The sequence below is a fragment of the Microbacterium arabinogalactanolyticum genome (assembly GCF_030268005.1).
Taxonomy (GTDB): Bacteria; Actinomycetota; Actinomycetes; order Actinomycetales; family Microbacteriaceae; genus Microbacterium; species Microbacterium arabinogalactanolyticum.
Genome location: NZ_BRZC01000001.1, coordinates 1 through 115,343 on the forward strand (window position 1 = coordinate 1; position 115,343 = coordinate 115,343).

At 69.9% G+C, this 115,343-nt stretch carries 97 protein-coding genes and 1 rRNA gene (1 of these 98 running past the window's edge); 60 read left to right on the forward strand and 38 right to left on the reverse strand.

The window, feature by feature from the left end; genetic code table 11:
• Positions 1-80, forward strand: a 5S ribosomal RNA gene (gene rrf / locus MIAR_RS00005); the annotation flags it as partial.
• A gap of 112 nt (positions 81-192) precedes the next feature.
• Here rrf and MIAR_RS00010 read toward each other — a convergent pair.
• Positions 193-1,128, reverse strand: coding sequence for a 2-hydroxyacid dehydrogenase (locus MIAR_RS00010; RefSeq protein ID WP_285629712.1), 936 nt, complete (start codon positions 1,126-1,128; stop codon positions 193-195).
• Between the two features lie 139 nt (positions 1,129-1,267).
• Here MIAR_RS00010 and MIAR_RS00015 point away from each other — a divergent pair, with 139 nt between their 5' ends.
• The 7 genes from MIAR_RS00015 (at position 1,268) to MIAR_RS00045 (ending at position 9,576) form a co-directional block, all read left to right on the forward strand.
• Positions 1,268-2,584 (forward strand): ABC transporter substrate-binding protein, encoded by a 1,317-nt coding sequence (locus MIAR_RS00015; protein ID WP_285629714.1) that lies wholly within the window; start codon positions 1,268-1,270, stop codon positions 2,582-2,584.
• A 1-nt stretch (position 2,585) separates the two neighbouring features.
• Entirely contained in the window at positions 2,586-3,551 is a 966-nt protein-coding gene (locus tag MIAR_RS00020) for a carbohydrate ABC transporter permease (RefSeq protein WP_285629717.1), read from the forward strand.
• Complete coding sequence (locus tag MIAR_RS00025; RefSeq protein WP_285629719.1) at positions 3,548-4,489, forward strand: carbohydrate ABC transporter permease; 942 nt, start codon at positions 3,548-3,550, stop codon at positions 4,487-4,489. Before MIAR_RS00020 ends, MIAR_RS00025 begins: the two co-directional genes overlap by 4 nt.
• A complete protein-coding gene (locus tag MIAR_RS00030; protein WP_285629722.1) occupies positions 4,489-6,159 on the forward strand; it encodes an amylo-alpha-1,6-glucosidase in 1,671 nt (556 codons plus the stop codon). Before MIAR_RS00025 ends, MIAR_RS00030 begins: the two co-directional genes overlap by 1 nt.
• Before the next feature lie 189 nt (positions 6,160-6,348).
• Positions 6,349-7,668: an ABC transporter substrate-binding protein gene (locus MIAR_RS00035; RefSeq protein WP_285629724.1), complete on the forward strand. Its 1,320-nt coding sequence runs from the start codon at positions 6,349-6,351 to the stop codon at positions 7,666-7,668.
• A 1-nt stretch (position 7,669) separates the two neighbouring features.
• A complete protein-coding gene (locus MIAR_RS00040; protein ID WP_285629726.1) occupies positions 7,670-8,686 on the forward strand; it encodes a carbohydrate ABC transporter permease in 1,017 nt (338 codons plus the stop codon).
• Entirely contained in the window at positions 8,683-9,576 is an 894-nt protein-coding gene (locus MIAR_RS00045; RefSeq protein ID WP_285629728.1) for a carbohydrate ABC transporter permease, read from the forward strand. Before MIAR_RS00040 ends, MIAR_RS00045 begins: the two co-directional genes overlap by 4 nt.
• A 53-nt stretch (positions 9,577-9,629) precedes the next feature.
• Here MIAR_RS00045 and MIAR_RS00050 read toward each other — a convergent pair whose 3' ends face one another.
• The gene (locus MIAR_RS00050; protein ID WP_285629730.1) at positions 9,630-10,286 is read right to left on the reverse strand and encodes a GntR family transcriptional regulator; all 657 of its coding nucleotides are present in this window, start codon (positions 10,284-10,286) and stop codon (positions 9,630-9,632) included.
• A gap of 122 nt (positions 10,287-10,408) precedes the next feature.
• Between MIAR_RS00050 and MIAR_RS00055 the strand changes: the two genes are divergently transcribed.
• Genes MIAR_RS00055 through MIAR_RS00075 form a run of 5 tightly spaced genes read left to right on the forward strand, consistent with a single transcriptional unit; the run spans position 10,409 to position 17,624 of the window.
• Positions 10,409-12,511, forward strand: coding sequence for a beta-galactosidase (locus MIAR_RS00055; protein ID WP_285629732.1), 2,103 nt, complete (start codon positions 10,409-10,411; stop codon positions 12,509-12,511).
• Between the two features lie 8 nt (positions 12,512-12,519).
• Positions 12,520-13,911 (forward strand): aminomethyl-transferring glycine dehydrogenase subunit GcvPA, encoded by a 1,392-nt coding sequence (gene gcvPA, locus MIAR_RS00060; RefSeq protein ID WP_285629734.1) that lies wholly within the window; start codon positions 12,520-12,522, stop codon positions 13,909-13,911.
• Entirely contained in the window at positions 13,908-15,518 is a 1,611-nt protein-coding gene (gcvPB, locus tag MIAR_RS00065) for an aminomethyl-transferring glycine dehydrogenase subunit GcvPB (protein WP_285629736.1), read from the forward strand. Before gcvPA ends, gcvPB begins: the two co-directional genes overlap by 4 nt.
• A gap of 5 nt (positions 15,519-15,523) precedes the next feature.
• Positions 15,524-16,834: an ATP-NAD kinase family protein gene (locus MIAR_RS00070; protein WP_285629738.1), complete on the forward strand. Its 1,311-nt coding sequence runs from the start codon at positions 15,524-15,526 to the stop codon at positions 16,832-16,834.
• A 31-nt stretch (positions 16,835-16,865) separates the two neighbouring features.
• The gene (locus tag MIAR_RS00075; protein WP_285629739.1) at positions 16,866-17,624 is read left to right on the forward strand and encodes an SDR family NAD(P)-dependent oxidoreductase; all 759 of its coding nucleotides are present in this window, start codon (positions 16,866-16,868) and stop codon (positions 17,622-17,624) included.
• A 41-nt stretch (positions 17,625-17,665) separates the two neighbouring features.
• Here the strand turns inward: MIAR_RS00075 and MIAR_RS00080 are convergent, their stop codons facing one another.
• On the reverse strand, positions 17,666-18,163 hold the full coding sequence (locus MIAR_RS00080) for a hypothetical protein (RefSeq protein WP_285629741.1): 498 nt from the start codon (positions 18,161-18,163) through the stop codon (positions 17,666-17,668).
• Positions 18,164-18,181: 18 nt separating this feature from the next.
• On the opposite strand from MIAR_RS00080, the gene MIAR_RS00085 reads away from it, so the two are divergent.
• Positions 18,182-18,613 (forward strand): DUF1761 domain-containing protein, encoded by a 432-nt coding sequence (locus tag MIAR_RS00085; protein WP_285629743.1) that lies wholly within the window; start codon positions 18,182-18,184, stop codon positions 18,611-18,613.
• 243 nt (positions 18,614-18,856) lie between these two features.
• Here MIAR_RS00085 and purQ read toward each other — a convergent pair whose 3' ends face one another.
• Positions 18,857-19,564, reverse strand: coding sequence for a phosphoribosylformylglycinamidine synthase subunit PurQ (gene purQ, locus MIAR_RS00090; RefSeq protein WP_285629745.1), 708 nt, complete (start codon positions 19,562-19,564; stop codon positions 18,857-18,859).
• On the reverse strand, positions 19,561-19,809 hold the full coding sequence (gene purS, locus MIAR_RS00095; RefSeq protein ID WP_285629749.1) for a phosphoribosylformylglycinamidine synthase subunit PurS: 249 nt from the start codon (positions 19,807-19,809) through the stop codon (positions 19,561-19,563). The genes purQ and purS overlap by 4 nt, the downstream gene beginning before the upstream one ends.
• Positions 19,810-20,118: 309 nt before the next feature.
• Here purS and MIAR_RS00100 point away from each other — a divergent pair, with 309 nt between their 5' ends.
• Complete coding sequence (locus MIAR_RS00100) at positions 20,119-20,793, forward strand: MerR family transcriptional regulator (protein ID WP_285629751.1); 675 nt, start codon at positions 20,119-20,121, stop codon at positions 20,791-20,793.
• 8 nt (positions 20,794-20,801) lie between these two features.
• Here the strand turns inward: MIAR_RS00100 and MIAR_RS00105 are convergent, their stop codons facing one another.
• Positions 20,802-21,320, reverse strand: coding sequence for an adenine phosphoribosyltransferase (locus MIAR_RS00105; protein ID WP_285629753.1), 519 nt, complete (start codon positions 21,318-21,320; stop codon positions 20,802-20,804).
• Between the two features lie 75 nt (positions 21,321-21,395).
• Here MIAR_RS00105 and MIAR_RS00110 point away from each other — a divergent pair, with 75 nt between their 5' ends.
• Complete coding sequence (locus MIAR_RS00110; RefSeq protein ID WP_285629755.1) at positions 21,396-22,817, forward strand: GH1 family beta-glucosidase; 1,422 nt, start codon at positions 21,396-21,398, stop codon at positions 22,815-22,817.
• A 69-nt stretch (positions 22,818-22,886) separates the two neighbouring features.
• Positions 22,887-23,888: a LacI family DNA-binding transcriptional regulator gene (locus MIAR_RS00115; protein ID WP_285629760.1), complete on the forward strand. Its 1,002-nt coding sequence runs from the start codon at positions 22,887-22,889 to the stop codon at positions 23,886-23,888.
• Between the two features lie 76 nt (positions 23,889-23,964).
• Here MIAR_RS00115 and MIAR_RS00120 read toward each other — a convergent pair whose 3' ends face one another.
• The 3 genes from MIAR_RS00120 to MIAR_RS00130 form a co-directional block, all read right to left on the reverse strand.
• Positions 23,965-24,780 carry a zinc metalloprotease gene (locus MIAR_RS00120; RefSeq protein WP_285629762.1) on the reverse strand — a complete coding sequence of 272 codons (816 nt, stop codon included), beginning with the start codon at positions 24,778-24,780 and terminating at the stop codon, positions 23,965-23,967.
• Positions 24,781-25,129: 349 nt separating this feature from the next.
• Entirely contained in the window at positions 25,130-26,749 is a 1,620-nt protein-coding gene (locus MIAR_RS00125) for a hypothetical protein (RefSeq protein WP_285629765.1), read from the reverse strand.
• 97 nt (positions 26,750-26,846) lie between these two features.
• On the reverse strand, positions 26,847-27,485 hold the full coding sequence (locus MIAR_RS00130; protein ID WP_285629766.1) for a GntR family transcriptional regulator: 639 nt from the start codon (positions 27,483-27,485) through the stop codon (positions 26,847-26,849).
• 114 nt (positions 27,486-27,599) lie between these two features.
• On the opposite strand from MIAR_RS00130, the gene MIAR_RS00135 reads away from it, so the two are divergent.
• The 5 genes from MIAR_RS00135 to MIAR_RS00155 are packed head-to-tail and all read left to right on the forward strand — an operon-like array spanning position 27,600 to position 33,893.
• A complete protein-coding gene (locus MIAR_RS00135; protein ID WP_285629768.1) occupies positions 27,600-28,877 on the forward strand; it encodes an NRAMP family divalent metal transporter in 1,278 nt (425 codons plus the stop codon).
• A gap of 34 nt (positions 28,878-28,911) precedes the next feature.
• Positions 28,912-29,682 (forward strand): LamB/YcsF family protein, encoded by a 771-nt coding sequence (locus MIAR_RS00140; RefSeq protein WP_285629770.1) that lies wholly within the window; start codon positions 28,912-28,914, stop codon positions 29,680-29,682.
• A gap of 1 nt (position 29,683) precedes the next feature.
• Entirely contained in the window at positions 29,684-30,484 is an 801-nt protein-coding gene (locus MIAR_RS00145; RefSeq protein ID WP_285629772.1) for a putative hydro-lyase, read from the forward strand.
• Positions 30,484-32,181 (forward strand): 5-oxoprolinase subunit B/C family protein, encoded by a 1,698-nt coding sequence (locus MIAR_RS00150; RefSeq protein ID WP_285629774.1) that lies wholly within the window; start codon positions 30,484-30,486, stop codon positions 32,179-32,181. Before MIAR_RS00145 ends, MIAR_RS00150 begins: the two co-directional genes overlap by 1 nt.
• Positions 32,178-33,893 carry an acetyl/propionyl/methylcrotonyl-CoA carboxylase subunit alpha gene (locus MIAR_RS00155; protein WP_285629775.1) on the forward strand — a complete coding sequence of 572 codons (1,716 nt, stop codon included), beginning with the start codon at positions 32,178-32,180 and terminating at the stop codon, positions 33,891-33,893. The genes MIAR_RS00150 and MIAR_RS00155 overlap by 4 nt, the downstream gene beginning before the upstream one ends.
• 343 nt (positions 33,894-34,236) lie before the next feature.
• Here the strand turns inward: MIAR_RS00155 and MIAR_RS00160 are convergent, their stop codons facing one another.
• Positions 34,237-34,695 carry a CinA family protein gene (locus MIAR_RS00160; RefSeq protein ID WP_285629776.1) on the reverse strand — a complete coding sequence of 153 codons (459 nt, stop codon included), beginning with the start codon at positions 34,693-34,695 and terminating at the stop codon, positions 34,237-34,239.
• A 128-nt stretch (positions 34,696-34,823) separates the two neighbouring features.
• Between MIAR_RS00160 and MIAR_RS00165 the strand changes: the two genes are divergently transcribed.
• Positions 34,824-36,071: a sensor histidine kinase gene (locus tag MIAR_RS00165; RefSeq protein ID WP_285629778.1), complete on the forward strand. Its 1,248-nt coding sequence runs from the start codon at positions 34,824-34,826 to the stop codon at positions 36,069-36,071.
• Positions 36,068-36,694 (forward strand): response regulator, encoded by a 627-nt coding sequence (locus MIAR_RS00170; RefSeq protein ID WP_285629780.1) that lies wholly within the window; start codon positions 36,068-36,070, stop codon positions 36,692-36,694. The genes MIAR_RS00165 and MIAR_RS00170 overlap by 4 nt, the downstream gene beginning before the upstream one ends.
• Positions 36,695-36,866: 172 nt before the next feature.
• Here the strand turns inward: MIAR_RS00170 and MIAR_RS00175 are convergent, their stop codons facing one another.
• Both MIAR_RS00175 and MIAR_RS00180 read right to left on the reverse strand, forming a co-directional pair.
• On the reverse strand, positions 36,867-37,928 hold the full coding sequence (locus MIAR_RS00175) for a hypothetical protein (RefSeq protein WP_285629782.1): 1,062 nt from the start codon (positions 37,926-37,928) through the stop codon (positions 36,867-36,869).
• The gene (locus MIAR_RS00180; RefSeq protein ID WP_285629784.1) at positions 37,916-38,788 is read right to left on the reverse strand and encodes a DUF1266 domain-containing protein; all 873 of its coding nucleotides are present in this window, start codon (positions 38,786-38,788) and stop codon (positions 37,916-37,918) included. Before MIAR_RS00180 ends, MIAR_RS00175 begins: the two co-directional genes overlap by 13 nt.
• Before the next feature lie 121 nt (positions 38,789-38,909).
• Between MIAR_RS00180 and MIAR_RS00185 the strand changes: the two genes are divergently transcribed.
• Positions 38,910-39,527: a TetR/AcrR family transcriptional regulator gene (locus MIAR_RS00185; protein ID WP_285629786.1), complete on the forward strand. Its 618-nt coding sequence runs from the start codon at positions 38,910-38,912 to the stop codon at positions 39,525-39,527.
• Between the two features lie 329 nt (positions 39,528-39,856).
• Here the strand turns inward: MIAR_RS00185 and MIAR_RS00190 are convergent, their stop codons facing one another.
• Positions 39,857-41,203 (reverse strand): uracil-xanthine permease family protein, encoded by a 1,347-nt coding sequence (locus MIAR_RS00190; protein WP_285629789.1) that lies wholly within the window; start codon positions 41,201-41,203, stop codon positions 39,857-39,859.
• Positions 41,204-41,511: 308 nt separating this feature from the next.
• Complete coding sequence (locus MIAR_RS00195) at positions 41,512-42,375, reverse strand: phosphoribosylaminoimidazolesuccinocarboxamide synthase (RefSeq protein ID WP_285629791.1); 864 nt, start codon at positions 42,373-42,375, stop codon at positions 41,512-41,514.
• A gap of 51 nt (positions 42,376-42,426) precedes the next feature.
• On the opposite strand from MIAR_RS00195, the gene MIAR_RS00200 reads away from it, so the two are divergent.
• The 3 genes from MIAR_RS00200 to MIAR_RS00210 all read left to right on the forward strand — a co-directional run bounded on the left by MIAR_RS00200 (position 42,427) and on the right by MIAR_RS00210 (position 45,281).
• Positions 42,427-42,993 carry a GNAT family N-acetyltransferase gene (locus MIAR_RS00200; RefSeq protein ID WP_285629793.1) on the forward strand — a complete coding sequence of 189 codons (567 nt, stop codon included), beginning with the start codon at positions 42,427-42,429 and terminating at the stop codon, positions 42,991-42,993.
• 64 nt (positions 42,994-43,057) lie between these two features.
• Entirely contained in the window at positions 43,058-43,675 is a 618-nt protein-coding gene (locus MIAR_RS00205) for a PadR family transcriptional regulator (RefSeq protein WP_285629795.1), read from the forward strand.
• Between the two features lie 67 nt (positions 43,676-43,742).
• A complete protein-coding gene (locus MIAR_RS00210) occupies positions 43,743-45,281 on the forward strand; it encodes a DHA2 family efflux MFS transporter permease subunit (protein ID WP_285629797.1) in 1,539 nt (512 codons plus the stop codon).
• 78 nt (positions 45,282-45,359) lie between these two features.
• On the opposite strand, the gene MIAR_RS00215 is transcribed toward MIAR_RS00210, so the two are convergent.
• Positions 45,360-45,884, reverse strand: coding sequence for a hypothetical protein (locus MIAR_RS00215; RefSeq protein WP_285629799.1), 525 nt, complete (start codon positions 45,882-45,884; stop codon positions 45,360-45,362).
• A 75-nt stretch (positions 45,885-45,959) separates the two neighbouring features.
• Between MIAR_RS00215 and MIAR_RS00220 the strand changes: the two genes are divergently transcribed.
• From MIAR_RS00220 to MIAR_RS00230, 3 genes are read left to right on the forward strand one after another with little or no spacing between them, the layout of a single operon-like run.
• A complete protein-coding gene (locus MIAR_RS00220; RefSeq protein WP_285629801.1) occupies positions 45,960-46,154 on the forward strand; it encodes a helix-turn-helix transcriptional regulator in 195 nt (64 codons plus the stop codon).
• The gene (locus tag MIAR_RS00225; RefSeq protein WP_285629802.1) at positions 46,141-46,581 is read left to right on the forward strand and encodes a hypothetical protein; all 441 of its coding nucleotides are present in this window, start codon (positions 46,141-46,143) and stop codon (positions 46,579-46,581) included. Before MIAR_RS00220 ends, MIAR_RS00225 begins: the two co-directional genes overlap by 14 nt.
• Before the next feature lie 42 nt (positions 46,582-46,623).
• On the forward strand, positions 46,624-47,166 hold the full coding sequence (locus MIAR_RS00230; RefSeq protein WP_285629803.1) for a GNAT family N-acetyltransferase: 543 nt from the start codon (positions 46,624-46,626) through the stop codon (positions 47,164-47,166).
• A gap of 13 nt (positions 47,167-47,179) precedes the next feature.
• Here the strand turns inward: MIAR_RS00230 and purD are convergent, their stop codons facing one another.
• Positions 47,180-48,457: a phosphoribosylamine--glycine ligase gene (purD, locus tag MIAR_RS00235; RefSeq protein ID WP_285629804.1), complete on the reverse strand. Its 1,278-nt coding sequence runs from the start codon at positions 48,455-48,457 to the stop codon at positions 47,180-47,182.
• Between the two features lie 77 nt (positions 48,458-48,534).
• A complete protein-coding gene (locus MIAR_RS00240) occupies positions 48,535-49,224 on the reverse strand; it encodes an NUDIX hydrolase (protein ID WP_285629806.1) in 690 nt (229 codons plus the stop codon).
• 244 nt (positions 49,225-49,468) lie between these two features.
• Here MIAR_RS00240 and MIAR_RS00245 point away from each other — a divergent pair, with 244 nt between their 5' ends.
• Both MIAR_RS00245 and MIAR_RS00250 read left to right on the forward strand, forming a co-directional pair.
• A complete protein-coding gene (locus tag MIAR_RS00245) occupies positions 49,469-49,825 on the forward strand; it encodes a sterol carrier family protein (RefSeq protein ID WP_285629808.1) in 357 nt (118 codons plus the stop codon).
• A gap of 86 nt (positions 49,826-49,911) precedes the next feature.
• Complete coding sequence (locus MIAR_RS00250; protein ID WP_285629810.1) at positions 49,912-50,229, forward strand: potassium transporter Trk; 318 nt, start codon at positions 49,912-49,914, stop codon at positions 50,227-50,229.
• A gap of 18 nt (positions 50,230-50,247) precedes the next feature.
• Here MIAR_RS00250 and MIAR_RS00255 read toward each other — a convergent pair whose 3' ends face one another.
• From MIAR_RS00255 to MIAR_RS00265, 3 genes are all read right to left on the reverse strand, one after another.
• On the reverse strand, positions 50,248-50,946 hold the full coding sequence (locus MIAR_RS00255; RefSeq protein WP_285629812.1) for a YceI family protein: 699 nt from the start codon (positions 50,944-50,946) through the stop codon (positions 50,248-50,250).
• A 113-nt stretch (positions 50,947-51,059) separates the two neighbouring features.
• A complete protein-coding gene (locus MIAR_RS00260) occupies positions 51,060-51,659 on the reverse strand; it encodes a zinc-binding alcohol dehydrogenase (protein WP_285629814.1) in 600 nt (199 codons plus the stop codon).
• A gap of 129 nt (positions 51,660-51,788) precedes the next feature.
• Positions 51,789-52,112, reverse strand: coding sequence for a hypothetical protein (locus MIAR_RS00265; protein ID WP_285629816.1), 324 nt, complete (start codon positions 52,110-52,112; stop codon positions 51,789-51,791).
• Between the two features lie 243 nt (positions 52,113-52,355).
• Here MIAR_RS00265 and purM point away from each other — a divergent pair, with 243 nt between their 5' ends.
• The 3 genes from purM to MIAR_RS00280 are packed head-to-tail and all read left to right on the forward strand — an operon-like array spanning position 52,356 to position 56,245.
• Positions 52,356-53,474, forward strand: a complete 1,119-nt coding sequence (gene purM, locus MIAR_RS00270; RefSeq protein ID WP_285629818.1) for a phosphoribosylformylglycinamidine cyclo-ligase — start codon at positions 52,356-52,358, stop codon at positions 53,472-53,474.
• 6 nt (positions 53,475-53,480) lie between these two features.
• Complete coding sequence (gene purF, locus MIAR_RS00275) at positions 53,481-54,947, forward strand: amidophosphoribosyltransferase (protein ID WP_285629820.1); 1,467 nt, start codon at positions 53,481-53,483, stop codon at positions 54,945-54,947.
• Complete coding sequence (locus tag MIAR_RS00280; RefSeq protein ID WP_285629822.1) at positions 54,944-56,245, forward strand: MFS transporter; 1,302 nt, start codon at positions 54,944-54,946, stop codon at positions 56,243-56,245. Before purF ends, MIAR_RS00280 begins: the two co-directional genes overlap by 4 nt.
• 44 nt (positions 56,246-56,289) lie before the next feature.
• Here the strand turns inward: MIAR_RS00280 and MIAR_RS00285 are convergent, their stop codons facing one another.
• Entirely contained in the window at positions 56,290-57,114 is an 825-nt protein-coding gene (locus MIAR_RS00285; protein WP_285629824.1) for an MOSC domain-containing protein, read from the reverse strand.
• 95 nt (positions 57,115-57,209) lie between these two features.
• Entirely contained in the window at positions 57,210-57,398 is a 189-nt protein-coding gene (locus tag MIAR_RS00290; protein WP_285629825.1) for a DUF3073 domain-containing protein, read from the reverse strand.
• A gap of 152 nt (positions 57,399-57,550) precedes the next feature.
• Here MIAR_RS00290 and MIAR_RS00295 point away from each other — a divergent pair, with 152 nt between their 5' ends.
• The gene (locus MIAR_RS00295) at positions 57,551-58,093 is read left to right on the forward strand and encodes a universal stress protein (protein ID WP_285629827.1); all 543 of its coding nucleotides are present in this window, start codon (positions 57,551-57,553) and stop codon (positions 58,091-58,093) included.
• A 143-nt stretch (positions 58,094-58,236) separates the two neighbouring features.
• On the opposite strand, the gene MIAR_RS00300 is transcribed toward MIAR_RS00295, so the two are convergent.
• Together MIAR_RS00300 and MIAR_RS00305 are read right to left on the reverse strand one after the other, a co-directional pair.
• A complete protein-coding gene (locus tag MIAR_RS00300) occupies positions 58,237-58,866 on the reverse strand; it encodes a PadR family transcriptional regulator (protein WP_285629829.1) in 630 nt (209 codons plus the stop codon).
• Entirely contained in the window at positions 58,866-59,705 is an 840-nt protein-coding gene (locus tag MIAR_RS00305; protein WP_285629831.1) for a DUF4097 family beta strand repeat-containing protein, read from the reverse strand. Before MIAR_RS00305 ends, MIAR_RS00300 begins: the two co-directional genes overlap by 1 nt.
• A gap of 174 nt (positions 59,706-59,879) precedes the next feature.
• Between MIAR_RS00305 and MIAR_RS00310 the strand changes: the two genes are divergently transcribed.
• On the forward strand, positions 59,880-60,668 hold the full coding sequence (locus tag MIAR_RS00310) for a MerR family transcriptional regulator (protein WP_285629833.1): 789 nt from the start codon (positions 59,880-59,882) through the stop codon (positions 60,666-60,668).
• Between the two features lie 127 nt (positions 60,669-60,795).
• Here MIAR_RS00310 and MIAR_RS00315 read toward each other — a convergent pair whose 3' ends face one another.
• Both MIAR_RS00315 and MIAR_RS00320 read right to left on the reverse strand, forming a co-directional pair.
• The gene (locus MIAR_RS00315; protein WP_285629835.1) at positions 60,796-61,878 is read right to left on the reverse strand and encodes a LacI family DNA-binding transcriptional regulator; all 1,083 of its coding nucleotides are present in this window, start codon (positions 61,876-61,878) and stop codon (positions 60,796-60,798) included.
• Between the two features lie 21 nt (positions 61,879-61,899).
• Positions 61,900-62,907 (reverse strand): hydroxyacid dehydrogenase, encoded by a 1,008-nt coding sequence (locus tag MIAR_RS00320; RefSeq protein ID WP_285629837.1) that lies wholly within the window; start codon positions 62,905-62,907, stop codon positions 61,900-61,902.
• 205 nt (positions 62,908-63,112) lie between these two features.
• On the opposite strand from MIAR_RS00320, the gene MIAR_RS00325 reads away from it, so the two are divergent.
• Genes MIAR_RS00325 through MIAR_RS00340 form a run of 4 tightly spaced genes read left to right on the forward strand, consistent with a single transcriptional unit; the run spans position 63,113 to position 68,692 of the window.
• Positions 63,113-64,129 (forward strand): ABC transporter permease, encoded by a 1,017-nt coding sequence (locus MIAR_RS00325; protein WP_285629839.1) that lies wholly within the window; start codon positions 63,113-63,115, stop codon positions 64,127-64,129.
• On the forward strand, positions 64,119-65,054 hold the full coding sequence (locus MIAR_RS00330; protein ID WP_285629842.1) for a carbohydrate ABC transporter permease: 936 nt from the start codon (positions 64,119-64,121) through the stop codon (positions 65,052-65,054). Before MIAR_RS00325 ends, MIAR_RS00330 begins: the two co-directional genes overlap by 11 nt.
• Positions 65,055-65,111: 57 nt before the next feature.
• Positions 65,112-66,743 carry an extracellular solute-binding protein gene (locus MIAR_RS00335; protein ID WP_285629844.1) on the forward strand — a complete coding sequence of 544 codons (1,632 nt, stop codon included), beginning with the start codon at positions 65,112-65,114 and terminating at the stop codon, positions 66,741-66,743.
• Positions 66,740-68,692 (forward strand): DUF2264 domain-containing protein, encoded by a 1,953-nt coding sequence (locus tag MIAR_RS00340; protein WP_285629846.1) that lies wholly within the window; start codon positions 66,740-66,742, stop codon positions 68,690-68,692. The genes MIAR_RS00335 and MIAR_RS00340 overlap by 4 nt, the downstream gene beginning before the upstream one ends.
• Positions 68,693-68,854: 162 nt before the next feature.
• Here MIAR_RS00340 and MIAR_RS00345 read toward each other — a convergent pair whose 3' ends face one another.
• A complete protein-coding gene (locus tag MIAR_RS00345) occupies positions 68,855-70,300 on the reverse strand; it encodes an alpha-L-fucosidase (protein ID WP_285629848.1) in 1,446 nt (481 codons plus the stop codon).
• A gap of 37 nt (positions 70,301-70,337) precedes the next feature.
• On the reverse strand, positions 70,338-71,207 hold the full coding sequence (locus tag MIAR_RS00350) for an alkaline phosphatase family protein (RefSeq protein ID WP_285629850.1): 870 nt from the start codon (positions 71,205-71,207) through the stop codon (positions 70,338-70,340).
• A 75-nt stretch (positions 71,208-71,282) separates the two neighbouring features.
• On the opposite strand from MIAR_RS00350, the gene MIAR_RS00355 reads away from it, so the two are divergent.
• A complete protein-coding gene (locus MIAR_RS00355; protein ID WP_285629852.1) occupies positions 71,283-72,665 on the forward strand; it encodes a flavin monoamine oxidase family protein in 1,383 nt (460 codons plus the stop codon).
• Here the strand turns inward: MIAR_RS00355 and MIAR_RS00360 are convergent.
• Both MIAR_RS00360 and MIAR_RS00365 read right to left on the reverse strand, forming a co-directional pair.
• On the reverse strand, positions 72,589-73,305 hold the full coding sequence (locus MIAR_RS00360) for a Pr6Pr family membrane protein (protein WP_285629854.1): 717 nt from the start codon (positions 73,303-73,305) through the stop codon (positions 72,589-72,591). The genes MIAR_RS00355 and MIAR_RS00360 overlap by 77 nt on opposite strands.
• A gap of 144 nt (positions 73,306-73,449) precedes the next feature.
• A complete protein-coding gene (locus tag MIAR_RS00365) occupies positions 73,450-75,618 on the reverse strand; it encodes a hypothetical protein (RefSeq protein WP_285629855.1) in 2,169 nt (722 codons plus the stop codon).
• Between the two features lie 224 nt (positions 75,619-75,842).
• Between MIAR_RS00365 and MIAR_RS00370 the strand changes: the two genes are divergently transcribed.
• The 4 genes from MIAR_RS00370 to MIAR_RS00385 all read left to right on the forward strand — a co-directional run bounded on the left by MIAR_RS00370 (position 75,843) and on the right by MIAR_RS00385 (position 80,849).
• The gene (locus tag MIAR_RS00370) at positions 75,843-76,223 is read left to right on the forward strand and encodes a fluoride efflux transporter FluC (RefSeq protein ID WP_285629858.1); all 381 of its coding nucleotides are present in this window, start codon (positions 75,843-75,845) and stop codon (positions 76,221-76,223) included.
• Positions 76,220-76,579, forward strand: coding sequence for a fluoride efflux transporter FluC (locus tag MIAR_RS00375; protein WP_285629860.1), 360 nt, complete (start codon positions 76,220-76,222; stop codon positions 76,577-76,579). The genes MIAR_RS00370 and MIAR_RS00375 overlap by 4 nt, the downstream gene beginning before the upstream one ends.
• A gap of 69 nt (positions 76,580-76,648) precedes the next feature.
• Positions 76,649-77,230 (forward strand): TetR/AcrR family transcriptional regulator, encoded by a 582-nt coding sequence (locus MIAR_RS00380; protein WP_285629862.1) that lies wholly within the window; start codon positions 76,649-76,651, stop codon positions 77,228-77,230.
• Positions 77,231-77,240: 10 nt separating this feature from the next.
• Positions 77,241-80,849 carry an efflux RND transporter permease subunit gene (locus MIAR_RS00385; protein WP_285629864.1) on the forward strand — a complete coding sequence of 1,203 codons (3,609 nt, stop codon included), beginning with the start codon at positions 77,241-77,243 and terminating at the stop codon, positions 80,847-80,849.
• Positions 80,850-80,958: 109 nt separating this feature from the next.
• On the opposite strand, the gene MIAR_RS00390 is transcribed toward MIAR_RS00385, so the two are convergent.
• Complete coding sequence (locus tag MIAR_RS00390) at positions 80,959-81,861, reverse strand: aldose 1-epimerase family protein (RefSeq protein WP_285629866.1); 903 nt, start codon at positions 81,859-81,861, stop codon at positions 80,959-80,961.
• Positions 81,862-82,116: 255 nt separating this feature from the next.
• On the opposite strand from MIAR_RS00390, the gene MIAR_RS00395 reads away from it, so the two are divergent.
• From MIAR_RS00395 to MIAR_RS00405, 3 genes are all read left to right on the forward strand, one after another.
• Positions 82,117-84,387, forward strand: a complete 2,271-nt coding sequence (locus MIAR_RS00395) for a DEAD/DEAH box helicase (RefSeq protein WP_285629868.1) — start codon at positions 82,117-82,119, stop codon at positions 84,385-84,387.
• A 119-nt stretch (positions 84,388-84,506) separates the two neighbouring features.
• Entirely contained in the window at positions 84,507-85,169 is a 663-nt protein-coding gene (locus tag MIAR_RS00400; protein ID WP_285629870.1) for a hypothetical protein, read from the forward strand.
• Between the two features lie 23 nt (positions 85,170-85,192).
• Positions 85,193-85,378 (forward strand): hypothetical protein, encoded by a 186-nt coding sequence (locus MIAR_RS00405; RefSeq protein ID WP_285629872.1) that lies wholly within the window; start codon positions 85,193-85,195, stop codon positions 85,376-85,378.
• A gap of 6 nt (positions 85,379-85,384) precedes the next feature.
• Here the strand turns inward: MIAR_RS00405 and MIAR_RS00410 are convergent, their stop codons facing one another.
• The gene (locus MIAR_RS00410) at positions 85,385-87,475 is read right to left on the reverse strand and encodes an intein-containing Rv2578c family radical SAM protein (protein ID WP_285629874.1); all 2,091 of its coding nucleotides are present in this window, start codon (positions 87,473-87,475) and stop codon (positions 85,385-85,387) included.
• 52 nt (positions 87,476-87,527) lie between these two features.
• Complete coding sequence (locus tag MIAR_RS00415) at positions 87,528-87,824, reverse strand: hypothetical protein (protein ID WP_285629876.1); 297 nt, start codon at positions 87,822-87,824, stop codon at positions 87,528-87,530.
• A gap of 91 nt (positions 87,825-87,915) precedes the next feature.
• Between MIAR_RS00415 and MIAR_RS00420 the strand changes: the two genes are divergently transcribed.
• Together MIAR_RS00420 and MIAR_RS00425 are read left to right on the forward strand one after the other, a co-directional pair.
• A complete protein-coding gene (locus tag MIAR_RS00420) occupies positions 87,916-88,845 on the forward strand; it encodes a M15 family metallopeptidase (protein WP_285629878.1) in 930 nt (309 codons plus the stop codon).
• Between the two features lie 152 nt (positions 88,846-88,997).
• Positions 88,998-90,161, forward strand: coding sequence for an acyl-CoA dehydrogenase family protein (locus tag MIAR_RS00425; protein ID WP_285629880.1), 1,164 nt, complete (start codon positions 88,998-89,000; stop codon positions 90,159-90,161).
• A gap of 46 nt (positions 90,162-90,207) precedes the next feature.
• Here the strand turns inward: MIAR_RS00425 and MIAR_RS00430 are convergent, their stop codons facing one another.
• The 3 genes from MIAR_RS00430 to MIAR_RS00445 form a co-directional block, all read right to left on the reverse strand.
• Positions 90,208-91,083 (reverse strand): siderophore-interacting protein, encoded by an 876-nt coding sequence (locus tag MIAR_RS00430; protein ID WP_285629882.1) that lies wholly within the window; start codon positions 91,081-91,083, stop codon positions 90,208-90,210.
• Positions 91,084-91,092: 9 nt separating this feature from the next.
• Positions 91,093-93,567: an ATP-binding cassette domain-containing protein gene (locus tag MIAR_RS17495; RefSeq protein WP_344289051.1), complete on the reverse strand. Its 2,475-nt coding sequence runs from the start codon at positions 93,565-93,567 to the stop codon at positions 91,093-91,095.
• 80 nt (positions 93,568-93,647) lie between these two features.
• Complete coding sequence (locus MIAR_RS00445; protein WP_285629884.1) at positions 93,648-94,193, reverse strand: ECF transporter S component; 546 nt, start codon at positions 94,191-94,193, stop codon at positions 93,648-93,650.
• A gap of 147 nt (positions 94,194-94,340) precedes the next feature.
• Here MIAR_RS00445 and MIAR_RS00450 point away from each other — a divergent pair, with 147 nt between their 5' ends.
• Positions 94,341-97,373 (forward strand): S8 family serine peptidase, encoded by a 3,033-nt coding sequence (locus tag MIAR_RS00450; RefSeq protein ID WP_285629886.1) that lies wholly within the window; start codon positions 94,341-94,343, stop codon positions 97,371-97,373.
• Between the two features lie 63 nt (positions 97,374-97,436).
• On the opposite strand, the gene MIAR_RS00455 is transcribed toward MIAR_RS00450, so the two are convergent.
• The gene (locus MIAR_RS00455; RefSeq protein WP_285629888.1) at positions 97,437-97,733 is read right to left on the reverse strand and encodes a GNAT family N-acetyltransferase; all 297 of its coding nucleotides are present in this window, start codon (positions 97,731-97,733) and stop codon (positions 97,437-97,439) included.
• 103 nt (positions 97,734-97,836) lie between these two features.
• Here MIAR_RS00455 and recQ point away from each other — a divergent pair, with 103 nt between their 5' ends.
• A complete protein-coding gene (gene recQ / locus MIAR_RS00460) occupies positions 97,837-99,846 on the forward strand; it encodes a DNA helicase RecQ (protein WP_285629890.1) in 2,010 nt (669 codons plus the stop codon).
• Positions 99,847-99,963: 117 nt separating this feature from the next.
• Here recQ and MIAR_RS00465 read toward each other — a convergent pair whose 3' ends face one another.
• Positions 99,964-100,374 carry an OsmC family protein gene (locus MIAR_RS00465; RefSeq protein WP_285629893.1) on the reverse strand — a complete coding sequence of 137 codons (411 nt, stop codon included), beginning with the start codon at positions 100,372-100,374 and terminating at the stop codon, positions 99,964-99,966.
• 104 nt (positions 100,375-100,478) lie between these two features.
• On the opposite strand from MIAR_RS00465, the gene MIAR_RS00470 reads away from it, so the two are divergent.
• From MIAR_RS00470 to MIAR_RS00495, 6 genes are all read left to right on the forward strand, one after another.
• Positions 100,479-101,909 carry an MFS transporter gene (locus tag MIAR_RS00470; RefSeq protein ID WP_285629894.1) on the forward strand — a complete coding sequence of 477 codons (1,431 nt, stop codon included), beginning with the start codon at positions 100,479-100,481 and terminating at the stop codon, positions 101,907-101,909.
• Between the two features lie 155 nt (positions 101,910-102,064).
• Entirely contained in the window at positions 102,065-104,125 is a 2,061-nt protein-coding gene (locus MIAR_RS00475; protein WP_285629895.1) for an acyl-CoA dehydrogenase family protein, read from the forward strand.
• A gap of 155 nt (positions 104,126-104,280) precedes the next feature.
• On the forward strand, positions 104,281-104,679 hold the full coding sequence (locus MIAR_RS00480) for a cupin domain-containing protein (protein WP_285629896.1): 399 nt from the start codon (positions 104,281-104,283) through the stop codon (positions 104,677-104,679).
• Between the two features lie 3 nt (positions 104,680-104,682).
• Positions 104,683-105,258, forward strand: coding sequence for a DNA-3-methyladenine glycosylase I (locus tag MIAR_RS00485; RefSeq protein WP_285629899.1), 576 nt, complete (start codon positions 104,683-104,685; stop codon positions 105,256-105,258).
• Between the two features lie 79 nt (positions 105,259-105,337).
• Entirely contained in the window at positions 105,338-111,454 is a 6,117-nt protein-coding gene (locus tag MIAR_RS00490; protein ID WP_285629901.1) for an Ig-like domain-containing protein, read from the forward strand.
• Positions 111,455-111,584: 130 nt separating this feature from the next.
• Positions 111,585-115,343: the 5' portion of an Ig-like domain-containing protein gene (locus MIAR_RS00495; RefSeq protein ID WP_285629903.1), read on the forward strand. Its footprint extends 2,307 nt past the window's final position; 3,759 of the gene's 6,066 nt are visible here — the first part of the coding sequence; its start codon is at positions 111,585-111,587; its stop codon lies beyond the right edge, outside the window.

Here is a 115,343-nt window from a genome sequence, read left to right on the forward strand (position 1 = left end):
TTCCGAACCCGGAAGCTAAGCCTCACAGCGCCGATGGTACTGCAGGGGGGACCCTGTGGGAGAGTAGGACACCGCCGGACTTCTTCTGTGAAAGAGCCACCCATTGCTGGGTGGCTCTTTTGCGTTAACGCGTCCCGTCGGCGTCGAGCCGCCGGGGAGAGGGACTGCTTCGCAGCCCCACTCCCCGCCGTCTCAACGCGCCGGGATGACGACGTTGAGCGGCTCTTCGCCCGCCAGCATCCGCTCGATCTGGGCGCGCACGAGTCGCGCCATCCGCGGGTTCATCGCGGTGGCCGCACCTCCGTTGTGCGGCGAGATGATCAGGTTCGGCGCCTTCCAGAGCGGATGCCCCTCAGGGAGCGGTTCCTGCTCGAAGACGTCCGACGCCGCACGGATCCTGCCCTCCTGCAGGGCGGGAAGCAGGGCATCCGTGTCGACCAGCGGGCCGCGCCCGACGTTCACCAGCAGGGCGCCGGGCGCCATCCGTGCGATCATGGCTTCGTCGAACAGGTGGTGCGTCTCCGCATTCCCCGGCAGGCTCAGAACGACGATCTCGGCATCCGGTAGCAGCGCAGGCAGCTCATCGATGCCGTGCACGGCGACATCGCCGAGACCCTCGACCTGCTCCCTGCGGGCGCTGCGCGCCAGGGCTGTGATGCTCACCTCGAAGGGCGCCAGGCGCTGGGCGATGGCCTTTCCGACCCCGCCGATGCCGACCAGCAGCACACGTCGGTCGGCCAGGCTGTCGGCGAAGACCGGTGCCCACTCCCCGCGCTGCTGCGCGGCCGCGAAGCGCGGGAACTGGCGCTGGGCGGCGATCATCAGCCCCACGGCGAGCTCGGCGGTCGCCGTCTCATGCACGCTCGCCGCATTCGCGAACGGGATGCCTGCGGGTAGGATCTCGTCGACCCCGTCGTAGCCGATCGACTGGCTCTGCACGAGCCCCACGCTGAGGCCCTCGAGCGCTTCCAGCGAGCCGGTCGAGCCCATGTACGGTGGGACGACGATGTCGAGATGGTCCGCCGGGGCCGGAGACCGCATGTCCCAGACCCGAAGGTCGACGTCGGCCGGCACCTCCCCGATGTTCGTGGCAAGACGTTCGTTGGGCACGGTGACGAGAAGCGGCATGGTTCGACGATAGACCCGGCGCCGCAGGACGATCTCGTTATGGTCACGCCCCTTGACTTTTCTGTGTTCTGTATACAGAATACTAAGCGATCGAATCTGCCGGAATCCCGGCTCTTCCAAGGATGAAAGAGGTGGCGGCATGGCCCGCTCGACGAAACGGAAGTACCTCGCCGGCATTGCGGTTGCCGCGCTGACTCTGGGCCTCGCCGCGTGCAGCGGTGGCGGAGGCGGAGGCGGCGGCGTCGACTCCGCGGGCAACTCCACGGTCGTCTGGTCGACCTGGGGCAGCGCCGACGAGCTCACCCGCTACAAGGAGTTCAACGCGGACTTCATGAAGCGGCACCCCGACATCAAGGTCAAGTTCCAGCCCGTCGCCGGCTACGGCGACTACCACTCCAAGCTGCTCGCGCAGCTGACCAGCAACACGGCCCCCGACGTCTTCTACGTCGGCGACGACATGATCGGCCAGTTCGTGGCATCCAAGCGCCTGATGCCGCTGAAGTCGCTGATGGAGTCCAAGGACAGCAAGACCAAGGTCGACGACTTCTTCCCGGGCCTGTTCGGCGCCGCCGAGAACGACGGCGAGATCTACGCCGCCCCCAACGACTCCAACCCCGACGTGCTCTGGTACGACAAGGAGGCGCTGAAGACCGCCGGGATCACCGAGGACCCGGCCACGCTCGCGGAGAACGGCGAGTGGACCACCGACAAGTACCTCGAGATGAACGCGAAGCTGCACGACAAGAAGCTGACCGGCTCGATGTTCTGGAACTACTGGGCCACGCACTGGAGCTGGCTCTCGTCGCAGGGCGTCGCCTCGCCGTACAGCGACAGCGGTGAGTTCGTCGGCAACAAGGACGCCGGCACCGTCGCCGCCATGAAGCAGCTGGGCGGCCTGTTCCAGGACGGCACCTTCGTGGTCGCCGACACCCTGCCCGACGGCGCGGGCGCCGACAGCGTCTTCGTCACGCACAAGGCGGGCTTCTTCGTGCAGGGGCGCTACACGATCGGCACCGTGAAGTCCGCCGGCGTGCAGGACTCCTACGACATCGTCCGCTGGCCCACGCCCGACGGCAAGGCCGCGCCCACCGGTGTCGCCACCAGCTTCCTCGCCATCAACGGCAAGACCAAGGTCAAGGATGCGGCCTTCACCTTCTGGACGGAGTTCCTCTCGGCCGAGGGCCAGATCTTCCGCCTGAAGGGCGGCGGAAACGCCGTGCCGTCGATCAAGGGCGCCGACGAGGTCGTGCTCGAGGACGACTATCCCGCACACGCGCAGACCTTCCTCGACATGCGCGACATCGGCTTCGAGGACTACCCCGCCGAGGCGCAGATCCCGGGCCTGCCCGTCGCGATCAGCGAGGAGTTCCAGAAGCTCTACGAGGGCAAGACCGACGCGCAGCAGAGCCTCGACGCCGTCGCGAAGCTGGTCGAGGATCGGTCGGCGAAGAAGTAGCATGACTCAGCTCACTGAGGCGGAGCGGATGCCGCAGGCCACCCCTGCGGCATCCGCCCTTCCGCCATTGCGCAAGGAGGCGGCCTGGCGCCGCCGCGACCGGATGTGGGGCTACGTCTTCGTCGGGCCGCAGCTCATCGGCATGGGACTGTTCGTCGTGCTGCCGTTCGCCGCGAGCCTCGTGCTGGCGTTCGCGAGCTGGGACGGCCTCGGCGAGCTGAGCTGGGTCGGCTTCGACAACTTCGTCGACCAGCTGCAGGACCCGCTGCTGGGGCGCTCGATCCTGAACACCCTGCTGATCGCCCTGATCACCGTGCCGATCGGCCTCGGCCTGGCGGTGGTCGTCGCCGTCGCCCTGGAGCGTCTGAAGACCCGTGCCCTCTACCTGGTGCTGTTCTTCTCGCCGGTGGTGACCGCCACGGTCGCCATCGCGATGATCTGGCAGCAGATGTTCCGCGTGGACGGGGTGCTCTCCACCACCATCGCGAAGATCTTCCACATCGATCCGCCGAACTGGCTGCAGGACCCGCGGCTCGCGCTGCTGGCCGTCTGCATCGTGACCATCTGGTCGTCGCTCGGCCTGAACGTCGTGATCTTCCTGGCCGGCCTGCAGAACATCTCGCCCTCGGTGATCGAGGCCGCGCGCATCGACGGCGCCGGCGCAGTGCGCCTGCTGGTCAGCATCCGCCTCCCCCTGCTCTCCCCGATCGTGTTCTTCTCGTCGGTGATCGCGTTCATCTCGTCGCTGCAGACGTTCGACATCGTCTACGTGCTGGTCTCCGGCGGCGGACCCGACAACGCCACCCGCACGATCGTCTATCACATCTACGACCTCGGCTTCGGGCGCTTCGAGTTCGGCCCGTCGAGCGCGGCGAGCATCATCCTGCTGGTCCTGACGCTCATCATCACGGCGATCCAGTTCGCCGCCCAGAAGAAGTTCGTGCACTACGAGGACGATCCCGCATGAGCGCCACCGCCACTCCCCGCCTGACCGACGGAGGCCGCGCACCCGCGACCGACTCGACGATCGCCATCGTCGCGCCCGGATCGAAGCCGCGTCGCCCCGGCGGCGCCGGCCGCCGCCGCGCCGGGGCGGTTGTGCTGCACGTGCTGCTGATCCTCGCGGGCATCTCCATGGTGTTCCCGTTCATCTGGATGCTGCTGACCTCGCTGAAGACGCTGCCGCAGCTGCTGCAGAATCCGCTCGAGTTCCTGCCCAACCCCTGGACGGTCAAGAACTACACGGATGCCTGGGAGGCCGTGCCCTTCGGGCAGGCGTATCTGAACAGTGCGTACATCACGCTGCTCGTCGTGGTCGGCACGCTCATCACGGCGTCGATGGCAGGCTACGCGTTCGCGCGCATCAAGTTCAGGGGCAGCAGGGTGCTGTTCATCGTGTTCCTCGCGACGCAGATGATCCCCGCCCAGGTGACGCTGATCCCGTTCTACCTGCTCATGTCGAACCTGGGCTGGGTCGACTCGCACCTGGCGCTGATCGTGCCCGGGATGATCGCGAACCCGTTCGCGGTGTTCCTCATGCGCCAGTTCGTGCTGTCGCTGCCGAAGGAGCTCGAGGAGGCCGCGCTCGTGGACGGCGCCGGTCGTCTGCGCATCTTCTTCAGCGTGGTGCTGCCGAACCTGCGCCCCGGCCTGGCGGCACTGGCGATCATCACCTCGCTGGGTGTCTGGAACGCCTTCCTGTTCCCGCTCGTGCTGCTGAACTCGCCCGACCTGTTCACGGTCCCGCTGCTGCTCACCTCGTTCGAGAGCCAGCATGGGTCGATCAACTACGGCATGGTGATGGCGGCATCCGCGATCGCGACGGTACCGATGCTGATCGTGTTCGTGATCGGGCAGCGCAAGATCCTCAACAGCATGGCGGCGTCGGGGCTGGGAGGTCGGTGATGGCGGATGCTGTGACGGATGCCGCTGAGCTCGCCGCCCTCGCCGGGCGCCACCTCGACCTGGTGACCGCGCCGTTCACCCTGCCGCGCTCCCGCGTGCTGGTGTTCCGGGCAGAGGACGGCGAGGGCGTGCGCGTGCACACCTCCGAGTACGAGAAGCGGCTCAGCGCCTGCCGGGTGCTGGATGCGGTCGTCGTGACGGATGCCGCCGGGCAGGCGCTCCCGGTGACCGACGTGCTTCCGCACCGCATCGCCTTCGGACGGATCCCCGGCGATGCGTCGGCCACGCTGACCTTCGACGGCTCCGGTGCGCTGAGCATCGCCGGCGTCGAAGGCGTGCGCGTCACGCTGAATCATCCGGATGGCCGGGAGGAGCAGCATCCGCTCTCCGGAACGGGGATCCGCATCCGCGTGGCCCCCGACCGCTCCGTCACCGTCGAAGCCGGCGATCACCCGGCCGCGCTCGCCGCCTGCGAGCGGGAGTGGCTGGACTGGTTCGCGAACTGCCCGCGGGTGCGTGACGACCTGCAGCAGATGGCGGCCTTCTGCTGGTGGGTGCTCGGCGCGAACATCGTCGAACTCCCCTCGCTGGGCGATGCCCGTGCGGTGGTGCCGTCGAAGATCGGCTACGTGGGTCTGTGGCAGTGGGACGCCTACTTCATCGCCGTCGGCCTCCGGCACGGCGACCCGGAGCTCGCTCGCGAGCAGCTCGAGATCGCGTTCCGCTTCCCGAGCTCCGACGGCCAGCTGCCCGACGTGGTGCACGAGCAGGGGATCCTGGCCACCAGCGACGATCTGCCCGAGAGCGACCGGGCCAACCTGCGGCGGGCGGGCTCGCAGATCGCCGATCCCTCCAAGCCGGTCCCGCTGACCAAGCCGCCGCTGGCGGCCTGGGCGCTGCGCAAGGTGCTCGAGGCCGAGGACTCCCCGGAGTGGGCCCGCGAGCAGCTGCAGCGCGTGATCCGCTCCCAGGACTGGTGGTTCGCCGGCTCCGATCTGGACGGCGACGGGATGCCGGAGTACGGGCATCCGTACTCCTCCGGTCTGGACGACAGTCCGATCTTCGACGGCCCGATCCCCACGGCCGCCCCCGATCTCGGCGCGTACCTCGTGTGCCAGGACCGCGAGATCGCAGGCCTGCTGGGACGGTACGAGCCCGATGCGGAGACGACGCGCTTCCTCGAGCGCGCCGAGCGCACGCAGGGACTGCTGGACGAGATGTGGGATGCCGCGACCGGACGCTTCCTCGCTCGGGGCGCAGGGGAGCAGATCCGCTCCGACACGGTCGTCGGCCTGATGCCGCTGCGCACCGGGACGCTGCAGCCGGGTATCCGCGACGCGCTCCGCGCCGCCGTCGATGATCCTGCGCGCTACGCACTGGAGTGGGGACTGCCGACGGTCGCAGCATCCGATCCCGACTTCTCGCCGGAGCGCATGTGGCGCGGTCCGATCTGGATCAACACCAGCGCTCTCGTCGCTGAGGGCCTCGAGGCGTCCGGGTATCCGGAACGGGCGCGCGAGCTGCGCGAGCAGACCGTGCGCCTCGTCGTGCACGGCGGCGGACCGCACGAGTACTACAACCCGCACACCGGCATGAAGGCCGAGCGCGCGACCACCGCCTTCGGCTGGTCGGCGGCGCTGTTCATCGACCTCGCCGTCGCGCTCAGCTGACCCGGCCCGCGGTCCGGCTCCACTCCGGGGGCCGACACGCCAGATCACGGACGTTTCCCGCGAAACCGTCCGACATCTGGCGCGTCGGCCCCCTTTCCGTGCGCGCCCGGCTCGGGCGTCCATCCTGGTGTTATCGTCACCATCCGTGTACTGTATTCAATATCCAATTTGGTGTGTGACGAGGAGGTCATGATGAAGCGACGCGGTATGTGGGCTGCCGCCGTCACGGCGACGGCAGCGCTGGCCCTGTCTGGCTGCGCTTTCGGCGGTGGTGCGCCGGCCGGCGCGGGCGGCGATCTGAAGAAGGACGGGGCCGCCACCGGCGAGATCACCATCTGGTCGTGGGATGTCGCGGCCACCGCGCTCAAGCGGCTCGGGGCGGACTACGAGAAGGCCCACAAGGGCACCAAGATCACCGTCGTCGACATCGGCTACGACAACGCGTACGACAAGATCTCCGTCGGACTGCAGGCCGGCACGGGCCTGCCTGACGTCATCACGCTCGAGACCGACAAGAACCAGAGCTACATCACGCAGTTCCCGAAGGGCTTCACCGACCTCACGCCGGTGCTCGGCGACGAGAAGGCGGACTTCGACCCGTTCAAGTGGGACACCGGCACCGACAAGGACGGCGCGCTGCGCATGGCGCCGTGGGACTCCGGCACGGTCGGCCTGTTCTACCGCACCGACTACTTCGAGGCCGCGGGCATCGACCCGGCATCCGTGAAGACCTGGGACGATCTCGTCGCCGCAGGCGAGACCATCAAGGCGAAGACCGGCCACACGCTGCTCACCGCCGATCTGTCCTCGGGCGGACCGTTCTCGATGATGCTGCAGCAGCAGGGTCAGGGGCTGTTCGACGAGAACGGCGACATCGCCGTCAGCAGCCCCGCGGCCGTGCAGACCCTCGCGCTTCTGCAGACCATGCAGCAGAAGGGCCTGATCAAGAACGCCAAGGGCTGGGATGCCAGTGTCACCAGCGCCAAGGACGGCGACTCCGCCGTCACGCCCGAGGCGGTCTGGTGGATCGGCACCCTCGAGGGCGAGGCGCCCGAGCTGTCCGGGAAGTACGCCGTGCGCGACCTGCCGGTCTTCGCCGACGGCGGTGCCCCCACGTCCAACAACGGCGGATCCGGCATGGCGATCCCCGCGCAGGCGAAGAACCCGCAGCTCGCGGCCGACTTCATGGCGTTCGTGCTCGCGAACACCGACAACCAGGCGAGCATGATGAAGGACGAGGGCCTGTTCCCAGCGTACCTGCCGGCGCTGAAGTCCGACTACTTCCAGCAGTCCAGCGACTACTTCAGCGGCCAGAAGGTGTTCCAGACGTTCGCCGAACTGACGCCGAAGATCCCCTCGATCACGTTCACATCCGACCAGTCGGTCGCCGCCGATGCGGTGTCCAACGCGGTCGCGGCAGCCGTGCTGAACGGCGAGGACCCCAAGAAGGCGCTCGACGACGCGGCGAAGCAGATCGCGAACTCGACCGGTCGGAAGATCGCCGGCTGACATGTCCCTCGACAGCACCACCCGGGGTCGCGGCGCACGCCGTCGCGGCCCCGGCGCCGGGCCGGATGCCGGTGCCATGGATGCCGCGGCATCCGCCGCCGCGGCATCCGCGCCCGCAGCATCCGGAGTCCCGACCGCTTCACGATCCGGGCGGCGCTTCGCCAACCGGATGCAGCGCCCCGGCATGTGGTTCGCGCTGCCGGCGGCGGCGCTGCTGCTGATCTTCTTCGCGTATCCGCTCGCCGTCTCGCTGCTGCAGAGCTTCTTCAAGACCTCCGGCGGCGTCTCGACATTCGTCGGCTTCGACCAGTACGCGCGGATGCTGCGCGACCCGCTCATCCTGAAGAGCCTGGGCAACGCCCTGCTGATCCTGGTGGTGCAGGTCCCGATCATGATCGCGCTCGCGGTGGGGCTGGCGTATCTGCTCAACCGGGCCTGGCTGCGCTTCCGCTCCGGCTTCCGCCTGATCACCTTCCTGCCGGCGATCACCACACTCGTGGCGTACTCGGTGGTGTTCCGCGTGATCATGACCACCGACGGCGGTCTGCTCAACCAGGCGCTCGCCGTGTTCGGGGTGGCGCCCATCGACTGGCTCAACAACGAGCTATGGGCGCGTGTGGCCGTGATCGCCTCGATCACCTGGCGCTGGACGGGCTACAACATGGTCATCATCCTGGCGGGCCTGCAGGCCATCCCGCAGGAGCTGTACGAGGCCGCCCGGATCGACGGCGCAGGCCGATGGCAGACCTTCTGGCACGTGGTCGTCCCGCAGCTGCGGCCGGTGCTGATCTTCACGAGCGTGACGTCCACCATCGGGGCGCTGCAGCTGTTCGACGAGAACTTCATCCTGACCGGTGGCGGTCCCAACAACGCCACGCTCACCCCCGTGCTGTACCTGTACAAGATCGGGTTCCAGCAGTTCGACTTCGGCTACGCCAGCGCGATCGCCTGGATGCTCGTCATCCTCACCGCGATCATCGCCGCCGTGCAGTTCCGCATCATGAGGGAGAAGCCGTGAGCACGCAGCTGATCACCACCGGCCGGGCTCCGCGCACCGGCGCACCCGCGCGCAGCGGCGAGCCGCTCGCGAGGAAGATGATCCTGCGCGGACCCGTGTACCTGCTCCTGGCCGGAGCGGGCATCCTCGCCCTGGTGCCGTTCCTGTGGATGGTCATCGCCTCCACGCACAAGACCTCCGACCTGTTCGTCACGCCGCTCCCGCTGCTGCCCGGCGGCGAGTTCTGGCAGAACCTGGGCCGTCTGCAGGAGAGCGTCGGCTTCGGCCAGGTGATGCTCAACAGCGTGCTGGTCGCCGTCATCTACACGCTGTTCAGCACGATCGTCAGCGTGATGTGCGGCTACGGCCTCGCCACGTACCGGTTCCGCGGTCGCGGGGTGCTGCTCGGCGTGATCCTCGTCACGATGATGATCCCGATGCAGGTGCTGCTGGTGCCGCTGTTCCAGATGATGGCGAGCGTCGGCTGGATCGACTCCTACCAGGCGCTGATCGTGCCGTTCCTGGCGAACGCCTTCGGCATCTTCCTGATGCGCCAGGGATTCCTCGACTTCCCGACCACCCTCATCGAGGCGGCCCGGATCGACGGGGCATCCGAGCTGCGCACCTTCTACCGGATCGTGCTGCCGGTCGCGCGGCCGCAGATCGCGGCGCTGATCATCTACACGTTCATCAGCCAGTGGAACTCCTTCATCTGGCCGCTGCTCATGCTGAACACCGAGGACAAGTACACGATCCCGGTGGCTCTGAACACCATGATCGGCCTGAGCCGGGTCGACTACTCGGGTCTGATGCTGGGCTCTCTGCTGGCCACACTGCCGCTGCTCGTGCTGTTCCTGGTGTTCCAGAAGCAGTTCGTCGCGGGTCTGCTGGGCGGCGCGGTCAAGGGCTGAGAACTGCGCAGGGGGCGGATTCCGTTCGGCATCCGCCCCCTGCGTCGTCCGCGTCAGGCGGAGAAGTAGGCGCTGGAGGAGTTCTCCAGGATGCGGCGCATGCCGTGCATCCAGTTGGCCTTGAGTGCCTCGACGGCTGCCGGCACGTCGCCGGCGGCGAGGGCGTGCGCGATCGCGGCGTGCTCGGCGGCCACGCGGTCGACCTTGACGTCATCGGCGACCAGCAGCGCCTCGTAGCGGTGGAACGAACCGCGCACGCTCTCGATCACGTCGATCAGCCGCTTGTTGGGGCACACCGACAGCATCAGCGCGTGCCACTCGTCGTCCTTGGTCATCACGAGCGCGTGCTCGACGTGCTCGTCGGTGAACGCCTCGGCCATCTCGACCAGCTGCGCGCCGACGCGGCGCAGGTCCTCGACGGGGGAGAGCTCGAGCGCGAGACTCTCGAGGGTCGCCATGACGGGGGCGAGGTCCTCGAACTCGCCGGCGCTGAGCGGCACGAAGCGGAAGCCCTTGCCGTTCTCGCTGGTGATCTGTCCTTCGGACTCGAGGGCGATCAGCGCTTCGCGCAGGGGGGTGCGACTGACTCCGAGCTCCCCGGCCAGCTGCACCTCGTTGATGCTCTCGCCCGGGCTGACCAGGCCGGTGCGCATTCGCGCGAGGAGCTCCTCGCGTACCTGTGAGCGGAGATTCTTGCGCTCGATCGCCATGTTGTGGCCCCTTCCCCTGCGTCAGCTTAGAGCTTGACCCGATCCATCGTTCGGCATACGCTTGCTGTATACAGAATACATTGAACAGTGATTCTGGCGAAGCATCTCAGAGAGGAGTCCTCGTGACCCAGCACCGCGACGACGAGCGCATCCGGGAGGTTCGGATCGATGCTCTCGCCTATGGCGGCGACTACAACCCCGACCAGTGGTCGGAGGAGACGTGGCACGAGGACATCCGCCTCATGAAGGAGGCCGGGGTCACCATGGTGAGCCTGCCGATCTTCAGCTGGCCTCAGCTCGAGCCCGAGCCCGGCGTGTACGACTGGGGCTGGCTCGACCGCATCATCGACCTGCTGCACGAGGCCGGCATCCGCATCGACCTCGCGACCGCGACCGCGACCCCGCCGTCGTGGCTGCTGCGCGCCCATCCTGAGATGGGCCCCTCCGACTCCGAGGGGCATCGGCTCGAGTTCGGCTCGCGCCAGACCTACTGCCCGTCCTCGCCGATCTGGCGTGAGAACGTCGCGCGCATGACCCGCGCCATGGCCGAGCGCTACGGCGAGCATCCGGGTCTTGCCATGTGGCACATCTCCAACGAGTACGGCGACCACGTCTCCCGCTGCTGGTGCCCCGAGTCGGCCCGCCACTTCCGCCGCTGGCTGCGGGACCGCTACGGCGACCTCGACGGCCTCAACGAGGCCTGGGGCGTGAACGTCTGGGGTCAGCGCTACACGTCGTGGGAGCACATCGAGACGCCGAAGAAGGCACCCGGCCCGATCACCCCGACCCAGCTGCTGGACTTCGAGAGGTTCTCGTCGGACGCCATGCTCGAGCTCTTCCAGGTCGAGATCGACGTGCTCCGCGAGGTCACCCCGGGCATCGCCGTGACGACCAACTTCATGAGCATGTTCCGCGACCTGGACTACTGGGACTTCGCCGAGCGCGAGGACATCGTCACCGACGACGCCTACCCGGAGCCCGCCGACCCGACCTCGCACGTGGGCGCCGCCCTCAACTACGGGCTGATGCGCTCGCTCAAGGGCGGCCGCCCCTGGCTGCTGCTGGAGTCGTCGGCGAGCGCCACCAGCTGGCGTGACGTCAACGTGCCGAAGGCCCCGGGGAAGATCCGCGTGGAGAGCCTGCAGACCGTCGCGCACGGCTCGGACGGCGTGATGTTCTTCCAGTGGCGCCAGGCCAAGTACGGCCAGGAGAAGTTCCACTCCTCGATGCTCGGCCACCGCGGCGAGCGGTCGCGCAGCTACCAGGAGACCAAGGCGCTCGGCAACGAGCTGCGCCTGCTGGAGCCCGTGCGCGGCACCCGCGTGCGCTCGCGCGTCGCGCTGGTCGTGGACTGGGACTCCTGGTGGGGATCGAGCGCGATCGAGTCGCTGCCGTCCCAGCGCCTGCAGTGGGCCCAGCAGGCCCGCGCCTGGCATCGTGCGCTCCATACGCTCGGGCATCCGGTCGACGCGGTGCGCGCCACCGGCCCGTTCGACCGCTACGACGTGGTCGTCGTCCCCAACCTCTACATCGCCGACGAGGCCCAGGCGCTGGCGCTGTGCGCCTTCGTCGAGAACGGCGGCCACCTGGTGGTCGGCCCGTTCTCGGGTGTGGTGGACGCCACCGAGAAGGTGCACGACGGCGGCGCCCCCGGCCCGCTGCGCGATCTGCTCGGCATCGAGGTCGACGAGCAGTGGCCGATCGCGGACGGACTTCTCGAGCGCATCGCCTACGGCGAGGACCTGCTCGACGTGCCCAGCTGGGCGGAGTGGATCGACGCGGACGCCGACGTCGAGGTGCGCGGATGCTACGCCTCGGGCGTGCTCTCCGGTCGCGCCGCCGTCACCCGGCGCGCCGTCGGCGCAGGCTCGGCCTGGTACGTCAGCGCGATGCTCACGCACGAGGGGATGCTGCCGGTCTTCCGCGACATCCTGCGCAGTTCGGGCCTGCCCGCACGGGACGTCGTGAACGTCGACGCCGAGGCGGTCACCCGCACGGACGGCCGCACCGACTACACGTTCCTGCTCAACCACGGCTCATCGCCCCTCGCGTTCGAGCTGCCGGCATCCGGAACCGATCTGCTCACCGGCACCGATCTGCTCAGCGGGGCGGATGCCTCGGGCACCGTCGAGCTCGGCGCCTACGGCGCCGCGGTGATCGCGTCCCCGCACGCGGAGGCGATCCCGTTCCTCTCCCTGACCGACCCCACCGACCCCACCGAATGAAGGATGTCGTGACCGAAGCATTCGTCCACCCGTACATTCCCAACACGGCGCCGGCCGTGAAGCAGGCCATGCTCGACGCCGTCGGCGCGGAATCCGTCGAGGACTTCTACGCCGACGTCCCCGAGGACCTGCGCCTGCGCCGGCTGCTCGACGTGCCGGCGCCGCTGCCGGCCGAGCAGGACCTCGCGCGCCATGTGAAGGGCATCCTCGCTGCGAACCGCAGCACCGAGGAGCGGCTCAGCTTCCTCGGGGCGGGCACCTACAACCACTACGTGCCCGCCGTCGTCGACGAGGTCATCCGCCGCAGTGAGTTCCTCACCGCCTACGCGGGCGAGCCCTACGAGGACCACGGCCGGTTCCAGGCTCTGTTCGAGTACCAGTCGCTCATGGCCGAGCTGCTGGCGATGGACGTCGTGAACGTCCCCACCTACGACGGCTATCAGGCCACGGCGACGGGGCTCGCCATGGCCGGCCGCATGACCGGCCGCCGCCGCGTGCTCGCGCTCAGCGACGTGCTGCCGGAGAAGCTGTCCAAGGTCGTCGACTACGTCCGTGCGAACCTCGAGGTCGAGACGGTCGCCACGGCCGGCGGCGTCGCCGACCTCGACGCGCTCGCCGCCGCGCTGGGCGACGACGTCGCCGCGGTGTGGATCGAGACGCCGAGCTTCACCGGCGCGGTCGAGACGCGACTGCGCGAGATCTCCGAAGCCGCCCACGCGGCCGGGGCGGTCGTCGTGGTCGGCACCGACCCCGTCGGCTACGGCGTGCTCACCCCGCCAGCGATGCACGGCGCGGACATCGTCACCGGCGACATCCAGTCGTTGGGTCTGCACCAGTGGTTCGGCGGCGCACACGCCGGGTTCATCGCGGTGCACGACGACCCGCGGTTCGTTATGGAGATGCCGTCCCGGCTGTTCGGGCTGGAGTCCACCGACGTCCCCGGCGAGTACGGCTTCGGCGATGTCGCCTACGACCGCACGTCGTTCGCGCATCGCGAGGACGGCAAGGAGTGGGTCGGCACCGCGGCAGCGCTGTGGGGGATCGCCGCGGGCGTGTACCTGTCCCTGATGGGCCCCGAGGGCATGCGCGAGCACGGTGAGCTGCTGCTCGCCCGCACCCGGTACGCCCAGCAGCGCCTGGCGTCGATCCCCGGCATCCGCCTGGGCGATGACGCCCTGCACCTGCGGGAGTTCACCATCCACCTCGACGGCATCCCGGCGCGCGACGCCGTCGCCGCGCTGCGGCGCGAGGGCATCGAGCCCGGCGTCGTCGTCGACGAGCGCACCCTGCTCGTCTGCGTCACCGACGTCACCTCCGCATCCGACATCGACCGGCTCGCCGACGCACTCGCCGCCGTCGTCTCCCCGGCATCCGACATCACGAAGGAGCAGGTCGCATGAGCCTCCCCATCGCCCCCAAGACCAGCCCGCGCCGCTTCCAGCAGGCCAGCTGGGACGAGCCGATCGTCTTCGAGCTGTCCACCCCGGGTGAGCGCGGCATCGCGATCACCCCGGTGGAGCCCGCCGTCCGAGAGGCCGTGGGCGATGTGGTCGCCGACCTCCCCGAGGGCATGCGTCGTCCGCAGCCGCCGGCACTGCCCGAGATCGCGCAGATGCGCGTGCTGAAGCACTACCTGCGCCTCTCCCAGGAGAACCTCGGCTCCGACCTGAACGTCGACATCGGGCAGGGCACCTGCACGATCAAGTACTCCCCGAAGATCAACGACCAGCTCATCGAGGTGCCGCAGCTGCGCGCGATCCACCCCGCGCAGGACCCTGCTGACACGCAGGGCGCACTGGAGATGATCTGGCGGCTCGAGAAGCTGATGGCCGAGATCTCCGGTATGGACGCCGTCTCGCTGGCCTCGCCGGGCGGCTCCGCCGGCATCTGGACGAACATCGCCATGATCCGCGCGTACCACGAGTCCCGCGGCGAGGGCGAGCAGCGCGACGAAGTCATCACCACGATCTTCAGCCACCCCTCCAACGCGGCGGCGGCGAAGGTCGCCGGGTACAAGGTCGTCACGGTGTATCCGGATGCCGACGGCTACCCCGACCTGGGAGCGCTGAAGGCGGCGCTGTCCGAGCGCACCGCGGCCATCATGGTCACCAACCCCGAGGACACCGGCATCTACAACCCCGCCATCAAGGAGTGGGTCGACGCCGCGCACGAGGTCGGTGCGCTGGCCTCCTACGACCAGGCCAACGCCGCAGGCATCCTGGGCATCACGCGCGCCCGCGACGCCGGATTCGACGTGTGCCAGTTCAACCTGCACAAGACCTTCTCGGCCCCGCACGGCTGCGGCGGACCCGGCGCGGCCGCCAACGCGGTCAGCGAGGCGCTCGCCCCGTTCCTGCCCGGCCCGCGCGTCGAGCAGGTCGAAGGCCGGTTCGTGGTCCGCGAGCCTGGCGAGCTGTCGATCGGGCACGTGGCCCCCGCACACGGCGTGATCCTGCACGTGGTGCGCGCCTACGCCTGGATCATGTCGCTGGGCGCGGAGGGCATGCTGTCGGCCTCGCAGATCGCGGTGCTGAACAACAACTACCTGCTGAAGCGAGTGCTCGAGATCCGCGGGGCATCCGCTCCGTACGCCGTCGGACGCCGCCGCATCGAGCAGGTGCGCTACTCGTGGCAGGAGCTCTTCGAGGAGACCGGCATCACGTCCGAGGAGATCGGCGTCCGCATGGCGGACTACGGCTTCCACTACTGGACCAGCCACCACCCGTACATCGTGCCGCAGCCGTTCACGCTGGAGCCGACGGAGTGCTACTCCAAGGCCGAGCTCGACGAGTACGTCGCCGCGCTCGCCCAGGTCGCGCAGGAGGCGCGCGAGAACCCCGAGCTCGTGCGCACCGCGCCGCACAACCAGACCGTGCACCACACCCACCACGACGATCTCGACGATCCGGAGCGCTGGGCCATCACCTGGCGCGCATACCAGCGCAAGTACTTCGGCGTGGTGCGTGCGGATGCCGTGCACGAGCCCGCGATGTCGACGGTGGCCTGAACGTCGTGATCGGACTGGTCGTCAACCCTGTCGCCGGAGTCGGCGGGCCCGCGGGCCTGGCCGGCTCCGACGGCGCGGACGTGCAGCGCCTCGCGGCTTCGCGCGGCGCGCACTCGCGTGCACAGGAGCGGGCGACCATCGCACTGCGGGTGCTGGCATCCCGGCATCCGTCGCTGGTCGTCGGGACCGCGGCCGGGGCGATGGGGGCGGATGCCGTGCGCGCCGCCGGGCTGGAGCCCTGGGTCGTGTACGCGGCATCCGAGGCCTCCTGTCCGTCTCCGGAAACAGGAGGATCGTCGGAAGCAGGAGACTCCAGCGTGGATCGTCCTGTTCTCGACGATCCTCCTGTTCTCGGGCGAGGTCTGACGCAGGCATCCGACACCTCCGCGGCCGTCGCCGCGCTCGCCGCAGCCGGCGTGACCCTGATCCTGGTGGCGGGAGGCGACGGCACCCTCCGCGATGCCGTGGCGGGGCTGGCTGACCTGGCCGCCACAACTCCGGAGAAGCATCCGGATTCCGGCTCCCAGAGGCGCTCGGCCGTCGATTCCGGCACGCATCTCCGGAGTTCTGTCCCCCCGCCGGCCGTGCTCGGCATCCCCTCCGGCGTGAAGATGTACTCCCCGGTGTTCGCGGTCAGTCCGCGTGCGGCCGGCGCGCTCGCCGCCGAGTGGATCGACGGCGCGCTGCCGACCGCCGAGCGGGAGGTGCTCGACGTCGACGAGCAGGCCATGCGGCATGCCCGCGTGGAGCCCGTGCTGTACGGCATGCTGCGCGTGCCCTTCCGCGTCGGACGCACCCAGTCGCGCAAGGCCGCGACCCCCGCATCCGAGGCGGACGCCGTCGTCGCCGCCGCACGCGGCGTCGTGAAGCGGATGCTGCCCGGCACCCGCTACCTGCTGGGCCCGGGCAGCACGACGGCCGAGGTCGCCCGGCAGCTCGGCATCCGCAAATCCCCGCTGGGCGTGGACGTGGTGCTCGACGGACAGCGGGTGCTCACCTCCGCGAGCGAGGAGCAGCTGCTCGCCGAGGTCGCGCTGGGGCCCGCACAGGCCGTGGTCACCGTGATCGGCGGACAGGGGTTCCTGCTCGGGCGCGGCAACCAGCAGCTCTCGGCATCCGTCATCCGCGCCCTCGGCGACGACCCGCTGCTCGTCGTCGCCCCCGAGCAGAAGCTCATCGACCTGCACGGCCGGCCGCTGATCGTCGAGACCGGCGACGCCGAGCTCGACGCCCGCCTGGCCGGGCACATCCGCATCGTCACCGGGCCCGGCACGAGCAGCCTGTACGCTGTCGCCGCGCCCGACCTCGCCCTCTGAGCCACAACCCGACTCCCTGGAAGGATCCATCATGCGTCTCGAGAACAAGAAGGCCATCGTCACCGGCGGTGCGGGCGGCATCGGCCGCGCCACCTCCCTCGCCTTCGCGGCGGAGGGCGCCTCGGTCGCCGTCGTCGACCTGAACGCCGAGGCCGCCGAGGCCGTGGCCGAGGAGATCCGTGCCGCGGGCGGCAACGCCATCGCGATCGGCGCCGACGTCTCCAGCGAGGACGACATCATCCGCGTGGTCGCCACCGCGAACGAGGCGTTCGACGGCATCGACGTGGTCTTCAACAATGCGGGCATCATCCGCCGCACCACCGCCGTGGAGACCACGGTCGAGGAGTGGGACCGGGTGTTCGGCGTGAACGTGCGCGCCATCTTCCTGATGTGCAAGCACGTCGTGCCGGTGATGAAGGCGAACGGCGGCGGCTCCATCGTGAACACCGGTTCCGGGTGGGGACTCAAAGGCGGCGGTCAGGCGATCTCGTACTGCGCCTCCAAGGGCGCGGTCGTGAACATGACCCGCGCGCTGGCGATCGACCACGGCCCCGACGGCATCCGCGTCAACTCGGTCAACCCCGGGGACGTCGACACCGGGATGCTGCGCGACGAGGCCAAGCAGCTCGGCCAGGATCAGGCGGGCTTCCTCGCCGAGGCCGCCGAGCGCCCGCTGAACCGGATGGGCCAGCCGAGCGAGATCGCCGCCGCCGTGGTGTGGCTCGCGAGCGACGATGCGTCGTACGTGACAGGCTCCGCGCTCGTCGTGGACGGCGGCGGCATCGCCTGACGCGCGCCCGGCTCAGCATCCGGCTTCCGGGCGTGCCCCGTTCAGGAGGGGCGGATGCTGAGCACTGTCGTGCGCTGTCCGCCGATCTCGTACCGCACCGGCATGCCCGGATGGGCGAGGGCGAACCAGAAGGTTGCGCCCGGTTCGCCCGCGGACGGCTGCGTGTCATAGCGCAGGCACTCCAGGCTTCCCAGCGGTAGGGCAATGACCTCAGACGAGACCTGCGTGCTGTCGGCGGGGAAGGCCGCATGCTCCTGCAGCTCCCGCCAGGTGACGCGCCGAGCCGTCATCTCATCGGGGGCGTCCGCCCGCCACTGTTCGAGGGTCGCGCCGTCATCGTCACCGTCACGGAAGCGATTCAGGCGTTCATGGCTCCCGCCGTCTGCGGACTCCACGAGCAGCCGGATCACCTTACCGCCACGACTGGAGGCACGGATCTCGGCCGCGGTGAACGGCGTCGGCAGCAGGCCGGGGCCGAGCAGATGATCGTCCGTTTCGGTCATGTCGGTATTCTGCCGTGCGCGGTAGCCTGAGCGCATCGGAGCGAGGAGGCTGCCATGACGGTTCCCGAGATCAACTACTGGGCTGTGCTGATCGCCACGGTGTCGAGCATGATCGTGGGCGCGATCTGGTACGCGCGAGGCGTGATGGGCACGCGCTGGGCGGCGCTCGCGCACGTCGACCTGGACAGGCCGTCGCGCGGACCGCTGTGGCCGATGATCACGACGGTGATCGTGAGCTTCATCACCGCGTGGGTGCTGGCCGGCGCCGCCACCATCGCCCAGAACTTCTACACCGGCTCGTACTTCTGGGCCTCGCTCGTCACGGCGGTCACGCTGTGGGCCGGATTCACGGCGGCGCGCTTCATCACGCACGACGCCTTCGAGGGCCGCTCGACGAAGCTGACCACGCTGAACATCGCGCATGAGCTCGTCACGGTCGTCGTGATGGCGATCATCATCGGCGTCTGGCCGCCCGCCGGCATCTGACCCGGTCACTGCTTCTGGGACGGGTCGGCGCTCGTGTCCCAACAGGTGCGGGCGCGGATGCCCGGGACTGGCAGGTTCTGGGACCGGCCGCGTGTCGTGTTCCAGAAATGACGGGTGCGGATGCCGGGGAGCCGCGCTTTCTGAGACAAGCTGCGACCGGCGTCTCAGAACGGACGGTGCGCGAAATGCAGAAGGCGGATGCCGGGCACGGGCCCGGCATCCGCCTGAGAGTGTCTGCGAGCGTTACGCCGCAACGGCCGCCACGGCGGCGATCGCGCTGGTGAAGAAGCCCAGTCCGTCGACGCCGGAGCGCATGGCATCCGCGGTGTCGGGACCGAAGCCGGGCTCGGTGGCGTGCTCGGGGTGCGGCATGAGGCCGACCACGTTGCCGCGCTCGTTCGTGAGGCCGGCGATGTCGCGCAGCGACCCGTTCGGGTTCACGCCCGCGTAGCGGAACGCCACCAGGCCCTCGCCCTCGAGGTGGTCGAGCGTGTCATCCGCCGCGATGTAGCCGCCCTCGCCGTTCTTCAGCGGGATGACGATCTCCTGGCCCTGCGTGAACTCGCTGGTCCAGGCGGTGGTGGCGTTCTCGACCGTGAGCTTCTGGTCGCGGCGCACGAAGTGCTGGTGGTCGTTGCGGATCAGGCCGCCGGGCAGCAGGTGCGCCTCGACGAGCATCTGGAAGCCGTTGCAGATGCCGAGGATCGGCATGCCCTTCGCGGCGGCGTCCTTGACCTCGGCCATGATCGGCGAGAGCGCGGCGATCGCGCCGGAGCGCAGGTAGTCGCCGTAGCTGAAGCCACCGGGCAGGACGAGCGCGTCCACGCCCTCGAGGTCGTGCGAGCCGTGCCAGAGGGCGACGGGCTCGGCGCCGGCGATGCGCACCGCGCGCTGCGCGTCCCGATCGTCGAGCGAACCGGGGAAGGTGATGACCCCGATGCGTGCGGTCACTGCGCGACCTCGACGCCCACGACGTCCTCGATCACGGAGTTGGAGAGCACATCCTCGGCCACGCGGCGGGCCTCGGCGAGCAGCTCGTCGGTGACCTCACCGTCGACGGTGAGCTCGAAGCGCTTGCCGATGCGGACCTGGCTGAAGCCCTCGACGCCCAGCCGGGCGAAGGCGCCGGAGACGGCCTTCCCCTGCGGGTCGAGCAGTTCGGCCTTGGGCATGACGTCGACGACGATGGTGGGCACGGCTGGCCTCCAGGAACGCGCGGGCGGGAACAGGAAAGAGTCTACCGCCCGCCGACCGGGCTCCCGCCCCGGGGGAGACGGATGCCGAGTGCGGCGGGCGGTAGGAGGGCCCGGGCGGTTTCGCACCCCTCAGTGTTTCCGCCCGGGCCGCAGTCGAGGTTTCCCCAGTCCTCACTCAGCTCACGAGTGACCCCCCAATCGAGAGCAGTCCCTTCCCCAGCAGGCTAGAGTCTTCGCACGGCCTGCGCATCGTGGAGAGCGCATCTGCACCCCACTCTCCAAGGTGCGGGCGCGGGGGAGGGGATGGATGTGAAGCTCAGCAGGCTCGCGGCGACCAGCGGCGTCAGCACCACCACGATCAAGCACTGGATCCGGGTGGGGATCATGCCCGCCGGTCGTCTCAAGAACGCGACCACGGCGGTGTACGAGCAGCGTCATGTCGATCGGGCCCGCCTCATCCTCGTGATGCGCGATGTCTACGGTGCGTCGATCGCGTCGATCCGCTCGCTGACCGAGCTGATCGACACCCCGGGCGTCCTGACGCTGGACGTGATGAACGCCTGTCAGGCGTTCGCGCTCGGCGTCCCGGAGGGCATCGCCGACGACCCCGCGTACGCGGAATTCCGGGAGCGCACCTACGAGCTGATGCGCCGCCGCGACTGGCGCGGCTATCCCGGGGCGGCCGAGCGCGGGCTCACCTTCGCACTCGCCCAGGCATCCGAGGTCGGTCTCGACTACGACGTCGAGGAGCTGATGGAGTACGCCGACGCGCTGGAACCGCTGGCCGGCCGCAATGTCGCGGCGCTCGGTCCCGAGGGCTCGGCCGACGAGGTGGCCAGGCGGATGCTGCTCGCCGTCAACGCCCGCGCACGGCAGCTGGTCGCGGTGAGCAGTCTGGCGCACGCCGCGGCATCCGTCCGCTCGGCGATCGAGGCGGGCAGGGCGCCCGCCGACATCGCGCGGCCGCCCGCGGCGCGCGGCTGACGCATCCGTCAGGAGGAGCGGAAGACCGTGTGCAGGTCGCCGATCACGTCGCGCCCGCCGAGTCCTTCGATCTCGAACAGCACGCTGATCCCGGCAACCGTGTAGCCGAGGCTCTCGATCACGGTGCGGCCGGCGGCGAGCGTGCCGCCGGTGGCCAGCACGTCGTCGATCAGCAGGATCCGGGTGCCGGCCGGGAGGTCGTCGTGCATCTCGATCGTGGCGGTGCCGTACTCGAGGGCGTAGTCGACGGCCGCCGCGGGCTGCGGAAGCTTGCCTGCCTTGCGGATCGGCACGAAGCCGACGCCTGCGGTGATCGCGGCAGCGCCGGCGAGGATGAACCCGCGCGCCTCGACGCCGGCGACCACGTCGAAGGAGCCGGCGAACGGCTCGACGAGCGCCTCGGTCGTGGCGTGCAGCGCCCGCGCATCGGCCAGCAGCGGGGTGATGTCGCGGAACAGGATTCCGGGCTGCGGGTAGTCCGGGATCGAACGGATCAGGGACTCGGCGCGCGCCAGTTCGGGATTCACCCGCCAAGGGTACCGGACCGACCTCGGAGCGACATGCATGGGAGCGCTCCCAGCCAGTCGTGGCATCATAAGAGGATGACCCGATCCTTCCCCGACGACTTCCTGTTCGGCGCCGCGACGGCCGCCTATCAGATCGAGGGCGCGGCCTTCGAGGACGGACGCACCGCGTCCATCTGGGACGCGTTCGCGCGCGTGCCCGGCGCGGTCGTGAACGCCGACAACGGCGACATCGCCTGCGGCCATTACCACCGCTACCGCGGCGATGTGGCGCTCATGAAGGAGCTCGGCCTGCAGACCTACCGGTTCTCCACGTCGTGGTCGCGCGTGCGGCCGGACGGTGGCGCGGTCAACGCGAAGGGCCTCGACTTCTACAGCCGGCTCGTCGACGAGCTGCTCGGCGCCGGCATCGTGCCGTGGCTGACCCTGCACCACTGGGACATGCCGCAGGCGCTCGAGGAGCAGGGCGGCTGGACCGTCCGCGACATCGCGGATCGCTTCACCGAGTACGCGCTCAGCGTGCACGACGCCCTGGGCGACCGCGTGCAGCACTGGACCACCATGAACGAGCCGTGGTGCTCGTCGTTCCTCTCGTACACCGCCGGCGTGCACGCGCCCGGTCGCACCAGCATCCGCGACGGTCTGCTCGCGTCCCACCATCTGCTGCTCGCACACGGCCAGGCTGTGCAGGCGCTGCGCGCGCGCGACGCGGACCTCGACCTCGGGATCACGCTCAACCTCACCGTCGCCGACCCGGCCGATGCCGACGATCCGCTCGACATCGCCGCCGCGCGCCGCATCGACGGACAGTTCAACCGCTGGTTCCTCGATCCGCTCTTCCTCGGGGAGTATCCGAGCGACATCGTCCGCGACATCCGCGCGGTCGACCCCGCCGCGGTCTCCGACTGGCAGGATGCGGTGCATGACGGCGACCTCGCCGTGATCTCCACCCCGCTGGACGCACTGGGCATCAACTACTACCACGGCGAGCTGCTGTCCGGGCATCCGCAGCCGGGCGGCGAGGGCGACCCGCACGAGACGCCGGGCCAGCAGCGGGAGACCGCCTCGCCGTTCCCCTCGCACGAGGACATCCACTGGGTCGAGCGCGGTCTGCCGCGCACCGACATGGGCTGGGAGGTGCAGCCCGACGGCCTCACCCGGCTGCTCCGCCGCGTCGCCGACGAGTACTCCGGCGCCGTTCCGCTGTACGTCACCGAGAACGGCGTCGCATACGACGACGTGGTCGGGAGCGACGGGGAGGTGGCGGATGCCGGCCGTGTCGCGTTCCTGCGCGATCACGTCGCGGCGACGCTGGACGCCATCGAGCAGGGCGTCGACGTGCGCGGCTACTTCTACTGGTCGCTGATGGACAACTACGAGTGGGCCTGGGGCTACGCCAAGCGCTTCGGCATCGTGCGCGTCGACTACGAGACCCAGCGGCGCACCGTCAAGGAGAGCGGACGGGAGTACGCTCGCATCATCGCCGCCCGGGCGATCTGACCCTCAACGGGTCTTCGAAACACCTGGGTCGCTGAGCCTGTCGAAGCGTCGCCCACCCGAAACGAGACGATGATGCCCCGCTCCACGATCGAAGAGGTCGCCGCGCTCGCCGGCGTCTCGCGCTCGACCGTGTCCCGAGTCGTGAACGGCTCCACGGCGGTCAGCCCCGAGGCGCTCGCCGCCGTGCAGACCGCCATCGCCCAGCTGAACTACGCGCCCAACCGTGCCGCCCGCTCCCTCGCCAGCCGGCAGACGTACGCGATCGGGCTGGTGGTCCCCGAGGACACCACGCGCTTCTTCGGCGACCCGTTCCTGGCATCCGTCGTCGCCGGGATCAGCGCGCGCCTGGCGGACTCGGACTACATCCTCAACCTGCTCATCGCCAGCGATGACCCGGGCGGCAAGATGGTGCGCTTCGTGCGCAACGGCGGGGTGGATGCCGCGATCATCGTGTCGCATCACACCAGCGACTCGTTCGTCGGGAGCATCGCCGACGCCGTGCCGGTGGTGTTCGGCGGTCGCCGGTCGAACGCGCAGGACAGCGACATCATCATCGACGTCGACAACGTGGCCGCTGCCCGTGATGCTGTCGCCCATCTGATCGCGCTCGGACGCCGTCGCATCGCGACGATCACGGGCACCATGACCATGTCGGTCAGCATCGACCGGCGAGACGGCTTCCTGGCCGCGCTGGCGGATGCCGGACTCGAGCCCGCAGGCGAGGTCGACGGCGACTTCAGCGAGCAGGGCGGGGCGGATGCCGCCGCGCGTCTTCTCGAGCAGCCCGAGCGTCCGGATGCGATCTTCATCGCCAGCGATCTGATGGCCCGCGGTGCGATCGGCGTGCTGCGCTCGGCCGGGCTGCGCGTCCCGGAGGATGTGGCAGTGATCGGCTTCGACGACTCCGCCCTGGCCGCGGCATCCGATCTGACCAGCGTGCGCCAGCCGATGTTCCATCAGGGCGAGATGCTCGCCGGCATGATCATCGACGTGCTCGCAGGACGACGCCCGGCGCCGCTGACGATCCTGCCGACCGAGCTGGTCGTGCGAGGATCGGCGCCCGCGGTCTGAGCGTCAGGCCGGTCCCGAACGCGACCCGGGCCCGGTCGCGAACGACCGGGCCCGGGTGGAAACGACGGGGAGTGCGTCAGTTCCCGTAGAGAGCGACCACGCCTGCGCGGTCGGTGCTCGTCATCGACAGGTCGTCCGAGGTGCCGTTGCACTGCGGGTAGTGCATGATCGACGAGGAGTCATAGGGCGTGAGCGGACGCCAGTTGTTGTCCTCGAAGCACGTGCCCGACTCGGGACGCGTGTGCTCGTGGCGGAAGCCGAGCGTGTGCCCGAGCTCGTGGCCGAGGATGTTCGTCGGCGTCCAGGAGCCCGACGACCAGATCGAGTCGTCGACGAGGACGTTCATCTGACGATCCGGCGTGCTGGGGAAGAACGCGCGGGCGATGTACTGGGACGTCTGGACCGGCTCGACCGAGAACAGCACTGACTTGTTGCGCGTGGTGCAGTTGCCGTCGGCGCTGCTGACGTAGACGAAGTCGATCGCCGAGGATGCCGACTCCCACAGGGCGGCGCCGCTCTCCATCGCGGCGACGATGTCGTCGTGACGCGCGCCGAACTTGGTGCTCACGCAGTAGGTCAGGTTGCCGACCTGCGCGGCGGACCACTTGTCGTCGACGCCGTTGACGGTGTTGACGATCAGGCCGTCGGTCAGCGAGTCGGACCCGACGAGCCGGTTGTAGAAGGTGCGCAGCTCCCCCTTCCCCGAGATCAGCTCGTCGCCGTTGACGACGTAGCCGCCGTCGATGTCGCGATAGGTCGATGCGGCGAACTCCTGATAGCTCGGGATGCCGGAATCGACGGTGGGCGTCGCCGCGGCGGCGGGGATTGCCGCGCCGAGGCTGAGTGCGGCGGCTGCGGTGGCAGCCAGCGCGATCGTTCTCTTGATTCGCATGGAATGCTCCTTGTGAACTGAGCGATTCCGCCCGCCTGGTCGGCGAACGGACCTCGGATCCGGCCGTTGAGCGTCCTTGCGTCGTGGTCCGACTCCGAAGCCCGCTCAACGTAACGAGCGTTTTTGGACCCTGTCAAGCAACTGGAGAATGGGCCGCGGACATCTGGCGGATGGGTTCCAGGAGGGCGCGTTCGCCTGTCCGTTCGTCATGCAGACACTGTCCATTTGTCATGCATCCGCTGTCCGTTCGTCATGAGGGCCGAACCGCGAGGAGCGCCGGAAGCGAGCGGGCTGCGAAACCCGCCGCGCTCCCGGCGCTCCTCGATGCTCAGCGGCCTGCGGGCCGCGTTCAGCTGTTCTCGCCGACCACCTGGATCAGCTCGCGGGCCTGCCCCGCGATCGCGCTGCGCCACGCGTCGAACGTGGCATCGCTCACTCCGAAGTCCGACTCGAAGTGCTGCATGTCCGGAGTGTGGATGTGCCCCGCCGGAATGGTCAGCCCCATCCGGTCGCGCAGCAGCGTGTTGCGGTAGGCCGACTCGTTCGACAGGTACGAACCGCCGGCGCCGCTGCGGGCGCATGAGTCGGCGGGCGGCGGCGTGGGGGCGACGGACGGCGGGTACACGACCTCGCGCTGGTTCACGCTCGTCACGACGGGCGAGGAGCAGTCGGCGAAGTACGAGTAGTTCGTGTTCCAGACCGCGCCGAAGGCGACGGACTCATCCGGCCAGGTGTCCCCCGGAGGGCGCGGGATGTCGGAGCCGGTGCGCGCCGCGATCATCTGCTCCATGGGCAGGGTCGCAGAGGTCCACTGCGGCGGATCGGTGAGGGTGTCCCCGCCGCCCCAGCGGTCGACGACCTGCGTGTTGCAGCCGATGTTGTCCACCGCGAGCTCCGGCACGCCTCCGATCGTCGTGCACGGGGTGTAGCGGTCGTTGCCGAGAGTGGGGCCGTGGTAACGCCCGTTCCACTGCTCGAGGTTGAACTGCGAGCCGCCGGCCTGGCTCACCGTGATCGATGCGTCGAGCTGCCGCTTGCCGGGGCGCATGAACGGCCCGACGGTGTCCTCGAGGTAGCCGCGCTCGAACTCGGGGTAGCTCACGGGCAGCGTGTAGGCCTCGTAGAAGATGACCGTGCCGTCGGGCTCGGTCGTCGTCGTGCCGTCGATGGACAGGGCCGTCGCTCCGGACGGGTTGCCGTGGCGGATGTTGTTGCCCACGGTGCCGGGCGCGGAGCCGGTCTCGCCTCCGTCGAGGGTGTACGGGTCGAAGCCGCTGACCAGGACGCGCTTGACGTCTCCGGCGGGGAACGAGATGTCGCCCATGCCGCGCGAGGCCCTGTCGAACGCCTCGACCAGCTCTGCGCGCTGCTCGGTGGTCATGGCGAAGCCCGCCTTCCACTGGTGCAGCACCGACATCGCCTCGATGCGCGTCCAGTACAGCGGCCGGTCGTCGCCGGCCGGGAGCACGCCTTCGACCGGGCCCGTCGACTGGGCGCGCTTCACAGCATCCCGCCACAGGTGCGTGCCGAGTCGCTTCACGGTCTCGGTGGCCTTGGCGAGGGACTTCTGGTCGCAGAGCCTGCCCGCGAACGCCGTCGTCCAGTCGCCGAGACCGGCCCCCTCGACCATGGCGCGGGCGAAGGTCCGGTCCGCGGGCCGGGACGGATCCGCAGCATCGGGGAGCACGGCCGTGAGGCGCGACTCCTCGACCGTGATCGGGAGGGCGGCGTCCGTGCATCCGCGAGGAGCGAGGGCGGCGATCGTCGCGCTGACCTCAGGCGCGGCGGGGATCAGTGCCGTCATCGAGCGCGGCCCGGCGTCGTCGGCGGGGGACGCCGTGGCCGCCGATGCGCCCGCGAGGGCGAGTGTGGAGCCGACCGCGAGCACCAGGAGGGCGCTGCCGGTCGTGCGTCGTCTGAACTTCCATGTCGCCGAACTGCGCGGGGCGCGAGCTGGGGAGGGGCGCATGATCATCCTTCCGCGTTGAAGAAACGTTGTTCCTCGACACGGTAGGGATTGTTGAACAAGAAAGCAATGATTGTTCAGCGGATGGATGCGCGGGAGTTCAGGCCTTGCCCATGCGGGTGAAGGCGCCGAGCACGGTGCGCTCGGATGCCATCAGGTAGCGCTCCAGCTCATCGGCCGCCGCCGCGGGGCCTCTCTCAAGCAGGGTCTCCAGCACCGCGCGGTTCTTGCGCACGAAGGGCTCGTGCAGGGCTCGCGGGTCGTCGATCTCGAGGAACACCAGGCGCAGCTCTGCGGCGACGTCGCGGTAGGTGCGGGCCAGCCGGGGGCTGTCGGCCAGGGCGACGATCGCGTCGTGGAAGGCCATGTTGGCGCTGCCCACGCGGCGCCAGTCCTCGGCGGGGAGGTGCTCCTCGGCATCCGCCAGCGATTCCTTCATCAGGCGGACCGCCGGATGCTCGGGCTCGGAGTGGCGCAGTGCCGTGCACTCGATCACGCGGCGGGCGCGGTAGATGTCGATCACGTCGGCGATCGTGGGGGATGCCACCGAGACGCCGCGATGCGGCACGTGCTCGATCAGGCCCTGCTCGGCGAGCACGCGGAACGCCTCGCGCAGCGTGTTGCGCGACACCTCCAGCTGCTCGGCCAGGGTCGACTCGGACAGGCGTGAACCGGGGGCGAAGTCGCCGTCGATGATCCTCTCGCGCAGGATGTCGACGAGCGGGGTGTGCGTGGGCATAGCACCAGGGTAGGGGGAGGGTGCGCGTCATGAAAGATTGTTCAACAATCCGGCCTGATATGTTCTACACTCGGTGTCATCCGACACCCACCAACGACGATGGGACCTCCCCTCATGTCCGAGCAGACACCTCCTGCCCTCTCCGCCGAGGACGAAGCGCGCCTGGCCGCCGCGAAGAAGCGCGTGGGCCGCAGCGCCGTCATCGGCGCCATCTTCCTCATGGCGACCTCCGCCATCGGCCCCGGGTTCATCACCCAGACCGCCACCTTCACCGCGAAGATGGGATCGGCGTTCGCGTTCGCCATCCTGCTCTCGGTGATCATCGACATCTGCGTGCAGCTGAACATCTGGCGCATGATCACCTCGTCCGGCAAGCGCGCCGGTGAACTCGCCAACAGCGCGATCCCCTTCTCCGGCCACGTCATCGCCGTGCTCGTCATCATCGGCGGCCTGGCGTTCAACATCGGCAACATCGCCGGCGGCGGACTGGGCCTGAACGCCCTGCTCGGCGTCGACCCGAAGATCGGCGGCCTGATCACCGGAGCGCTCGCGATCATCATCTTCCTGATCAAGAAGGCCGGACCGGTGATGGACGTCGTGCTCATCATCCTCGGCGTCGGCATGATCGTGATGACGGTGATCGTCGCGATCGTCTCCGGCCCGCCGATCGGCGACGCGCTGCGCCAGACCGTGCTGCCCGACAAGATCGACTTCGCCACCATCACCACGATCGTCGGCGGCACCGTCGGCGGCTACATCACCTACTCGGGCGCGCACCGCTACCTGGCATCCGGCCACACCGGCCCGGAGCACGCCGGACCCGTGATGCGCGCGGCCGCCAACGGCGTCTTCGTCACCGGCATCATGCGGTACGTGCTGTTCCTCGCGATCCTCGGCGTCGTCGCCTCCGGCGTCACCCTCGACCTGTCCAGCCAGGCCGCCAACCCCGCCGGCCAGGCGTTCGGCGCCGTGCTCGGCGACACGGGCCTGCGCATCTTCGGCGCCATCTTCTGGGCCGCGGCGCTCAGCTCGGTGATCGGCGCCGCCTACACCTCGGCAACATTCCTCTCCACGTTCCACAAGCGGTTCCTGGGCGGCTGGTCGCTGCAGTGGGCCACGGTCGCGTTCATCGTCGTGTCGTGGATCATCTACCTGCTCATCGGCACCGCGCCGGCGGCGATCCTCGTGTTCGTCGGCGGCTTCAACGGCCTGATCCTGCCGATCGGACTGACCGTGTTCATGTACATCGGCTGGTTCCGCCGCGACCTGCTGGGGGCGCGCAAGTACCCGCTGTGGCTCCTCATCGCCGGCACGCTGGTCACGCTGCTGACCTGGTACATGGGCGCCGTCTCGATCGGCCCGATCTTCGCCTTCCTCGGCGTCGGGGCCTGAGCCGCGCACTCATCACTCAACGGAAGGGGCCGACATGGCATCCATCGATCTGAACTCCGACCTGGGCGAGAACACCCTCGACCGCATCGTCGGGGACGACGCGGCCATGCTCGAGATCGTCACCAGTGCGAACGTGGCGTGCGGGTTCCACGCCGGCAGCCCCGAGGGCATCCGGTCGACGCTCGACGCGGCTGTGCGCAACGGAGTGGTGATCGGCGCCCACCCGGGATACCGCGACTACGAGAACTTCGGGCGCACGAACGTCGAGATCGACTCGGCAACGCTGCAGGCCCACGTCGAATATCAGCTGGGCGCGTTGGAGGGCCTCGCGAAGGCGGCCGGCGGCAGGGTCGCGTACGTGAAGCCGCACGGCGCGCTGTACAACACGATCGCGCGCGACGAGCGGCAGGCGGCCGACGTCGTCGCCGCGATCAAGGCGATCGATCCGGACCTCGTGCTGCTGGGCCTGGCAGGCGGCGTGGTGCTCGAGGTCGCGTCTCGCGCCGGGCTCGCCGTCGCGGCCGAGGCCTTCGCCGACCGCGCCTACCAGCCCGACGGGCAGCTCGTCTCGCGCACGCAGGAGGGCGCCGTGCTCCACGACGCGACCGCGGTCGCGGAGCGCATGGTGCGGTTCGCCGAGACCGGCGTGATCCGTGCGATCGACGGCACGGATGTGCGTGTCGACGCGCAGTCGATCTGCGTGCACGGCGACAGCGCCGGCGCCATCGCGATGGCGACCGAGACCAAGCGGATGCTGCAGGAGGCGGGCATCGCGATCGCTCCGTTCGCGGGCCGGGGAGCCTGAGATGACCGTCGTCGCCACCCTCGACCAGCTCACCGCCGCACGCGCCGCACGTCGCGCGTACCGCGAGGGTCTCGCCGAGCCCACCAGCGGGGTGGCGGCGGGCCTCACCCAGGCGAACCTGATCGCGGTGCCGGCCGACTGGGCCTTCGAGACGCTGCTCTACGCGCAGCGCAACCCGAAGCCCTGCCCCGTGCTGGAGGTCATCGAGCAGGGGAGCACCGAATCGGCGCTTGCACCGGGAAGCGACATCCGCACCGACATCGGCCGATACCGCATCTGGCGCGACGGCGAGCTGGCCGAGGAGGTCTCCGACGCGAGTGCGGCGTGGGCAGAGCATCCCGACCTCGTGGCGTTCCTGATCGGGTGCAGCTTCACGTTCGAGACCGGCCTGGTCGAGGCAGGCATCCCGATCCGGCATCAGGAACTGGGCCGCAACGTGCCGATGTACCGTACGAAAGTGGACTGCACTCCGGCGGGTCGGCTGCGCGGCGAGATGGTCGTCTCCATGAGGCCCATCCCCGCGGGCAGGGTGGCGGATGCTGTGCAGATCTCCGGGCGGACCCCCGCCGTCCACGGCGCTCCCGTGCACGTCGGGGACCCGGCCTCCCTCGGCATCCTCGACCTGGGCAGCCCCGACTTCGGTGACGCCCCCGAAGTGCGTGAGGGCGAGATCCCCGTCTTCTGGGCCTGCGGGGTCACTCCGCAGGCGGCGATCATGGCATCCCGGCCGCCGTTCGCCGTGACGCATGCTCCCGGCTACATGTTCATCACCGACGTGCCCGATGCGGAATACGTCGTCTGATGCGCATCCTCACCGCATCCGATCGCGCCCTGCTCGCGGAGGCCGCCGACCTCGATGAGGCCATGCGGCTCAACCTCGCATGGGATGGAGTGCCCGGCGTCGTCGAGCGCATCCCGGGCGCGCGCACCGTGCTGGTGCGCTTCGACCCGCTGAGGGTCTCGGCGGGCGAGCTGGCCGCGGTGCTGGAGTCGACCGAGGTGGATGCCGAGCACGTGCCGCACACCCGTGAGGTGAAGGTTCCCGTGCGCTACGACGGCGAGGACCTCGACGAGGTGGCGACGCTGCTCGGCGTCTCCGCGGAGGAGGTCGTGAACCGGCACCTCTCCGCCGAATGGCAGGTCGCGTTCTCGGGATTCGCGCCCGGATTCGGGTACACGGTCAGCACCGATCCGCTGTTCGACGTGCCGCGCCGCTCGTCGCCGCGCACCCGCGTGCCGGCGGGATCCGTGGCTCTGGCCGGGCACTTCACCGGCGTGTACCCGCGCGAGAGCCCGGGCGGCTGGCAGCTGATCGGCCGCACGGATGCCGCGATGTGGGACATCGACCGCGACCCGCCGGCGCTGCTCTCGCCGGGGACGCTGGTGAGGTTCGAGCGGGTTCGGGCTGCCGTCGCTGGGGCCCTGAGCCCGGATTCTGCGGGGTCCCTGACACTGGCGGAGGGTCCTGCGTCCGATGAGGGGGTGCTTCGACAGGCTCAGCAGCCCAACCCCGGCATCGAGGTCGTCCGGCCCTCGCTGCAGCTGCTCGTGCAGGACCTGGGGCGGTTCGGGCACGCCGCGCTCGGCGTCTCGGCATCCGGCGTCGCCGACCGCACCGCGCTGCGCGACGCCAACCGCGCGGTCGGGAACCGGCCGGATGCCGCCGTCCTGGAGAGCGTGGGCGGATGCGTGCTGCGGTTCCGCGGCGACGGGGTCGCGGCGGTCGCGGGAGCGATCGGCGAGCTGACCCTCACGGATGCCGCGGGAGCGACGCGCACGATCCCGCATGGCGCCCCCTTCGCGACGGCCGACGGCGACGAACTCGCGCTCGGCCACCCTGGGCACGGCCTGCGATACGTGATCGCGGTGCGCGGGGGCGTGCTCGCCCCGCAGGCGCTCGGCAGCACGGCATCCGACACCCTCGCCGGACTCGGGCCGGCGCCGCTCGCCGCGGGCGACATGCTCGGCATCGGGGAGGCGGGGCACCTCTCGGCCGATCCGCATCCGCAGCCGCGCGCGCTGCCGGCATCCGGCGACCTCGTCGAGCTCGACATCACCCTCGGGCCGCGCGACGACTGGTTCACTCCCGCCGCGATCGAGACGCTCACCGGCCAGGACTGGACGGTCACGCCGCGCTCCGACCGCGTCGGCATCCGCCTGCACGGCGAGACGCCTCTGGAGCGCTCGGTCGCCGGCGAGCTGCCCAGCGAGGGCGCGGTCAACGGTGCCATCCAGGTGCCGCCGGACGGCCAGCCCGTGCTGTTCCTGCCCGACCACCCGCTCACCGGCGGCTACCCGATCATCGGCGCGCTCACCGACCGCGGCCTCGATCTCGCCGGGCAGCTGCCGCCGGGCGCCCGCATCCGCTTCCGCATCGTCGATCCCGGGGAACCCGGACGATCCCCGTCCGCGTCGGCGAGTCGCGCAGCATTCGACGACGACATGCCGCAGTCGTCTCCGTTCTCCGACGCCATCCCCACCGAGAAGAGCCCGTCATGACCAAGATCCTGATCGCCAACCGCGGCGAGATCGCCGTGCGCGTGGTGCGCGCCTGCGCCGAGGCCGGGTACGTCTCGGTCGCCGTGTACGCCGACCAGGATGCCGACGCGCTGCACGTGCGCCTGGCGGACGAGGCCGTGGGGCTGGGCGGCGCCACCGCCGCTGACACCTATCTCTCGATCGATGCCCTGGTGGACGCCGCTCGCCGCAGCGGAGCGGACGCCGTGCACCCGGGCTACGGGTTCCTGTCCGAGAGCGCCGCGTTCGCCCGCGCCGTCGAGGATGCCGGCCTGATCTGGATCGGCCCCGCGCCCGCGAGCATCGAGGCGCTCGGCGACAAGATGACCGCGCGCCGCATCGCACAGCGCGTCGGCGCACCCCTGGCTGCCGGCACGGATCAGCCCCTGTCGGGCCCCGCCGAGGCGGTGGCCTTCGCCGAGGAGCACGGCGTGCCCATCGCGATCAAGGCCGCATACGGTGGTGGCGGCCGAGGCATCAAGGTCGTGCGCGAGCTCGCCGAGGTGGCCGAGGCGTTCGACGCCGCCACCCGCGAGGCGATCGTCGCCTTCGGCCGGGGCGAGTGCTTCGTGGAGCGGTTCCTGGAGAGCCCGCGCCACATCGAGGTGCAGGTGCTCGGCGACGGCCGGGGCGGCGTGATCGCGGTCGGCGACCGCGACTGCTCCATGCAGCGCCGCAACCAGAAGCTCATCGAGGAGGCCCCCGCACCCGGGCTGACCGCGGAGCAGCGCGAGCGCATCCACGAGGCCGCCCGACTCATCTGCGCCGAGGTCGACTACCGCAGCGCGGGCACCGTGGAGTTCCTGCTCGCCGCCGACGGCACGATCTCGTTCCTCGAGGTCAACACGCGCCTGCAGGTGGAGCATCCGATCACCGAGGAGGTCACGGGCGTCGACCTGGTGCGCGAGCAGTTCCGCATCGCGTTCGGCGAGGGTCCGTCGTTCCAGGGCACGCCGGAGCCGCACGGTCACGCGTTCGAGTTCCGCATCAACGCCGAGGACCCGGGCCGTGGATTCCTGCCCAGCCCGGGCATCGTGACCGGTCTGCGGGTCCCGGGCGGCCCCGGCGTGCGCTGGGACAGCGGCATCGAGGCCGGGGATGCCGTGCAGCCGGCGTTCGACTCCATGATCGCCAAGCTCATCGTGCACGCCGACTCCCGCGATGCTGCCCTCGTGCGCGCTCGCCGAGCGCTGCGCGAGCTGGAGGTCGAGGGGCCCGCGACCGTGATCGGCTTCGACCGCCTCGCCGTCGAGCAGCCCGAGTTCGCGACCGACGGCTTCGCCGTGCACACGCAGTGGATCGAGGCGGCGCTGCTTCCGCGTCTCGAGCCGCAGCTGCGTCCGGCGCCGGTCCCGGATGCGGGTCTGCAGCGCTTCCCGGTCGAGATCGACGGGCGCCGCGTGATGCTCGGACTGCCGACGGCTCTGCTGGCCGGGTTCGCGGGCGCCGCTGCCGCGCCCTCGGCCGGGACGGAAGCCGCCGATCCGGCCGAACTGCACGCGCCCGTGCCGGGCACGCTCGTGCGCTGGCTCGTGGACGACGGCGCGAGCGTCGCCGAGGGTGACACGGTCGCCGTGCTGGATGCCATGAAGATGGAGACGCCGGTGCCTGCGCACCGCGCGGGCACTCTCGCGCACGTGGTGTCGGTGGGCGACATGGTCGCCGCGGATGCCGTGATCGGCCGCATCGGCTGAGGCCGAGGCATCCGGTCGGACATCGCCGCTGCGTCCCGCCCTGCCGCGACTCTCCACGGACCGCGGCCCATGCCTCGGCAGAGGCGGGCCCGCTGCATCCGGGGGTCCGCCGATCACGGTGCCCTATGACCGGCGGGTGCGCGGGATGCGTACCTGTCCCTCTGGGCCCGGCTGCTCGCCGTGTCCCCGCACTGGCGGGTGGTCGGGTCGAGAACCCGCGGCTTCTGACCCCGGCCGCCGTCGATGTCCCAGAAGTGGTGGATGCCGGCGGCGATGACCCACCTCCAGTGGGACACCCTCCGGCCGTGCGTCCCGGCCGCGAGTCCCGACACGCGGGCCCCGCTCAGAGCTCGGCGGTGTGGAACACCAGCATGCGCACGGCCGCGTCGACGGTCGCCGCGAGCACCCGGTCGGGATCCCCGTCGATGTCCAGTCGGCGGTGACCGGCGGCGGTGCGCGTCGCCCAGCCGAGGAACACCGTCCCCGCGGGGTGGCCGCCCTCGGGATCGGGTCCGCCGACACCGGTCGTTGACACCGCGATGTCGACGTCGAACAGGTCGCGCGCCCCGCGAGCGAGCTGCTCGGCGCAGTCCGCCGAGCACGGGTCCGTGCCGGGCGCGAGACCGAGCACGCGCTCCTTGGCCGCCACCATGTACGCGACGACGGCGCCTGCGAACCACTCGCTCGCCTGATTGCCGTCGCCGATCGTGCCGGCGAGGGTTCCCGAGGTCAGTGACTCCGCGACGGCGATCCGCAGGCCGCGGGCCCGCGCGAGATCGCTCAGCTGCTGCACATCGTCCATGAGCCGACGCTACCCGGGGGCCGGCCGCGGCGGCGACGGGTTGACATCGGGCATCCGGCTCGGTTCGAGGCCGGATTCCAGCCGATCGGATGATGACCGTCGACGCCGCCGATCCGTAGGCTTGCGCCATGAGTACGGAGACGGGCGGGATCGCGCAGGCCGACACCGGCGCGCGCGGCATCCTCGCACCGGTGCGCTTCGGGCGGGCCCTGCTCGTCGTGCTGCTGGCGCTGCTGGTGGTCTGCGCCGTGCGCTACGTGATCAGGCACAGCGTCGACCACACCACCTGGATCATCCTGGCCGGCGCCGCCGTGCTCGGTGCCGTCGCGCTGATGCAGAGCATCGTCCCCCGCCGCGGTGCCTGGCCCGCCGCCTGGACGCTCGTCGTCACCGCCCTGTGGGTGGTGCTCACGCTGATCGCCCCCTCGTTCGCGTGGTGCGCGGTGCCGCTGGCGTTCCAGGTGCTGCAGATCCTGCCGTTCTGGCCGGCATCCGCCGTGATCGCCGCGATGACGGCGGTCGTGATCGCCGCCGAGGCCCGCATCACGCCCGAGTTCGACCCGACCATCGTGGCCGGGCCCGTCGGCATCGCGTTCGCCACGATCATCGCCTATCGCGCACTCGACCGCGAGGCCACGGCCCGCCAGCGCCTGGTCGACGAGCTCACAGAGACGCAGGCCGAGCTCGCCGCTGCCCAGCACCGCGCCGGAGGGCTCGCCGAGCGTGCTCGCCTGAGCCGCGAGATCCACGACTCGGTCGGACAGAACCTCTCCAGCATCAACCTGCTGCTGCAGGCCGCCCAGCAGAGCTGGGACCGGCGCCCGGATGCCGCCCGCGAGCAGGTGCGCACTGCCGCCGACTCCGCCCGCGCCGGGCTCGACGAGGTGCGCCGCGTCGTGCGCGACCTGGCTCCCGGCGAGCTGGAGGGCACCGCCGGATCGCTGCCCGCCGCCGTGCAGCGGGTGGTGGCGGATGCCGCGAAGCACGGCCTCCGTGCGGAGTTCCGCAGTCACGGCGAGATCGAGGACGTGCCGCTGCCCGTGGCATCCGCGATCATCCGCACCGTGCGCGGCGCTCTGGCCAACGTCGCCGAGCACGGCAGGGCGAGCCGGGCCGTCGTCAGCCTGACCGCGCAGCCCGGTGAGCTGCGCCTGGACATCCGCGACGACGGGATCGGCTTCGACGCGCGCCAGGCCGCCCGGCAGCAGGCTGCCGCGCAGCGTCGCGCCCAGGGACGAGGCCGTGGGATCGACGGCATCGCCGAGCGCATCGCGGCGGTCGGCGGGCAGCTCGAGATCGAGAGCGCGCACGGTGAGGGCACCACGCTCTCGGCCGTGTTCCCCACGGCATCTGCTTCTGAGAGGACCGAGCCATGACCCTGCGACTGGTGCTCGTCGACGATCATCCCGTGGTGCGCGCGGGTGTGCGCGCGCTGCTCGAATCGCGCGATGACCTGCAGGTGGTCGGCGAGGCGTCCAACGCCGCCGACGCCGTGCAGGTGGTCGAGTCGGAGCATCCGGATGTCGTGCTGATGGACCTCAGCCTGGGGGAGGGGCCCGGCGGCATCGAGGCCACCGCGAGCCTGCGTGCGCTGCCGGACCCGCCCGCCGTGCTCGTGCTGACCACGTACGACAGCGAGTCGGACATCCTGCGGGCGCTGGATGCCGGGGCGGCCGGGTACCTGCTCAAGGACGCGCCGCCGGAGCAGCTGTTCGCCGGCATCCAGGCGGTCGCCAAGGGGGAGCCCGCGCTCGCTCCCTCCGTGGCCGGCGTGCTCATGCGCCGGGCGTCATCGCCGGAGCCGCGGCTCACCGAGCGCGAGGTCGAGGTGCTCGAGCTGCTCGCCGACGGCCTCGGGAACCGCGAGATGGCCAAGGCGCTGTTCGTGTCCGAGGCGACGGTCAAATCGCACCTCTCGCACATCTACAGCAAGCTCTACGTCGACACGCGCGCCGGCGCCGTGGCCGCCGCGATCGAGCAGCGCATCATCCGGCGCTGACGCCTGTCAGCCGGCATCCGCCGCAGCCTGTCCCACAAGCGGCGACTCCCGCCCGCCGTGACCCGCGGCTTCTGGGACCTGCCACCGGCCATGTCCCAGAAGGGGCGGGATGGCGGGTGGCTCACCCACCGCTTCCGGGACATGTCTCGGCGGCGGCATGAGCGGATGCCGGTCAGCCGGCGCCCCACGCCCGCAGCAGGTCTCCGCCGAACAGCGAGAACGCCGTCACCCCGGCCGAGAGCAGCAGCACCCCGGCCGTCGCGGCGACGGCCATCAGGGAGACGCCACTGCCCGCCAGCCGCTGACCGCGCAGGCCGATCGCCACACCCGCCCGCGCGGCGAGATCGCCCGCCTGATCGTCGCGGTACAGCTCCGTCCGCGCGGCGAAGCGTCGCTGGAACTCCTCCGCGAGCCGCAGCGTCGCCTCCATGGTCGCGGGACGGTCGAAGCGCGTCCCGCCCGGCAGGTAGACGTACAGACGGTCCTCGACGAGCTCGATCTCCGCGCCGGCGCCCAGGTCGATCACACGGGCCATCAGGTCGGGCGTGAAGATGTACAGCGCGTCCTGCTGGTACCCCTCCGGCACCAGCAACAGGAAGTGCTTGGCGAACTCGCCCTCCAGCTCCATCCGCGCCCCGCCGCGGCCGAGCCCGAGTGTCGGGATGATGCTGCGGCGCCGGTTCTTCAGCACGATGTGCGGCACCTTCACCGGCAGTGGCAGCTCGACGAACGCGAACGGCCGCTGCACGGTGGCGCCCCAGTCCCGCGTGCCGATCGAGAAGTTGCGTCCGAGCTCGAAGGGCAGGCGCTCGTCGTCGCTGGCGACCACGCCGCGCTCCCGGCTGCGCAGCGTGCGGGCGAAGGCCGAGCCGGGACGCCGGGTGCCCTCCAGCGAGTCCGCGTAGGCCCAGCCGTTCACCCACGCGAACAGCGCCAGCCGCGCACGACGGGTGAGGTCGATCGCGTACCAGACGAACCCGACAGCGGCGAGCACCGCGTAGCCGACGGCGAAGATCCCCAGCACCGGGGCCTGCGCCAGGATGCCGGTGCGGTCCAGCCAGACGAGTGCCACGAGCATGGCGATCGCCAGCAGGAGCACCCCCGTCAGCGCGACGAAGAAGCGACGTCGGAGCGGGATGCCGGCGAGCCGCTCGTACCGCAGCAGATCGCCGATCCCCATCCGCTCCCGCAGCGGGCCGAGCTCGACCTGCAGCGGCTGGTTCAGAGCTTCCACGAGAGCGCGGCCCAGGGGCCGTTCCGCTTCTCGGTGCAGGCCGCCTTGAGGTCGGACCAGTTGTCGCCGAGCTTGTCGAAGGTCTTGTCGCCGATGTTGCCGTCGCTCCAGTGCATCACGCGGCCGGCGATGTAGCTGAGGCCGAAGTCGACCCAGGAGCCGAACGCGGGGCGTCCCTCGACGTTGATGCGGTGGATGAGCTGACGCGCCTCGGCGACGTCGCCGTACCCGAGCGCGACGCCCCAGGTCGCCAGCGCGACGGCCTGGCCGAGCGCGTAGCCGTCGAGGGTCTTCACGAACGCGTCAGCAGGGACGATGTCCTTGCCCGCGAGCTTGCGCACCTGACCCTCGATGTGCTCGATGGCAGCCACGAAGGTGCGCGCATCGCGCTTGTTGCCGCCCGCCTCGACGATGGCGGTGGTCCACTCCTTCGTCTTCGGCACGCGGCCGAGCTGCGTGGCGAGGTCGGCGCGCAGCTGCAGCGAGACCACCCACGGGTCGCGCCGGCGGCGCACCGTCATGAGCCGCTCGATGTTGTCGAGCCAGTCCTGGCGGGAGTGCAGGCCCCACTGGTCGGCGAGCTGCTTCTTCTCGCGGTCGCCGATGCCGGGGGCGGTGGGGTCGTTCCACGGTCCCGAGGGCAGGTTGCTGATCTGCATGTAGCCCAGCGCGATCTCGTTCGCCTCGGTGTCGGTGGTCGAGAAGTCCGCGGAGGGGACGACCTTCGCGTCGGGCAGCAGCCACACCACCACGAAGAAGAGCACGACCACGCCGACGATGGCCCACACCCACCACTGGCCGATGAGCCACTCGAGGATCGAGCCGAGGTCGTTGAGGTTGACGCGCGCAGAAGGATGCATGGGTTCTCCGGTCGAATGCAGGTGGCCGATCCATAGATTGAACTACCGTTCAATGAGTACTGTAGAGGGCACGGCCCCGATCGCGGAAGTCCTGCGCGTCGGGTCGCGGGAGGTGAGCGGCGTGGCCCGGTCCGAGGAGCAGAATCGCCTCGCCCGCGAGCGCACGCGCGAGGGCATCCTGCGGTCCGCGATCGAGCTGTTCGCTGAGCAGGGCGTGCACGAGACGACGATCGCCGAGATCACCCGTAGTGCGGGGGTCGCCCAGGGCCTGGTCAACTACCATTTCGGCGGCAAGGATCAGCTCGTCGGAGCGGTGGCCGACCGCTGGTACGAGACCCTGATCGGGCTCGCGCACGGCCAGGGGGCACCCGGTGAGATGGACGCGGACGCCCGGCTGCGCGGCGTGATCGACGCTGCGCTCATCGCCGCCGTCGCGCACCGGTCGCTGCAGCGCGTAATGCTCTCGCTCGCGCACCAGCCCTCGACGCGGCGCATCGTCGCCGAGTCGGAGCAGCGGCACAGCGACGCGGTGCAGTTCGCCGAGCAGGCCGTCCGCTCGATCTTCGCCGAGCGAGGGGCGGCGGATCCCGCGCTGGAGGAGGGGATGCTGCGCACCCTCCTGGAGGGCATCGCCGGGCGCTATGCGGCCTCCGACGGATCCTTCCCGATCGACGCGGCGCGACGCTGGGTGCATCTGCGGTACGGCCTCGGCGACCCCGTGGGCGCCCTGCCCGCGTAGTCGCGGCGCCCTTGGTGCCGTGATCGTAGTTGCGGCGCCCTGGGCACCGTGATCGTAGTTGCGGCGCCCTTGGCACCGTGACGACATCCTGCGGAACCTGCCGGCACGCGTGTTCCACCAGTGGCGGGTTCCGGATGCCGCGATCCGCGCCTTCTGGGACATGGTGGCGCGCGTGTCACAGACGCGGTGGGCCTGTCGTGCTCGCACCCGCGGGTACTGAGACACGATGCGGGGCGCGCTCCCGACCGAGGCATGCGCGCCCGATGCCGGAGACGCCGAAGGGCCTCGGATGCCGCTGTGCGCAGCATCCGAGGCCCTTCAAGCCGGACTCAGGACTCCGGGTCGCCGCCCAGCGCGCCCACAGCCTGGAGAGGCTTCGGATCGTCTGCGCCGGTCCGGCGCAGACGCGCGATGGCGTTGCCGCCGTGGTAGATGACGATGGCCGTGACGGTGGCGATCACGATGCCACCCAGTACGAAGCCGTTCTCACCCGTGATCTGGAAGCCTCCGACGGCCATGATCAGGGCCACGGCGGCCGTGTACTGGTTGACGGGGCGCGAGAAGTCGACCTTGTTGTCCACCCAGATCTTGATGCCGATCACGCCGATCAGGCCGTACAGCGCGGTGGTCACACCGCCGAGCACACCGGCGGGCACCGAGTTGATGACCTCGCCGAACTTCGGCGACATGCTCAACAGGATGGCCGTGATGCCGGCCACCCAGTACGCGGCGGTGGAGTACACGCGGGTGGACGCCATGACGCCGATGTTCTCGCCGTAGGTGGTCGTTCCCGAGCCGCCGAAGAAGCCCGCGAGCGTGGTCGAGATGCCGTCGGCGATCAGTGCCTTGCCGGTGTTCTCGTTGATCTTCGGGTCCTCGACCATGGTCGCGACGCCGCGCACGTGACCGACGTTCTCGGCGATGAGCACGAGCACGACGGGAAGGAACATCGCCATCACGGCCCAGGTGCCGGGGGAGACGAAGTCGGGCAGGTGGAAGGTGGGGAGTCCCACCCAGGCGGCCTTGTCGACCTTGCTGAAGTCCAGCTCGCCCCGGATGCCGGCGAAGATGTACCCGGCGATCACGCCGAGGAAGATCGAGATGCGACCCAGGAAGCCGCGGAACACCACGGCGAACAGGATCGTGATCGCGAGCGTGAACGACGCAGTGACGGGCGCCTGGGCGAAGTTGTTGTGCGCCGCCCCCGCCAGGTTGAACCCGATCAGCGCGACGATGGTGCCGGCGAGCACCGGCGGCAGGAAGCGGTCCACCCACTTCACCCCGGCGGTGTGCACCACGACGCCGATGATCGCCAGCAGCACGCCGACGGCCACGATGCCCGCCAGGGCCGAGCCGATGCCGTTACTGGCGCCGGTCGCGTTCGCCGCGGTCGCGGCGGTGACCGGTGCGATGAACGCGAACGACGAGCCGAGGTAGCTGGGCAGCTTGTTGCGGGTGACCAGCAGGAACAGAATCGTGCCCACGCCGCTGAAGAGCAGTGTGGTCGGCACCGGGAATCCGGTGAGGATCGGCACCAGGAACGTGGCGCCGAACATGGCGATGACGTGCTGCACGCCGATCGCGATGGTGGCGGGCCAGTTCAGGCGCTCTTCGGGGCGGACGACAGCGTCGGGCGCGACGGTGCGACCGTCACCGTGGATCTTCCACAGCGGCATGGGTGCTCCTCAGGAGTAGGGCGGCGGGTCCGGATCAGGGCCGAGGAAACCCTATCGCCTGCCCCGCGGCGTGTCTCAGATGGTGCGGGTGCGAAGCATCCGGAATCGCCGTTTCTGCGACATGCTGTCGGCGCTTGTCAGAGAGACGGCGGGTTGCGCGCCGCGGCACCCACCATTCGTGGGACACGGGACCGCGGGACGGGGCGCCGCAGCGGGACAGGACCGCAGCGGGACAGGACCGCAGCGGGGACAGGACCGCAGCGGGGACGGGGCGCCCCAGTGCGACGGGGACGAGCCGGGTCGGCGCGTCAGCCAGCCAGGCGCTCGATGAGCTCGCGGTACCGGGCGGCGGTGCGCTCGACGATCTCCTCGGGCAGCGCGGGCGGCTCGCCCTGCTTGTCCCAGTTCGAGGCCAGCCAGTCGCGCACGATCTGCTTGTCGAAGCTGGCCATCCGCTCGTCCGGCGTCGCGCCGGTGCGCCAGGTCTCGGCGTCCCAGTAGCGGGACGAGTCGCTGGTGAGCACCTCATCGGCGAGGCGCAGGGTGCCATCGGCATCCGTTCCGAACTCGAACTTGGTGTCGGCGAGGATCAGGCCCTTCTCCTCGGCGATCGCGGCGGCACGCGTGTAGAGCGCGATGGAGGTGTCGCGCAGCTCGGCGGCGCGCTCCGCGCCCACGAGCTCGACGACCTTCTCGAAGGTGATGTTCTCGTCGTGCTCGCCCATCGGCGCCTTGTAGGCGGGGGTGAACAGCGGCTCGGGCAGCCGGTCGCCGTTCTTCAGGCCGGCGGGCAGCGGGATGCCGCAGACGGTGCCGCTGTGCACGTACTCGGCCCAGCCGGAGCCCGTGATGTACCCGCGCACGACGCACTCGATCGGCAGCATCTCGAGCGCCATCGCCAGCATGGCTCGGCCGGCCACGGCATCCGGGATCTCGCCCTCGGCGATGTGGTTCGGGACGTCCGCCAGCTGCTGGAACCACCAGGTGCTGAGGGAGGTGAGCAGTTCGCCCTTCTTCGGGATGCCGGGGGAGAGCACGAAGTCGAAGGCGCTCACCCGGTCGGATGCCACGACCAGCAACCGGGTGTCTGCCGGATCCTCCGAGGCGTACAGGTCGCGGACCTTGCCGGAGTAGATGTGCCGCCAGCCGGGGATGCTCAGTGCTTCGCTCACCCGTCCATTGTGGCATCCGCGATGTCGGAGACCGCGCGTACCGTCGAGCCGATGGACGAGACACGCACCGACCGACTGACCCTGCGACCGCCGACGGATGCCGATGTCGACCCGATCCACCGGATCTACTCCGACCCGAAGGTCTGGCAGCACTATCCGAGCCTGCGCCACACGGAACGGTCGACGACCGAGCGCATGGTCGCGCGGTGGCGGGCGGGCTGGGAGAACGTGGGCCTCGCGTCGTGGATCGTGCGCCTGCGCGACACAGGTGAGGTCATCGGCAACGGCGGATGCACGCTGATCGGCGCGGGATCGGAGCCCAGCGACGCCGCGGTCTGGAACCTCGGCTACCGGATCGCCGCCGAGCAGCACGGTCATGGTTATGCGACCGAGCTCTCGCGTGCGGGGCTGGACGCGGCGCGCGCCCTGCGGCCGGAGACGCCGGTCATCGCGTACCTCGTCGAGCACAACCGCGCATCGGCGGCCGTCGCCGAGAAGGTCGGACTGGAGCTCGTGCACCGTGCGCCGGATGCGGGGAACCCGGACCCCGACGTCCTGCGTCTGGTCTATGCGGATCGAGCGCTGACGGATGCGCAGCTCGCGACCGCTCTGCACTGAATCGTCGCCCTCGGATGGGCCGGGGGAGTGGTATAGTCCATGTGGACTAATCGGGGTGGGATAGATGTCGGATGCTGTGAAGCTGACGCCGCTGGGCGCGATCGTGCTCGCGCTGCTCAACGAGGGCGACATGCATCCGTACGAGATGATGCGACTGCTGCGCAAGCGGCGGGACGATCGGATGGTGCGCGTCAGCAACGGCACCTTCTATCACACGGTCGCGCGGCTCGAACGGGACGGCCTCATCGCCGAGGTGGGCGTCGACCGCGACGGCAACCGGCCGGAACGCACCACCTACACGCTGCAGCCTGCAGCGCTCCCGGTTCTCACCGACTGGGTGCGCCGGGGACTGGGGAACGCCGACCGTGCTGCGGAGTTCCGCGTCGCGCTCGCCGAGGCCCACAACCTGCCGCGGGCCGAGGTCATCGACCTCCTCGGTGCGCGGCATGAGACCCTCCGAGAGGAGCGCGATCAGCTGCACCAGAAGCTCGAGCAGGCCCGCACCCGCGGCGTCCCCGAGCAGTTCCTCATCGAGGTGGATCGGCACGTCGCGATGCTGAGCGGCGAGCTCAGCTGGAGCGCCGGGCTGCTCGAGCGCCTCGCCGACCCCGGGTTCGCCTGGGTGGGCGACCGCCTCGCACCGGCGCCCGGCGCCGCGGCATCCGATGCCGACTCGCCGTGACCCCTCGGCATCCGAACCTCCAGACACTCACCGCGGGCAGCACCGCACAGCGAAAGGCATCACGCCCATGACAGATCCCACGCCGTCTCCGGCATCCGCGACCAGCGGGCCGTCGACGGGCACCTACGCGCACGGCCACAAGCCGCGCAGCCCCTGGCCCGCCCTCTGGGCACTGGTCATCGGCTTCTTCATGATCCTCGTCGACACGACGATCGTCTCCGTCGCGAACCCGGCCATCAAGGCCGCGCTCGACCCCGACACCAACAACCTCGACAACGTGGTGTGGGTCACCAGCGCCTACCTGCTGGCCTACGCGGTGCCCCTGCTGATCACCGGACGCCTCGGCGACCGGTTCGGCCCGAAGAACATCTACCTGATCGGCCTCGTGATCTTCACGCTCTCGTCGCTCGCATGCGGGCTGTCGACCTCGCTCGGGATGCTGGTGGCCTTCCGCGCCGTGCAGGGGCTCGGCGCCGCGTTCATGACGCCGCAGACGATGGCCGTGATCACCCGTACATTCCCGCCCGAGCGCCGCGGCGCCGCGATGGGCCTGTGGGGCGCGACCGCGGGCGTCGCCACGCTGGTCGGCCCGCTGCTGGGCGGCCTGCTGGTCGACGCGTTCGGCTGGGAGTGGATCTTCTACATCAACGTGCCCGTGGGCATCATCGGGTTCGTGATGGCCTGGATCTTCGTGCCCAAGCTGCAGACGCATCCGCACCGCTTCGACTACATCGGTGTCGTGCTCAGCGCCGCAGCCCTGTTCCTGATCGTCTTCGGACTGCAGGAGGGGCAGAAGTACGACTGGGGTGTCATCACGGGCCCCATCACCGTCTGGGGCATGATCGCCGCCGGCATCGTGCTGTTGATCGTGTTCGTGCTGCAGCAGTGGAAGACGAAGAGCGAGGCGCTTGTGCCGCTCGGCCTGTTCAGGGACCGCAACTTCTCGGCATCCAACCTCGGCATCGCTGCGGTCGGGTTCACGGTGACGAGCATGTCGCTGCCGTTCATGTTCTTCCTGCAGCTGGCGCGCGGGCTCACGCCCACCGAGGCGGCGCTGCTGCTGATCCCGATGGCGGTGATCTCGGGGGTGCTGGCACCGTTCGCGGGTTCGCTGCTCGACCGCGTCGACCCGCGCTTCATCCTGATCCCTGGGCTGCTGTGCGTGGCGGGCGGGGTGCTATGGAACTCCTCCCTGATGAACATGGACACCCCGACCTGGATGTTCCTGCTGCCCTCCGCTCTGCTCGGCATCGGGAACGCGGGCATGTGGGGTCCGCTGGCGACCGAGGCGACGCGCAACCTGCCCCCGCGCCAGGCCGGCGCCGGCGCGGGCATCTACAACACCACCCGGACGATCGGATCCGTGGTCGGCTCCTCGGCCATCGCCGCGTTCATGCAGGCGCGGCTCGAGGCGAACCTGCCCGGACTCGACCAGGCCCCCGCAGGGCTCGGCGCCGGCGGCAAGATGCCCGACGCCGTCGCCGACGGGTTCTCGGCCGGCATGTCGCAGTCGATGCTGCTGCCCGTCAGCGTGATGGTCGTCGCGCTGATAGCGGCCCTTTTCATCGGCCGCTACAAGGGGAAGAGCGCCGACGAGCTGCGCTGATCCCGCTGCGAACGCATCGAGGGCCGCCCGGCATCACGCCTGGGCGGCCCTCGTCGTCCTCGGATGCGGTGACGGTGCTCAGCTCAGGGCCGTGAGTCCGAGCTGCCCGAACAGGGCGAAGATGGCCGACCACATGACGATCGAGATGCTCGTCCAGACGATCACCGCAGTGCGGTTCGCGCCCAGGGAGACCAGGATGCTGGAGGTGAACTGGTTCGGCACGACCATCGGCCCGAGCAGGCTGACCCCCGGCACGCCGAAGCGGTCCAGCATCCGCTTGACTCGCTGACGGCGGGCGGAGGGCTCCGGGGTGGCGTCGGCGTCAGCGGGCGCGCGGCGGGCCAGCACCGTGCGGCGCGCGGTCGAGGCGGCGAAGACGAAGGCGAGCATCGACACGAGGTTGCCCGCGATGGCCGCCAGCATCGCCACCGGGAGCGGCACGCCCGCGATCACGCCGATCAGGGTGCCGAAGTGCGATTCGACGAACGGGATCGCGGCGACGGCCATCCCGCCCAGCCACTGCAGCCAGACGGGCAGGGATTGGATGAAGTCGACGAGTGCCTCGTGCATGTTGCCTCCGAGTGTGTAAAGCGTGTTTGACATGACAAGCATGCTTTACATGCCGAGAAGATGTCAAGTCGGCTTTACAGATGGGATCTCCTGGCCTACCGTGGAGACGTGCGCAGCAGGGTCAAGGAGCTCAGGGGCGAGCAGGGTCTCTCCCAGCAGGCGCTCGCGACCGCGGTGGGCGTCTCGCGGCAGACGATCAACGCGATCGAGACCGGCCGATACGACCCCTCGCTCACCCTCGCCGTGCACCTGGCCCGGCACTTCGGATCGACCGTGGAGGAGGTCTTCGATGTCGATGGATGAGGCGCACGAGGACATGACGAGCTCGCCTGGACGGAAATGGCCGATGTCGCCCGTCAACACGTTGCTGGTCGGGGTGTGCGTGGTCGGCGCCGTCGTGTGCTTCGTGCTCGGACAGACGATCGCCGGCACCGCGCTGCTGCTCGGCGGAATCGGCGGTGGACTCGGCGCGATCTTCGCGCGCCGCGGCACCTCGGGTGATCTCGAGCGCGTGAACTCCTTGGAGTACGCCGATGAGCGCGACCGAGCAGCCGCCGTGAAGGGGCTGGCCGCGGTGGGCGTCATGGCGCTGATCCTCAGCGCGGGGCAGCTGATCATGCACGTGATCGTGGACACCGACCCGCTCTCCCGCTGGGCGAGCATCGGGGTGTTCCTCGCCCTCACCGTCTGCTGGTTCCTGGCGAACTGGTACTACGTGCGGAAGGGCTGAGGCCGGTCCTCGGCGGAGACGATCCTGTGATGGGATGGGCGGATGACGATCGCGCTCGCCTCTCCGTCCCTGGACCTCTTCGACTCCTGGTCTGCGACCGTCGCCGAGTTCGGCGGCGTGCACATCGACGGCGCGGGACTCGAGCGCGGCGTGGTTCCGGATCGAGCCGCGTGCGAGGCGTTCATCGCGAAGGCCGAGCTGTACGGCGCAGCGGATGCCGAGCTGCCGGACGGGCACGTGCCGTGCGACTACTTCTGGATCACCGATGACGACGAGGTCGTCGGCTTCATCGCGTTCCGGCGTGCACTGAACGACTGGCTGCGCAGCTACGGCGGCCACATCGGATACTCGGTGCGACCGTCACGTCGCCGGCAAGGCATCGCCCGTGCAGCGCTGGACCTCGTCGTCGACCGTGCCCGTGCGCAGGGCTACGACCGCGTCATGCTGACCTGCGACGAGGAGAACGTCGGCTCGTACCGCACGATCGAGGGCGCGGGCGGTGTGCTGTCCGGCACCGTCGACCGTCCCGCCGACATGGCGGATGATCTCACCGGGCGCCTGCGCCAGTACTGGATCGAGCTCTGACCCAGCGCCCCGGTTACTGCGCGACGCGTGCGGCGATGTCGTGGCGGTAGTGGGCGCCGTCCAGTCGGATGCGGCCGATCGCCTCGTACGCGCGCGCCCTGGCATCCGCGAAGTCGGTGCCGGTGGCGACGACGTTCAGCACGCGTCCGCCGGTAGCGATGAGCGAGCCGCCCGGCGCGTCCGGCGCGCCCGTGGCGGCGTGCACGATCGAGACGCCGTCGACGGAAGCCGCCTCGGCGAGGCCCTCGATCATGCGGCCGGTCTGCGGCGCCTCGGGGTAGCCCTCGCTGGCGAGCACGACGGTGATGGCGACGTCGTCGGAGAACTCGGGGCGCGGCTCGTCCTCGAGGGTGCCGGATGCCGACGCCAGCAGCAGCCGCGACAGGGGAGTGCGCAGCCGGGGCAGCACGACCTGGGTCTCGGGGTCGCCGAAGCGCGCGTTGAACTCGATCACGCGCACGCCGGCCGGGGTGAGGATGAGGCCCGCGTAGAGCAGGCCGATGAACGGCGTGCCCTCGGAGTCGAGCTGACGGATCATGGGCAGTGCGACCGTCTCGGTGACCTCGTCGACGAACGCATCGACGCTGCCGAACTGCTCGGCCAGCCACGGCAGCGGCGTGTACGCGCCCATGCCGCCGGTGTTCGGACCGCCGTCGCCGTCCAGCGCGCGCTTGAAGTCCTGCGCGGGGGTCAGGGGGCGCACGGTGTCGCCGTCGCTGAGGAAGAACAGCGAGACCTCGGGCCCGCTGAGGAACTCCTCGACCAGCACAGGGCCGGAGGGCAGATAGTGCTCGGCGTGCGCGAGGGCCTCGGCGCGGTCGGTCGTGACGATCACGCCCTTGCCCGCCGCCAGCCCGTCGGCCTTGACCACGTGGGGTGCGCCGAGCTCGTCGAACGCGGCCTCGACCTCGGCGACGGATGCTGCGCGCACCGCGCGTCCGGTCGGCACGCCGGCGGCATCCATGATCCGCTTCGCGAACGCCTTCGACCCCTCCAGCTGTGCGGCGGCCTTCCCCGGGCCGAACACCGGGATGCCGCGCTCGCGCACCACGTCCGCGACGCCCGCGACCAGCGGGGCCTCCGGGCCGACGACCACCAGATCGACGCCGCGCTCGTTCGCGAACGCGGCGACGGCGGCGCCGTCGAACATGTCGAGGTCGACGATGGTGGCATCCTGCGCGATTCCGGCGTTGCCGGGGGCCGCGAAGATCTCGTGCTCGGTCTCCTCCGAGCGCAGGGAGAGGATGATCGCGTGCTCGCGCGCACCGGAACCGAGGACCAGGATCTTCATGCCCGCAAGCCTACCGGCGGGGTGATGCAGGGTTACCGTCGCAGGCCGGCCGGCTCGCACCCGGTTCACGTCGCGGGTCAGACGGTGACGGGCCGCTCGACGGCGGGATCCCAGGGGAGCGCCCAGCCGGTCGCGTCGAACAGCGCGTTCAGGATGCCGGCGGTGAAGCCCCACACGATCGTGCCGTCGATGTCGAACGCCGGTCCCTTGTAGGTCATCCCATCGCGGGTCAGTGTCGACGTGTAGCGGTTCGCCGGATCCAGCAGCTGCGCGACCGGCACGCGGAACACCTCGACGGTCTCGGCGTGATCCACGGCGGCGACCCGCGACGGCTCGCGCCACCATCCGAGCACGGGCGTGACGATGAAGTTGCTCACCGCGAGCGGGATCTCCGGGAGTGCGGCGAGCACCTCGACCCCGTCCGGGTCGAGACCCGTCTCCTCTTGCGCCTCGCGCAGGGCTGTCGCCACGGCATCCGCGTCCTCGGCGTCGCGGCCGCCGCCGGGGAACGACACTTGACCGGGGTGCGATGACAGGGTTGCGGCGCGCCTCTGCAGCAGCACGTCGAGGTCGGCTGCGACGGTCAGCTCGTCGGTGCGTGCGGGGATGCTGTCCAGCCGTCCGAACAGGATGAGCACGGATGCCGGATGCGGGTCGCTCACGGTCATCGGGAAGCGCGGCGTCCACTCGCCCGCGCGATCCGCCGCCGTGAGCAGCTCCGCGCGCGCACCGCGCAGAGTCTCGGTGTTCTCGGCTGTCTCGCTCATCCCTATCGACCCTATGCCCGTGGTGCCCGGGAGGCGCCGTGCACATGGCCCGCAGGATGCCAGCGTGCGCGGTGCACAGTGCGGTTCCTGCCCCTGCTCAGCGTCCTCGCCCCTGCTCAGCGACGCAAATGAGCCGGGGGCGAGGTAGTTCAGGAGGGACTAGGACGAGCCGGCGCCGAGCTGGGTGGGGTCGGCGGCGCAGAGCCGGCGCGAGGCGAGATGGGTAGCGGCGTAGCCTGGAGCCATGCCCGCCCGCAGGATCGAGATCGCCGACGGCCGTGCCGCGCTCGCCGCGGTCGAGGTCGGCGACACCACGCGTCCGGTGACCGCGACGGCCGTGCGCTACCTCCTCCAGCTGCTCGACGAGAAGGCGCCGGGAAACAGCGTCGAGGTGCGCGTCCCGCCCTTCGGCGCGGTGCAGGTCGTGCAGGGCCCGCGGCACACGCGAGGAACTCCGCCGAACGTCGTGGAGATGGATGCTGCGACCTGGATCGCTCTCGCCACGGGCGCGCAGACGTGGGCGGAGGCCGTGGCCGCGGGCCGCGTTTCCGCATCCGGCGTCCGTGCCGATCTCTCCGACCTGCTCCCCCTCCGCACCTGACGTCCGGCCGCGTTGACTCCGCGCCGCGCCGCCGACTGAACGGCGCCCGGAGGCCACGCATATGCGGAGCGTGGGACAATGGAGGCATGTCGCAGAGCGCAGAGCACCAGACGACCGAGGCCCGGATCCGCCCGGTCCCGCGCTTCGGCGTGTTCCTGGGGCTGGGTGCCGTTCTCGGCGTGATCCTCGCCGGCATCCTCACCGCTGTCGGCAGCTACGAGAAGTCCGAGGTTCTGGACATCGTCTATCCGCCGGGTCAGGTGTTCGGCTTCGCACTGCTGTGGACCGTGCCGATCGGCATCGCCATCGGCGGGCTCGTCGCGCTGATCCTGGAGCGGATGGCGCGCAAGCACGAGCGCATCGTGCGGGTCGAGCACGAGCGCATCACCGACTCCGAGGACTGAGCCTCCCGGCGGGACCGGTCAGCTCCGCACGAGCTGCAGCGAGAACTCCACCGCGCCAGTGTCCTCGACCTTCACGAACCCGAGGTTCGGCGCATCCACGCCGAAGTCGGAGAAGGTGATCGGGATGCTGCCCGCCACCTGCCCGGTGGCCCCGTGCAACACGGCATCCAGCTCCACCGTCACCGCGCGGGTGACCCCTGCGAGCGTCAGCTCGCCCTTCGCGCTCACCTTCTGCGCGACGCCCGGCTGAGGGACGCCGTCCGCGACCACGGGTTCGGTCAGCTCGAACGTCGCGGTGGGGAACTTCGCCGCACGCATCGCCGTGTTGCGGAAGTAGTTGTCGCGGTTGCCGGAGTCGGTCGCGATCGAGGCCACGTCGACCTCGATGCGCGCCGCGGTCAGGGTGGAGTCGGACACGGTCAGCGAGCCCGTGACCTTCTCCGTCCGTCCCGTGACGGTGACATCGGTGCCGTTCAGGACCTCGTCCACGCGGTAGCCGGCGAATGACCCTTCGCCGACGGCCCATTCGCCCTGCAGGTCCTCCGGGTCGATGGCCGCGCCCGCCTCGGTGGGCGATGCGGGGGCGAGCGTGGGTGCCGATTCGGCGGGGGCGACCAGATAGTCGCGGTAGATCATCGGGCCGGCGAATGCGGCACCGCCGATCACGATGACCGCGATGCCGGCGGTGATGAGGATGATGCGGGTGCGCTTCTTCATGGCAGTGTCCTGTCGTGGAGGAGTGTTCGCGACAATGAAACCGCCTCCGCCGAGGAGATATGCCGGCATCCGGCGACTGCATAGGCTTCCGCCAGCCGAACCATAGGCACCGCTCAGGCGAGCTCCGCGATCACGGGCCGCATGGCCGCGTCGAAGGCGACGACGTCGCGCCGCAGGCCGTCGGTCACGGCGACGCTCAGCGCGCCGATCCACCAGATCCCCCGCTGGCTGAACGGCAGCACCTGCACGTTGAGCTCGAAGGAGTGCGCGCGCCGGCCGATCTCGCGCTCGAACTCGGCGATCGCGCTCGCGTACGCGCGGTAGGCGCCTCCCGAGGAGCTGACGGAGTCGACGTAGCGGTTGTGCGCATCCTGCGCGTAGCGGAGAGCAGCCGCGGCGTGCGGCACGATCGCGTCGCGCAGATCCTCCGCACCGGTGGTGGGCAGCGCCACGAGGGTGTCGAAGCCGTCGACCAGTTCCAGTGGCACCTCGGAACGGTGCGCGCGCGGTTCGACGGTCATGTCCCAGTATTCGCGCCACTGCGCCTCGAGCGCATCGTCGACATCGGTCGCATCGGGCCGGCGCACCTCGAGTCCGCGCAGCGCGGGAAGATCCTCCGGCGCGCGGATGCCGAGCAGCTGGCGCAGCGCGAGCGCGACCAGCACCGAGGTGCCGGCGTCCTCGCGGATCAGCCACTGCGGCTTGTCGCTCATGGCCCCATCGTATGGGGGTTGCGACCAGGGCGCGCCGACTCTTCGAGGGTCTCCGCATGTCGGAATCGCGCAGGGGCCGCATCCGTCAGACGGATGCGGCCCCTGCGCGGCTCGGAGGGCGCGGGGCGCTCAGCGCCTGCGCTCGAGGATGCGGCGGCGCAGCCGCTCGCGGCGACGGGACGGGGGACGCGTGGCATCCACCAGAGCCTGACGGGCGGCGGCGAGGGTGGGGTAGCTGCCGATGCGGCGGCTGTGGCTGTCGTGCACCACGTGGACGTTCTGCTCGACGGAGACGAAGCCCGCGTACTCGCCGCGGTTGGTCGCGACGAAGACGTCCTCGTCGGCCTGTCGCCAGGAGAGGTCGGTGATCTGTTCGGTCTGTGGTTCCTGAGAGAGCGGAGCGAGACGAAGGGCGGGCGCGTCGGAGCGCGCGGAAGTGTGGATACTGCTCATGATTCTTGATTCGTGTGCGGGCGGCACGCTGCCGCCTCCGCAATGGCCGGGGAGCGGATCGCATCGGTGCGATCCAGCCTTGAGGGTGCCCTGGCCGGGGCGTGCGCTGCGCCGGGTGAGAGTCGGCGAAAACTTGCGCAACCACATACTCTAGCACGCCCGGTGGATCAGCGTCCGTCGCGGCGGCATCCGGCGGGTGCATCCGCGACCTTCGTGACGCGCCCGGCCCGGTAGGCTGTACGGGTGGCAGCCTCCCCCACCAATCCCTATGCTCAGGCCGGCGTCGACACTGCCGCCGGTGATCTCGCAGTCGAACTCATGAAGGCCTCCGTGCGCGCGACGCACGGGCCCGAGGTGCTCGGCGGAGTCGGCGGATTCGCCGGCATGTTCGACGCCAGCGCCCTGCTCGGCTACACGCGTCCGCTGCTGGCATCCAGCACCGACGGCGTGGGCACGAAGGTCGCCATCGCGCAGGCGATCGACAAGCACGACACGATCGGGCAGGACCTGGTCGGCATGGTCGTGGACGACATCGTCGTGGTGGGCGCGAAGCCGCTGTTCATGACCGACTACATCGCCTGCGGCAAGGTCGTCCCCGAGCGCATCGCCGACATCGTGCGCGGGATCGCCGAGGCGTGCTCCGCCACGGGTACCGCGCTCGTGGGCGGCGAGACCGCCGAGCATCCGGGTCTGCTCGGCCCGCGCGACTACGACGTCGCGGGTGCGGCCACCGGCGTCGTCGAGGCGGATGCCGTGCTCGGCGCCGACCGCGTCCAGGACGGCGACGCGGTGATCGCGCTGGCATCCAGCGGTCTGCACTCCAACGGCTACTCGCTCGTGCGGCACATCGTCGCGAACGCGGGGATCGGCTACGGCGACAACGCCGCCGACCTCGGCACGACCTGGGGCGAGGCGCTGCTCGAGCCGACCCGCCTGTACACGACACCGCTGCTGAAGCTCATCGAGGAGCTGCCCGCCGGCGCCATCCACTCGCTGAGCCACGTGACCGGCGGCGGCATCGCCGCCAACCTCGCCCGCGTGCTGCCCCAGGGCAGCTGGTCCGAGGTCGATCGGTCGACCTGGTCACCGAGCCCGGTGTTCCGCGTGCTGGCCGACATCGCCGGCACCCCGATCACCGACACCGAGGGCACGTGGAACCTCGGCATCGGCTTCCTGGCCGTCGTCGCGGCGGAGCAGAAGGATGCTGCCATCGCCGCGATCGAGGCGCAGGGCATCCCGGCCTGGCAGGTCGCGACGGTGCACACCGGCGCGCGGCCGGCAGGCGAGTTCGAAGAGGGCGCCAAGGGCGTCGATGGTGGAGCTGTGCGCCTGGTCGGCGCCTACGCGAACGGAACGAAGTAACACCCCATGTGCGGCATCGTCGGAATGGTCGCAGGCGGCCCCGTCAATCAGGACATCTACGACGCGCTGCTGCTGCTGCAGCATCGCGGGCAGGACGCCACCGGCATCGCCACGGCGGAGCCGAACGGCGTCATGCACATGGCGAAGGCCGAGGGCATGGTGCGCGAGGCGTTCCGCACCCGCGACATGCGCTCGCTGCTCGGGAACATCGGCCTGGGTCACGTGCGCTACGCCACGAAGGGCACCGCCTCCAGCGAGGAGGAGATGCAGCCCTTCTACGTGAACGCCCCCTACGGCATCGTGCTGATTCACAACGGCAACCTCACGAACACGCGTGAGCTGACCGCCGACATGGCGCAGCGCGACCGCCGTCACCTGAACTCCTCCAGCGACACCGAGCTGCTGCTGAACGTGCTCGCGCACGAACTGCAGACCACCACCTCCGCCGTCGACCTCGACCCGGAGCGCATCTTCGAGGCGGTCGCCCGCACGCACCAGCGCATCGAGGGCGCCTACGCCGTGATCTCGATCATCGCCGGGTACGGCCTGCTCGCCTTCCGCGACCCGTTCGGCATCCGCCCCCTGATCCTGGGCCGCCGTGCCGGTCGGGAGGACGCCACCAAGGACGAGTGGGTCGTCGCCAGCGAGTCGCTCGTGCTCGAGAACGCCGACTACGAAGTGGTGCGCGAGGTCGAGCCCGGCGAGGCCGTGTTCATCACCAACGAGGGCGAGCTGTTCACCCGGCAGTGCGCCGAGAACCCGCAGTTGATCCCGTGCGCTTTCGAGTACGTGTACCTCGCCCGCCCCGACTCGATCATGAACGGCGTCTCGGTGTACGAGTCGCGCCTGCGCATGGGCGAGCGGCTGGCCGACACCATCGCCAAGCATGTGCCGCTCGACGAGATCGACGTGGTCATGCCGATCCCGGACTCCTCCCGCCCCTCGGCCATGGAGGTCGCCCGCAAGCTCGGCAAGGAGTACCGCGAGGGCTTCTACAAGAACCGCTACGTGGGCCGCACGTTCATCATGCCCGGCCAGGCGGTGCGCAAGAAGAGCGTGCGCCAGAAGCTGAACGCCATGTCGGCGGAGTTCCAGGGCAAGAACGTGCTGCTGATCGACGACTCGATCGTGCGCGGCACCACCAGCACCCAGATCATCCAGATGGCACGCGACGCGGGCGCCAAGTCCGTGATCTTCGCCTCGGCGGCCCCGCCTGTCCGCCACCCGCACGTGTACGGCATCAACATGCCCTCCCGCGCTGAGCTGGTCGCGCACGGCCGGACGATCCCCGAGATCGCCGAAGAGCTCGGCTGCGACCGCATCGTGTACCAGGAGGTCGAGGACCTCAAGTCCGCGATCATCGAGGGCACCGACCTGACCGACCTCGACATGAGCTGCTTCGACGGGCGCTACGTCACCGGAACCGTGACCCCCGAGTACCTGGAGTGGGTCGAGAAGTCGCAGTCGTCGTGACCACGTCGGGCGCACGGCCGCTCTGGCAGGGGCGCGCGCTCGCGGTGCTCGGCATCCTGCTGTGCGCGTTCTCGCTGCGTTCAGCGGTGGCATCCCTCTCCCCGGTGATCCACGAGATCTCGGCGGACTTCCCGCTGTCCTCGGCGGTGCTCGGGCTCATCGGCACCCTTCCGCCGGTGTGCTTCGCGGTGTTCGGCCTGATCACACCGCTCCTGGAGCGCCGGCTCGGCATCGAACGGCTCACGGTGATCGCACTGTGCGCGATGACCGCCGGGCTGATCCTGCGCGGTCTGGTGGGGGAGTCGGTCGGTCTGGTCCTCGCGACCGCGGTGATCTTCGCGGGCGTCGGGATGGGCAACATCCTCATGCCGCCGCTGGTCAAGAAGTACTTCCCCGACCGCATCGGCCTGATGATGACCCTGTACACCACGGCGATGGCGTGCTCGACGTTCGTGCCGCCGCTGGTCGCCGTGCCGGTGGCGGATGCCGTGGGCTGGCGCTTCTCGCTGGCCATGTGGGCCGTGTTCGCCGCCGCGGGAGTGATCCCGTGGCTGATCATGCTGATGAGGCGCACGACCGATCCCGCCGCCCCCGCCCTGACCCGCCCGGGCATTGCGGAGGCCGCACCCGAGGACCCCGACTTCGCCGCCACCGGGCCGATCGCGACCTCGCCCAGCAGCCGGCGCCTGTTCGCCCGGCTCGCGCGCATCCCGCTGGTGTGGGCGCTCGCGCTCACCTTCGGGACCTCGTCGATCATGGCCTACGTGGCCTTCGCCTGGCTTCCGGTGATCATGGTGGAGGTGGGACACGTCAGTGCCTCGACGGCGGGTCTGCTGCTGTCGCTGTTCGCGTTCGTGGGCCTGCCCTCCTCGCTGCTCATCCCCGTGCTCGTGGTGCGGTTCCACGCCACCAGGCCGCTGTTCCTCGTCGGCGCGATCGGCGGCATGATCGGTATCCTCGGTCTGCTGCTCGCCCCGCTGCCCGGATTGCTGTGGCTGTGGACGGTGCTGTTCGGCCTGGTCGGACTGCTGTTCCCGCTGGCGCTGGTGCTGATCAGCATCCGCTCCCGCACGCCGGAGAGTGCCGTGCTGCTCTCGAGCTTCGTGCAGAGCGTCGGCTACGTGCTCGCCGCGATCTTCCCCGTCCTCGTCGGCGTGCTGCACGACGCGACCGGCGGCTGGACGGTTCCGCTGCTGGTCGTCGGCGCCATGCTCGTCGCGAGCATCCCGGCCGGCATGATCGCCGGTCGCCGCCGCACGGTCGAGGATGAATGGGAGCGTCGCCACGGGGCGTGGTGACGCGCGGCCGCCGCGGACCGCACATCGCCACCTGACCTGACGGATCAGCCGATCGTCACCTCGTCGCCGACGCGGATCACACCGCCGGCGCCGCCGGTGTCGTCGACCGAGCCGGTCACGCCGTTCAGGAGCAGCAGACGGCCGAGCGTCGGCTCGGGCAGCCCGACCCCGCGGGTCAGTGTCGTCAGCACCTTGGCATCCCGGATGCCCGTGTCGGGGTTCGCGTGCGTCGCCAGGCATCGCACGATCGGTCCCTCAGCGGTGAAACGCAGATCCCCGATGCGCACCTCGCCGGCCCACGCCAGCTCATCCCAGGCATCCGCACCCTCGATCACGACGTTCGAGCGGAACCGGCGGTCGTCCACCGTCTGACCCAGCGCGGCGCTCAGCGCGTCGACGCTCGCCTCGCTGTGCACGGAGACGAAACCGCGCGCGCGGTCCTGAAACCGGGAGCGCTCGCCGTCACCGACGAGTGCCAGCGGCAGACGGCCCTCGCGCTGCAGCAGCTTCCACTCCGGGGAGTCGAGCACGAATGCGGTCACGATCTCGACGAGCTCTGCGCGACCCTCGTCATCCAGGACCATGTCGACGAGCAGGGCGTCGTCGTGCGCGATCCGCACGCGCTGCGTCTCATGGTCGAAAGTCACGCGCAGGGTGGCCAGTGAGGGGAACGACTCCAGCGCCAGGCCCTTCGACTTCGGCCAGTAGTCCAGGCCGTCGCGCTGCTCCGGCTCCGTGGCGTCCGCGAAGCGGAATGCCAGCACCCGGTCGCCGGCGACGCGGCCGTCGGGCTGGATGGTCAGTTCATCGCACTGCTCGGGCGTGAACCCTTTGATCGGATGACGGTACAGGGCTGCGACGCGGGGCATCCGGCCATTGTGTCATCGGCCGACGGGTACGACGAAACCCTGGTCGACTCGGCGGCTGCCGGTCGCCAGGGTGTCTGGTCGTGCGAGGGAGGGGGTCAGGCCCGCTCCAGCTCGTCCTCGTCCTCGTCTTCGTACTGGTCGGCCCACTTGTCGACGTACTGGTCCTCCTCGGAAGAGGGGTGCCCGAGCTCGTTCTCCAGCGCGGAGAAGTTCACGTTCGGACTGTACGACTTGAGTTCGCGAGCGATCTTGGTGTGCTTCGCCTTCTGACGGCCACGGCCCATGCGCGAGACCCCCTTTTACGAGTTCAGCAGCGGGCTGTGCGACGCCCGATGGTATTCACGGCACCGGCTCGAGGCCGGTAAGAGTAGCATTCAGGATAGCACGCACGCCAGAGCCTGAGGCCGTCCTGCGGCCGGTGAGGGGAACGATCATCATGACAGATTCCACGCCCACAGCATCCGACGAAGCCGCTCAGAACGCCGCGCTGCAGAAGGCCGTCATCGTCGGCATCCAGCCCGGTCAGCCGCCGCACGTGCTCGCGGAGGCGCTCCGCTACGCCAAGCTGCTCCAATCGCCTCTCGTGGTCGTCCATGTCGACGTCACACGCTTCGTCACCTACGAGGATCCGGACGGCTATGTGCACTCCGCGCCCATCGACCTCAACCTCGATGCGGGTGCTGCCGAGTTCGAGGATGTGCAGAAGATGGCCGCCGAAGCTCTCGACAAGGAAGACATCACCTGGACCACCCGGCAGCTGATCGGCGACCCGGCCCTGGCGATCAAGCAGCTGGCGAACAAGCTCGACGCGCAGCTGATCGTGATCGGCACGCGCAAGCGGGGCATCGGGGAGTCGATCCGTGAGTTCTTCACCGGCTCGGTCGCAGCTCGCCTGGCGCACCGTCAGCACCGCTCGGTGCTCGTCGTGCCGCAGACGGAGTCCGTCCCCGACGATCAGAAGGACGTCTGGGACGAGTAGGCCCGGTCAGTAGAGCGCGTCGCCCTCCGCGGCGCGCTCGAGGTTTCCGCGCGCGCTGGCGGCGGATCGCAACGGATGCCGCCCGGAATCCATCCGAGCGGCATCCAGTGCGACCTCGACTGGACCGTCGCGGGACCCAAGGCCTAGGGGCGCGCAGCCGCCAGCGCCCGGGTGATCTCGTGCGCGGCGTCGTCGAGCGCGCGCTCGAGTCCGGTGACGACGGATGCCTCCAGCAGCCCGCCGCGGGCCACGTGCGTACGCAGGTCGGTGCGCACCTGGGCGCGGAACGCGTTGATCGCGGCATCCGCCCGCTGCAGGTTCTCGCGGCTCGTGACGCGCTCGTCGCCGAGCCCTTCCGCGCGGGGCTGCTTCTTGGCGGCGCGGCGCTCCTCCTGAGCGGCGGTGGCGAGGTCGGCGCGCAGGCTGCGCATCGCCTCCTTCACGCTCTGCCGCACCTCGGTGGCGATGAGGCGCACCGAGTCGGAGAGGCCCTCCTCGATGCCCTCCAGGTCGGCCGAGCGCGATTCGAGCTCGGCGCGACCGGCATCCGTGATGGCGTAGATGGTGGTGCGGCCCTCGACGGTCTTGGTGACCAGGCCCTCCTCCTCCAGCTTCGCCAGCCGCGGATAGATCGTGCCGGCGCTGGGCGTGTAGGTGCCACCGGTACGGTCGGTCAGTGCCTGGATGATGCCGTAGCCGTGCTGCGGCGCCTCGTTCAGCAGCGACAGCAGGTACAGCCGCAGGTCGCCGTGCGAGAAGACTGCCGGTGCCATCACTCCTCCCATTCCGGGTCGTCGGCGACGGTCGGACGCGCCTGGCGCAGCACCGTGATGCCGCCCGAGACCGTGTTCGCGCGCACGTCGACGAAGCTGCCGGCGAGCTCGCCCATCTGACCGGTGAAGTTGCTCGGTCCGCCGCTGGAGCGCTGGATGCCGTCGACCATGAGCTTGCCGCTCATGCTGCGCAGGGCGTAGTTCGCCGGCAGGGTCTCGTCCAGGCGCACGGTCACTCCGCCCGAGACGGTGTTGACGTTCAGGGTGTTCACGTCGCCGAGCGCGTCGATGAGCACGGAGCCCGACACTGTGTCGATGACGGCCTTGCGCAGCGAGCCGGTCACGGCGACGTCGCCCGAGACGCTGTTCGCGACCACGGAGCCGGTCAGGCCGCGCAGCTGCACGTCGCCGGAGACGGAGTTCGCCGAGAGGTCGCCGGTCACGTCGTCGGCGATGATGTCGCCGGAGACGGTGTTGAGCTTGACGTCATTGCGGATGCCGGACACCAGCGCGCCTGCACTGACCACGCCGAGCGTGAGTGCGATCGCGCGCGGCACGGCGACGCTGATCTCGGCCTTGGGGCCGCCGGCGCCGAAGTTGCGGAACACCTCGAGGAAGTTGTCCCACCCGATCTGGGGGTGGTCGATCTCGATCTGGGTGCCGTCGGACTCGACGCGCAGGTCCTTGATGGTGACGCCGTGCACCTCGATGCGGATGCCGGGTTCGTCGTGTGCGACCACGTCGACCTGTCCGCCGACGAGCCCGACCTTGAGCCGGGACGCGGAGGCGATGTCGATGACGCGTTCCTCGCCGGGGGCGATGAGCCACTTCTCGGTCATTGTCGTTCTCTTCCTGGTTGGGCGATATCGAGATATATCGCGTATTGCGAGAGTAACACGATATATCTCGAGTTCGTCAAGGGGTTCAGCAAAGAATCAGGAACATCCTGCTTGACCTTGACGTAACGTCAACTTCTACCGTGGACATATCGACGAACGAGAGGAGCGGATGCCATGGACTGGTCGATCCAGGAGATCGCCCGCCTCGCGGGGGCGACGAGCAGGACGCTGCGTCACTACGACGACATCGGCCTGCTCGCCCCCTCGCGCATCGCCGCCAACGGCTATCGGCACTACGACGAGGCCGCGCTCGTGCGCCTGCAGCGCATCCTGCTGCTGCGCGAGCTCGGGCTCGGCCTGCCGCAGATCGCCGAGGTGCTCGGCGATTCGGCGGGCTCAGCGGCCCAGGTGGCCGAGGCATCCGCTCTGCAGACCCACCTCGAGCTGCTCCGTCAGGAGCAGCAGCGGATCGGGCGGCAGATCGCGTCCGTCGAATCGACCATCACCGCATTGACAGAAGGGAAGGAACTCATGGCCGAGAACATGTTCGACGGCTTCGACCACACGCAGTACAAGGAGGAGGTCGAGGAGCGCTGGGGTCGCCAGGCGTACGCCGACGGCGACCGCTGGTGGCGCGGCCTCTCCGACGACGACCGCGCCGCCTGGAAGCAGCGCGTCGCGGATCTGAACCGCGACTGGATCGCCGCCGCCGAGAGCGGCATCGCCCCGGACTCCGATGAGGCGCAGGCCGTCGCCCGCCGTCACGTCGAGTGGCTCACGGGCGTGCCGGGCACCCCGGCATCCGCCCCGGGTGGCGACGTGAAGGGCTACGTGATGGGCCTCGGCGAGATGTACGTCGCCGACCCGCGTTTCGGCGCCAACTACGCGACGAGCGACGGCGGCTCCACCGGCGCCGAGTTCGTCCGCGACGCCCTGCGCGTCTACGCGGACGCGAACCTCTGAGCCGCCTCCGCATCGCGCCTCGGCGCATGTTCGGGAGGAGTTCGCGCGCTCGGGAGGAGATTCCCGGGCCGGGACTCCTCCCGTCCGCGTTTTCCCCTCCCGAACGGATCGGGGCGGCGCCGTCGGCTCAGCGCGGCGGCATGGCGACGGAGTCGCGGTGCACGAGATAGGTGCCGAGTGTGAGGCCCTGCTCGGGCGTCCGCGAGAACGCGTCCGGCTCGTCGATCGCGGCGCGCAGCGCCTCCTGGCCGAGCTGCTCCAGCGGCACGTGCACCGTCGTGAGCTTGGGTGACAGGTTCGCGGCGAGCGGGGTGTCGTCGTAGGCGACCACCGACACATCCGTGGGGATGCGAAGACCCGCGTCACCCAGCGCGTCGTACACGCCCGAGGCGATGGTGTCGTTGACGGCGAAGATCGCCGTGACGTCCGGATGCTCCTCCATCAGGGCGCGCGTGCTGGCGTAGCCGACGTCGCGGCCGAAGCCCTCGATGCGGATCAGATCCTCGTCGATGTCGATGCCCCGCGACGCGAGAGCGCGCAGGTAGCCGTCGCGGCGCAGGCCGATGGTCGGGAGGTGGCTCTCGCCGCCGACCATCGCGATGCGCCGGTGCCCGTTAGCGATCAGGTGCTCCGTGACGGAGAAGGCGCCGCCCTCGGTGTCGTACGCCACGGAGCGTGCCGCGGACGGCAGGTCCAGCGTCGGATGCGCGCACAGCACGAGCCGACTCCCCATGGCGGCGAGCGCATCGGCGCGCTGGGCCAGCTGGCGCCGGTACGCGGGGTCGCTGCTGCCGCCGCTCACGACGATCACGGCGTCGACGCGGCGCTCGCGCATCCGGTCGATCAGCGCGATCTCGGCGCCGGGGCGGAAGGACGTCGTCGCGATGATCGCGAGGCGTCCGGACTCCTGGGTGGCGCGCTCCAGCCCGCGCACCATGTAGCCGAAGAACGGGTCGACGAGCTCGGGCACGATGATCCCGATCGTCTTGGTGTCGGACTGCGTCAGCGCGCGCGCGTTCGCGTTCGCGGCGTATCCGAGCTTGGACACGGCTCGCATGACCCGCTCGCGGGTGGCTGCGGCGACCGGATAGTTGCCGTTCAGCACTCGCGAGACGGTCGCGGTGGAGACCTGCGCGGCGGCGGCGACGTCGCTGACTGTGGCCGGCCGACGAAGCCCCCGGACGCGAGTCTGCTCAGATGTCGAAGACACGGCGCCTCATCCCGTTGTCCGTCATGCGGTGATCGCCAGGTCGGCGGACCGCACTTCATGGTCGAAGGTATCACTCGCCGCGAACCGGGCGACCTCGTCGACGGCGAGCTCGCCGAGCCGCACGATCTCGTTGCCGAGCGCGCCGGCGATGTGCGGGGTGATGACGACGTTCGGCAGCCCGTACAGCGGTGAATCGGCGGGCAGCGGCTCGGGGTGCACGACATCGAGGTACGCGTCCAGCCGGCCGGTGACCAGCTCCGCAGTGAGTGCGTCGGTGTCGATGATCGCACCGCGTGCCGTGTTCACGAGCACGGTGCCGTCGCGCATCAGCGACAGCTCGTGCGCGCCGATCATGCCGACGGTCTGCGCGGTGAGGGGTGCATGCACGCTCACCGCATCGCTGCGCCGGCACAGCTCGTCCAGGCCGACCAGCTCGGCGCCGAGCTCGGCGGCGGCCGTGGGCGAGAGGTAGGGATCGTGCAGCAGGATGCGGACATCGAGCGTGCGCAGCATCCGCAGGGTCTCCCGCCCCACCCGCGATGCGCCGATCAGGCCGACGGTCACGCCGTTCGTGCCGATGGGCGGGAATCCGGCGGTGTCGCGCACCGCCTTGGTGCGACGGAGCCGCTCGGCGAAGCGGGAGGCGCGCTTGAGCCCGAAGACGATGCTCGCCAGCGTGAACTCGGCCACGGGGATGGCGTTCGCGCTGGCGCAGGTGCTCACGCGGATGCCCCTGTCGTACACGGCGGGGTCGAGGAAGGTGCGCACGGTCCCCGCGGCGTGAACGATCGCCCGCAGGCGCGGGGCCTGTGCGAGCGTCGCGAGCCCGAAGCGCGGGGCACCCCAGCCCGTGATGAGCACCTCGGTCTCCGCGAGGAGCTCGCGGGACGCGGCGGAGTCGAACTCCTCCATCGGCAGGGGAGTGATCACCTCGGCGATCGAGCCCAGGCGCTCGAGGAGCGACGCAGGGAACGCCGCGAGGTGGTCGTCGCGGTTCATCGCGAACGCGACGCGGGGGTGCCAGCTCATGAACATCTCCGAGAACGATGGAAACAGACAGTAAGCGATTTCTATCATGCTTTCCGCTTCAGGCGCCAGAGGTGACGGCCGAATCGCCCTAGATCTCCGGAAATGTCACGACTGGCGTTGACAACGCGATCATCGACGGGCTACCTTGCGATAGCAATCGCTTACTAAGGCGACGTTTCATCCACAACGACGTTCGGAGGATGCGGTGGTCTCGACACCCGTCACGAGCAGGCCGAAGGCCGCCGCGGCCGAGCCGGCGCGCCCGGTCACGGGGCACGCGCGCCGGCTGGACCGCAAGGGTCGCACGCGACTGAGCTTCGCCGCCCGCTTCCGGCGCGACCGCGTCATGCTCCTGCTGGTGATGCCCGGGTTCCTGTACTTCGTGGTCTTCCACTGGCTGCCCATCCCCGGCAACATCATCGCGTTCGAGGACTACCAGCCCTACCTCGGCTTCGTCGACAGCGTGTGGGTCGGCCTGGACAACTTCGCCGTCGCGTTCTCCGACCCGGCGTTCTGGTACGCACTGCGCAACACCCTCGTGATCATGGTGATGCAGCTCGTGCTGTTCTTCCCCGTGCCGATCGCCCTGGCGCTGCTGCTGAACAGCATCATGTCGCCCAAGCTCAAGAAATTCGTGCAGAGCGTGATCTACCTGCCGCACTTCCTGGGCTGGGTGATCATCGTCTCGCTGTTCACGCAGATCCTCGGGCCCACCGGACTCATCCCGAACTTCCTCGACTCCCTCGGGATGGGGCGGATCAGCCCGATGACCGACCCCGCCACGTTCCCGCTGCTCGTCACCGTCCAGACCATCTGGAAGGACGCGGGCTGGGGCACGATCATGTTCCTCGCCGCGCTGGCCAGCATCGACGACAGCCTCTACGAGGCGGCGGCCATCGACGGTGCCGGCCCGTGGCGGCGCACGTGGGCGGTGACGATCCCGGGCATCATGCCCATCGTCATCCTGCTGCTGATCCTCAACCTCGGCACGGCGCTGTCCGTCGGGTTCGAGCAGATCATCCTGCAGCGCAACAACGTCGGTGCACAGGCGGGCGAAGTGCTGGATACCTACGTCTACTTCCACGGCATCGTCGACGGCCAGTGGGGCACCTCGGCGGCGGTGGGTCTCGTGAAGGGCATCGTCGGTCTCTTCCTCGTGCTCGGCGCCAACAAGGTCGCCCACATGTTCGGACAGGATGGGGTGTACTCCCGTGAGCACTGAGAGCACGACGGTGGTCCGTCTCGGAAGGCAGAGGGCCAGCGACTACCGGGCCCGCACCCGTCCGGTGTGGATGGAGAAGCCCAGCTTCGCGATGCAGGGGCTGAAGGGACTCGTCCTGCTGCTGGTGTGCGTGGCGGTGATCTACCCGTTCCTGGTCGTGATCGGCACGAGCCTGTCCACACAGCAGGAGATCGCCGCGAACAACGGCTTCGTGCTGATCCCCATGCATCCCACGCTCGAGGCGTATCGGACCATCCTCTCCGGCGGCATCGTCACCGAGGCCCTGTTCCGCAGCATCGGCATCACGCTCGTCGGCACCGCGCTCTCGGTGACCCTCACGGTGATGATGGCGTACGGGCTGTCGCGACGGATCATGGGCGGCAACTTCTTCCTGATGACCGCCCTGCTGACCATGCTGTTCTCGCCCGGCATCATTCCCACATTTCTCGTGGTCAAGGAGCTCGGGCTGCTGGGCACGTTCGCGGCGCTCATCCTGCCCACGGCGCTCTCGGCGTTCAACCTGATCATCATCCGCTCGTTCTTCATGAACGTCCCCTCCGAGCTCGTCGAGGCGGCGCGGTTGGACGGCGCGGGCGACATCCGCATCCTGTGGAACGTGATGCTGCCGCTGTCGAAGGCGGTGATCGCCGTGATCGGCCTGTTCTACGCCGTCGGCTACTGGAACATGTTCTTCAACGCCATGCTCTACGTCGACAGCGACAAGTGGCCGCTGGCCATGGTGCTGCGGCAGTACGTGCTGCTCGGCTCCTCCATCGACGCCAACACCGGCGCCGAGATCGCCGCTCCCAGCCAGGCCATCCAGATGGCCGTCGTCGTGATCAGCCTGGTGCCGATCCTGTGCGTGTACCCCTTCCTGCAGAAGTACTTCACCAAGGGCGTCCTCACCGGCGCCGTCAAGGGCTGACCCCAGCCGAAGAACACCCGAGGCCACCGGCCTGATTTCCCTCAGAGAGGATCGGAAATGTCAATCAGAGAGATCGCCACCGACAGGCGGACGTTCCTGAAGTACGTCGGGTTCGGCGCAGTCAGCGTCGCCGCCGTCGGCTCCCTCGCCGGCTGCGGCACGAGGACCGAGCTGAAGGCGTCCGGCGCCGGCTCCGTGAAGATGCCGACGTTCCTCGCATCCGAGGGGCTGACCCCGGACCTGAAGGGCACCGCCGAAGGCGTGCCGTCCGCGTTCTTCAACTACCCGAAGAACCCGGTGCGCAGCGTGAAGACCCCGCCTCTGAAGGGTGAGACGTTCTCGGCCATCACGAACATCTTCGGCCCGCCGCCGAACGGCCGCGACAAGAACCCGGCCTGGCAGGAGATCGAGAAGCGCCTCGGCGGCAAGCTCGACATCACCGCCGTCTCCGCCGACGACTTCGCGACCAAGATCAACACCACGCTCGCCGGCAACGACATCCCGGACATGATCCTGGACGACGGCGCATCCATCCCGGACATCATCGGGTTCCTGCAGGCCAAGTGCCAGGACCTGACGAAGTTCCTCTCCGGCGACGCCGTCAAGGACTACCCCAACCTCGCCGCGATCCCGTCGCTGTACTGGGAGCAGACGGTGCGCGACGGCAAGATCTACGCGCTGCCGATCCCGCGCGGCGGCACCGCCGGCCTCGGCTTCTACAACGCCAAGCGCTACGCGGACGTCGGGGTGACCGACACCAGCAAGATCAAGGACGCCGACGAGTACCTCTCGATCATGAAGGAGCTCACCGACGCCAAGGCGAACCGCTGGGCGTTCGGCTCCACGTCCTACGGCCTGGCCACCTTCTTCCAGCTGTTCGGCGTCCCGAACCAGTGGCGCGAGGAGAAGGGCAAGATGACCTTCCAGATCGAGACCGACGAGTATCTCGAGGCGATCTCCTTCGTGGCGAAGGCGGCGAAGGCCGGCTACATCATGCCCGGCAGCGACGGCTGGACCAAGTCGCAGATGGTGAACGCCTTCACCAACGGACAGGTCGCGCAGATCTACGACGGGCTCCCCGGGTACTTCAAGGCCGACGGCTACGCTGTGACCGTGCCGGGCTCCGCGCCCTTCCTGCCGTTCGCCGCAGGCGGCGGCAAGCCGCAGGCCAACCTCGACAACATCGTCTTCGCGACCACCATGATCAAGAAGAACGACGACGCGTCGGTCAAGAAGCTCCTCGGCATCGCCAACCTGCTGGCTGCCCCGTTCGGCACGGAGGAGTACCTGCTGATCAACTACGGCGTCGAGGGCGCCGACTACACGCGCGACGGCAACGGCAACCCCGTCCCCACCGCGAACGCGCTCGCCGACACGACCGTGCCGTGGAGGTACCTCACCGCGCCGGCGCCCGCGCTGTACCTGCCGGGCCACGACGACGTGATCAGGAAGACGCACGAGGCGTACGCCGCGATGATCCCGCTCGGGGTCGCGAACCCGGCCGCCACGCTGTTCAGCCCGACCGACGCGTCCAAGGGCAACACGATCAGGCAGCCCGTCAGCGACGCGACGCAGGACTACATCTCCGGACGCAAGACCCTCGATGACGTCAAGGCCGCGATCAAGGCGTGGAAGAGCGCCGGCGGCGACGCGATTCGCAAGGAGTACGAGAAGGCGCTGAAGGCGTGACCGCCGAGCACGATCCCGGCCGGGGCGCGTCCGACCGTCTGCTCTGGACGGAGACCGCCGATCGCTGGCTCCGCGCGGTGCGCGAGCACGGCGCCGAGGACCCGGCCGGGGTCGTGCTCCCGGGGCGCGTGACCGGCGACGGGGAGCGCCGCGAGTCGATGGAGACCATCGGGCGCAGCTTCCTGCTCGCCTCCGCCCGCATCGCGGGCTCACCCGACGGCGACGCCGAGGCGGATGCCCTGATCGAGTTCTACGCCCAGGCCATCGTGGACGGCACCGATCCGGGGCATCCGTCGGCCTGGCCGCGCGGGGTGACCTGCCGCACCCCGCTGACCGGGATCACCAACTCGATCGTCGAGGGCGCCAACCTGGCCTTCGGGCTGTACGCCGCCGGCGACCGGTTCTGGTCGCGGCTCGACGATCGCCAGCAGAGCCAGGTGCTGGCCTGGCTGCGGCACCACGCGCTGCGCGAGGTGTGGCAGAACAACTGGCAGCTCTTCCCCGCGATGGCCGAGGCGTTCATCCGGCACCGGGGTGGCGACGCCCGCGGCCTGCACGGAGAGCGCAACGTCGCCCGGGTCGAGGGCTGGTACCTCGGCGACGGCTGGTACACCGATGGTCCGTCCCACGCGGTGGACTACTACAACGCGTGGGCCATCCACCCCTACCTGTGGGCCTGGTACCGGATGACCGACCGCACTCACACGTACGAGGGGCAGCGCCACCTGGAGCGGCTCGCGCGGTTCGTCGGGCGGATGCCGTCGTTCGTCGCCTCCGACGGGGCGCTGGTGCACTTCGGGCGTTCGCTCACCTATCGCACGGCCGCGCTCACGCCGCTGTGGTGCGCCGAGATCTCGGGCGTCAGCCCGCTGACTCCGGCGCGCACCCGACAGGTCGCGACCTCGGTGCTCGACGGGTTCGTGCGGCATGGCGTCGGCGCCGACGGTCAGCTGCGGCTGGGCTGGTACGACGAGCACCTGCCCGCGTCGCTGCAGGACTACAGCGGATTCGGCTCGCCGTATCTGGCCGGGATCGGCTTCCTCGGGCTGTCGCTGGACGCCGGGCACCGGGTGTGGACGGATGCCGCGGAGCCGGCGGAGCATCCGGCCTCCACCTGCTCCCTCGAGGGCACCGGGATCACGCTCAGCACCGCCGGCGGCGAAGCGCCGGTGATCCTCGTCAACCATGGCTCCGACCACGCCGAGCTGCCCGTCCAGGACCACGGCATCCGCGACCCCGACGACCCGCACTACGGCTCGTTCGCCTACTCCACGCATACTGCACCCGAGGTGGGCGACGGCTGGCTCGAGGCCGTCGACGGGCACGTGTGCCTGTTCGACGACCAAGGCCGCCCGAGTCGCCGCGCCAAGCTGCGCGGGCGGATGCAGGACGGCCCGCTCAGCGCGTCGGTGCACTACCCGCAGATCGACGGCAGGCTGCTGGTCGGAGCGGCGATCGTCACGGCATCCGTGGTGAACCGCGGCACGGAGGTGCGCGCGCACCTGGTGATCGCGCCGACGGCGCACGACCGCATCCGTGAGGGCGCCTTCGCGCTCGCCGCGGCCGAACCGCCCGAGCAGGACGTGGCCTCCGATCGTGTGCACGCATCGGTCGCTGACGGCGCGCATCGCGTGGTGCTGACCGGCCTGCACGGATGGGACGACGCAGGCGTCGTGAGGCACCGCGGCACGAACGTGATGGGCGAGCACTCCGCGATTCCGTACCTGACCGCCGCGCGCGGCGAGGACGAGACCGTGCATGTCGCGGTCCACCAGCTGCTGCGCGACCGGGACGATCCGGATGCCGCACTCGCCGGTCTGCGCGTGGCCGTGGACGGCACCCGGGTTCGCGTGGAGTGGCCGGTCGACGGCGTCGACGTCGAGTTCGACCTGCGCACCGTCGTGGAGTGGGATGGTCAGCCCGGGAAGCCGGGCGGCCGGAGGAGCTGAAGGGCCGCCGCTCCGCGGACGCCTGTGCTCGCCGCGTGTGCCTGTGCACGCCTGTGCGCTTCGCGCGGAGAAGTGCGCTTCGCGCGGAGGAATCCCTGGAATCTCTCCGCGTCAGGCGTACATTTCCGCGTCAGACTCTCGCCGCCGACACGATCAGGTGCGTCACATCCAGGCGTCGATGCGGTCCCCGACGGAGGCGGATGCCTCGCCGAGGGCCAGTTCGATCACGAAGGCGTGTTCCGCCTCGAGATCCGCCGGGATGCTCACGTCGCAGTACAGGGCGTCGTCCAGGTCGAAGCCGATGTCGGTCAGGCGCACCGGGAGGTCGCGTCCGGAGTCGAGCAGGCGCGCCGAGATCGGCATCCGCTCGGCGCCGGCCGGGAACCGCAGCCGCAGGATGCCCGTGACAGGCCGGTTCACGACCGTGACGAACAGCCGGTCGCCGTCTCCGGTCAGCCATCCGGCACCCGTGCGATCCAGGTCGACGTGATGGGCGTCGTACACCGCATCCGCGTTCGCGGCGACCCACGCGCCCAGCTGCTCGGCGATCTCGTCCTCGTGCGCCGTCATGCGGCCGAGGCCGTCGGGGCCGAAGTTCACGACAAGATTGCCGTTCATCGAGCGGCAGCGCATCAGCAGGTCGACGAGGTCGTCCGCGGTCTTCTGGTACTGACCACGGGTGTCCCGCAGCCATCCCCAGGCGTTCGGGCCGATCGTCATGACGCAGTCCCAGTCGTTCCCGCCGAGCATCTCGAAGTTCGCCGGCAGCTTGCGCTCCCAGCCCTGCTCGTAGTCGCCCAGCAGGGCGCCGTTGGAGTCGAAGTGCCGGGCGCCGTGCTCGTCGTTGCGGAAGCGAGAGCCGATGATCAGGCCGGGGCGCCGTGCGCGCAGCTCCGCCTCGAGCGCGTGGGTGAACTCGTGCGAGGCGATCCACGACGCGTCCCAGGTGCCGTCGAACCACAGGCCGCGCGCGGCGGGGTAGCGGTCCAGCAGCTCGAGCAGCTGGGCGCGTGTGTACTGCAGGAAGTCCTGCCATCCGGCGCGCTCGGCATCGGTGGCCGGCACCGTGCGCAGGTAGCCCGGGTGGTGCCAGTCGAGCACCGAGAAGTACAGGAACACGTCGATGCCCTCGGCCGTGTACGCGTCGACGACCTCGCCGACCAGGTCACGACCGCACGGCGATTCGCGCACCGTGTAGTCGGAGTGCGCGGAGGGCCACAGCGCGAACCCGTCGTGGTGCTTGGTGGTGAAGATGACGTAGCGCGCGCCCATCCTCTTCGCCTGCCGGGCCCAGGCACGCGCATCCAGTCGGGCCGGATCGAAGCTCTCGTTGAGCCGGTCGTAGGTCCCCTGCCAGCCCTCCGGGGCCGTGGGCCCGCTCCATGCACGGATCCACTCCGGCGCCGCAGATCCGCCGGCCGCGCTCACGCCCTGGTACTCGCCGCCGAGGATCGAGTACAGCCCGAAGTGGATGAACTGGCCGAGTCCGTACCGGCGGAAGCGCTGCATGGCCTCGTCGTCACGGCGGGAGACCTGCGTGCCGAACCGCAGCGGAATCGGCTGGCGGTCGGAGGGTAGTGCGCGTTCGGTCCAGAGAGAGGTCGTCATCGGGTCCTCGTTCGGCGTTGGTAAGCGGTTTCCCAGTCTACCGGCTGCGACCGCCGAACGGGGCGCCCGGCAGCGCGGAATCCGCCGGCAGGCCGAGCGCCTTCAGCACGTGCGGAAGCACATCGGCGTGGTCCACGACGGGTTCGCCGGACGGGACGTCCGGCCCCGCCGCGGCCATCCACGCCAGCCGCTCCTCGTCGGTGTCGCCGCCGTGATGCCCCGCATCGAGGTGCCCGTGATCGGTGAGCACGATGACGGTCCAGTCCTCGTACTCGCGGTTCCCGCGTGCGGCGATCGCCGCGAGCAGCACGCCGAGCTGCTCATCGCACGCCTCCACGGCCTGGCGATACCGGTCGGTCACGCCCTCGGTGTGACCGACGATGTCCGGCAGCACCGCATACGCGAACACCGCCGCGTGATCGCGATGCAGCAGTTCGCGGGCGGTCCGCGACATCACGGCCTCGTCCATCAGCGCGACGAGCTCGAGCGGCCCGTCCTCCGCGCCGGCCGGCAGCTCCGGCCGGTACCCGCCGCCGGCGAAGAGCGGGCCGCCGCTGCCCGCGGTCACCAGCGGCGCCCATGCGCCCGCCGCGAAGGTCGTCGCACCGGGCACGCCGGCGCGGATGCGGGAGAGCACATCCGGATGCCGGTCGAAGGCGTTCCCCGTGAAGTCGTTGTCGTGCACGCCGTGCCGGTCGCTGTACACGCCGGTGGCCATGGTCGACCACACCGGCCCGGAGATCGTCGGGTTCGCGGCGTGCACGCGCACAGTCGAGAGGAAGCCACGCGCGGCCAGCGCGTCCAGGTGCGGGGTGCGCACGCTCCGCACGACGTCGTCGCGCACGCCGTCCCATCCCATGATGAGGACGTGCGACGAGCGGGCGGGGGAGATCACGGAGCCGGACACCGCTCCAGCGTACGGCCGCCGTCGCGGGTCGTCGCATGGCATCCCGTCGTCTGGCGCGGGTAGTCTGGCCTGACGATGAGCATCACTCGCCGCACGCTGCTGCTCGGCGCCGGGACCGGTGCCGTCGCGGTGCTCCTTGCCGCGTGCACGCCCGAGCCCACCAGGCCGACGCCGACCCGGTCCACGCCCGCTCCCCGGCCCACCGCCCCCTCCCAGGTGCCCGCTCCCTCGGCGTTCGTCCGCAGCTCCTGGTCGAAGGACCCGTACTCCTACGGCGCGATCAGCTACGTGCCCTCCGGCACCGACCCGCAGCAGCGCGCGACGCTCGCCGAGCCCATCGGCGACCGGCTGTTCTTCGCCGGCGAGGCCCTGGACACCGACAACCCCGGCACCGTCCTCGGCGCGGTGGACTCCGGCCGCGCGGCCGCGCTCGCGCTGATCGTCGCGGCGGGGCCCAAGGAGCGCGTCGCCGTGATCGGCGCGGGCGCCGCGGGCGTGGTGGCGGCGCGGATGCTGGCGGATGCCAACCACGAGGTCACCGTGTTCGAGGCCCGAGACCGCTCGGGTGGCCGCATCCTCAGCCAGAAGGCGAAGGACTGGCCGGTGCCCGCGCAGCTGGGCGGCTGGCTCATCTCCGATGAGCAGCTGACCGCGCTGCACGACCGGATCACCACCCTCGGCGAGCAGCAGCTCACCTTCGAGACGGCGACCGGCTGGTCGAAGGACGGGGCCACCGACACCGTCTCCGGCGACCCGATCGCGCAGGCCGCCGAGAAGGCGGGCGACCTGCCCGCCGACATCCCCCTCGCCGAGGCCCTCACGCAGAACGGCGCCGACCTCGACGACCCTGCGCTCGCGGCATCCCTCGCCTGGCTCTCCGCCACCACGGGCGCCGACCCCGAGAAGGCGTCGAGCTGGTACCCGCCGGCGTTCGCGCCGGACACGCTCACCGGCATGGCGGAAGACCTCGGATCCTTCTTCGACAAGCACCTCGAGGATCAGCAGGTCACGCTGGCGTCGCCCGTCGTACGCGTCGCCTACGACGACAGCGGGGTGAGCCTGCGGCTGGGCACCGGCGAGGCGCTGTCCTTCGACCGCGTCATCGTCACCGCGCCCCTGGGGGTGCTGCAGCGGCAGGGCATCGAGTTCGCCCCCGCTCTGCCGAAGCCGCATCGCGGCGCGATCGCCGCCCTGGCTTCCGGTTTCGTGGAGACGGTGTGGATGCGGTTCGAGGAGCCGTTCTGGGATGCCGAGCAGACGATCTGGCACGTCGTCGGCGGCGACGGACTGATCCGCACCTGGATCAACCTCATGCCGGCCACCGGTGAGCCGGTGCTCGTGGGGCTCGTGGGCGGAGCGGATGCCGCGCGCTTCGCGGCGCTCAGCGACCGCGACGCCCAGGTCGCCGCCAGAGCGGCACTCGTCTTCTTCGCGCCCACTCCGGCGGACGCGAGCTGATCACGCCCCACGGGGGCAGCCGCACCCGCACGTGGCTGAGCAGCACGAGCGCGGCCGCGACGACAGCGAAGATCGCCAGCGCGGCAAGGCACGACACCGACATCTCCGGAAGGCCCGACACCTGCCGCGGGTCGAGGAAGTAGTACGGGTACCAGCCGATGATCCGGCCCCGCACGATCGTGAACACTCCCCAGACCACCGGGTAAGCCAGCACGAAGGGCACCACCCGCCACGAGGCCGCGTGCCGCCCCGGGCCGATCAGCCAGGCGATCACCGCGCATCCGGGCAGCAGGTAGTGCAGCACCACATCCGACCAGGGAACCGTGATCGGGATGCCCCGCACGCCCGCCTGCCACACGATGATCGAGAACGCCAGGCCGGCGGTCACCGTCCAGCTCAGCACCAGCGCCCGGGCCGACGTCAGCCACACCGGATCCTCCGCTCGCCGCAGGGCGATGACGCCCGCGAGGATCGTCACCAGGGCGAACGCCACGTTCGACTGGATCGTCAGGTACGCGAAGAAGTTGTCGCTGGCCAGGGTCTGCGAGCCCATGCCCCACAGCATCCGATGCGTGAGGGACACGATGCACACGGCTGCGGCGAGCAGACGCAGCCATCCGAAGATCCGTCTCGTCAGCACGCGGGCGTCGTCCTCCTGGCGGCTTCCGCTCCCTCGGGCGGAGCGGCTCAGTCGTCCCCCGAGTCTACGTAACGCGCAGAAGTGCGGCGCCCCGCTGTGCAGGACGCCGCACTCCCGCGCGTGTGTCGCGTCGGATCAGGCCGCTCAGCCGGCGGACGGTGTCAGCGTCACGTACTGGGCCGCATCTCCGGGCTTCTGCTGCTCGAGCCGCATGCGGTCGTCCACGTACTGCAGCGCCAGCCCGCTGTTGCGGTTGACCAGACGGTACGTGGTCGAGCCGTCCAGCGAGGTGCCGTTCACGGCGACGCGCTGCAGGTACCACTGGTCGCTGCCACCGGGGGTGCCCAGGCTCGTCGAGGTCAGGGGCACGGCATCCGCCTGCCGGTCGCCGGCGGTCACCACGGCGTCGAATGCACGCGGCGCGGCGGCACCGGTGCCCGAGACGCGCAGGACCTTGCCGGTCGTCGCGTCCACGAGTCGGTAGAAGCCGCTGTTCTCCCCCTTCGCGCTCTGATCGGCGACGGGCTCGAGCCTCCAGGCCGTGGCCTTGGTGGCCGCACCCTGGCCGCCGTCCATGCCGGGACCCCGATCCGTGACCACGGCCCGCTGCCCCGCTCGCAGCACGTACGAGGAGCCCGCGGCGACCGCGTTCCCCGCCGTGTCCCGCGGGGTGTACTCCGTGCTCACCGAGGCGCCAGGGGCGCCGGGTGCCGGAGCGATGTCCACGACCTTGGCGGTCAGGTCGGAGATCGTCAGGAACGAGCGGCCGGTGACGTTCTGGTTGGTCAGGCTGCCATTGTCGAGCGAGGTGAGGTAGCCGCCGTTGGATCCGGCGGGCATGAGCCCGACGGCCTTCCACGAGTTCGGGTCTCCCAGATCGGCGGTCTCGTACACGTTGCCGTCGTAGCCGACGATCCGGTACAGGCCGGAGAACGCGTTGTACGAGATGGCGGATTCGTTGTTCTGCGCGGGCAGGTACAGGTGACCGGTGTCCGGGTCCCTGTAGTAGGCGCTGTTCGTGATGAGATCGACGGTCTGCGAGACGCCGGTCACCGGATCGGTCTGCGTCACGTAGATGCCGCCGGTGACGACCTTGACGCCGCCCTCGTACCTGTCGTCCACGGCCTTGAGGGTCATGTCCTGCCCCGTGACAGCATCGTGGTACGTGACGGTGCGATCGGGGGCGGACTGCCCGGTCGCGTCGTTCACGATCGTGTGCGCCAGCGTGTTGGCCGTGTAGCTGTTCCCCGAGGCATCCGAGAAGCGGATGAGGTGGTCCGCTGCGACCTTCGCGGCCTCGTACGAGGCGTCCGCATTCGTCCCCGATCCCTGCCAGGCGATCAGATCGGTGGCGGGGTCGTAGAAGACGTTCAGCCCTCCGATGGAGTTGACGTTGCCGTCGATCCCGCCGATGCCCGGCTGCGACCACGATCCGTTGTGCCACTTCTGCCACGTGCCGCTGGCCATGCCGCCGCTGATCGGCGCGCGCGCCATCTCGGTCCAGCTGGCCAGGGTCGACGAGGCCGGCTTCTTGTAGATCTTCACGTTGTACGTGATGTAGAAGTAGCCGGTGGAGTAGTCGATGAACAGGCGGCAGCCGGAGTTGCCGAACGGGTACGACTGCCCGGGCGACGCCGTGCTGTTGATGACCTGGTCGTCATCCCAGGCCGAGGTGAGCGCGGGACCCGCGTACTGCCAGGTCGCGCCCTCGTCGTCCGATGTGGCGAGCAGGATGCGATTGTTGTGGTGACCGGTGGAGATCTTCTCGTCGATCGTCGCGTTCGCACCCTTGGTCTGCCACGGATCGAACTGGTACTCGTCGTTCAGCAGCGCATGCCAGACGCCCTGCGGGTCGACCCACACGCCGATCACGTCGCAGTGATCGTCCTGCTGCGGTGACGGGATCGGGAAGACGGGGTGCTTGTCGAGCTGATAGCAGATCGTGCCGGGGTCTCCGTAGTAAGCGGGGGCCTGCAGCCGCTCCGTGGTGGTGCCCATGCCCGCCGAGACGGCACTCATGTCGTCGTTCGTGAAGGTGCGCGCCCAGGCGCTGCCCCGGTTCGTGCTGTACGCCGTGAGTGCATTGGTCCAGTGGAACCGGCCGTCCTTGCCGACGAAGGCGGAACCCGCGATGTCGCTGGTCAGCCCGCCCTTCATCGTGGTCGTCCCCGCTGCGACGTACTGCGGGGGAGGGGGAGTCGTGTCCGCGCGGGCGGCACCTGCGAGTGCGACCGCGCCGATCGCTCCGATGGCCACTGCCGGGGTGAGGCGTCGCCAGCGGATGCTGCGGCGGGCGGTGCGATGGTCTCTCATTGTCGTGCCTTCCTGTTCGTCTTCGAAGCGGAGTGCTGGGTGCAGGCGATAGAAATCGCTTACTGTTCGGTGACCGTATCCGAGAGCTTCTGAGCCTGTCAACGGTAACTCGTTTCTAGAAACCGATTACTGAACTTTTGGCCAATGGCGGCCGGTCCGGGGTAGCCGCATGCACCGCGCACACGCGCCGGACGACGGGAACCCGCCCTGGCTAGAGTTGGACGGTGCCCTCCCCGATGTCCGTCTCCACCGTCCTCCGGCGGACGGCCCTGGTCGCGCTCGGCGGGATGCTGGGCACGGCGGCGCGCATGGGTCTCGGGATGCTGATCCCGGATGCTGCGCTGGGCGTGCTGGCCGCGAACATCGTCGGCGCGCTGGCCCTGGGGATCCTGACGGCCCGCCTGCCCGCCGGGGACCTGCGGGTGCTTCTCGGCACGGGCGTGCTCGGCGGCTTCACGACCTACAGCTCGTTCATGGTCGACAGTGTGCAGCTGTGGGGTGCATCTCCGCTGCTCGCCGTCGGGTACATCGTCGTCAGCCTGGCCGGCGGGCTCGCGGCCGCCGCCCTCGGGCTGGTGCTGGGGCGGAAGCGGGCGGCGTCATGAGCCCGCTGGTGTTCCTGCTGGCCGCCGCGTGCGGCGGGCTCGGGGCCGCGACACGCTACCTCGTCGATCTCGGCATCGCACGCCTGGTCGGCACGCGCTTCCCCTGGGGCGTGATGGTGATCAACATCACCGGGTCGTTCGCCCTCGGGCTGGTGATCGGCGGGCTGCCCGGAGCCGCCTTCGTGCTCGGCACCGGCTTCCTCGGTGGGTACACCACGTTCAGCACGGCGATGATCGACACCGTCGCGCTGTGGCGTGACGGCGAGCGCCGGGCATCCGCCCTCTACGCCGGCGGGATGCTGCTGGCCGGACTCGCCGCGGCGACTCTGGGCCTCGCGCTCGGTCACGTGCTCTGATCGGCTCCGGTCCCGCTCTCAGCCGGTTCCAAGGGCCGATAATGTACAGATGTACATAAGGGGGTCGGGATGTCGGATGCTGTCACGCGCCGCAGGCGCGATCCGGAGACCCGCCGCCGCGAGATCGTCGCTGCCGCGGCCGAACTGATCGTCGAGGTCGGCGTCGGCGCGCTCACCCACCGCATGATCGCCGCGCGCGCGGGCGTGCCCCTCGGCGCGACCACGCAGTACTTCGCGACGCTCGACGAGTTGCGGTCGGAGGCGCTGCGACACCTGGTGTCCGATGTGGACGCCAGGATGGACGGCATCCGATCCGTCTTCGCCGCGCGCGGTGCCATTCCGGCCGTCATCGCCGAGCTCATCGTGCAGGGGCTCGCCGACGCCCGCGCCATGGAGGCCGACCGCGCCGTGGTCACCGCCGCGGTCAACGACCCGCAGCTGCGCGAGCTCGCGCGGCGCTGGTCGGCGCAGATGGCGGGGTTCCTCAGCGCTGACTACGGTCCCGAGCGCGCGACCGCGGCCGCCATCTTCATCGACGGGGTGCTGTGGCACTCCCGCATCAACGACGAGCCGCTCAGCGGCGCCTTCATCGAATCCGCTCTCGCCGCCATCCTCGGCGAGAGCATCCGTCCTTCGTCCGTGAGCGACTGAAACGAGCATCGTGTCGAATCTCTCCGTCCTCAGCCTGCGCAACCGCGCGCTCATCGCCCTGATCACGATCGTCTCCGCCGTGTTCGGCGGGCTGGCGCTGACCAACCTCAAGCAGGAGCTCATCCCCTCGCTCGAGCTGCCGGCGCTGATGGTCATGACCACGTACCCCGGCGCCTCGCCCGAGGTCGTCGAGAACGACGTCTCCACGCCGATCGAGGATGCCATCCAGGGCGTGCCCGGGCTCGAGTCGACGACCGCGACGAGCACCACCAACGCCTCGATCGTGCAGGCGACCTTCACCTACGGCACCAACCTGGCGACCGCCGAGCAGAAGATGCAGCAGGCGATCAACCGCATCGGCCAGCAGCTGCCCAAGGACGTCACGCCGCAGGTGCTCAGCGTCTCGATCGACGACTTCCCGGTGATCCAGATCGCCGTCACCGGCTTCAGCGACGCCGAGGCCGCGCAGAACGACCTGCAGACCACCGTCATCCCGGACCTCGAGGACGTCAAGGGCGTCAACGCCGCCCAGATCGTCGGCGGCGTCGGACAGCGCATCACCATCACGCCCGACGCGGCGAAGCTGGCCGAGGCGCGCCAGAGCACGCAGGCGATCAGCCAGGCGCTGCAGCAGAACGGCGTGCTGCTGCCCGGCGGCGACATCACCCAGGGTGACGAGACGCTCACCGTGCAGACCGGGTCGAAGATCACGAGCGCGAGCGAACTGGCATCCCTGCCGCTGGTTGGCACGGCGCTGACCATCGGCGACGTCGCGACCGTGGAGCAGACCACCGACCCGGTGACCTCGATCTCGCGCGTGGACGGCAAGGACGCCCTGTCTATCGCTGTCACCAAGCTTCCGTCGGCGAACACGGTCGACGTGTCAAAGGGCGTGCTGAGCAAGCTCGACGACCTGAAGAAGACCTTCCCCGACACGACCTTCACCGTCGTGTTCGATCAGGCACCGTTCATCGAGCAGTCCATCGAGACGCTCGCCACCGAGGGCATGCTGGGCCTGGCGTTCGCAGTGATCGTCATCCTGATCTTCCTGCTGTCGATCCGATCCACGCTGGTCACCGCGATCTCGATCCCGACCAGTGTGCTGATCACCTTCATCGGACTGCAGGCGTTCGGCTATTCGCTCAACGTGCTGACGCTCGGCGCGCTCACCATCGCGATCGGGCGCGTGGTCGACGACTCCATCGTGGTGATCGAGAACATCAAGCGTCACTACGTGCAGGGCGCCGACAAGGGCGATGCGATCCGGCTGGCGGTGCGCGAGGTGGCTGCTGCCATCACGGCGTCCACGATCACGACCGTCGCGGTGTTCCTGCCGATCGTGTTCGTCGGCGACATGGTCGGCGAGCTGTTCCGGCCCTTCGCGATGACCGTGACGATCGCGATGGTCGCCTCTCTGCTGGTCGCGTTGACGATCGTGCCGGTGCTGGCGTACTGGTTCCTCAAGCCCGGCAAGCCGCTGCTGGACGCCGCGGGGGCGCAGATCGATCCGGAGCATCCGGATGCTCCGCCCACCCGTCTGCAGCGCGCCTACCGGCCGATCCTGGGCTGGACGCTGAAGCACTCGGCGACCACCGTGATCATCGCCGTGCTGGTGCTCGCCGGCACCCTGGCCGCCGCCCCGCTGATGAAGATCAACTTCCTCAGCGACTCCGGGCAGAACACCATGACCGTCACCCAGGACATCGGTGGCACCGCGAGCCTCGAGGCGAAGTCGGATGCCGCGAAGAAGGTCGAGAAGGTGCTGGAGGGCGTCGACGGCATCACGCACGTGCAGGCGTCGATCGGGTCCAGCGGCTCGGCGCTGCGCGACGCGTTCTCCGGCGGCGCGGGCATCACCTACTCCATCCAGACCAGCGATTCGGCCGATCAGGAGAAGCTGCGCGCGACCGTGCAGAAGAGGATCGACCAGCTGAAGGACGCCGGTGACGTCAAGGTCGGGGCGTCGTCGGGCGGCTTCGGCTCCAGCGACATCACCATCAGCGTCACGGCTCCCACGGCCGATGCGCTGCAGGAGGCGACCGACGCCCTGACGAAGGACCTCGAGGGCCGCGACGGCGTCGGCGAGGTCACCGACAACCTCGCGGCGTCACTGCCGTACATCGCGGTGGTCGTCGACCGGGCGAAGGCCGCCGAGCACGGCCTCTCCGAGGTGGCGGTGGGCTCGATCGTGTCGAACACGATGCGCCCGGAGCAGCTCGGCACGGTCGAGGTCGACGGCACCGGCCTGACCGTGTACCTCGTCGCTCCCGAACCGCCGACGTCGGAGGATGCGCTGAAGGAGCTGGCGATCCCCACCCCGACCGGCATCGTGAAGCTGTCGGACATCGCCCAGGTCGAGCAGAGCAACGGGCCCACCGCGATCACCACCGAGAAGGGGCGTCGCACCGCCACGATCACGGTGCCGCCGGCCTCCGACGACCTGGCCGTCGCCACGCGCTCGGTGACCGCCTCGCTCGATCACGTGAAGCTGCCCGAGGGCGCCCGCGCCGAGATCGGCGGCGTCGCGCAGCAGCAGGCCGACTCGTTCTCGCAGCTGGGCCTGGCCATGCTCGCCGCCATCCTGATCGTCTACGTGGTGATGGTCGCGACCTTCAAGTCGCTGCGGCAGCCGCTGCTGCTGCTCGTGTCGGTGCCGTTCGCGGCGACCGGTGCGATCCTGCTGCAGATCGCCACGGGTGTGCCGCTGGGCGTCGCCTCGCTGATCGGGGTGCTGATGCTCATCGGCATCGTGGTCACGAACGCGATCGTGCTCGTCGACCTCGTCAACCAGTACCGCGAGAAGGGCCTCGCGACCGCGGATGCCGTGATGGCCGGCGGCGAGAAGCGTCTGCGGCCGATCCTGATGACGGCGCTCGCCACGATCTTCGCGCTCACGCCGATGGCCCTCGGCATCACCGGACACGGCGGATTCATCTCCCAGCCGCTCGCGATCGTGGTCATCGGTGGCCTGGTGTCGTCGACGGTGCTGACGCTGATCGTGCTGCCGACGCTCTACAACCTGGTCGAGGGTGCGAAGGAGCGGCGTGCTGCACGGCGGGCTGCGCGCGGCGGCGGAGCCCCCGGACCGGACGGATCAGGCCCCGGTGGCTCGGGCCCTGCCGGCCCCGAGGGCCCCCGCAAGCCCATCGCGCCCGAGATCATGTACCGCAGCGACGTCGAGGCGCATCTCGCGGGCGAGGCGCTCGGCGGTGGCGCCGGGTCCGCAGTCGCCGGGCCCGGAACCGGTGCGAGGTCGTTCGCGGCCGGTGCGGGTGCTCACGCGGGCGCGGCGCGGCTCGCGGCATCCGATTCGATGTCGGATGATGCGCCCGCAGGTCAGGCGGGCGACGGCGAGCCGGCCGTTGCCGTGGACTCCGGGACCATCGCACGCCTGCAGTTCACGGACTCCCCTGCGGTCCAGCCGTACGAGCCCGCCCGCTCCGCGGCCGACCCCATGCTCGCGGCTGCCGCCGCGGCATCCGCCGCTGCAGCCGCCGCCTCGGCCGCCGCAGCCGCGGCATCCGTCGTCGCGCAGGCCGCCGCCGACCCCGCTGCGCACCATCCGACCCGCCGCGAGCTGCGCTCGCAGGCGCTGCCCTCCGCGAACCCGGTCGACTGAGGCGGTCTGACCCTCGCCGCCGCTCAGCGTGGATCACAAACGCGTCGGGCTCGTGCTTCTACGATGCATTTCCGATCCACGCTGACGCGGCGGATGACCGAAGGCGGAATCACCCCGAGAAGCGGATGCCCCACTCCAGTGTCCAGGACTCGTCCTGCCCCAGGTGGCGCAGTCCGCGCCCGGAGTTGAAGGCGTCGGCGGGAGCGGTCATCGGCTCGACGGCGACGACGAGCGAGTGGTCGGGATATCCGGTCGAGGTGTACGCCTGCACGTAGCCGAAGCCCGGGCCCTGCTGCAGCGTGACCGCCCGGCCGTCGGGGGCGGTCAGCGTCGTGCGGGCGAAGCCGTCGGCGTCCCGGTGCAGGTTCGCGAACCCGGTGTCCAGCTGCACGTCGCCGAGGCGCTGGCCCTCACGCAGGTCGGTGCCGGAGGCGACGGGGGATTCGCCGACCGGCAGCATCCGCTCATCGGTCTCGAAGTAGGTCTCCGCGGGAATGCGCAGCATCAGGGTGCGCGGGTCGGTGCCGCCGATCGTCAGGTAGGGGTGGGTGCCGAGCGCGACCGGTGCCGGAGCAGCCGAGCGGTTGGTCAGCGTGTGCGTGACGTCGATGCCGGCATCCGTCAGTGCGTAGCGCACGGTCGTGTCGATCAGGTACGGGTAGCCGGTCTGCGGGACGATCGCCGCGGCGAGCGTCACCGCCTCCTCCGAGCGTGCCGCGATCTCGTAGGCAGTGAAGCGCAGCAGTCCGTGGCTGGCGTTGTGGAACTTCGGCTCGGTGATGGCCAGCGCGCGCGTGGTCTCGCCGTCCTGCCAGATCCCGTCGCGGACGCGGTTCGGCCACGGGGCGAGCACTATTCCCGAGGCCCCCGGCGTCGCGATGTCCTCGGGGTACGGTGGCACGATGTCTACACCGCCGACGGTGAGATGGCGCAGCGAGGCGCCGACCTGCGCGATCTGCGCCGTCACGTCGCCGCGGCTGAGGTGGATCTGGATGCCGGTCGGGGAGCTCACTCCGCAATCGTACGACCCAGGGCTTCTCCCAGGGTGGTCCGGTAGACTCGTGCGGTCGGCTTCGGGCACCCGCCTCGTGCGGAGCGTTTTGCGAGGGTGAACCTGCTCTCATTGTGAGCCCAGGGGCCGATGGTTCATCAACCATCACATGAATGGCCCCGGCCGACGGATGCCCGGGTATGTCCGCCGTGCGCTGATCTCTGTGCGCACGGGAGCGGACGCTGTTCTCGTGTCAGAGACAGTGAGGAAGATCCCATGCCGAAGAACGGCAAGCCCAAGGGTGGACGCCCGTCCCGCAACTTCGAGCCGCGCTACGCCAAGAAGACGGCGTTCCACGACCGTCACGCCGGCGGACGCCCTGCTCGTGACGACGACCGCCGGACGGATGCCGGTGAGCGCCGCTCCTTCTCGTCCGACGCCCGTGCGGACCGCCGCCCGGGCAGCATCAGCCCCAAGCACCGCGGCTACCGCGCGGCTGAGACCGATGCGGCGCCCAAGCGCCGCTGGTCGGATGCCGAGCGCGCGGGGCGCGACGAGGCCCGCTCCATCCGGAACCGTGCTGAGTCCGGTCGCCGCGAGGCGCCACACCACCGCAACGACCGCGATGACCGTGGCTTCGGCGGTCGCCGGTTCGACGACCGTCCGCGCCGCGATGAGCGCGCCGGTGGTTTCCGCCGTGACGAGCGTCCCTCGCGCGATGACCGCGGTGGCCGTGGCTTCGAGCGTCGTGACGAGCGTCGGCGTTTCGATCGGGATGAGCGCGGGTCTCGTGGTTTCGAGCGTCGCGATGACCGTGGCGGCGCGCGTGGTGAGTTCGACCGCACTGAGCGTCCGCGGTTCGATCGCGATGACCGCGGTGGACGTGGCTTCGAGCATCGCGACGACCGTCCGCGTTTCGACCGCAACGACCGCAATGATCGTGGAGGCCGCGGGTTCGACCGTGACGAGCGTCCTGCCCGCGATGATCGCGGTGCGCGAGGTGGCTTCGAGCGTCGCGACGAGCGCCCGCGGTTCGACCGCACGGACCGCCCGCAGCGCACCGACCGCTTCGACCGCAATGAGCGTCGCGACGAGCGTCCGCGGTTCAACCGTGATGACCGTAACGAGCGCCCGCGCTTCGAGCGCAGCGACCGTCGTGACGAGCGTCCGCGTTTCGAGCGCAGCGACCGGGATGCCCGGCCGATCCGTCAGAACCGCGACGACCGTCCGAGCCGCAGTGACTGGAACCGCACCGCGACGGTCAAGGCGCACGAGGAGCACGTCGACGTCGTGCACGAGCGGCTCGAGGCCGAGGCCGTGCAGGCCACCGAGGTCGCGGATGTGACCTTCGGCGACCTGGGTCTGGGCTCGAACATCGTCGAGATCCTGAAGAACATGGGCGCTGAGACGCCGTTCCCGATCCAGGCCGCCACCATCCCGAGCATCCTCGAGGGACGCGACGTGCTGGGCCGTGGCCGCACCGGCTCCGGCAAGACGATCGCCTTCGGTGCACCGCTCGTCGAGAGCATCCTGCTGTCGCAGAAGGGCAAGCGCCGCGAGATCGGCCGCAAGCCGCGCGCGATCATCCTCGCCCCGACCCGTGAGCTGGCCCTTCAGATCGACCGCACCGTGCAGCCGATCGCCCGCAGCGTGGGCCTGTTCACCACGCAGATCTACGGCGGCGTGCCTCAGGCGCGTCAGGTCGGCGCGCTCAACAAGGGCGTCGACATCGTGATCGGCACCCCCGGTCGCATCGAGGACCTCATCGAGCAGCGCAAGCTCGACCTCTCCGAGATCCGCATCGCGGTGCTCGACGAGGCCGACCACATGGCCGAGCTCGGCTTCGCCGAGCCCGTGCAGCGCATCCTGCGCAAGACCGGCACCGCGCTCGAGGACGGCGCGACCAGCCAGAAGCTGCTGTTCTCGGCGACGCTCGACCGCGAGGTCGCCGCGATCGTCGACGAGTTCCTGGTCGACCCTGCGGTCTACGAGGTCGCGGGTGAGGACCAGAACTCGGGCACGATCGAGCACCGCGTGCTGGTGATCGATCACCGCGACAAGGCCGAGGTGCTCACCTCGCTCGTCGACCGCGAGGGGCAGACGCTGGTCTTCGCCCGCACCCGTGCCTACGCCGAGATGCTCAGCGAGCAGTTCGAGGATGCGGGCATCGCGTCCGTCGCCCTGCACGGTGACCTGAACCAGGCCAAGCGCACGCGCAACCTCCAGAAGCTCACCGCGGGCAAGGTGCAGGTTCTCGTCGCCACCGATGTCGCCGCGCGTGGCATCCACGTCGACGACATCGACCTGGTCGTTCAGGCCGACGCGCCTGACGAGTACAAGACGTACCTGCACCGTTCCGGCCGCACCGGCCGTGCCGGTCGCTCCGGCCGCGTCGTCACGCTGATCACCCGTCAGCGCTGTCGCCGTATGGAGGACCTGCTGAACCGCGCCGAGATCGACGCGCCGTTCGAGCAGGCCGCACCCGGTGACGACCTGATCGACGAGATCACCGGTCGCGTCCCGAGCGCCGCCGAGCTGACCGCCTGACGCGCGTCACAACTCCGGAGAAACGCCCCTGTTCGGCCTGTTCCAGGCCGGCAGGGGCGTTTTCGCACCCGAATCTCCGGAGTTGCGGCCGAGGCCGCGGTCGCCCGTAGTCTGGTCGGATGCCGCTGATCCGCCCCGCATCCCTCCCGCTGATCCGTGCGGCCGAGGGCGGCTCGGGTGAGATCGGGCAGGCGGACGCCGCAGCTCGCGCACTTCGCGCGGACTACGAGCGGTGGAGCCGGCTGGGATGGGGCGCGCTCGCCTATCTCGGAGCGGTGCTCGGAACGCTGGTCGGGCTCGCGACGCTCGAAGCGGCGAGCGAGCTCTCGTGGGGAGTCGGGAGGGTTGCCGTCGTCGTGATCGGATGCGTGGCTCTGATCGTCGCCGTCACATGCCTTCTCGTTCTGCACCGGCTCTGGCGCACGGGGCGTCGGCTCACGATCGCGGCCGCCTGGTGGCTGCGGCTGCCCTTCCGCACGGGGCAGCGCTCCCGACGCGCTCCCTTCTGGTACGCACCGCGGACGGTGCAGTACGAGCCCCGCATCTTCACGAGGACGACGGCGGGCGCGCTGCTCCTCCTCATGGCGATCTTCGGCCTGTCCTCGGTGTTCTTCACCGACGCCGCGCGGATGCCGCTGCTGACCGCGGCGATGGTGTCGATCGGCGTGATCTCCGCGCTGTGCATGTGCGGAATTCTCGGCGGCATCATGCGGATCACCTCGGGTCTTGCGGAGGCCGACCCGCTGTGGGCCGGCGTGCGCGACCGCGTCCGGGGCGCATGAGCAGCAGCCCATAGGCTGGGCGCATGGAATGGAGCTCTTGGGCGACGGCGGGCGGCACGGTCTGGTTCTGCATCGCGCTGATGACGAGCGGGCTCGCGGGCGTACAGGGGAGGACGAAGCTCGGCTGGTTCGTGCTCGGGATGATCTTCGGTCCGCTCGCGCTGCTGCTCCTGGTCTTCCTGACCGAACCGCTGGTCACGCGCGACTGACCGCGTTCAGAACAGCATCTCCGCCTTCGTCGCCGGCGGGGCGGATGCCGGGGTCGGCCGCATCCGCTCGCGCATGATCCCCCGCATCCGATCGTGGTCCTCCTCCGACTGCGTGTGCAGTCCGTGGGTGCGGATCAGCGGCCGCATCCGCTTGGCCAGCCACTGGCGGTAGCCCTTCGGGGCCTCCGCGGCCGCGCCCGGATAGAGCCCCCGGTAGGAGGCGACCAGGTCGGGGCGCTCGCGCTGCAGCCATTCGAAGAACCAGGGCTTGACGCCGGCGCGCAGGTGCAGCGCGCCGTACACGGCGTGGTCGGCCCCGGCATCTGCGATCCGCGACAGCGCCTCGTCGATCGCTCCCACCGAATCGGTGATGTGCGGCAGGACGGGCATCAGGAAGACCCCGACCCGGAATCCGGCGTCCGTCAGGGCGCGCACGGTGTCGAGCCGGGCCTGCGTGGTCGGCGTGCCCGGTTCGATGGAGTGCTGCAGCGCGTCGTCGTACATCGCGATGGACATCTGGATGTCGATCGGCACGCGCTTCGCGGCCTCCATCAGCAGAGGGATGTCGCGGCGGACCAGCGTGCCCTTGGTGAGGATCGACATCGGGGTGCCGGATTCCGCCAGCGCCTGGATGATCCCCGGCATCAGGCGGTATCGCCCCTCCGCCCGCTGGTACGGATCGGTGTTGGTGCCCAGCGCGACGGTCTCGTGCTGCCAGGATCCGCGGCGCAGCTCGCGCCGGAGCACGTCGACGATGTTCGTCTTCACGACGATCTGCGAATCGAAGTCGTGCCCCGCGTCCAGGTCGAGATACTGGTGCGTCCCGCGAGCGAAGCAGTTGTGGCTGATCACGCCGTTTGCGACGAAGTCGCCCGTGCCCGTGGTGATGTCGACGAGTGTGCGGGTGCCCGGCAGAGGCTCGATGCTGACGATGCGCAGGTCAGCAACGGACTTCACTGCCGTGCCCTCAATGCTCAGTTTTCTCGTGATCGCTGGGCTTACAACGGCGAAGAACTTCATCCGAGCGGGCAATCCACCCGTGACTCTGACACAGCGCACGCCATTGGCGCGAGCAGGTTCGAGCACACAGGGGATACCGAATGTGCTGAGCGCAGACATGGTCGTGTTCAAGAGGATCGGGTCGCTGTTCGAGATGCGCAGTACCCCTCGAGAGCAACTGCCTTCGGCATCGAAGATGCCCGAGAGGAAGCCCCTTTGCCACTCTCTGGACTGCATGAAGGGTATGGCTGTGAGACGAGTCTCGATGAGATCCACGTCTGCCTTCTTGGCGGTGTGGATAGCAACCATCGGTGCTCGGGTCTCGCTCTCGGGGGCGAACGCCCTCGTGATGGTACGGATGCCCTCGGAGGAAAGATATGCGCGGGTGCGGTCGAGCGCCTCCTCGTCTTTGAGCGCCAACCGGAATCGATGAACGTGACGAATCCGCTCTTTCGACGGGTAGACGCCGTGAAAGATCATCCCGTCGCCGCGAATCATGCCGGAGAGGTAGCCGAGTCGGTAGTCCTCATGCTCCGCACCGTCTGGGGCGGGCGGCGACCCCGCTCCGAACCCCAGCAGTCGGTTGTTCAAGGTGAGATGCGGTCGCTGTCCCCCATGCGTATCCGCGACATGCTTCCACCCACGGTCGGTGAGGAACCGGTGATCGCCGCTCGCGACCAGTTCGGTCCCGTCCGCGAGTGTGATCCGGTAGGCGCTCTTGCGTGTCGTCCACTTCGCCTCGACGCGCGTCCTGACGTAGCGCCGGTATCTTCCCTGTCGCTGGGTCCCGATGATCTCTTCACCGACTCGCAGACCGCCGATCTGTCTCTGACGGCCATCTGCGCACAGGACAAGGGTGCTCGGATCCAGGCAGTAGACGCATGCATGGCTGCACCCGCGGTAGGGATTGATGGTCCAGTTGAAAGGCATCCGCGACGGCCCGGGGACCGCGTTCAGCGCCGACTTGGCCAGCACCTCGTGGAACGTCATGCCGGAGAACTCCGGCGTGGTCACCGACTGCACGATGCCGTTGCGGTTCTCCAGGCCGGGCAGCGCGGCGGGATCCGCATCGTCGATCGTCTGACCCTGCCACCGCATCCCATCATTAGAACAAAGAAACTAGCTCGGCGCAAGCAATATTCGAACAGAACTATGAATCATGTCGATGCGCCCGCAGCGCCTCGGTCTGCTGCTGCAGCATCGCGCGCACCCCGACGATCACCAATCCCGCAGCCAGGAACGCGAGGCCGATGTGGAACAGGACTGTGCCCAGCCAGGTCTGGAAGACCGCGAAGTCCTTGGGCTCGGGCCGCGCCATGAGCTCGGATTGCACAAGGGTGAGGAAGCCGCCCATCACGATCAGGAGCAGGGCGGCGACGAACAGTGCGGCAACTCCACCGGGGGTGCGGATGTACGGAGGCTCGGGGCTCTGCGAGGTCTGGGTCATGGCTTGGATACTATGAGCCCGGCTACCGCGGGCTTCGAGGCGATGGCGGCGAGGTCGTGTAACGGTCAGGGCCATGCGTCACAATGGAGCGATGAGCGCCACGCATTCCCGGCATGCGTCGCGTGCGCCGCTCGCCGTACGGGTCGCCGTGCCCATCGGCGTGCTGTTCACCGCGATCGCCTCGCTGGTGACGCTGGCCGGCGGCGGTGGATCGGACGCTCCCGCCGCGGCGGTGCTGCCGGCGCCCGCCGCGGTCATGGCGCTCCCGGACGTGAAGCTGGCCGAGGCGCACGCCGCGAATCCGTGCGCGGATGCTGCTGTGACGTCCGCGCTCGCCGCGCACGATGACGCTGCCGCTGTGCGCGCCTTCGGTGGTGGCGAGCAGTTCCGCTCCGCGGTCACGGCGGGCAACGCCCCGTGCATCTCGCTCTCCGATCCCGCTCATGACTGGGTCGTCGTCAACAAGCTCCGCCCGCTGGCCCCGGTGGACTTCGCGCCTGCATCCGTGCGGGCGTCGAGCCTGCGTGCCACCTCCGGTTCGGTGAGCATGCGCCCCGAGGTCGCGGACGCCCTCGACCGGATGAGCGCCGATCTGACGGCCGGAGGGGCCGGCACCATCGGCGTCAACAACGCCTATCGCTCCTACGGCCTGCAGCAGGTCACCTACTCCCGCTTCGTGCGCTCCGAGGGTGTCGCGGGGGCGGATGCCGGATCCGCGCGCCCCGGTCACAGCGAGCATCAGAGCGGCCTGGCCGTCGACGTCGTCGCCTGCTCGGACGGCTGCGGGTCGCTCGGCGCGTTCGGTTCCACCGCGCAGAGCAACTGGATCGTGCAGCACGCCTGGGAGTACGGGTTCATCGTCCGCTATGAGAAGGGCGCCACGCCGACCACCGGCTACATGCCCGAGCCGTGGCATCTGCGCTTCATCGGTGTGGAGCTGGCGAAGGCCTACCATGACGGCGGCTTCCACACGCTGGAGGAGTTCTTCGGGCTCCCCCCAGCCCCCGATTACGCGCATTGACAGCATCCGGATTCGTCCACTGACGGCTTCCCACAAACCCGGTACGCAGTGCCACGGATTGTGAGACGCATTCCCACAATCCGCTGTGTCCGGACCTCCTCGCGTCGTAGACTCGCCGGTGCGAAGACGCGCACGACTTTCAGGAGGACGTCATGGAACGCGACATCTACGAAGAGGATCACGAGGCCTTCCGCGACCTGGTCAAGGACTTCGTCAAGCGGTACGCCACGAACGAGAACATCGAGAAGTGGGAGGCCGCCGGCGAGATCGACCGCGCCACCATGCTCGCCGCCGGTGAGGCGGGACTGATCGGCCTTTCGGTGCCCGAGGAGTTCGGCGGCGCCGGAATGCTGCAGGACTACCGCTTCCGCACGATCGTCATGGAGGAGGTCATCGCCGCGGGTGCGGGTTCGCTGGCCGGCGCCTTCGGCATCCAGGACGACCTGGCCGTGCCGTACCTGGTGCACATGGGCACCCAGGAGCAGAAGGAGAAGTGGCTGCCCCGCATGGCCACCGGTGAGGTGCTCGGCGCGCTCGCCATGACCGACCCGGGTGCCGGCTCCGACCTGCGCGGCATCAAGACCAACGCCAAGAAGGTCGACGGCGGCTACATCCTCAACGGCGCCAAGACGTTCATCTCCTCGGGTACGACCGCCGACATCGTGGTCACCTTCGTCAAGACCGGTGAGGGCAACCGCCCCGACGCGTTCAGCCTGCTGATCGTGGAGAAGGGCATGGAGGGCTTCGACCAGGGCAAGAAGCTCAGCAAGATGGGCTTCCACGGCTGGGACACTGCCGAGCTCAGCTTCACCGACGTCTTCGTCCCCGACGAGAACCTCATCAGCGGCAAGGAGGGTCAGGGCTTCATCCAGCTGATGATGAACCTGCCGCTCGAGCGCCTCTCGATCGGTGTCGCCGCCGCCGCGGCCGCTGAGGCCGCGACCAACTGGACCATCGCGTACACCAAGGACCGCGAGGCCTTCGGCGAGCGCATCGCCGACTTCCAGAACACCCGATTCCGCCTGGCCGACATGGTCACCACCACCGAGGTGATGTGGGCGTACGTCGACCGCGCGCTGCTGGCCTACAAGGACAGCAAGCTCACTGCCGAGGACGCCGCCAAGGTGAAGTTCTGGGCCACGGAGCGCGAGTGGGAGGTGCTCGACATGGGCGTGCAGCTGCACGGCGGCTACGGCTACATCATGGAGTACCCGATCGCGAAGGCGTTCACCGACGCCCGCGTGCACCGCATCTACGGCGGCACCAACGAGATCATGCGCGACCTCGTCGGCCGTCAGATCGCCGGCAAGCGCTGACGCATCATCCTCGAGGGCCGTCCGGATGCTGCATCCGGACGGCCCCTCAGTTCGCAGGCCTGGCGGCCGCCTCGCGGGATGCCTTGGATGCCGGCGATGAGGCACCGCGCTTCCAGTAGCCGGTGAAGCTCACGTGATCCTTGTCCACGCCGCGCTCGGCGACGAGGTACCGCCGGGCGCCGGATGCCAGGGACTGCTCGCCAGCGATGTATGCGTGGAACGGCATGGACGGCAGCGTGAGCTCGCGCAGCGCCGACAGCGCGCGCACGCCGGGCACCTCGGCATCCGTGCGCACGATCGTCCGCACCTCGATGGCTGCCGGATGCGCGAACTCGAGCGCGTCCTCTTCGACCGCGACCTCGACGATCACGGTCCCGACGGCCGTCGTCGGCAGCGAGGCGCAGATGCCCGCGATCGCGGGCAGGGCCGTCTCGTCGCCCACCAGCACAACGCGGTCCTCTCCGCGTGCGGGGTTGAACGTCAGTCCCTCGTCGATCACGAGGACGTGCTCGCCGGGACGGCAGGTCTCCGCCCAGCGCGATGCGGGCCCTGCGGTGCCGTCGGCTGCCGACCCGTGCAGCACGAAGTCCACGTCGATCTCGGCGCCGGCATCGGCACTCGCCGGGCGGTACGACCGCACGGTGTAGTTGCGCATCACCGGACGCACGCCGTCGGGGATGCGCAGGAACCTCAGATACCCGAGCAGGCCGTTGGCCTTCGCGGGCACGCGCTCCAGCCCTTCCTCGCCGCCCAGCGGCAGGAACAGCCGGAACCACTGGTCGTAGCCCATCGGCGTGAAGCGCTCGATCTCACCGCCGCCGAGCGTCACCCGCATCCACCCGCTGGTGAGCCGCTGCGTGCGCAGCACGGTCAGGTGGATGAGCTCCGCGGATGCGGGCTTGACGATCTTGCCGACGGACATGATTCCCTTTCAGAGCTGCCACGGGAAGGTGGCGGTGAACACGACGGCGGATGCCAGGGCCACGGCGACCACGAAGACCGTGTCGCGCGTGCGCCACGGGACGAGGTGCCGCTCGGTGCGCGTGCGGTGGGCGCCGAAGGCGCGGGCATCCATCGACAGAGCGACGCGCTCGGCATGCCGGATGCCGGATGCCAGCAGCGGCACGACGTACCCCCAGCCGCGCACCAGGCGGGCGACCGGTCCGCGGCCTCCGCCCCACCCCCTTGAGCCGTGCCCTCGCACGCGGTGGGCGGCGCGGATCACCGACAGCTCGTACCCGAAGCGCGGCACGAACCGGTACGCGGCCAGCGCCGTGTACCCGATCCGGTACGGCACCCTCAGCTGCTGCACCGCGGCGCGCACCAGGTCGGGACCGCTCGTGGTGAGACCGCCGATCAGGGCCAGCGCGAGGATCGCGCCCAGGCGCAGTGCCGTCGCGAGGCCGATCACCAGCGCTCCCGCGTGCAGCGTCCATGCGCCGATCGTGAGTACGGCGCCCGTGCCCGCGACCTGGCCCGGGGCGACCCACACGCCGAAGCCGACGGTGAGGACGGCGACGCCGATCGGCATCCCGAGCAGCAGCAGCGCCGTCGCACGGCGGGTGAGCCGCGCTCCGGTCAGCACGAGCAGGTACGACAGCACCAGGAAGACGGCCGGCGTGAGCAGATCGCGGGTCGCGACCAGCAGTGCCATCGCCGGCAGCACCGCGGCGATCTTCGCCAGCGGGTTGAGATGGTGCAGCCAGAACCGGGCGGATGCCGGCGCCGCGGCGTACGGGTCGGTCGGCGTCGGCTCGGTCGCGGGGGAGTGCGGCGTGGCCGAAGGGCCGGGAAGCGGGGCATCCGCGTCCCAGCTCTGGTGGGTCGGATGCCCCGGTAGAGGCGCCTTCTGGGACAGGGTGCCGGCCGGTGTCGCAGAGGCTGCGGGCTCGGCATCCGCAGACCCGCCGCTGGTGAGACCCGATTCGCGAAGCACCTCGGCGGTCGGCCCGGCGGCGACCAGAGCCCCCGCATCCAGCAGGACGGCATGGGTCGCATAGGCGGCCACGAGGTCCAGGTCGTGCGTGACGACCACGATCGTCGTGCCGGAGCGCTGCAGATCCTGCAGCAGGCTCAGCAGCTCGAGCGCTCGGGCCCGGTCCTGCCCGAAGGTGGGTTCGTCGAGGGCGACCACGCGCGGGCGGGTGATGAGAGCGGTCCCGACCGAGAGACGGCGCTTCTCACCACCGGAGAGCAGGAACGGATGCTCGTCGGCCCTGTACCGCAGGCCGAACCGATCGAGCATCTCGTCGACGCGCGCGTCGATCTCCGCCGAGCCCACGCGCTGCAGCCGCAGCCCGTGGGCCAGTTCCTCTCGCACGGTGTGCGCGATGAACTGGTGCTCCGGGTTCTGGAACACGAATCCGACCTGCGAGCTCAGCGCTCGGGGCGAGGCCCGTCCGGCGTCCAGCTCCCCGATCATGACCGTCCCGCGCGGCGGCGCCACGACCCCGCCCAGTGCCTGCAGCAGCGTCGTCTTCCCCGCACCGTTCGCCCCGACGATGGCGGTGAACGACCCCGCGACGATGTCGAGGGCGGGGATGCTGAGGACAGTGGCGCCCCTCTTCTCCACGACCAGTTCGCGGACGGTGATGGCGGCGTGCTGCGCTTCTGACCCATCGTGGCGTGTGAGCTCAGCCGGGCTTCGCGGCCCCCACACGCCCAGCTCCTCCAGCTCCGCGGCGTGCTCCTCCAGCACGTCGCGCGCCGGCCCGTCCCACAGCATCCGCCCCTCGCCGTCGAGCACGATGGCGCGCGTCGCGAACCGCAGTGCGGCCTCGAGGTTGTGCTCCACGAGCACGATCGCGCGTTCCCTGCCATCCGTCGTCAGCGCGGCGAGCGCGGCGTAGACATCGGCGACGCCCTGCGGGTCCAGGTTGGCCGTGGGCTCGTCGAGCACGATCACCCGCGAGCGCATCGCGAGTGCGCAGGCGATCGCGAGCCGCTGCCGGCCGCCGCCGGAGAGCAGGTCGGGGTTCCAGCTGCGGCGGTGCCAGAGGCCCACGCGGCGCAGTGCGTCCTCGGCGCGCTCGAGCACCTCGGATGCGGGCAGCAGCAGGTTCTCGAGAGCGAACGCGACCTCGTCGAGCACCGTGCCGGTGACGAGCTGCGAATCGGGGTCCTGGAACACCATCGAGATGTCGGTGCTGAGCTGCGCGACCGGAGTCGTGCGGGTGTCGCGCCCGCCGACCTCGACGGTGCCCGTCATCTCGGCCTCGACCGACTGCGGGATGAGCCCGTTCAGCGCGAGCGTGAGCGTGGACTTGCCGGACCCGCTCGGCCCCATCAGGATGACGACCTCGCCCGCATGCACGTCGAACGACACCTGCTGCGGGGAGGGGTGCGCCGCGTCGGCGTGCGTGACGCTGAGGTCGCGCACACGGAGCAGGGGCGCGGATGAGCGCACGTCGGGTCCTCTGTCGGCGGCGGATGCTGTGAACTTAGCCTACCCTTACCTGGGTCGGCCTGCCCTCGGCAACCGCTGTCTCAGCGCTTCGGTGCGATGCCCGCGCGGCGCAGCGCGTTGCCCACGGCGATGCCCACGGCCGTCCATGCGACCGGTCCGAGGACCGAGATCGTCAGGTAGACCACCTGAACCCACAGGTCGAAGCGGCCGAGGTCCACCACGAACCCGACCACGACCGCCACGATCGCACCGATGATCACGGCCGAGACGAAGAAGCGCCAGCGTCCCCAGGCGCGGTACCGGGTGAGGGCGGCGACGCCCTCCTGGATCGCGCCGAACAGCAGCGCCGTGCCGATGAACCGCATCGCCCAGGCGGGATTGAAGGCGCTCGAGATCAGCGCGGCGATCACGTGCGTGATCAGGGCGACCAGCGGCCGGCGCAGCACCTCCTGCGCGATGATGCCGGGCAGCACGTGCACGCCGAGCACCAGTCCGTACAGATACGGGGTCACGGCGAGGACGCCGAGGGTGACCACACCCGCGATTCCGCCGAGGATGCCGGTGGCGACGCCGATGGCCGCGCAGACGAGCAGTGTGCGCGTGCTCAGGCTGGCGGCGGGGGGCACCGATCCAGGCTACGCGATCGGCGGGCGGCGGGGCCCGTCGGGAGTTCGACACCTGGCCGTAAGTCGCTGGTGCGATGTCCGGATGCCGGGTTACGTTGAGACGCGGATGCCGCAGAGCAGCGGCGTCCGGACACACAGGAGCGACTCATGAGACGAACACCCCTCAGAGTGACAGCGGCCGTATCCCTGGCCGCGTTGTTCATCGGATCCACTGCCACCTCCGGTTTCGCGGCCGAGGGGGTGACGACTCCCACTCCCGTCGACGGAACGCCAGGCCACTACATCGTGCTCATGAAGGCGGATCCGCTGGCCAGCTACGACGGCGGCACCGCCGGCTTCAAGGCCACCAAGCCTGCCAAGGGCGACAAGCTCGACGCGCACTCCGCGAACTCGCAGAGGTACATCGCGCACCTGAGGAACGAGCAGCGCAAGCTCGCCGCGGAGCAGGGAGTGACGCCGGACGCCGACTACCAGGTCGTCGCGAACGGCTTCTCCGCACAGCTCACCGGCGCGCAGGTCGACAAACTGCGCGCCTCGAAGGACGTGCTCGGCGTCTACGCCGACGAGGTGCGCCACCCGCAGGCCCAGACCTCCACCGACTTCCTCGGCCTCGGCGACGACGCCGCGGGCAAGGGCGGCGTCTGGGAGAAGACCGGCGGAGTCGGCACGGCCGGCGAGGGCATCGTCGTCGGTGTCGTCGACACCGGCATCGCTCCCGAGAACCCGTCGTTCGCGGGTGCCAAGCTGAAGAACGGGAACAGCCCGAAGTCCAAGGGACAGCCGTACACCGACGGCAAATACGTGTACTTCGACAAGGCCGACGGCAACACGTTCAAGAGCCCGATCGTCAGCGGACAGGAGTGGGACAAGCACGACTACTCCACCAAGCTCGTCGGCGGGCAGTACTTCTCCGCCGGCGCCAAGGCCGCGGGCTTCGACTTCCAGTACGACCTGCTGTCCCCGCGCGATGGCGCCGGGCACGGCTCGCACACCTCCAGCACCGCGGCGGGCGACTTCGGGGTGAAGGCCTCGGTGTCGGGCGTCGACTTCGGCACCGTCTCCGGCGTCGCTCCGGCAGCCAAGGTCGCCATGTACAAGGCCTGCTACGAGGGTCCCGACCCGGCGGTCACCACCGACGACATCTGCGCCCTCAGCGACCTGGTCTCGGCGATCAACGCGGCCGTGACCGACGGCGTCGACGTGATCAACTACTCGATCGGCGGAGGGGCCGCCACCGGCATCCTCGAGCCCGACGACATCGCGTTCTTCAACGCGGCGGCCGCGGGCATCTTCGTCTCGGTCAGCGCCGGGAACGACGGCCCCGACCCGGTCACGGCCGACCATGCCTCGCCCTGGTACACCACGGTCGCGGCATCCACCATCCCGACGTGGGAGGGCACGGTGAAGTTCCCCGGCTTCGAGAAGGCCGGAGCTTCCGTGAGCGTCCCGTTCGGATCCGAGGTCACCGGCCCGTCGATCTACGCCGGTGATGCGGCAGCGGGCACCGACGCGAACCTGTGCCTGCCCGGCACGCTCGACGCCGCCAAGGTCAAGGACCACATCGTGGTCTGCGATCGCGGCAGCAATGCGCGCGCCGAGAAGTCCGAGGTCGTCAAGGCCGCCGGCGGCATCGGCATGGTCCTGGTGAACGTGCCCGGCGGCGCCGACTCGCTCGACAACGACTTCCACTCGGTTCCGACCGTGCACCTGGCAGCCGCGAACCGCGCGGCCGTACTGGCGTACGTGCAAGGCGGCACCGACCTGCCCATCACGCTGATCGGCGAGAACACCACCGGGATCACCACCCCGGTGCCGCAGATCGCCGGCTTCTCCAGCCGCGGCCCGATGAAGGCGGCCGGCTCCGACATCATCAAGCCCGATGTCGCGGCGCCGGGCGTCGCCATCCTCGCCGCCACGAACAACCGGCAGAAGGAGAAGCCGACCTTCAACATCCTCTCCGGAACCTCGATGGCGTCGCCTCACGTCGCCGGTCTCGCCGCGCTGTACCTCGGCGAGCACCCCGATGCGTCGCCCGCCGAGATCAAGTCGGCGCTGATGACCACCGCCTACGACACGGTGAACGCCGACGGCTCGCGCAGCACCGACGTGTTCGCGCAGGGCGCTGGCCAGGTCGACGCGAAGCGGTACCTGCAGCCGGGCCTGCTGTACCTGAACGGTGCGCAGGACTGGGCGGAGTACATCGAGGGCGTCCTGCCGGGCACCTTCGACGACGTGAAGCCCATCGACGCGAGCGACCTGAACGTGGCGTCGATCGCCATCGGCACGCTCGCCAGCGAGCAGACGGTCACCCGCACGGTCACCGCGACCGCGCCGGGTATGTACACGGCCGTCGCGTCCATCCCGGGCGTGAACGTCACAGTAGAGCCCAAGGTGCTCAGCTTCGCCAAGGCGGGCGAGTCGAAGAGCTTCACGGTGACGTTCGACAACTCCTCCGCCCCGGTGGAGAAGTGGGCGACGGGATCGCTGACCTGGAAGGGGCAGTCCGGCGACGTGCGCTCGCCGCTGGCCGTCTTCCCGGTCACCGCCGCCGCACCGGCCGAGGTCTCCGGCACGGGGGTCGACGGCTCGGCATCCGTGAAGATCACCTCCGGCGTGAACGGAACGATGGCGCTGAACGTCAACGGCCTGGCACCGCTGCAGCTGCTGACCGATCCGGACAACCCTGTCGACGGCCACTCCGGCGACGGCAAGTCCGGCGACGAGAACAAGGACGTCAGCTGGATCGTCGAGGTGCCCGAGGGCACGACGCTGAGCCGCTTCGACCTGGACTCGTCGGATGACGCGGGCAGCGACCTCGACCTCACGGTCTACCGGGTGGTCTCGCCCACGGATCTGCGCTACTACCAGAAGTGGCAGTCGGCCACGGCATCCGCCGACGAGCAGGTGACGATCCCGGCACCCACCGCGGGCACCTACCTGGTCGTGGCGAACATCTACTCCGCACCGAACCCGATGACGTGGGACATGACCTACGCGAACGTGGCTCCGGGCGCGGGGCAGGGGGCGTTCACCGCGACTCCGAACCCGCTCTCCGTCACCCGCGGCGAGGACGTCTCGTACGATCTCTCGTGGAGCGGCCTGGCGGCCGGGAAGTACCTCGGCGTCGTGCAGTACGGCGACTCCGACGTGCGCACCATCGTGACGGTCGACGCGAAGTAGCACGACACACGAGGCGGGGCCGATCCTTCGGGATCGGCCCCGTTCGCGTGCGCGGAGCGGCGCTCAGCCCTGGTTGGGCAGGCGGATCTCGACGCCGTCGAGCGGATGCTTGGTCAGATAGCTCGCGATGAACGGGCAGTACGGGGCGATGGCGTCGCCGGTCGCCGCCGCATCAGCGAGCGCCTCCGCGGCGAGTTGCTGGGCGAGGCCCCGGCCCTGGAAGGCGTGGTCGATCTCGGTGTGGGTGAAGCGGAACTCGCCCGGACGCCGGTCGAACTCGGCGTACCCGGCGAGGGTGCTGTCGAGGCGGATCTCGTAACGCGAGGCGTCGTCGTTGCGACTGACGGTGATGTCGGGCATTGCTCCTCCTTCGGTTCCGTCCAACCTACGCGCACCCCGCCGGGAGGGGCGGATGCTGTGGAGAGCCGGATCCGAGGTCGGCGGTGGTCGTTACGCTGGATGGATGCCGACGTCATCCGACCCGTACGACGACATCCCGTACCCGGATGAGCCGTGGGGTGAGCCGGAGGAGATGGACTGGGTGCCGCCGGAGGACGGCTGGGAGCCGCCGCTGGACTGGGGGTCGCCTGCACCGGCGGCGCCGAGCTCGTCGCGCGGGTCGGACAGTGCATCCGTCCCCGCTGCGGCGAAGGCCGCTCCCTCCCGGTTCGGGACCGCCCTCGAGGCGCTGCGGGCCGTGTTCGGCTACGACGCGTTCCGCGGCGATCAGGCCGCGATCGTCGAGCAGGTCATCGGCGGTGGGGATGCCGTCGTGCTGATGCCCACGGGCGGCGGCAAGTCCATCACCTACCAGGTGCCCGCGCTGGTGCGGGAGGGGACGGGGCTGGTCATCAGTCCCCTGATCGCCCTGATGCACGACCAGGTCGACGCCCTGCGCGCCAACGGCGTGCGCGCGGCCTACCTGAACTCCACGCAGGCGCTCGACGAGCGGCGTGAGGTGGAGCGCGCGTACGTCGCCGGCGAGCTCGACCTCATCTACGTCGCCCCCGAGCGGCTGTCGTCCGCGCAGACCACGCAGCTGCTGCAGCGCGGCACGCTCAGCGTGATCGCGATCGACGAGGCGCACTGCGTGTCGCAGTGGGGTCACGACTTCCGGCCTGACTACCTCGCGCTCGGCGATCTGGCCGAGCGCTTCCCCGGGGTGCCGCGGATGGCGCTCACCGCCACCGCCACGAAGGCCACGCACCAGGAGCTCACCGAGCGGCTGCACCTGGACAGCGCCGCGCACTTCGTCGCCAGCTTCGACCGGCCCAACATCCAGTACCGGATCGTGCCCAAGGTCGACCCGCGCAAGCAGCTGGTGGAGTTCATCCGCTCACAGCCCGAGTCCGCCGCGGGCATCGTCTACGCCCTCAGCCGCAAGTCGGTGGAGCAGACCGCCGAGTACCTGGCATCCCGCGGCTTCGACGCCCTGCCGTACCACGCCGGCCTGCCGGCCGAGGTGCGCGCGGCGAACCAGTCGCGGTTCCTGCGCGAGGACGGCGTGATCATGGTCGCCACGATCGCGTTCGGCATGGGCATCGACAAGCCCGACGTGCGCTTCGTCGCCCACATCGACCTGCCCAAGTCCGTGGAGGGGTACTACCAGGAGACTGGTCGCGCCGGTCGCGACGGCGAACCCTCGGTCGCATGGATGGCCTACGGCCTGGGGGATGTCGTGCAGCAGCGGCGCCTCATCGACCAGAGCCCCGGCGACCGCACCTTCAAGATGCGGATGGGGCAGCACCTGGATGCCATGCTCGCACTCTGCGAGACCGTGGCGTGCCGACGGCAGAACCTCCTGCGGTACTTCGGTCAGGACAGCGAGCCGTGCGGCAACTGCGACACCTGCCTGGAGAAGCCCGACACCTTCGACGGCCTCGTGCCGGCGCAGAAGCTGCTGTCCACGATCGTGCGGCTCAAGCGCGAGCGCAACCAGGCCTTCGGTGCGGGCCACCTGATCGACATCCTGCGCGGCTCCTCGAACGACCGCATCCGCAAGATGCGCCATGAGCAGATCGCCACCTACGGCATCGGCGCCGACCTGTCCGACCAGGACTGGCGCAGCGTCGTGCGGCAGCTGCTGGCCCGTGGCATCCTCGTCGCGCAGGGCGAGTACGGCACGCTCGCGCCGGGGGAAGCCGCCGGGGGAGTGCTGCGGGGCGACACCCCGGTGCCGCTGCGCAAGGACACGATCGGGCGCGTGACCGCGTCCCGCGCCCGCAGGACGAGCGCCGCGGATGCCCTGGACGCCGAGGACCAGCCGCTCTTCGAGGCGCTGCGCACCTGGCGCGCGGCCACCGCGCGCGAGCAGGGGGTGCCCGCCTACATCGTGTTCGGCGATGCGACCCTGCGCGCTCTCGCCGAGCACCGGCCGGCATCCGTCGACGCGCTGAGCGGCATCAGCGGCATCGGCGAGAAGAAGCGCGACGCCTACGGCGAGGCCGTGCTCGAGGTGATCGCGGCGCACTGACGCCGGAGCAGGAGGAAACTGCCGGTCTCGGTTGTTCCAGGCCGACGTTCTCCTTCTTCCGCAATGGATCGAAGTCGTTCAGCGCGCGCGCCACGTCGACGCCCGTGAGGAGCGGCTTCACGCCGCCGCGAACTCCTCCGTGTGCACGTGCACGGTCGCGGCGCCGCCGATCAGCTTCGAGACCGGGCAGCGAGCGTGTGCGCGCTCGAGCAGGTCCTGAGCCTCGGCATCCGTCATCCCCTCGGCCGACAGGAACGCGTCGACGTGGAAGGCGTATCCGGGCCCGGGCTCGACCGGATGCAGTTCGACCTCGACTCGGACGTTCGTGCGCCGCTGCTCCCGCACCAGCACCTGGGCGGTGCCGTTCAGGCAGGTCGCCCAGGCCAGGGCGAGCAGCTGCTCTGGGTTCGTGGCTGCGGGATCGGCATCCGCCTTCAGCGGCGAGGCGACCGCCACGTCCAGTCCATCCGGCACCCGGCTCCGCCCGTCGACGCCGTTGCTTGCTTCCGTCCGGTACCTGGCACTCACCATTTCAGCCTAGGTGTGGGAGGAGCGAGTCGGCTCCCTGGTTGTGACGTTTCATGACGTCCCGATGCGGATCCCTGTCATGACAGGCAATAGCGTCTCAGTCCATGAGCGACCTGCGCACCACGACGCCCACCAGCATCCGCACCGCACGCGATGTGCACGCCCTGCTCGCCGAGAAGGGTTCGCAGGGTGCGCGCACCAAGGCGATCATCGTGCTGGCGCTGGGCGGCATCTTCATGGACGCGTACGACTTCTCGTCGCTGGCCTTCGGCATCACCGCCGTCAAGGAGGAGTTCGGCCTCGACCCGCTGATGACCGGGTTCGTCAACGCGGCGATCATGGTGGGCTCCGTCGTCGGCGCCATCTTCGGCGGGATGCTGGTGGACCGCTTCGGGCGCTACAAGCTGTTCATGGCCGACATGGCCTTCTTCGTCGTGGCGGCCATCGGATGCGCCCTCGCGCCGAACGAGTGGGTGCTCATCCTCTTCCGGTTCGTGATGGGCATCGGCGTGGGCCTCGACCTCCCGGTCGCCATGGCCTTCCTCGCCGAGTTCTCGAGGCTGCGCGGCTCGGGCAGCCGGTCGCAGCGCGTGAACGCCTGGTCGCCGGCGTGGTACATCGCCACCGGCTTCGGCTACCTGCTGGTGCTCGCGGTCTTCCTGATCCTGCCCGTGGCGCAGCACGGCATCCTCTGGCGCGTCGTCGTCGGGTTCGGTGCGGTGCCGGCGATCATCGTGCTGCTCGTCCGCCGCAAGTACATGGCCGAGTCGCCGCAGTGGCTCGCCGATCAGGGCGACCTGCGCGGCGCCGTCGACGTGATGCGCTCGCACCACGGCCTCGACGTCGAGCTGGCGCCGGATGCCGACACCGCCCGCACCACGAAGGCGCGCACCGGTCACTGGCGTCAGTACGGCGAGCTGTTCGCCGCGCGCTACCGCCTGCGCACCATCGCGGCGCTGTGCGTGTCGGTGTTCTCCACCTTCGGCTACAACGCCGTCGCCTACGGCACGCCGCTGATCATCGCGATGCTGTTCCAGCAGGGTCCGCTCGTGACCATCCTGTCCGCGCTCGTCATCAACCTCGGCTTCGGCGCCGCGGGCGGTCTGCTCGGCGTCGGCCTGATCAACCGGGTCGGCGCACGCCGGATGACGATCATCGGCTTCGCGATCCAGGCGGCGTCCCTGCTGATCCTCGCGTTCGTCGGCATCCCGACCGGCGCGCTCGTGATCATCTCGATCGCGATGCTCGCGGCGTTCGTCTTCGCGCAGGCCGGCGGACCCGGCGCCAACCTGATGAGCTACGCGACCCTGTCGTACCCCACGCGCCTGCGCGGGGTCGGCGTCGGCTTCAACGAGGCGGTCAAGCGCGTCTTCTCGATCGTGTCGCTCGTGTTCTTCCCTGTGCTCGCCGCGGCTCTCTCCACCGGCGTCTTCTGGATCGTCGCCCTTGCGCCCCTCGCCGGCCTGATCTCGCTGCTCGTGATTCGCTGGGACCCCACGGGCAAGGACGTGGACGCCGAGGACCAGGAGGCCTGATCTCCGGCGATCCCGCAGCGGATGCTGTGGGGTGACGACAACGCGGACGGAGACCGGGGCGCGGCCTGCTTGGTGAACATCCACAGGCGAGTTCCCCGGAAGTTGTCGCAGACCTACCATTGAGGCATCCCTGCTCCCTCTTGAGAGGAATCGCCATGGTCGACGCCGCCGTCCGCCCCACTGCCGCATCCGCCCCCGAAGCCGGCATCGATGTCGCGCGCGTGAACGAGCTGCTCATGGGCACGTGGGCGCACACGCGCCGCGAGGCGCGCGAGCTGATCAAGGATCCGGCGTTCTGGCGCGACGACAGCCTGGGCAAGGACGAGCATCGCGAGCGCGTGCTCACGCAGCTGCACCTGCTGGTCGAGAACAACGCCGTGCACCGCGCCTTCCCCAAGGCGTTCGGCGGCGAGGAGGACAACGGCGCGAACATCGCCGGCTTCGAGGAGCTCGTCGCGGCCGACCCTAGCCTGCAGATCAAGTCGGGCGTGCAGTGGGGACTGTTCGGCGGCGCGGTGCTGCAGCTGGGCACCGAGGAGCATCACAAGCGCTGGCTCCCCGGGATCATGGACCTCTCCATCCCCGGCGCGTTCGCCATGACCGAGATCGGCCACGGGTCGGACGTCGCGGCCGTCGGCACCACGGCGACGTACGACCCGCAGACCGAGGAGTTCGTGATCAACACGCCGTTCCGCGCGGCGACCAAGGAGTACCTCGGCAACGCCGCGCTGCACGGCATCGCGGCGACCGTGTTCGCCCAGCTGATCACGAACGGCGTGAACCACGGCGTGCACTGCTTCTACGTGCCGCTGCGCGGCGAGGACGGCGAGGACCTCCCCGGCATCGGCCGCGAGGACGACGGGCTCAAGGGTGGACTGAACGGCATCGACAACGGCCGGCTCAGCTTCGACCATGTGCGGGTGCCGCGCACCAACCTGCTGAACAAGTACGGCGACGTCGCGGCCGACGGCACCTACACCAGCCCCATCGACAGCCCCGGCCGCCGCTTCTTCACCATGCTCGGCACCCTGGTGCAGGGGCGCGTCTCGCTCGACGGCGCCTCGTCCTGGGCATCCGCTCTCGGCCTGCACATCGCGATCACCTACGCGACCCAGCGCCGCCAGTTCGACGGCGCGGACGGGCAGGAGACGGTCCTGATGGACTACGGCAAGCACCAGCGCCGTCTGCTGCCGCGTCTGGCGACCACGTATGCGCAGATCTTCGCGCACGACGAGTTCCTGCAGAAGTTCGACGGCGTCTTCTCGGGGCGCACCGACACCCCCGAGGACCGCGAGGACCTCGAGACCCTGGCCGCCGCGCTCAAGCCGCTCTCGACCTGGCACGCCCTCGACACCCTGCAGGAGGCCCGCGAGGCCTGCGGCGGCGCGGGCTTCATGTTCGAGAACCGCCTGGTCGGACTGCGCGCGGACCTGGACATCTACGCCACGTTCGAGGGCGACAACAACATCCTGCTGCAGCTGGTCGGCAAGCGCCTGCTCACCGACTACGCCAGGCAGTTCAAGGGCAAGGACGCCGCGGCCCTGGCCAAGTACGCGGTCGGGCAGACCGCGGACCGGGTGTTCCACGGCGCCGGCCTGCGCGCTCTCGGTCAGGCCGTCGCCGACCTGGGCTCCACGGCCCGCTCGGTGGAGAACGGCTTGCGCGCCGAGCAGCAGCACGAGCTGCTCACCGAGCGCGTGCAGCAGATGGTCGCCGACATCGCCGGCCGGCTTCGTCCCGCGGGCAAGGACAAGGCCCTCGGCGAGAAGCTGTTCAACCAGAACCAGGCCGAGCTCATCGAAGCCGCCCGTGCGCACGGCGAGCTGCTGCAGTGGGAGGCGTTCACCGATGCGGTCAACGCGATCGAGGACGAGAGCACCAGGCAGGTCATGACCTGGCTGCGCGACCTCTTCGGCCTGACCCTGATCGAGAAGCACCTGGCCTGGCACCTGATCAACGGCCGCCTGTCCACCCAGCGTGCGGCCGCGGTCTCGAGCTACATCGGCCGGCTGTGCCACCGCCTGCGCCCGCACGTCCTCGAGCTGGTCGGCGCCTTCGGCTTCGAGCCCGAGCACGTGCGCGCCCCCATCGCGAGCGGCATCGAGCAGCAGCGCCAGGACGAGGCTCGCGCGCACTACGCCGCGCTCGCCGCTTCCGGTGAGGCGCCGATCTCGGAGAAGGAGCTGCGCAAGCAGGCCAAGCAGAAGCAGGCCTGAGTCGCGGGGCATCCGCAGCACACCTGCACGACCCGGGAACGCCTGCACGACCGATTCGCCGATCTGACCGTGCATCCGTTCCCGGGTCGTGCATCTGTATCCGGCCCGGAGCCCGCGGATGCCTGACCGTCCGACCCCCGCGATAGCCTGAACGCATGAGCAACGTGACGCAGATCGGCGAACTCGCATCCTGGGGCGGCGAGAAGGGCAAGCAGTTCCTGGACAAGGAGATCGGCACGGAGTTCGCCGGCGTCTCGGTGAACACCACCGCTCCCGGCGGCGAGTCCCCGTTCTGGCACGCGCACGCGAAGATCGAGGAGATCTACATCGTCGTCGACGGTCGCGGCGAGTTCGCGCTGGGTGACGAGGTGCTCCCGCTCGAGGCCGGCACCGCGGTGCGCGTGGCTCCCGGCGTCATGCACGCGCTGCGCGCCCTGCCCGAGAGCCCTTCGCCGATGCGCTGGCTGTGCATCCGCGCGGCGGGCCAGGAGCTCGCCTCCGTCGGCCACGACGCCGAGCTCGACCGCGAGCGCCCGTTCCCCTGGAGCGCCTGACGCATGGCGTCGGTCCTGACCGGCCCCGACGACCGAGGCCGCTGCGCGTGGGTCGGTGACGACGCCGAGTACCGTCGCTACCACGACGAGGAGTGGGGCACCGCGCTGCACGGCGACCGCGCGCTGTTCGAGAAGATGTCGCTCGAGGGCTTCCAGGCGGGATTGAGCTGGATCACGATCCTGCGCAAGCGCCCGCGCTTCCGCGAGGTGTTCGCCGGCTTCGACCCCGCACTGGTCGCCGAGTTCGGCGAGGAGGACGTCGAGCGACTGATGGCGGATGCCGGCATCATCCGCAACCGCGCGAAGATCCTCGCCACGATCTCCAACGCCGCGCTCGTGCGCGAGATGGCGGACGGCGAGCTGGACGCCCTGATGTGGTCGTTCGCGCCCGCGGCATCCTCCCGTCCCCGCACCTTCGACGACGTTCCCGCCGTCACGGCCGAGTCGACCGCGCTCAGCAAGGCGCTGAGGAAGCGCGGCTTCCGCTTCGTCGGTCCGACGACCATGTACGCGCTCATGCAGTCCGCCGGGATGGTCGACGACCACGTCGACGGGTGCTGGCGGGCCTCAGGTCGCTGACCCCCGGCCGGAGCCGCCGTCGCTGTGCGTCGGCTTCTCCCGTTATGATTGCCCCGGCACATCAGGGGGGAGCCACGGGATGAGAGTGCTGTCGTGGGTGCGCGCGCGTCCGAAGACGCTTGCGGCGACTGCGGGCGTGCTGGCCGGCACCGTGGTGCTGACCGGCATGGCGCTGGCCTATGACGGGCAGCCGACCACGAAGGTCGATCTGAACGACGCGGGCGTCTGGCTGACCAAGACCTCGAGCCTGCTGGTGGGGCACTTCAACCACGAGTCGACGGTGCTCGACGGCGGCCTGCGCACCAGCGGCGAGAACTACGACATCCTGCAGGCCGGTGCGACGGTGCTGGTCGCCGACCAGGGGAACTCCACCCTCACGGCGATCGACCCTGCCAATGTCGCGCTCACCGACAGCGCCGCGATCCCCTCCGACGCGAAGGTCGCTCTGGGGTCGCGCACGGCGGCGGTGCTGGACCGCAAGTCCGGTGACCTCTGGGTGGTGGGCGCCTCATCCGTGTCGGGCTTCGATGTGAAGGGCACCAAGCCACTCGCGGAGCTCGGCAAGGACGCCGACGTCGCTGTCGCGCAGGACGGCACGGTGTTCGGCCTGTCGGTCGAGCGCGGCGAGATCGTGACGATCCCCGTCGACCGGCAGGGCGACCCGCTGGACGCCAGCACGGCATCCGTCGGCAAGATCGGAGCCTCGCCGCGTCCCTCGATCACGGCGGTCGGATCGACCCCCGTGGTTCTCGACGCCGCGGAGGGCGTGCTGTCCACACCCGGTGGCATCCGGGTCGACCTCGCCGACCTCGGGGCCGGATCGCTGAAGGATGCTGTCCTGCAGCAGGCATCGGCGCCGGCGGACGCCGTCGCCCTGGCCACCGCGCAGACCCTGGTCGAGATCCCGCTGGACGGGGCGAAGCCCGTCGTGCGGAAGGCCGGCGGCACGGGGATCCCTGCCGCGCCGGTGTTCCTGCAGGGCTGCACGTACGGCGCCTGGGGCGGCTCGGGTCGCTTCCTGCGCGACTGCGCGGGAGATGCGGACGACGTGGCCGCCGACATCCCGGGCGCGGAGCAGAGCACGCACCTGACCTTCCGCGTGAACCGCGACGTGATCGTGCTCAACGACGTCGTGGGCGGAGAGGCATGGCTCGCGGATGACAGCCTGCAGAAGGTCGACGACTGGAGCATCCTGACCCCGCCCGAGGGTGACGCCGAGGACGAGGAGAAGACCACCGAGGAGACGGTGGAGACCTCGCTGCCCGAGCGCAAGCCCGAGAACACGCCCCCTGTGGCGGAGGACGACCCTGATCTCGGTGCGCGTCCCGGCGGCACCACCCTGCTGCCGGTGCTGGACAACGACAACGACCCCGACGGGGATGTGCTGGTCGCCACCCTCGACGACTCCCAGCCGCAGGTCGGCGAGGTGCAGCCGATCCTCAACGGCGCAGCGCTGCAGATCTTGGTGCCCGACGACGCGAAGGGCTCGGCGACGTTCCGCTACAAGGTGGACGATGGGCGCCCTTCCGGCACCGACACCGCGAACGCCACGGTCACGGTCTACCCCTGGGACGTCAACACGGCGCCCAAGCCCAAGCGCAAGGCCAAGCTGTCCGTCGAGTCGGGCGGCACGCTCTCGTACGGCGTGCTCGCCGACTGGGTCGACCCCGAAGGCGACGACCTGTACCTGCTGAACGTGACGGCGGCGCCCGGCGACGAGGTGGACTTCACCACCGACGGCCAGATGACCTACCGCGCCGTGGGCAGTCTGCAGGGTCGCAAGGAGATCGAGGTCGTGGTCGCGGATGCCCTGGGCGAGACCGCCACGGGCAAGATCACCCTGGACGTCAAGCCCGCGGGGACCACCGTTCCGGTGACCAACGCCGACCATGTCGTGACCCGCGTGGGCGAGACCGCCACGGTGTCCCCGACCGCCAACGACACGAGCACGGGCCGTGACGAGCTGCGGCTCACCCGCGTCGAGCCGCTGGACGGCGTGCAGATCGTGCCCGACTATCCGAAGAAGCAGTTCGGGTTCAAGGCATCCGCTCCTGGCGTCTACTACGTGCAGTATCTGGTCTCGGCCGGGCAGGCGGATGCCAAGGGCATCGTCCGCGTCGACGTGCTGGACGAGAAGGCGTCCGAGCTGCCGCCGGTCGCGGTGCGCGACGTCGCGCTGCTGCCCAAGGGCAAGGAGGCGCTCGTCGATGTGCTCGCGAACGACTCCGATCCCGCCGGCGGCGTGCTGGTCGTGCAGTCCGTCACGGTGCCGCCGCACAGCGGCATCGACGTCTCCGTCCTGAACCACAGCACTCTTCGCATCGGCGACCAGGGCGCCCTCGACCAGCCCGTGAAGATCCGGTACACGATCTCGAACGGCTCCAAGTCGGCGCAGGGCGACGTCACCGTGATCCCGATCCCGGCACCCACCAAGCTCGCCGCCCCCGTCACGCATGACGACGAGGCCGTGGTCCGCGTCGGCGACGTGGTCACGATCCCGGTGCTGGACAACGACGTGCACCCGAACGGCGACGTGCTGCACGTCGCGCCGGACCTGATCGAGCCCCTGGTCGACCCGAAAGACGGCGAGGCGTTCGTCTCGCAGGACTCGGTGCGGTTCCGGGCGGGCAGCGAGCCCCGCACCGTCTACCTGACCTACGAGGCCGTCGATTCCATGAATCAGAAGGCCGGCGGACACGTCACCATCCAGATCCTCCCCGTGGACGAGGAGGCCAACGCCGCCCCGCGGCCGCGTGATCTGACCGCACGGGCGCTGTCGGGCGGGAGCATCCGCATCCCGATCGCGCTCGACGGGATCGATGCCGACGGCGACTCGGTCGAGCTGCTCGGTCAGGACGTCGCGCCCGTCAAGGGCAGGATCACCGAGACCGGCAGCAACTTTCTGGAGTACCAGGCCTTCGCCGACGCGACCGGGGTGGACACCTTCACCTATCGCGTGCGCGACCGCCTCGGCGCCGAGGGCACGGCCACGGTCCGCGTCGGCATCGCGCCGCCGGAGTCGACGAACCAGTCGCCCTACGCGGTGAAGGACGCCGTCATCGTGCGCCCCGGCCGTTCCGTCGCCGTCCCCGCGCTCGCCAACGACTCCGATCCGGACGGCGACGAGATCCGCCTCGTGAAGGACGGCATCGAGGTGCCGGCGGACACCGGCATCACCGCCAAGGCATCCGGTGACCGCGTGGTCGTGAAGGTGCCGGAGCACGAGCTCGAGGCATCGCTGCAGTACACGATCCGCGACGCGAGGGGAGCCGAGGCGACCGCTCCCATCCTGGTGAAGGTCGACAAGAACGTCCCCCTGATGACGCCGATCGCCCGTGACGACCGCGTGCGAGTCGAAGACCTGAAGGACTCCCTCACCACGGATGTCGACATCCTCGGCAATGACGAGGACCCGGACGGCACGGTCGAGGGGCTGAAGGTCGCGGTCGAGGACGGCGGGCGGCTGCTGGGTGACCGCAAGGTGCGCGTGACGGTCACCGACAAGCGTCAGCTGGTGCGCTACACGGTCACCGACCAGGACGGTCTGACGGCGTCCGCGTTCATCTTCGTCCCCTCCATCAGCGAGCTTCGCCCCGTGCTGCGTTCCACCAAGCCGGTCGAGGTCAAGAGCGGCGAGACGAAGGAGCTCAAGCTCTCCGAGTACGTGATGGTCGCGGGCGGCGGCGCGGTGCGCCTGACCGAGGCGTCGAAGATCAGCGCCGGCCACGGCAACGGCGACTCGCTCATCAAGGACGAGACCACGCTCGTCTACACCTCGAAGAAGGGCTACTTCGGCGACGACGCGGTGAGCTTCGAGGTCACCGACGGCAAGACCGTCGAAGACCCTGCCGGACGCAAGAGCACTCTGTCCATCCCGATCACCGTGCTGCCACCCGAGAACCAGCCGCCGGTGTTCGTGAACGGCCAGGTGGACGTCGCGGCCGGCGAGAAGGCGACACCGCTGGACCTCGCCGCCCTCACGACCGATCCCGACAAGGCGGATGCCGACAGGATCCAGTACCGGATCACCGGCGACCCCGGCGAGGGCGTGTCCGCACGACTCGACGGCAAGAGGCTGCTGGTCGAGGCGGGGACGTCGACGCCGAAGGGCACCACCACCTCCGTCAAGCTGAGCATCACCGACGGCACGACCGAGCCGGTCGAGGGGACGGTCGCGGTGCGCGTGATCGCCTCGACCCGCAGCCTTCCGGTGGCGAGCCCCGACACGGTCGACGAGGCCGATCAGGGCAAGTCCTACAGGATCCCCGTGCTGGCGAACGACATCAACCCGTTCGCCGACGAGGGCACGCCTCTCAAGGTGCTCTCCGCGACGGTGGAGAGCGGCGACGGCGGCGCGAACGTCGTGGGCGACCAGGTCGAGGTGACACCGGGCAAGAAGTTCGTGGGCGTGATGGTCGTGCGCTACCGCGTCCAGGATGCGACGAAGGACCCTGATCGCGAGGTCGACGGCCGCATCACCATGACGGTGCAGGGCGTGCCGGATGCCCCGGGTGTGCCGCGGGTGACCACGGTCGAGGACCGCACGGTGGTGCTGAACTGGTCTGCCCCGTCGAACAACGGTGCGGAGATCGACCACTACACGGTCACCTCCGTGGGCGGCCGCCCCTACACGAAGACCTGCGAGTCGACGACGTGCACGCTGGACGGCCTGACCAACAACGTCGAGTACACGTTCAAGGTCACCGCGCACAACCGCGTGGGCGACGGCCCGGAGTCTCCGGTGTCCGAGCCCGCGCGCCCCGACGTGCGGCCCGAGCGGCCGCTGCCTCCGACGCTGGTGTTCGGCGACCAGTCGCTGAAGGTGTCCTGGACCACGCCGCAGTCCAACGGCTCGCCCGTCGACTCCTACACGCTGCAGATCTCGCCGGCGCCACTGCGCGGAGCATCCGAGAAGACCGGCGTGACCGGGAACAGCATCGTCTGGGATGGTCTCGAGAACGGCACCAGCTACCAGGTGCGGGTGCGGGCGCACAACCAGGCACCGGATCCGTCCGACTTCAGCGTCTACTCGCAGCCCGAGATCCCCGCAGGGAAGCCGGGTACGGTCGCGGCTCCGACGGTGAGCAGTGCGCCGTCGGTGGGCAGCGAGGCGCAGATGACGGTGCGCTGGGGCGACGCCGATCCGAACGGTGACGCGGTCAAGAACTACGACCTGCTGATCTACCGCGGCGGTTCGCTGTTCCAGACCCTGGCAGTGGGCACCGCGACGTCGAAGACCGTCTCCGTCCCGACGAACTCGTCCGACTACACGTACGCGGTGAAGGCGACGAACAAGGCGGGTACCGGTGCGCTGAGCCCGCAGTCCACCCCGCAGCGCGCGTTCGGCACGCCGGGGGCGCCGACGAACGTCGTCGCGAAGGAAGGTGACAGGCAGATCACCGTCACCTTCACCAAGCCCGACTTTAACGGGGCCAAGGACAGTGAGATCAGATACCAGTACTCACTGAACGGCGGCACCTGGACGAACTGGAACGGCACGAGCGCGATCGCGGCTGCCAACGGGACGCCCTACACGGTCAAGGTGCGGGCGTATTCGGTCGTCGGCGGACAGCAGTCGCAGGCGGGCAAGGAGTCCGCCCCCTCGAATCAGGTGACGCCGTACGGGGCCCCTCACGCGCCGGTCGGCAGCGCGACGAACCTCGGCACGTCGATTCGCCTCGCCTGGAACGCGAGCGGCTCCGACAACGGGCGTCCTGTGACCACGTACATCAGCATCGACGGCGGCGGTTGGCAGCAGGTCGCGACCACGGGCAGCCGTGACGTCGGCAACGGCTACAGCCAGACGCACAGCATCCGGGTGCGCGCGGTCGCGAACCCGGGCGGTGAGGCGCTGTCCCCGGTGTACTCGGCCACGACAAATCCGCCGCCTCAGCCGTCCGCGCAGACGGTGCGAGGATCCCTGGCGGTGGATCACGGGTGGCTGAACGGCTACAGCTGCGCTGCCGACACCTGCTACTACGTCGCGGCGGACACCGCGAACTTCCCCGCCGGCAACTATCGCGTCACCTGCTACGCGAACGGGTCCGCCTTCAGCTCGTCGTACAGCACGCAGTACGTTCCGGCCAACGGGCGGGTGCAGGCGACTTGCTGGACGGGCGGCAACTCCGGTGGCGACTACAACATCCAGCTCTACATCGAGGGCTGGGGGCTCGCCGCGCCGACGAACTGGCAATGACGGCCCGCGGCGGTGGCCGCGGGGACGGGTAGTACTCCCCATCCGCTCGCCTGGGCAGCGCGTCGCGCGACACGTAAGCTGACACGGGCGCCGGAAGGCGCGCCGAGGGAGAGCTGACGGTATGAGACTGATGACGTGGGTGCGTGCGCGTCCGAAGACCCTTGCCGCCACCGCCGGCGTGCTCGTCGGCAGCGTGGTCCTCACGGGCATGGCCCTCGCCTATGACGGCCTCCCCACGGCCAAGGTCGAGCTCAACGACGCGGGCGTCTGGCTGACCAAGTCGTCGAAGCTGCTCGTCGGCCACTTCAATCACGAGTCCACGGTGCTCGACGGCGGCCTGCGCACGAGCAGCGAGAACTACGACATCCTGCAGAACGGCCCGACCGTGCTGGTCGTCGATCACGGCAACTCCACGCTGACCGCGGTCGACCCCGCCAACGTCTCCCTCACCGACAGCGCGACGATCCCCGGAGACGCGAAGATCGCGCTCGGCGACCGCACCGCGGCGGTGCTGGATCGCGCATCCGGGTCTCTCTGGGTGCTCGGCGCGAGCGAGATCGCCGGTTTCGACATCAAGGGCGCGGACCCGGTCGCCAAGCTCGGCGCGGACGCCGACGTCACTGTCGCGCACGACGGCACCGTGTTCGCGGTGTCCCCGAAGGACGGCGACATCGTCACCGTCCCGGTCGACGATCAGGGCGCCGCGCTCGAGCCGAAGACCTCCGCGCTGGACGGCGTCAAGGGCGCCTCCGAGCCCACCATCACCGCCGTCGGCGACGTGCCGGTCGTGCTGAACCCCTCGGACGGGACCGTCCTGACCGCCGGCGTGCGCACCGAGCTCAAGGACGCGAAGGATGCCGTGCTCCAGCAGGCATCCGCCACTACGGATGCCGTGGCCGTCGCGACCTCCGCCGGTCTGGTCCGCGTTCCCCTGCACGGTGGCGAGGCCACGACGGTGAAGGCGGGCGGCACGGGCGCGCCCGCCGCCCCGGTGTTCCTCGAGGGCTGCACTTACGGCGCCTGGGGCGGCTCGGCCCGCTTCGTGCGCGACTGCGCGGGGGAGCGCGACGACGTCACCGCGAAGATCCCCGGCGCGGAGAGGAGCACCCGTCTGATGTTCCGCGTCAACCGCGACGTGATCGTGCTCAACGACGTGATCGGCGGCGAGGCCTGGCTGGCCGACGAGAGCCTGCAGCGCGTCGACGATTGGAGCATCCTGACCCCGCCCGAGGGCGAGACCGAGGACACTGACGAGTCCACCCAGGAGACCGTCGAGACCTCGCTCCCCGAGCGCAAGGAGGAGAACACGCCTCCGGTGGCCGAGGACGACAGGCTCGGCGTCCGTCCCGGAGGCACGACGCTGCTGCCGGTGCTCGACAACGACAACGACTCGGACGGCGACGTGCTGGTCGCGACTCTGGCCGGAGCCCAGCCGTCGGTCGGCGAGGTGCAGCCGATCCTGAACGGTGCGGCGCTGCAGATCATGGCCCCCGACGATGCGTCGGGAACAGCGGCGTTCACCTACCAGGTGGATGACGGCCGTGCCAACGGCACCGACACCGCCACGGTAACCGCGACGGTGTACGACTGGGACACCAACACCGCACCCAAGCAGAAGCGCAAGCCCAAGACCTCCGTCGAGTCGGGCGGGACGCTGTCGTACAACGTGCTGCAGGACTGGATCGACCCCGAGGGCGACGACCTCTACCTCAAGAGCGTCGTCGCGGCCGACGGGGACGAGGTCGAGTTCACGACCGACGGCCAGATGACCTATCGCGCGGTGGGCAGCCTGCAGGGTCGCAAGGAGATCGAGGTCGCAGTCGCGGACGCCCTGGGCGAGGCCGCCACGGGCACGATCATCCTCGACGTCAAGCCGGCCGGGACGACCGCGCCCGTCACCAACGCCGACCACATCGTGACCCGGGTGGGCGAGACCGCGACGGTGGCGCCGCTGGCCAACGATTCCAGCTCCGGCCGCGACGAGCTGCGGCTCACCCGCGTCGAACCGCTCGACGGCGTGACCGTCCTGCCGGACTACCCGAAGAAGCAGTTCGCCTTCAAGTCGAACGCGCCCGGCGTCTACTACGTGCAGTATCAGGCGTCGGCGGGCCAGGCGGATGCCAAGGGCATCGTGCGCGTCGATGTGCTCGACAAGCAGGAATCGGAGCTCCCCCCGGTCGCCGTGCGCGATGTCGCCCTCTTGCCGACGGGCAAGGAGGCGCTGGTCGGCGTGCTCGCGAACGACTCCGACCCCGCGGGCGGCGTGCTGGTCGTGCAGTCCGTCTCCGTGCCTCCGCATGGCGGCGTCGCGGTGTCGGTGCTGAACCACGAGACCCTGCGGATCACCGATCAGGGCGCTCTCGACGAGCCGGTCAAGATCACGTACCGCATCTCGAACGGATCGAAGTCGGCGGAGGGCGACGTGACGGTGGTGCCGATCCCCGCTCCGTCCAAGATCACGCCGCCGGTCACGCACGACGACGAGGCCGTCGTCCGCGTCGGCGACGTCGTGACGATCCCCGTGCTCGCCAACGACGTGCACCCCAACGGTGACGTGATGCACGTCGCACCGGACCTGGTCGAGCCGCTGGTGGACCCGAAGGACGGCGAGGCGTTCGTCTCGCAGGACTCCGTGCGCTTCCGCGCCGGCAAGCAGCCCGGCACGGTGTACCTCACCTACGAGGCCGTCGACTCGATGGGGCAGAAGGCGGGCGGCCACGTCACGGTGCAGGTCCTCCCCGTCGACGGCGAGGTCAACGCGCCGCCTCGCCCGCGCGACCTGACAGCGCGCGTCCTGGCCGGCACCAGCATCCGCATCCCGGTCCCGCTCGACGGGATCGACGTGGACGGCGACTCGGTCGAGCTGCTCGGCCAGGACATCGCCCCGACCAAGGGGCGGATCACCGAGACCGGCGGCGACTTCCTGGAGTACGAGGCCTTCAAGGGGTCCACAGGTGTCGACACCATCGTCTACCGGGTGCGCGATCGCCTGGGAGGCGAGGGCACGGCGACGATCCGGGTCGGCATCGCCCCCGCCGAGGCGACCAACCAGGCGCCGTTCGCGGTGAAGGACACCGTGGTGGTGCGCCCGGGCCGCTCGGTGGCCGTCCCGGTGCTGGCGAACGACTCCGATCCCGAGGGCGATGAGATCCGCCTGGTGAAGGACGGCATCGAAGTCCCCAAGGACTCCGGCATGACGGCGAAGGCGTCCGGCGACCGCGTCGTCGTCAAGGTCCCCGACCGCGAGCTCGATGCATCGCTGCAGTACACGATCCGCGACTCCAAGGGCGCCGAGGCGGATGCTCCGATCCTCGTCACCGTCGACAAGGACGTCCCGCTCATGACCCCGGTCGCGCGCGACGACCGCCTGCGCGTCGAGGACCTCGAGGATTCGCTCTCCGCCGACATCGACATCCTCGCCAACGACGAGGACCCGGACGGCACGGTCGAGGGACTGAAGGTGGCCGTCGACGGCGGTGCGAAGCTGGTCGGCGACCGCAAGGTCCGCGTGAGCGTGACCGACCAGCGTCAGCTGATCCGGTACACCGTGACCGACCAGGACGAGCAGACAGCTTCGGCGTTCATCTTCGTCCCCGCGCTCAGCGAGCTGCGTCCGGCGTTGCGCTCGACCAAGCCGGTCGAGGTCAAGAGCGGCGAGACGAAGGTGCTCGAGCTCGCCGACTACGTCACCGTCGCCGGCGGCGGGAACGTGCGTCTCACGGAGGCGTCGAAGGTGAGCGCCGGTCACGGCAACGGAGACACCCTGATCCAGGATGAGACCACGCTGGTCTACACGTCCGAGAAGGGCTACTTCGGCAAGGACTCGCTGAGCTTCGAGGTCACGGACGGGAAGACCGTCGAAGACCCCGAGGGTCGCAAGAGCACCCTG

Bases quoted from the DNA above. Each gene is read 5' to 3' on its own strand.
- MIAR_RS00140 (WP_285629770.1), top strand. From the start codon at position 28,912: ATGGCATCCATCGATCTGAACTCCGACCTGGGCGAGAACACCCTCGAC.
- MIAR_RS00130 (WP_285629766.1), bottom strand. From the start codon at position 27,485: ATGCCCACGCACACCCCGCTCGTCGACATCCTGCGCGAGAGGATCATC.
- MIAR_RS00040 (WP_285629726.1), top strand. From the start codon at position 7,670: ATGTCCCTCGACAGCACCACCCGGGGTCGCGGCGCACGCCGTCGCGGC.
- MIAR_RS00395 (WP_285629868.1), top strand. From the start codon at position 82,117: ATGCCGAAGAACGGCAAGCCCAAGGGTGGACGCCCGTCCCGCAACTTC.
- MIAR_RS00215 (WP_285629799.1), bottom strand. From the start codon at position 45,884: ATGTCAAACACGCTTTACACACTCGGAGGCAACATGCACGAGGCACTC.
- MIAR_RS00380 (WP_285629862.1), top strand. From the start codon at position 76,649: ATGTCGGATGCTGTCACGCGCCGCAGGCGCGATCCGGAGACCCGCCGC.
- purF (WP_285629820.1), top strand. From the start codon at position 53,481: ATGTGCGGCATCGTCGGAATGGTCGCAGGCGGCCCCGTCAATCAGGAC.
- MIAR_RS00255 (WP_285629812.1), bottom strand. From the start codon at position 50,946: ATGAAGAAGCGCACCCGCATCATCCTCATCACCGCCGGCATCGCGGTC.
- MIAR_RS00225 (WP_285629802.1), top strand. From the start codon at position 46,141: ATGTCGATGGATGAGGCGCACGAGGACATGACGAGCTCGCCTGGACGG.
- MIAR_RS00050 (WP_285629730.1), bottom strand. From the start codon at position 10,286: ATGGCGATCGAGCGCAAGAATCTCCGCTCACAGGTACGCGAGGAGCTC.
- MIAR_RS00420 (WP_285629878.1), top strand. From the start codon at position 87,916: ATGAGCGCCACGCATTCCCGGCATGCGTCGCGTGCGCCGCTCGCCGTA.
- MIAR_RS00400 (WP_285629870.1), top strand. From the start codon at position 84,507: ATGCCGCTGATCCGCCCCGCATCCCTCCCGCTGATCCGTGCGGCCGAG.
- MIAR_RS00110 (WP_285629755.1), top strand. From the start codon at position 21,396: ATGACCCGATCCTTCCCCGACGACTTCCTGTTCGGCGCCGCGACGGCC.
- MIAR_RS00030 (WP_285629722.1), top strand. From the start codon at position 4,489: ATGGCGGATGCTGTGACGGATGCCGCTGAGCTCGCCGCCCTCGCCGGG.
- MIAR_RS00120 (WP_285629762.1), bottom strand. From the start codon at position 24,780: ATGCGAATCAAGAGAACGATCGCGCTGGCTGCCACCGCAGCCGCCGCA.
- MIAR_RS00475 (WP_285629895.1), top strand. From the start codon at position 102,065: ATGGTCGACGCCGCCGTCCGCCCCACTGCCGCATCCGCCCCCGAAGCC.
- MIAR_RS00305 (WP_285629831.1), bottom strand. From the start codon at position 59,705: ATGACCGAGAAGTGGCTCATCGCCCCCGGCGAGGAACGCGTCATCGAC.
- MIAR_RS00410 (WP_285629874.1), bottom strand. From the start codon at position 87,475: ATGCGGTGGCAGGGTCAGACGATCGACGATGCGGATCCCGCCGCGCTG.
- MIAR_RS00345 (WP_285629848.1), bottom strand. From the start codon at position 70,300: ATGACGACCTCTCTCTGGACCGAACGCGCACTACCCTCCGACCGCCAG.
- MIAR_RS00310 (WP_285629833.1), top strand. From the start codon at position 59,880: ATGGACTGGTCGATCCAGGAGATCGCCCGCCTCGCGGGGGCGACGAGC.
- MIAR_RS00020 (WP_285629717.1), top strand. From the start codon at position 2,586: ATGACTCAGCTCACTGAGGCGGAGCGGATGCCGCAGGCCACCCCTGCG.
- MIAR_RS00240 (WP_285629806.1), bottom strand. From the start codon at position 49,224: ATGAGCGAGACAGCCGAGAACACCGAGACTCTGCGCGGTGCGCGCGCG.
- MIAR_RS00165 (WP_285629778.1), top strand. From the start codon at position 34,824: ATGAGTACGGAGACGGGCGGGATCGCGCAGGCCGACACCGGCGCGCGC.
- MIAR_RS00490 (WP_285629901.1), top strand. From the start codon at position 105,338: ATGAGAGTGCTGTCGTGGGTGCGCGCGCGTCCGAAGACGCTTGCGGCG.
- MIAR_RS00485 (WP_285629899.1), top strand. From the start codon at position 104,683: ATGGCGTCGGTCCTGACCGGCCCCGACGACCGAGGCCGCTGCGCGTGG.
- MIAR_RS00375 (WP_285629860.1), top strand. From the start codon at position 76,220: ATGAGCCCGCTGGTGTTCCTGCTGGCCGCCGCGTGCGGCGGGCTCGGG.
- MIAR_RS00205 (WP_285629795.1), top strand. From the start codon at position 43,058: ATGTCGGATGCTGTGAAGCTGACGCCGCTGGGCGCGATCGTGCTCGCG.
- MIAR_RS00355 (WP_285629852.1), top strand. From the start codon at position 71,283: ATGAGCATCACTCGCCGCACGCTGCTGCTCGGCGCCGGGACCGGTGCC.
- MIAR_RS00415 (WP_285629876.1), bottom strand. From the start codon at position 87,824: ATGACCCAGACCTCGCAGAGCCCCGAGCCTCCGTACATCCGCACCCCC.
- MIAR_RS00430 (WP_285629882.1), bottom strand. From the start codon at position 91,083: ATGTCCGTCGGCAAGATCGTCAAGCCCGCATCCGCGGAGCTCATCCAC.
- MIAR_RS00015 (WP_285629714.1), top strand. From the start codon at position 1,268: ATGGCCCGCTCGACGAAACGGAAGTACCTCGCCGGCATTGCGGTTGCC.
- MIAR_RS00010 (WP_285629712.1), bottom strand. From the start codon at position 1,128: ATGCCGCTTCTCGTCACCGTGCCCAACGAACGTCTTGCCACGAACATC.
- MIAR_RS00425 (WP_285629880.1), top strand. From the start codon at position 88,998: ATGGAACGCGACATCTACGAAGAGGATCACGAGGCCTTCCGCGACCTG.
- MIAR_RS00035 (WP_285629724.1), top strand. From the start codon at position 6,349: ATGATGAAGCGACGCGGTATGTGGGCTGCCGCCGTCACGGCGACGGCA.
- MIAR_RS00190 (WP_285629789.1), bottom strand. From the start codon at position 41,203: ATGCCGCTGTGGAAGATCCACGGTGACGGTCGCACCGTCGCGCCCGAC.
- MIAR_RS00125 (WP_285629765.1), bottom strand. From the start codon at position 26,749: ATGCGCCCCTCCCCAGCTCGCGCCCCGCGCAGTTCGGCGACATGGAAG.
- MIAR_RS00210 (WP_285629797.1), top strand. From the start codon at position 43,743: ATGACAGATCCCACGCCGTCTCCGGCATCCGCGACCAGCGGGCCGTCG.
- MIAR_RS00145 (WP_285629772.1), top strand. From the start codon at position 29,684: ATGACCGTCGTCGCCACCCTCGACCAGCTCACCGCCGCACGCGCCGCA.
- MIAR_RS00260 (WP_285629814.1), bottom strand. From the start codon at position 51,659: ATGAGCGACAAGCCGCAGTGGCTGATCCGCGAGGACGCCGGCACCTCG.
- MIAR_RS00320 (WP_285629837.1), bottom strand. From the start codon at position 62,907: ATGAGCTGGCACCCCCGCGTCGCGTTCGCGATGAACCGCGACGACCAC.
- MIAR_RS00155 (WP_285629775.1), top strand. From the start codon at position 32,178: ATGACCAAGATCCTGATCGCCAACCGCGGCGAGATCGCCGTGCGCGTG.
- MIAR_RS00295 (WP_285629827.1), top strand. From the start codon at position 57,551: ATGACAGATTCCACGCCCACAGCATCCGACGAAGCCGCTCAGAACGCC.
- MIAR_RS00085 (WP_285629743.1), top strand. From the start codon at position 18,182: ATGACGGTTCCCGAGATCAACTACTGGGCTGTGCTGATCGCCACGGTG.
- MIAR_RS00230 (WP_285629803.1), top strand. From the start codon at position 46,624: ATGACGATCGCGCTCGCCTCTCCGTCCCTGGACCTCTTCGACTCCTGG.
- MIAR_RS00170 (WP_285629780.1), top strand. From the start codon at position 36,068: ATGACCCTGCGACTGGTGCTCGTCGACGATCATCCCGTGGTGCGCGCG.
- recQ (WP_285629890.1), top strand. From the start codon at position 97,837: ATGCCGACGTCATCCGACCCGTACGACGACATCCCGTACCCGGATGAG.
- MIAR_RS00470 (WP_285629894.1), top strand. From the start codon at position 100,479: ATGAGCGACCTGCGCACCACGACGCCCACCAGCATCCGCACCGCACGC.
- MIAR_RS00290 (WP_285629825.1), bottom strand. From the start codon at position 57,398: ATGGGCCGTGGCCGTCAGAAGGCGAAGCACACCAAGATCGCTCGCGAA.
- MIAR_RS00180 (WP_285629784.1), bottom strand. From the start codon at position 38,788: ATGCATCCTTCTGCGCGCGTCAACCTCAACGACCTCGGCTCGATCCTC.
- MIAR_RS00075 (WP_285629739.1), top strand. From the start codon at position 16,866: ATGCGTCTCGAGAACAAGAAGGCCATCGTCACCGGCGGTGCGGGCGGC.
- MIAR_RS00335 (WP_285629844.1), top strand. From the start codon at position 65,112: ATGTCAATCAGAGAGATCGCCACCGACAGGCGGACGTTCCTGAAGTAC.
- MIAR_RS00250 (WP_285629810.1), top strand. From the start codon at position 49,912: ATGTCGCAGAGCGCAGAGCACCAGACGACCGAGGCCCGGATCCGCCCG.
- MIAR_RS00150 (WP_285629774.1), top strand. From the start codon at position 30,484: ATGCGCATCCTCACCGCATCCGATCGCGCCCTGCTCGCGGAGGCCGCC.
- MIAR_RS00135 (WP_285629768.1), top strand. From the start codon at position 27,600: ATGTCCGAGCAGACACCTCCTGCCCTCTCCGCCGAGGACGAAGCGCGC.
- MIAR_RS00160 (WP_285629776.1), bottom strand. From the start codon at position 34,695: ATGGACGATGTGCAGCAGCTGAGCGATCTCGCGCGGGCCCGCGGCCTG.
- gcvPB (WP_285629736.1), top strand. From the start codon at position 13,908: ATGAGCCTCCCCATCGCCCCCAAGACCAGCCCGCGCCGCTTCCAGCAG.
- MIAR_RS00245 (WP_285629808.1), top strand. From the start codon at position 49,469: ATGCCCGCCCGCAGGATCGAGATCGCCGACGGCCGTGCCGCGCTCGCC.
- MIAR_RS00080 (WP_285629741.1), bottom strand. From the start codon at position 18,163: ATGCGCTCAGGCTACCGCGCACGGCAGAATACCGACATGACCGAAACG.
- MIAR_RS00285 (WP_285629824.1), bottom strand. From the start codon at position 57,114: ATGCCCCGCGTCGCAGCCCTGTACCGTCATCCGATCAAAGGGTTCACG.
- MIAR_RS00365 (WP_285629855.1), bottom strand. From the start codon at position 75,618: ATGAGAGACCATCGCACCGCCCGCCGCAGCATCCGCTGGCGACGCCTC.
- MIAR_RS00450 (WP_285629886.1), top strand. From the start codon at position 94,341: ATGAGACGAACACCCCTCAGAGTGACAGCGGCCGTATCCCTGGCCGCG.
- MIAR_RS00265 (WP_285629816.1), bottom strand. From the start codon at position 52,112: ATGAGCAGTATCCACACTTCCGCGCGCTCCGACGCGCCCGCCCTTCGT.
- MIAR_RS00115 (WP_285629760.1), top strand. From the start codon at position 22,887: ATGATGCCCCGCTCCACGATCGAAGAGGTCGCCGCGCTCGCCGGCGTC.
- MIAR_RS00200 (WP_285629793.1), top strand. From the start codon at position 42,427: ATGGACGAGACACGCACCGACCGACTGACCCTGCGACCGCCGACGGAT.
- purD (WP_285629804.1), bottom strand. From the start codon at position 48,457: ATGAAGATCCTGGTCCTCGGTTCCGGTGCGCGCGAGCACGCGATCATC.
- MIAR_RS00455 (WP_285629888.1), bottom strand. From the start codon at position 97,733: ATGCCCGACATCACCGTCAGTCGCAACGACGACGCCTCGCGTTACGAG.
- MIAR_RS00025 (WP_285629719.1), top strand. From the start codon at position 3,548: ATGAGCGCCACCGCCACTCCCCGCCTGACCGACGGAGGCCGCGCACCC.
- MIAR_RS00480 (WP_285629896.1), top strand. From the start codon at position 104,281: ATGAGCAACGTGACGCAGATCGGCGAACTCGCATCCTGGGGCGGCGAG.
- MIAR_RS00405 (WP_285629872.1), top strand. From the start codon at position 85,193: ATGGAATGGAGCTCTTGGGCGACGGCGGGCGGCACGGTCTGGTTCTGC.
- MIAR_RS00300 (WP_285629829.1), bottom strand. From the start codon at position 58,866: ATGGCACCGGCAGTCTTCTCGCACGGCGACCTGCGGCTGTACCTGCTG.